The sequence below is a fragment of the Bradyrhizobium retamae genome, from assembly GCF_001440415.1.
In the GTDB taxonomy this organism is placed as follows: Bacteria; Pseudomonadota; Alphaproteobacteria; order Rhizobiales; family Xanthobacteraceae; genus Bradyrhizobium; species Bradyrhizobium retamae.
Genome location: NZ_LLYA01000112.1, coordinates 1 through 115,343, shown reverse-complemented (window position 1 = coordinate 115,343; position 115,343 = coordinate 1). Strand labels below are relative to the sequence as shown.

Sequence of the window (115,343 nt, the reverse complement as noted above, 5' to 3'; positions counted from 1 at the left end):
CTGGACCGACGTGGTGCACAAGGCCTCGCGGACGCTGCGTGAATTTCGCATCGGCGGTGTCGCCACCAACGTTCCCTTCCTCGCGGCGATTTTGGCGCATCCGGATTTCGTCGAGAACCGTCTCAGCACCGGTTTTATTGACAAGCATGTCGCCGATCTGGTTGGCGAAACCAACACGACGGCGGAGACGGAACTGGTCGATTCCGGCAGCGCCGCAGATGACGAGACGCTCGCGATCGCGGTCGCGGCATCGGCAACCGGCCCGGCAGGTTCGGTCGCGGTGCTGGCGCCGCTGCAAGGCACGATCGTCGCGATAGACGTCGAGGAGGGTGACCTCGTTCGCCCCGGCCAGCAGATCGCCGTGCTCGAATCCATGAAGATGGAGCATCTGGTCACGGCGCCGCAGGGCGGCCGGGTGACGCAGATCGCAGCAGGCTCCGGCGTGATGCTGATGCAAGACGAGCCGATCCTCTATCTGGAGCCGGCCGAGATCGACGCCCATGATGTCACCGAGGAGGACGATATCGATCTCGACCACATCCGCCCCGATTTGGCCGAGTTGATCGAACGCCACGCCATCACGCTGGATGAAAACCGCCCGGCCTCGGTTGAACGGCGGCGCAAGACCAATCAGCGCACGGCGCGGGAGAATATCGCGCACCTCGTCGATGAAGGCTCCTTCGTCGAATATGGTTCGCTCGCCATCGCTGCCCAGCGAAGGCGCCGAACGGTCGACGACCTGATCCGCAACACGCCGGCCGACGGCCTGATCTCCGGCGTCGCCACTGTGAACGCGAAAAAATTCGGCGCCGACGCCGCCCGCTGCATGGTGATCGCCTACGATTACACCGTGCTCGCCGGCACGCAAGGCCATATGAACCACAAGAAGATCGACCGCATGCTCGGCCTGGCCGAACAATGGCGGCTGCCGCTGGTGTTCTATGCCGAAGGTGGCGGCGGCCGCCCCGGCGATACCGACAGGCTCGGCATGACCGGCCTCGACGGGCCGTCCTTCGTGCAGTTCGCAAAGCTCTCGGGGCTGGTGCCGGTGATCGGCGTCGTCTCCGGCTATTGCTTTGCCGGCAACGCGGCGATGCTCGGTTGTTGCGACGTCATCATCGCGACGAAGAATGCCTCGATCGGCATGGGTGGACCGGCGATGATCGAGGGCGGCGGGCTCGGCGTTTATCACCCTGCTGAAGTAGGTCCGGTGTCGTTCCAGTCGCCGAACGGCGTCATCGACATTCTGGTCGAGGATGAAGCGGAGGCGACATCCGCGGCGCAGAAATATCTGTCCTACTTCCAGGGCGCGGTCGCCGACTGGAAAGCGCCGGACCAGCGCCTGCTGCGGCGGTCCATTCCGGAGAACCGGCTGCGGGTCTACGACATCCGCCTCGTCATCGATCTCTTGGCCGACGAAGGCTCGGTGCTGGAGATCCGCCGGGATTTCGGCGTCGGCATGATCACCGCCTTTATCCGTATCGAGGGAAAACCGTTCGGCCTGATTGCCAACAACCCAAAGCATCTCGGCGGCGCGATCGACGCGCCGGCCGGCGACAAGGCCGCGCGCTTCATGCAGCTCTGCGATGCCTTCGACATTCCGCTTATATCGCTCTGCGATACGCCGGGCTTCATGGTCGGACCCGAAGCGGAGAAAACCGCGATTGTGCGCCATGTTTCGCGCATGTTCGTGACCGGCGCCAGCCTCACCGTGCCGCTGTTCGGCATCGTCCTGCGCAAGGGTTATGGGCTGGGCGCGCAGTCGATGGTCGGCGGTGGCTTCCACGCCTCGTTCTTCACCGTGGCCTGGCCGACCGGCGAGTTCGGTGGCATGGGGCTGGAAGGCTATGTCCGGCTCGGTTTCCGCAAGGAGATGGAAGCAATCGAAAACCCGGTCGAGCGCGAGGACTATTACAAGGCCAAGGTCGCCGAGCTCTACGCCAACGGCAAGGCGGTCTCGATCGCCTCGGTGCTCGAGATCGACGAAGTGATCGACCCCGCCGACACGCGGCACTGGATCATGTCCGGCCTGCGTTCGGTGCCAAAGCCGGAATTGCGCAGCGGTCGCAAGCGGCCGTGTATCGATGCGTGGTAGTACACCGTCGTCCCTGCGAAGGCTTGCGAAGGCAGGGACCCATAACCACAGGGTTGTGTTGTTGAAGAAGGACGCCGACCTGCGTGCTCCACAATGGCGACCGCGGTGTATGGGTCCCGGCCCGCGCGTCGCCTGGCCGGGACGACGGCATGTAGCCGAAGCTGACATATGTGATCTCGTATGTGAGTGCCCGACTGTGATCTCGTATGTGACTGCCCGACCGGGCAAATCACTTCTGATTTTCAGAAATCGCGTCAAGCCCCGGAATCAAAAATATTCCGCTTTCGTCCTCACCCAAATCAGTCGCATAACTCCGCCCGTCTCACGGCGGATGAGGGGCGCTTCGCGATCGTCACGAACGTGCGGTGAGATGCGATGGACGCTGAACGCGCAAGACGTGGGCGCAGGAAGCGTACGGCGAAGTCGTGTGGTCCTGGCGTCGCGGTGCTGGCGTTAAGTCCTTTGGAAGCGAAGCTTCTCGGGGGCGACGGAGGCAAAAGAGCCGTTCTCCGGGGAGAGCACGAAGTAAGCCGTAAAGCCATTGCGCAGGGAAGGCCGGGATGCTCCCGCTATACCTGTATGCTCGTGTGCGTTTTCTTTTGCGCACTTTGCACACGAGACCGCGGGTGCGGCGCGCATCCGGTCTTCCCTGCGCCCTCTAAACAAGAGGGCGGGAAGTTGAGAGCAAACCTCGGACGCAATGCGCCGCGAGATCGCGAAGTCATATCTGATTGTTAGAAAATTTGGAACAGACGTGCGCGCCCCTCCAGGGGAGGGTGCTACCCCAGCCTCAACTCATCGTATCCCTTCGCCGCTACCGCATCGCATCGTGCGCGATAAGCCGGCGCGCTGCCGCTGTAGCGGGCGACGATCCGCCTCTGTTTGCCTTCGACATTGGAATTGATGCCGGTCATCCAGGAATTGACCTCGTTGGACAGCAATCCCTCGCCGAGCGCCTTGACGTGATCGGTCCAGGCTTTCACGCCCTCCGGCGTCGCTTCCAGCCGCGTCAACCCCTCTTTCATCGCGAACAGGAGCAGCCCGGTGACCCAGTCGACGCTGTATTCGATGCTGCGCGGGATGTTGCCGAGCGCGGTGTGCGGCCCCATCAGCATCAGCATGTTCGGAAATTCATGCACCATGATGCCGAGATAGGTCTCCGGGCCTTGTCGCCACTTGTCTTTCAACCGCGCGCCGCCAACGCCACGAAAATCGATTTTGTCGAAACTGCCGGTGATGGCATCGAAACCGGTCGCGTAGATGATGATGTCGAACTCGTAATCCCGTTCGCTTGTCCTGATGCCCTCAGGCGTGATCCGCTCGATCGGCGTCTCGTTGATGTCGACCAGTTCGACATTGTCCTGGTTGTAGACTTCGTAATAGAACGTTTCGAGCGGCAGCCGGCGGGTGCCAAAGCCGTGATTTTTCGGAATCAGTTTTTCCGCGACCGCCGAATTCTTCACGCGCTGCCGGATCTTGCGCGCGACGAAATCGGAGATCGTGGCGTTCGCCCTGCGGTCGATCAGTATGTCGCGAAAGTTTCCCTGCCAGATGCCGAAGCCGCGCTCGCCATAGAGCTTTTCATAAAACGCCTCGCGCTCCTCGTCCGACACCTCGAACGCGCCGCGCGGATCCGGCGTGTGCAGGAAGCAGGCGAAGGTTTCCTGGCAACGGGCGAAGATCTCGGGATAGCCGGTCTTGATCTTCCTCTGGGTTTCGGCGTCGATTTTGCCGTTGTGCAGCGGCGCGCACCAGTTCGGCGTGCGCTGGAATACGGTGAGATGGCCAACCGAGCCGGCAATGGTTTGAATGGTCTGCACGCCGGTCGCGCCGGTGCCGATCACGGCGACGCGCTTGCCGGCAAAATCCACCGGCTCCTTCGGCCACCGTGCGGTATGAAAGGAGGCGCCTTTGAAATCCTCGCGGCCCTCGATCCGCGGCAGGGTAGGCGTCGACAACGGCCCGATCGCGGTGATCAGGAAGCGCGCGTCGAACCGGCTGCCGTCCTCCAGCGTAATGGTCCAGCTCCGCGTATCTTCCTCGTAAGCAGCCGCCGTCACCCGGCTCCTGAACTGGATATCCTGGCGCAGGTCGAACTTGTCGGCGACGTAATTGAGATAGCGCAACGTCTCCGGCTGGCCCGCAAAATGCTCCGACCATTCCCATTCCTCAAGCAACTCCTTCGAGAACGAGTAGCCATAGGAATAGCTTTCGGAATCGAAGCGCGCGCCGGGATAGCGGTTCCAGTACCAGGTGCCGCCGACATCGGTACCGGCCTCGAACACCCGCACGCGAAAACCCTGCTCGCGCAGCCGGTAGAGCTGGTACAGCCCCGACATGCCCGCGCCGATGATGATGGCGTCGTAGTCCGGAATCGGCGTCGCTCCCGCGCTTATGGTTTGCTCAAAAGCTATCCGGTCTCGCGCCCGCGGACAAACCTGTATCAAGGCGTGGCAGGGTTGCGCGTTTGTCCCGCCAAGTCGGCCTTGCTCGGCTTTACTGCCGGCCGCATCTGCCCCTATCGTGGAGCCCAGATCGCCTTCAAGGCGACGCTAATTCAGGGAGCGAAGCGACCGCAATGAACGATCCCGTTGACGTCCTCATCATCGGCGCCGGCGCGTCCGGCGCGGCGGTGGCGTGGAGCCTGGCTGAAACCAAGATGCATATCCTCTGCCTCGACCAGGGCGGCTGGATGAAGCCCTCGGAATATCCGAGCACGGGGCGCGACTGGGAGGCGAAGTTTTACGGCGACTGGTCGACCAGTCCGAACATCCGCGGCAGGCCCGAGGACTATCCGATCAACGACGACAACTCGCCGATCAAGGTCGTGAACTTCAACGGTGTCGGCGGCTCGACTGTGATGTACACCGCGCATTGGCCGCGGCTGCATCCCTCCGATTTCAAGGCGAAAACGCTCGACGGCGTTGCTGATGACTGGCCGATCGACTACGACACGCTGGTGCCGTTCTTCGAAGAGAACGACCGCATGATGGGGGTCTCGGGTTTGTCGGGCGATCCGTTGTCGCCGCTGACGCACCCGCCGATGCCGCCGCAGCCGCTCGGACTTTCCGGCCCGCTGATCGGCAAGGCCATGAACAAGCTCGGCTGGCATTGGTGGCCGTCGGACACCACGGTCGCGACGATGGATTACGAGGGCCGGGCGCGCTGTATCAATCTCGGCCATTGCACGCCGGCCTGCGCGCAAGGCGCCAAAGCCTCGACCGACATCACCTATTGGCCTCAGGCGATCCGCTCCGGCGTCGAGCTCAAGACTCATTGCCGCGTCCGCGAGATCCTGACCAATGAACATGGCATGGCCTCGGGCGTCGTCTATTACGACAAGGATGGCGTCGAGCAGTTCCAGCCGGCCGAAGTCGTCATCATCGCCTGCAACGGCGTCGGCACGCCGCGGCTGTTGCTGAATTCGGTCTCCGGCCGCTTCCCGAATGGCCTGGCCAATTCATCCGGCCTGGTCGGCAAGAACCTGATGTTCCATCCCTATGCGCAAATCTACGGTTTTGTGAAGGAGCCGACCGACTCTAACCGCGCGCCGCCGACTTGCCTCTGGAGCAAGGAGTTTTACGACACCGATCTCTCGCGCGGCTTCGTGCGCGGCTACGGCATCCAGTTCGGCCGCGGCGCGGGGCCGGTGTTCGAAGCCGTCGCGAGCGAACAGAAGGGCATTTTGCCATGGGGCGCGGACCATCACCGCGTGTTCCGCAAGCTTAACGGCCATCGGCTCGCGGTATCTGCGATCTGCGAGGATCTGCCCGAGGAGCACAACCGCGTCACGCTCGATCCCGTGCTGAAGGACAGCCACGGGATTCCCGCGCCGAAGATCGACTACACGATCAGCGAGAACAGCCGGAAGATGATGGAGCATGGATTGGCGCGCGGCCGGGAAATTCTCGAAACCGCCGGCGCCACCGACATCTGCATCAACAACCCGATTCCCTGGGGCGGCTGGCATCTGCTCGGTACCGCGCGGATGGGCACCGATCCTGCGCGCTCGGTGGTCAACGAATGGGGCCGGTCACACGACGTGAAAAACCTCTTCATCGTCGACGGCAGCGTGTTCGTCACGTCAGGCGGCGTGAACCCGACCTCGACCATCCAGGCGATCGCGCTCTACGTCGCCGACCAGATGAAGCAACGCCTTGCCAACCTCTTTGATTGAGACCGCGATGTCCGCAGCCAATGAACTGACCGCAGCCCAACGCGACGATCTCCGCACCGTCGCTGCAATGATCATTCCCGCCAGCGACGAGTACAAGGTGCCCGGCGCCGACGATCCTGCGATCCAGGCCGATATGCTGGCGACGCTCGGCCGCGATACTGCGATGGTGCGTGCCGCGCTCGACCATCTGGCGCGTCTGGCCGGCAAGCCGTTGGCTGAGCTTGACGCGGCGCGGCGCGACGAGGTCGCAAGAGAATTCCGCGCCACCGGCGGCGGCCCCGCCGCGACACTCGTTCGCGTCGTGCTGCAATGCTACTACCGCGATGACCGCGTGCTGCGCTCGCTCGGGCTGGAGCTTCGCGCGCCGTTCCCGAAGGGCCACGTGCTGGAAGAGGGGGACTGGTCGTTGCTCGACCCCGTCAAGGCGCGGCCGGCGAAGCTCAGAAGGGCGCCCTAGCAGGCCTGCCCTGCGCTGGATGCCCGGGCACCTTGCGCAGGCGGTTCCCGACCACCATCTGGTGAGGCCGAAGGAATCTTGCCATGTTGGATTTTACCTCAGATATCGCCGATGACGAACTGTCGTCGCGAACCGCCGAGCCTGCCCGGGACAATGACCGGGTTTTGCTCGATGCCTATTCCAATGCCGTGATCGATGTGACCGAGCGGGTCGGTCCCGCAGTCGTGCGCGTCGAAACCGGGCCGAAGGTGCGCAGCGCGCGTGAGCGCGGCGGACTTGGGTCCGGTATTGTCATCTCGCCCGACGGTCTCGTGCTGACCAACAGCCATGTGGTCGGATCATCGAAGGAGATCAGGCTGCGCGACACTGAAGGATTCGTCACCGACGCTCACGTGCTCGGCGTCGATCCAGACACGGACCTTGCCTTGCTGCGGGCCGACGGCGCGCGCGATCTGCGTTATGCCTCGCTCGGCAACTCCAAGAGCCTGCGTCGCGGCCAACTCGTGGTCGCGATCGGCAATCCGCTCGGCTTCGAATCGACGGTGACCGCCGGCGTGGTGTCGGCGCTCGGCCGCTCGATCCGCTCGGTGAGCGGCCGGACCATCGAGGACGTGATCCAGACCGATGCTGCGCTGAATCCCGGCAATTCCGGCGGGCCGCTGGTGTCGTCGGCATCGGAGGTGATCGGCATCAACACCGCAATCATCAACGGCGCGCAGGGCATCTGCTTCGCGGTCGCCAGCAACACGGCGCAGTTCGTGCTGTCCGAGATCATCCGCCACGGCTATGTCCGCCGCGCCTATATCGGCGTCGCAGGCCAGACCGCGCCGATCCCGCGGCGGCATGCGGTGGTCGCCGGCGTCGACAACAAGATGGGCGCGCTGCTGGCGCAGATCGAGCCGGACAGCCCGGCCGCGAAGGCGGGACTGTTGCCGGGCGATGTCGTGATCAAGCTCGACGGCGTCGAGATCAACGGCGTCGACGATCTGATCCGCGCCCTCGATCGCGACCGCATCGGGCGGACGCTCGCGATGCATGTGTTGCGGATGGGAAGGTTGCGGGCGATCGACATCCATCCGGTGGAGCGCAGGCAGCCGGGAAGGCAGTAGTGTCCTCAGTCGTCATGCGCAGGCTTGACAGGCGGGCCTACTGCCGCAAGGCCGCCAGCAACTCGTCGGGCGCTTCAGCCATGATCATGTGGCCGGCGCCGGGCACGACGATCGTACGCGAGTTCGGCGTCGCCGCAGCCAGCGCCTTGCCGCCCTTGGCTGGCGTCATCATGTCGCGCTCACCGAGAATGAAGGTGACGGGCACCTTCACCTGCGCGGCTGCCGCGAGTGCGTTCTGATAGGAGTTGCAGGCATTGAGATCGCTGTAGAGCACGCCCGGCCGCGTCTGCTGCAGCACGCGCTGCGCGCCCTGATGCATCCACAATCCCGGCGCGAGACTGCCGCCGAGCTCGGCCTTGAAGCCGAGGCCCCAGATCGAGACCATATCGATGGCATCGGGGTTGTTGACCTCGGCGGCCTTGAGCAGATCGGGGCCGACCGTCATCGCAGCAGCGGTGCCGATCAGGCTGAGGCCGGACACCTTGTCGGGATGACGCGCGGACGTCTCCAGCGCGATCAGCGAGCCCATCGAATGGCCGATCAGCTTCGCCTTCGGCGCAGCCGCAGCGTCGAGCAACGCGGCGGTCCAGTCGGCCATGTCGGCGATGGTTGGCAGCGGGCTGCCTCCCGAACGGCCATGGCCGGGCAAGTCGGGCGCCAGCACGGCGTAGCCGTGATGGGCGAACCAGCGGCTGTGCAGCGCCCAGGTCGAATGATCAAACCCCGCGCCGTGCAGCATCACCAGCGCGGGCAGCGACGGATCGAACGGCCGGCCGCCGGTCGCAACGAAGACATCAGCACCGTTGACGGAAAGCTGCATGGGTCAAACCTTCTGCGATGCGCGAAGCGCCTGGCTGAGATCGTCGATGATATCGGAAGCGGCCTCAATTCCGATCGACAGCCGCACCAGCTCCTCGCCGATCCCCGCGGCCTTCAACTGGGCGGCATCCATCTGCTGATGCGTGGTGCTGGCGGGGTGAATGACCAGCGTCTTGGCGTCACCGACATTGGCGAGATGGCTGATCATCCGCAACGACTCGATGAATTTTTTGCCCGCCGCCCGGCCACCCTTGATGCCGAAAGAGACGATCGATCCGGCGCCGCGCGGCAACAGCCGCTTCGCGAGCTGATGGTCGGGATGATTTTCCAGCGCCGGATGCAGCACCCACTCGACCGCCTTGTTGGCGCTCAGCGCTTCGAGCACCGCAAGCGTGTTGCTCATGTGGCGCTCCATCCGCACGCCGAGCGTCTCGACGCCCTGCAGCAGGTGAAACGCGTTGGTCGGCGACAGGCAGGCGCCGAAGTCGCGCAGGCCCTCGGTGCGGGCGCGCATGATGAAGGCGGCCTGGCCGAACTGCTCGTCGAAGACGATGCCGTGATAGCCGGCATAGGGTTCGGTGAGCTGGGGGAATTTGCCCGACGCGTGCCAATCGAACCGGCCGCCATCGACGATGACGCCGCCAATGGCGATGCCGTGGCCGCCGATCCATTTGGTCGCCGAGTTCATCACGATGTCGGCGCCGAGCTCGATCGGGCGGCTGAGGAACGGCGTCGCAAAGGTGTTGTCGATCAGGAGCGGAATCTTGGCGTCATGCGCGATCTGCGCGACCGCCGGAATATCCAGCACCTCCAGCCCGGGATTGCCGATGGTCTCGCCGATCACCAGCCGCGTGTTTGGCTTGATCGCGGCGCGGAATTCATCGAGCGCGCGCGGTTTGACGAACGTCGTCGTGATGCCGAAGCGCGGCAGCGTGTGCGCCAGCAAATTGATGGTGCCGCCATAGAGCGAGGCGGAGGCGACGATGTGGTCGCCGGCGTTGAGGATCGTTGCGATCGCCAGATGCATCGCGGCCATGCCGCTCGCCGTGCAGATCGCGCCGACGCCGGCTTCCAGTGCCGCGAGCCGCTCCTCGAGCACGGCGGTCGTGGGATTGGAAATGCGGGTGTAGATGTGTCCGGCGCGCTCGAGGTTGAACAGCGCCGCGGCGTGGTCGGAGTCCTGGAACACGTAGGAGGTGGTCTGGTAGACCGGAACGGCGCGGGCGCCGGTTGCGGGATCAGGGCGCTGGCCGGCATGCAGGCTCAGGGTTTCGAAGGCAGGCGGCTTGGGTGCGGGCATGCGGGGCTCGTCAGATCAAGTGGTGGCGGGAAAGTATGTGATGGCTCAGACGTGCACGGCGGCGCGGACGCGGCCGGCATTGCCGAACACGCGCAAATAACGTTCGATCTCGGACGGCGTGCCGGTGGCCTTCTCGGGATTATCAGACAGCTTGACCGCCGGCCGCCCATCGACGGATGTCACCTTGCAGACCAGCGAGATCGGATCGAGATCGGCCGATCCGTCCGGCGCGCAGCCGACGAAATCGTTGGTGAGATTGGTGCCCCAGCCGAACGAGATGCGGACGCGTCCGGCGAAATGACGATAAGTCTCCTCGATCGAATCGACATCCATGCCGTCGGAGAACACCAGCAGCTTCTCCTTAGGCTCGCGGCCCTTCTGCTTCCACCATTTGATGATGTCCTCGCCGGCCGTGATCGGCGGCGCGCTGTCCGGGCGGAAGCCGGTCCAGTCGGCGACCCAGTCAGGTGCATCGCGCAGGAACGTCTTGGTGCCGAAGGCGTCGGGCAGCGCGATCAAGAGATTGCCGCCGTAGGTGTGTCGCCACTGATCGAGGATGCGATAGGGTGCCCAGCGCAACTCCTCGTCGGAATCGGCGAGCGCGGCCGCGACCATCGGCAATTCATGCGCATTGGTGCCGATCGCTTCAAGATCGTTGTCCATCGCCAGCAGCACGTTGGAGGTGCCGGTGAAAGAGGGGCCGAGGCCCTCCTTGACGGCCTCGACGCACCAGCGCTGCCACAGATGGCCGTGGCGTCGGCGCGTGCCGAAGTCCGACAGCCGGAGGCCCTCGAGCTTGCGCAGCCGCTCCACCTTGGACCACAGCTTGGCCTTGGCGCGGGCATAGAGCACGTCGAGCACGAAGCGTCCCTGACCCTTGGTCGCCTGCCGCGAGCGCAGCTCGTTCATGATCGCGAGCGCCGGGATTTCCCACATCGTGGTGTGGGTCCATGGCCCGTGGAAGTGCAGCTCGTACTGGCCGTCGACCTTGTTGAGCTCGTATTCGGGCAGACGGAAGTTGGCGAGCCAGTGGATGAAGTCCGGCGAAAACATCTGGGTCTTGCCGTAGAACGTGTTACCGGCGAGCCAGATCAGCTCCTTCTTGGTGAAGCGGATGGTGCGCGCGTGGTCGAGCTGTGCGCGCAGTTCGCCCTCATCGACGATCTCGGCAAGGCGGACATGCCGGGTGCGGTTGATGACCGAAAAGGTGACGCGCTGTTCCGGGTAAAATTCCCGGATCATCTGCAGCATCAAAAGCTTGTAAAAATCGGTATCGAGCAGGCTGCGCACGATCGGGTCGAGCCGCCAGCCATGGTTATAGGTCCGGGATGCAATATCGGTAACTGCCATGGCGGAACTTTATCGTGCCGCGGGCCGCCCAACCAGTGGGTTTTGCCGGCGGCATGGCAGCTCAGCGCGCTATTCCGGCCGGATACGGCCAATCGCAGCAGGAATATCCTTCCAGACCGGCTTATCGGGGGCAAATTGTTGCCTCAGGTAAGCGACCAGTTCAGCGATTTGGCCGTCGCTCAGGCTGTCCTTGAAGGCCGGCATGTAGCCGAGGTCGGTCGCGGCCGGCTTTGCGATGCCATGCAGGATGACCTGGATCAGATTGTCGGGCACGGTGCTGTGCAGATTGCTATTGAGCGCCAGCGATGGCCGACTGCCGAACAGCGGTGCGCCGCCGACCTCATGGCAGACGGCGCAGGCGCCCTGATAGAGCCGCGCGCCGACGCTGGAGGCCGCAAGCGTTCGCGTGCCGGTCGAGGCTTCGAGCCTGACGGCAAGCGCTCGCTGCGCCGGGCGATCGATCGCGGTCTCGTTAAACGAGGCGAGATAGACCGCCATGGCGCGGATGTCGGCATCAGGCAACGCCGCGAGCTCCCTCACCACCGGCGCCATTGGCCCCGCGGCGACGCCGTGAAGGCGCGACTCGCCGGTTCGCAAATACGCGTACAGCTCGTCCTCGTTCCACGGGATCGGCGCTTGCGACAACGAGGTCAGCGCCGGTGCTTCCCAACCTTCGGCGAATCCGCCGGCGAGATAGGCGTTCGCCTTCTCCGCGCCGAGCGCATTGCGCGGCGAATGGCAGGCGCCGCAATGGCCGAGGCCTTCGACGAGATAAGCGCCGCGATTCCATATCTCGGATTTTGCGGGATCGGGCTGGAACACGGCGGGTGTGTGGAACAGCGCATTCCATCCGGCCATCAGCGAGCGCAGGTTGAACGGGAATGCCAGCGCGTTGGCCGGCGTCTCCGCTCGCACCGGCGACTGCGCCATCAGATAGGCATAGAGCGCCTGCATGTCGGCGTCAGTGGTTCTCGCGAAATGCGGATAGGGAAACGCGGGATAGAGATGCCGCCCATCTCGATGGATGCCCTCGCGCATTGCGCGCTCGAAGGCGGGATAGGACCAGGCGCCGATTCCGGTTTCGACATCGGGTGTGATGTTGGTCGAATAGATCGTGCCGAACGGCGTCGGCAGCGGACGGCCGCCGGCGTTGAGCACGCCATTCGCAGCGGTGTGGCACACCGCGCAATCGCCGAGCGCGGCAAGTTGCTGGCCGCGGGCGATGGTCGCGGCCGAATAGACCGAGGCATCGGGCCGCGCGATCGGCGCGATCGCTCGCCAAGGCAACACGGCGCTGCCGATGCCGACCATAGCCGCGCACAGCGCTGCGGCAGTCGCGAGTACGCCGCGCCGTCCCGCGAACGGATTGGGCCATCGATTGAGATCAGGCTGTGGTGCGGATGCCGGCGCGGGCAACGCCTCCGCTGCCGCCGGTTCCTCGCCACGCAGCCCCCGCAGGATGCGCTCCGGGGTGAACGGCAATTCGCGAAACCGCACGCCGGTCGCATCATAGATCGCATTGGCGATAGCCGCCGCGCTGGGGACGGAGGCGGACTCGCCGACACCGAGCGGCGGCTGATCCTGTCGCGGCAGCATCAGCACGTCGATCTCAGGCACCTCGGGAAATTTGATGATGGGGTAGGCGCCCCATTCGCGCGCCGTGACGGAGGTGCGATCGAACGACACTTCCTCCATCAGCGCGCGGCTGGTCGACTGGATGACGTTGCCGTGTATCTGGTGGCGCACGCCGTCCGGATTGATCATCAGGCCGGAGTCCTGGCCTGCCACGACTCGCGTCACGCTGACATCGCCGGTTGCCTTGTTCACCGCGACGTCGGCGATCCACGCCGACCACGCTGCGCCGTAGCCGGGAAATTTGCTGTGCACATAGAGCGCATAGGCAAAGCCGCGCCCACGCACGATATTGCCTTCGGCCTGCTTCTCCTCGCGCACCTTCCGTGGTTTCCAGCCGGCGCGTTCGGCCACCGCATTGACGAGATTGACGGCGCGCGGATCCTTCAAATAGCGCAGCCGGTACTCGATCGGATCGACACCAGCCTCGCTGGCGCATTCGTCGATCCAGGATTCATGCGCAAAGGTGTTCGGCAGCGCCGAGACGCCGCGCAGCCAGGAGGCGCGCACGATCGGCGGCATGTCATTCACTACCACGCGCAGATTCTCGTAGTCGTAGGGCGGGATCGCGGTGCGATCGCCCATCTCGAATACCGCCGGCGTATGTGGGACGGCGCCGGTCAGCAGCAGGGCCAGCGTCGGAGCGCCGTTCGATGGATAGCGCGTCGCAAAATCATAGCCGGCAACGCTGCCATCGGCGTTCAATCCGCCGTTGACATCCATCAACTGCGCGGTGCCCTTCGGTTCCCAGGCGTGCTCCTGCTCGCGCGTCAATTGCACGCGGACGGGCCGGCCGACGGCGCGCGACAGCAGCACCGCGTCGGCGGAAACATCATCGGCACAGTTACGTCCGTAGCAGCCGGCGGCCTCCAGCCGGATCACCTCGATCTCGGCTTCGCGCCGGTGGATCAGCCGCGCCAGATCGGTGCGCAGATGATGCGGGTTCTGCGTTCCGGACCAAACCCGCGTCACATCCTCCTGATAATCCGCAACCGCGCAGGACGGGCCGATCGAGGCGTGCATCTGGTAGGGCCAGATGTAGGTTCGCGGCATCGGCTTGGCGGCGCCGGCAATCGCCGCATCGACATCACCCTTGTCGATCAGCGTTCGTGGCGTCGATGGATTGGCCCGTAACGCCGTTTCAATGTCCTTGAGGTCGGGCAGCGTCGGCACCGGCTTCCAGCTCACCTTGAGCTGCGCCGCCGCCTTGATCGCATTCTCCTCGCGCTCGGCGACGACGCCGACGAAGTCGCCGATGCGAACGACAGCGACAAGTCCGGGGATGTCGCGCACCGAGGACTCGTCGACCGCGATCAGGCTGTTGCCGATGAAGTCGCCGACATCGACGCCGGCATAGGGCGGGCGAACGACGCGGCCATGCAGCATGCCGGCCACGCGCATGTCGTGCACATAGACCAATTCACCGGTCGCCTTCGCCGGAAGATCGACGCGCGGCACCGATTGGCCAACGATGTTATAGGCGTCGACGGACTTAACTGGAACGTCGTCGGCGAGTTCAAGGCGAATAGTCTCGCCCGCAATCAATTCGCCATAGCTGACGCTGCGATTGTCCTTGCCGCGGACGAGGCCGTCTTCAACGAGGAGATCCTCGGCCGAAAGCTCCAGCCGCTCGGCGGCGCGCGCGACCAGAAACTGCCGCGCCTGTGCCGCGGCCTTGCGCAGCGGTACGGCCGTAATCTGAATTGTTTCGCTCGCAATCGTCGCGCCCTGATTGGGAACGAGGGCTGTGTCGCCGAGCACGACCACAACACGGGCAAAGGATACGTCGAGCTCTTCGGCAACGATCTGCCCGAGCGCGGTGCGGATGCCGGTGCCGAGATCTACGTGGCCATTATAGGCGGTGACCGAACCATCTGCCGTGATCTTGATGAAGGTCTCGAACTTGACGGCCTCGACCGGCGATGCCGGGCGCACGACGGACAGCGTGCCTTGCAACCGCTCGCGATTCGCAGCCGTGTCAGGGTGGGTCATCGCTTCTGCGCCTCAACGAGACGGCCTGCGGCGCGCATCGCCGCGCGCATGATTTCGACATGCGCGCCGCAGCGGCACAGATGATGGCGCAGTGCTTCCAGTACCTCGTCTTCCGACGGGTGAGCGGAGCGCAGCAACAGCGCCTTGGTGGTGATGATCATGCCGTTGAGGCAATAGCCGCATTGCGCCGCCTGTTCGCTGATAAACGCTTGCTGCACGGGATCGGGATGCTCGCGCGTGCCGAGGCCTTCGAGCGTCACGATGTCGCGCCCGATGCAGCCCTCGATCGGGATCACGCAGGAACGCGCGGCGACGCCGTCGATCAGCACGGCGCAGGCGCCGCATTCGCCGAGCCCGCAGCCGTATTTCGGTCCGTTCAGTTCGAGGTCATTGCGGAGCACGTAAAGCAATGCAGTGTCGAGCGCGGCGTCAACGTCGTGAGCTTTGCCGTTGACAGTCAGGCGCATCATGCTCTCCCGAAGTCCTCGTTGCGTTGCAAAATCCGCACTGGATGCTTCGCGAAAGATACCGTTTGTGTACAAACGTGCAAGCCGCGCGATCCCGCGCTGCAGCGCGCTGCTCGCTTTATGAACAGAGCGGCGAGGCAATTGAGGTATTATGCGGCAAGCGGCGCATTTCGCAGCGGGAGCGGCTTGACAGTGTTCCAGTCCGCGCGCAACATCATTCGTATACGAACAAATGGTCGGAACCGCGAATAAGCGGCTATGATCGGCGCCTTCCCGACTGCAGGCTTGTTCATGACTGACGAGGCCGTTGCCACTGGCGACAAGATCCGCTGCGATGCCTGTCCGGTGATGTGCTACATCAAGCCGGGCGCGGCGGGCGCGTGCGATCGTTATGCCAACCATAATGGGGAGCTGGTGCGCGTCGATCCGCACATCGTGCTGGAGCGAACGGTGTCGCACGGCGGACGGCTGGTGCCGTTTCAGGCCGGTGGCGACTGGGACGGCAAACTCGTCCACGAGCCCAACGTGTTCGTCACCGCGATCGGAGCGGGCACTACCTATCCCGATTACAAGCCGGCGCCCTTCATCGTGTCATCGGAAATCGACGGCGTCGACATGGTCACGGTCGTGACCGAAGGCATTTTCAGCTATTGCGGCGTTAAGGTGAAGATCGACACCGACCGATATCTCGGTCCCGAGACGGCGACCGTCCGCGCGGAGGGCGAGGCGATCGGCCATGTGACGACCAGCGAATATGGCTCGCAGATGCTTTCGCTCGGCGGCGTGCATCATCTGACCGGCGGTTCCAAGAAGGAGGGCCGCGTTACCTGCGACGCGCTGATGGACCTTTCCAATTGCAAGCCGGTGGAACTGACGATCGACGGCGGCGCCACGGTGGTGGTGCAGGCCGGCCATCCGCCGATCGTCAATGGTGTTGCGGAAGAGCGCATGCGGGTAGGCTGTGGCTCGGCGACCATCGGCATGTTCGCCAAGCAATGGCACGGCAAGGTCGATGAGGTCGTGGTCGTGGACGATCATATCACCGGCGTGCTCTCGGAACACCAGGCCGGCAAGCTGCTCGATATTCCCGATACCGGGATCAAGATGAAGGGCCGGCGCTCGACGCCCGGCCGTTACTTCCAGGTCGCCGATCCCGGGACGGGGTGGGGCGGCACCAATATTTCCGATCCGCTGTCGGTGCTGGGACCGTTCAATCCGAAGGAGGCGCGGCCCGGGCTCACCATGCTGATGGTCTCGACCACCGGCGAGCACGCCGCCTATTACGAACTCGACGAGGCGTTGCGGCCGATCGAAAAGCAGATGCCGCCCGATCTCCAGTTCTCCGTCGAGCGCATCCAGGAAAATTGCGAGCCGGCGCTGTGCACGGTGCTGTTCATGGGCGGTGCCGGCGGCTCGCTGCGCGCCGGTGTCACCGACAATCCGGTGCGGCTGACCCGGTCGGTCAAGGACTCGCTGACGCGCGTCACCAGCGGTGGCGCGCCGGTCTATGTCTGGCCGGGCGGCGGCATCACTTTCATGGTCGACGTCACGCAAATGCCGGCCGGCGCGTTCGGCTATGTGCCGACGCCGGCGCTGGTCGCGCCGATTGAGTTCACGCTGAAACTGTCCGATTACGCGGCGCTGGGCGGTCACATGGATCATGTGCGCCCGCTGGCGTCGTTGCGGGAGAACAGCGGGTTCCGCCCGATGCCCAATATGCCGGGACGGCGCGCATGAAACGGCTCCCGCAAATCGCGCTTCTTCCTGACGGCAAGCGGCTGCATTTGCAGGACGGTCCGATCGATCTGATCATCGAGGCGAAAGGAAGTGAAGGCGAGGTGCGCGTCGCTTACGAAGCCGCCGCTCGGCGCTTCACTGGCTTGCTCGATGAACTCTGCGAGGAGTTGATCGAACTTCGCAAGGCCGCCGATCCGGCGCGAAGCTCGCTGAACGGCGTCGTTGCGCGTCGCATGCATGCGGCGGTCGCGCCGTTTGCGGTTGAGCACTTCATCACGCCGATGGCGGCGGTGGCAGGTAGCGTTGCCGAAGAGGTCCTTGGCGCCATGCTCGCCGCGGAGCGGCTCGATCGTGCCTACGTCAACAATGGCGGCGACATCGCATTGCATTTGACCCGTGGCGAGCAATTCACCGTCGGGCTGATGAACCGACCGGACCATCATGGCGTGATGCAAACCATCAAGATTGAAGCCGATGATCCGGCACGCGGCATCGCGACCAGCGGACGGCATGGCCGCAGTTTCTCGCTCGGGATTGCCGATGCCGTTACCGTGCTGGCTCGAACGGCCTCGCAGGCCGATGCGACGGCGACCATCATCGCCAATGCCGTTGACCTGCCCGGTCATCCCGCCATCATCCGCTGCCCGGCCAATGAGCTGCAGCCCGACAGCGACCTCGGCGCGCGGCTCGTCACCCGCGATGTCGGCGTGCTCCGGGAAAGCGAGATCGACGATGCGTTAAGGGCAGGGGTAAGCCGGGCACAACAATTGCTTGCGGCGGGATTGATCGAAGGTGCGGCCTTGCGTCTACTAGGCGAGACGGCCGTGGTGGGTGCAACAGGGATCAGGGCAGGCGCGTTGCCACCGTTTCATGGAAACGCACTGGAAAGAACAGCGCATGTTTGATTGGGAGCGAGGCGGACAATGAGCGCGATCATTCGCAAGATCGTCACGGTGGTCGAGGAAACCCATCTTGAGATGGGACAGAAGATTGCACCGCCGACGCGCCGGGCCGCGGCGATTGCTGTGATCGAGAATCCGTTTGCAGGCCGGTATGTCGAGGATCTCTCGCCCTTGATCGAAATCGGCGAGGAGCTTGGCGAATTGCTTTCGCGAAGAGCGGTTGCCGCGCTCGGCATCGATGGTGCCAAGGCGCAGAGCTACGGCAAGGCCGCCGCGGTCGGCGAAAACGGCGAGCTCGAGCATGCGGCAGCGATCTTGCATCCCAAAATGGGCGCACCGGTGCGGAGGGTGTTGGGCAAGGGCGCAGCACTGATTCCGTCGTCGAAAAAGCGAAGCGGTCCGGGCACCACGCTGGACATTCCGCTCGGTCACAAGGACGCGGCCTTCGTGCGCAGCCATTTCGACGGCATGGAAGTGCAGATCAATGACGCCCCCCGCGCCAACGAGATCATGGTCGCGGTCGCCGTCACCGATAGCGGCAGGCCGTTGCCGCGCGTCGGCGGACTGACGGTAGCGGAAGTCAAAGGCGAAGACGGCTTGAGATAATGACATCAACATTGGAGGTAGGGATGCGACGGAGACATTTGCTGGGAGCGGGATTGGCGATCGCGGTTGCCGGGATGGCGGGCAATGCCATGGCGCAGAGCGAAATCAAGGAAATCAAGATCGGCGAGATCAACAGCTATTCGCTGTTGCCGGCATTCACCGAACCTTACCGCAAGGGCTGGCAGCTCGCAGTCGAGGAAGTCAACGCCGCGGGCGGCATCAACGGCAAGAAGCTGGTCGTCATATCCAAGGACGATGGCGGCAAGCCGGCGGATGCGCAGACCGCAGCCAATGAGCTGGTCTCGAGCGAGAACGTCGCGATGCTGGCTGGCACGTTCCTGTCCAATATCGGTCTCGCCGTCTCGGACTTCGCCAACCAGAAGAAGGTGTTCTTCCTGGCCGCGGAGCCGTTGACCGACGCCATCACCTGGTCGAAGGGCAACCGCTACACCTTCCGCCTGCGTCCCTCCAACTACATGCAGGCCGCGATGCTGGTGGAGGAGGCCGCCAAGCTGCCGGCCAAGCGCTGGGCGACGATTGCGCCGAACTATGAATATGGCCAGTCGGCGGTTGCGGTGTTCAAGAAGCTGATGTCGGAGAAGCGTCCGGACATTCAATGGGTCGACGAGCAGTGGCCGCCGCAAGGCAAGATCGACGCGGGACCGGTGGTGCAGGCGGTGGCTGCGGCCAATCCCGAGGCGATCCTCAACGTCACCTTCGGTGCCGATCTGGTGAAGCTCGTGCGTGAGGGCAATACCCGCGGCCTGTTCAAGGGACGTTCGGTGGTCTCTTTCCTCACCGGCGAGCCGGAGTATCTCGATCCGCTGAAGGATGAGACGCCGGAGGGGTGGATCGTCACCGGTTACCCCTGGTACGACATCAAGACGCCGGACCATGACAAGTTCCTGAAAGCCTATCAGGCCAAGTACAACGATTATCCGCGGCTCGGCTCGATCGTCGGCTACCAGACCATCAAGGCGGCGGCGGCGATTCTTGCGAAAGCCAACTCGACAGACCCGGAGAAGCTGATCGCGGCGACCGAAGGCCTGTCGATGCCGTCGCCGTTCGGCGAGATCACCTTCCGCAAGATCGATCACCAGTCGACGTTAGGGGCCTATGTCGGCAAGACAGCGCTGAAGGACGGCAAGGGCGTGATGGTGAACTCGGTCTATCGCAAGGGTGCGGACTATCTGCCGAGCGACGGCGAAGTGGAGAAGCTTCGCCCGAAGCAGTGATACACTCTCCTCTCCCTCTCCCCGTTCTTACGTGGAGAGGGGCGGGGGGCTCTCCGCGAGTTGTGGCAGCAGATCGACCTGTACCCCCTCACGCGGATCGCAAGGGCGATCCGATCTCTTCCCGCAAGCGGGGAGGGGTGACCCAAACCTCCGACGCCGATCTACCTTGATGCAATAGACCACTAACCCGGACCGCCAATGGCTTTCTACTTCGTTCAGTTCCTGACCGGTCTCGCCAGCGCGGCGTCGCTGTTTTTGGTCGCATCGGGGCTGTCGATCATCTTCGGCGTGACCCGGATTGTGAACTTTGCCCATGGCGCGTTCTATATGCTCGGCGCCTATGTCGCGTTCACGCTGACCGAGCGGTTCTCCGGCGCGCTTGGCTTCTGGGGCGGCATCGTCGTTGCAGCGCTGATCGTTGCCATCATCGGCGTGCTGGTCGAGATGGTGCTGCTGCGGCGGATCTATCATGCGCCGGAGCTCTTCCAGTTGCTGGCAACGTTCGGCCTCACCTTGATGGTTCAGGACATCGTCGTGATGATCTGGGGCCCGGACGATCTGCTCGGCCGTCGCGCACCCGGCTTCAAGGGCGCGGTCGATTTTTTCGGCCAGAATATTCCGAGCTACGACCTGTTCCTGATCGCGCTTTGCCCGATCGTGCTCGGCATTCTTTGGCTGCTATTCCAGCGCACGCGCTGGGGCGTTTTGGTGCGCGCGGCGACGCAGGACCGCGACATGGTGGCAGCGCTCGGCGTCAATCAGAAATGGCTGTTCACCAGCGTGTTCGCGCTCGGTGTTTTTTTGGCGGCGCTCGGCGGCGCGCTGCAGATTCCGCGCGATGCGGTGCATCACGCGCTGGACCTGCGCATCATCGTCGAAGTGTTCGTGGTGGTGGTGATCGGCGGGCTCGGCAGCATCATCGGCGCCTTTGTCGCGGCCGTGCTGGTGTCCGAACTCAACGCCTTCGGTATTCTCATCTTCCCGAAGATATCCATCATCCTGGTGTTCCTGGTGATGGCGGTGGTACTGATCGTGCGCCCATGGGGCCTGTTCGGCAAGCCGGAAGCTGCCGCACGGCGCACGCCGGGCCTGACCGTCACGCCGTGGCGGCCGCTCACCTCGGGTGAACGGTTGATGTCACTGGGTGCGCTGGTCCTTGCGGCCATGCTGCCGTTGTTTGCCGGCAACTACGCGCTCACCGTCGGATCGGAAATCGCGATCTTCGTCATCTTCGCCGCCAGCCTCCATTTCCTGATGTCGGTTGGCGGCCTCGCCTCGTTCGGCCATGCCGCCTATTTCGGGCTTGGCGCCTATGGCGTCGCATTCCTCGCCAAGGCGGCGGGACTGCCGATGATCGTTTCGCTGCTGCTCGGCCCGGTGCTGGGGCTGCTGGGCGCCGCGGTATTCGGCTTTTTCGCCGTGCAACTCTCCGGTGTCTATTTCGCGATGCTAACGTTGGCCTTTGCGCAGATCGTCTGGTCGATCGCGTTTCAGTGGGTCGAGGTGACCGGCGGCGACAACGGCATTTTGGGCGTATGGCCGGAGAGATGGGCGGCGAGCCCCGCTAATTTCTATTGGTTGTCGCTCGGCATCACGGCGCTCGTGATCACTGTGCTCCGGGTGATGGTATTCTCACCGTTTGGCTTTGCGCTGCGCGCAACGCGGGACTCGCCGCTGCGTAGCGAGGCGATCGGCATCAATGGCAAGCGCGTGCAGTGGACAGCTTTCGTCATATCAGGAACGGTGGCGGGCATCGGCGGCGCGTTGTTCGCCTATCTGAAGGGAAGCGTCTTCCCGGACAGCGTCGGCATCTCGCTCTCTGTGGATGCACTGGTCATGGTTCTGCTCGGCGGCGTCGAGACGGTTTCCGGCGCGGTGATCGGCGCCATCGTGTTCAAGGCGGCAAACATCTGGCTGGTCAGCCAGACCGATCTTTCCAAGCTGGTGCTGGGCGGCTTCATCGTGCTGATGGTGGTGGCGTTCCCCAAGGGCATCGTCGGGACGCTGGAGACGATCCGGAATCGCCGGCGCTCCGCCGGTACAAAATCTGCGCTCGCAACCTCCCGGATCGAGGTTGCCGAATGAGCATGGTCCCGACATTGCTGAAGGTCGAAGGCTTAAGCAAATCCTATGGCGGCGTGCACGCGGTGCGCAGCGTGTCGTTCGAACTGCGTGCGGGCGAAATTCTCGCGCTGATCGGACCCAACGGTGCGGGAAAAAGCACCTGCTTCGACATGCTCAACGGCCAGAACATGCCGGACAGCGGACGGATCCATCTGCTCGGCGAGGATACGGTCGGCCGAAAGCCGCGCGCAATCTGGCGGCTCGGCGTCGGGCGCACGTTCCAGATCACGGCGACATTTCCGACCATGACCGTGCGCGAGAACGTGCAGGTCGCACTGGTGTCGTATGGCAGGCAGTTGTTCAACCTCTGGGGCTCGACGGCGGCTTACGCCCGCGAGGAGGCGGGCCGGCTGCTCGACCTCGTTGGCATGGGCGCCTATGCCGAGCGTCCGTGCGGTGAGCTTGCCTATGGCGACCTCAAGCGACTGGAACTTGCGATCGCGCTCGCCAACCAGCCCAGGCTGCTGCTGATGGATGAGCCTACCGCGGGCATGGCGCCGCGCGAGCGGATCGAGCTGATGCGGCTGACCGCAAGCATCGCCCGCGAACAGTCGATCGGCGTGCTCTTCACCGAGCACGACATGGATGTGGTGTTCGAACATGCCGACCGCATCCTTGTGCTCAACCGCGGCAGCCTGATCGCCGAAGGCTCGCCCGAGGAAGTTCGTGGCAATCCGCAGGTGCGCGCGATCTATCTCGGCGAAGGACTGGTCTACGATGCGCGTCATCGCGAGGGAGCCGGCGCATGAAGCTGCAAGTCGCCGATCTCAACAGCTTCTACGGTCCGGCGCATATCTTGTTCGATATCGCGCTGGAAGTCGGCGAGGGCGAAGTGGTGGCTCTGCTCGGCCGCAACGGGGCCGGCAAGTCGACGACCTTCCGCTCCATCGTCGGCCTGGTCGAGAACCGTTCGGGACGGATCGTTTTCGAGGGCAAGGATGTCTCCCGCGAGCCGACGCATGCGATCGTGCGTGGTGGGCTCGGCTATGTGCCGGAGGAGCGGCGCATCTTCACGGATCTTACGGTCGAGGAAAATCTCGAAGTCGGCCGCCAGCCAAAACGGCGGAACGCGCCGCATTGGACGCACGAAAAACTGTTCACGCTGTTTCCCAATCTCGGCGAGATGCGTAATCGGTCGGGTGGGCGGATGAGCGGCGGCGAGCAGCAGATGCTGACGATTGCGCGAACCCTGATGGGCAATCCGTCGCTCGTTCTGCTCGACGAGCCGTCGGAAGGGTTATCGCCAAAAATCGTCGAACAGATGGTCGACGCCATCCTGGCGATGAAGAAGGAAGGCGTCAGCATCGTGGTCTCGGAGCAGAACCTGCATTTCGCGCGGCTGATTTCGGACCGCGCCTACATCATCGAGCGTGGCAAGATTTGCTTCGGCGGCACGATGGCCGAACTCGACGCGCGGCCGGATATCCGGGACGCGCATCTGTCGCTGTGACCGGCGAGGGAGAAGGGCGGGAACGCAGATGGGAAGGAGTGTTTCGCCGAAACGGAGCGTCAAGCCGCTGCGCCCGTCCTACATTCTCGACGAACAGATCGGCTTCATCCTGCGTCAGGTCTGGCAGCGCCACGCCACCATCTTCGCCCGCGAGATCGGCATCAACCTGACGCCGACACAATGGGCGGCGCTCGCCAAGCTGACCGAGACCGGACCGTGCTCGCAGAACCTGCTCGGGCGGCTGACGGCGATGGATGTCGCCACCATCAAGGGCGTGATCGACCGTCTCACCGCGCGCGGCCTGACCGAGACCAGCCCGGATCCCGAGGATGGCCGCCGCCTGCTCGTGAGTCTGACGCGCGCCGGCCAGCAACTGGCCGAGAAGGCCGCGCCGAATGCCCTCGCGATCTCGCGGGAAACGCTGGCCCCACTTGATGCAAAGGAGCGCGAGACACTGATCGCGCTGCTCGACAAGCTGCGTTAAGGCGTAGCTCGCGTCAGCTCAGGTTGAACACCAGCGCGACCGCGCCCACCAGAATGAGGCTGACGGCCCAGGTCGTATCCAGGTTGAACCAGCTCTGCGATATGAACTGGAGGCCGAGATAGCGGTAGGCGAGCCACGCGCAAACTCCGCCGGCGGCGACCATCGCGATGGCGTGGACGGTGGCAACCAGCACGGCCATTCCGAGATTGGCGTTGATGAGAGTACCGGCGGCCGCGTGGCCGCCGTCGAGTTCGGCTTGCCGGCAGAGCCCGAGATAGATCGGCACCAGCATCAGCGCGGCGCCATGCGCCAGCGCCACGGCAAAAGACCAAAGCCCCAGTTGCGCCGGTGATATCCGCGCTAAAACTCTCGGATGGCGGCGGTTGGCCAACCGGAACAGGCCGAAGGCGACAACGAGGACGCTGGCGCCGATCTGTATCGTGCGCTGCCACTCGACGATGGCAACGAGCAGCGCGAAGGGAAGGAGTACGAGCAGCATGGCGAGCAGATGGCCGGCCGTGAGCGGCCCAAGCGCGGCCACCAGCGCACGCGGGCTCCGCTCCATCAGTCCAGCCGAAACCGCGAGCGGCCAGCCCATGCCCGGGTTGACGCCGTGGTAAAGGCCGCTTGCGATGACAGCCAGCCAGAGCCAGACCGGTGTCCAGTCGGCTGCGCTCAAATTTCAAACCGACGGATAGCAGAACGAATCCGTCGAGCAGTCGCCGCCGTCGAGCCGGATCTGGTGCGCGCGGTAGCCGTCGGGGAAGTTGACCCAGTAGTTGCTCGCCAGTTCGAGACCACCGTCCGGCTTCGCATTGGCCATCACCATGGCTCCCGGAACACCGTCGGGGTAGAACTGGTCGTCCCATGTCGAGTACAGCGAGTTGGTCCAGTACACCCGCTTGCCGTCGCGGCTGATCTCGACCATCTGCGGGCCGCCCGCAAACGCCTTGCCGTTCGGGTGCGGCGTGCGGCGCGCGATGCCGCCGATGCGGACCGAGCCGGCAAGCTTCGGCCTTCGCGGTTCGTTGACGTTGTATTGACGCATCTCGCCGGTGCCCCAGCAGGCGACGTAGAGGAACTTGTCGTCCATCGACAGGTCGATGTCCGAGACCAGCGGCGGCACGGCGCCAAAACCCTGTAGTAGTGGCGGCAGTTGCTCCTTTGCCGCAGGCTCCGGGGGGATTGTCGCCGTCTTCTCGATGTGAAACTTGCCGCCCTCGCGCCACCACGTCCAGATCGAGCCTTCGAGGTTGGTGGTGTCGACCACGACGCCCAGGAAGCCGTATTCGCGCACCGGATCATGCGCGGGACGTACCTCCAGCGCCATCTGATGGTTGGCGCCGAGATCGATGGTCTGGACATTGCGCCGGGCGCGCAGATCCCAGAAGTGGATCCGATGGCCGTATTTGTTGGAAAGCAGATCTTCCGGCACAATCCCGTTCTCGAACTGCGGCGGCAGTGCCCACTCGCTTGTCACCATGTAGTCGCGAGGCAGGTTCCACCAGAAGTCATAATGCAGTTGTTGCGAACCGCGATCGAGCTCCCACCGTCCGAGCACCTCGAACGTCTCGCAATCCATGATGAAGACGCCGGGCGGTCCGTCAGTGCCGTCCTTGCCGCTGCCTCCGAGCGTAGAGATGTAAATGCCTTCCGGCCCGCAATGAACGGTGTGGGGCCGCGAATATCCGGTCTTCCTGAAGATCTCTTCAGGCTCGATGATCTTGTGTATCGCCGCCTTGGTCGGGTCGGGTTTGGTGTCGACGATATAGATGCGGGACGACCGCATGCCGGGGATGATGAGATAGCGGCGCTCAAGGAAGGCATGTCCGGTCAGCGGCGACAGGGCCGACGAGCAGGCGTTCCAGCCGAAATGATGAAATTCGTCGCCCTTGTTGGGCATCGTCACGGTGTGAACGATCTGGCCGTAACTCGAAGAGCCCGGCTTGACGTCGATCACGGCAAGGGCGTCCGGCTTTGAGGCGTCCGGGCTCAGCAGCACGGTGTAGGCGAAGCTCTCCGGTGGAGCTTCCATGGCAAGCTTTGGCGAAGCGTGAAACGTGGGGTCTGGCCGAATGTTCATCGTACTGCCTCCCTGTTTGCCTGGAATGGTCAAAGTCGGCGGAGGGGTTCCGCTCTATTTCACCGTGATGGTAATTTTCTGCGAAACCACTGGCGGAACGTGCGGATAGTGTTCGGCGTCGCCCAGCACGAGCTGGAGCGTATGTTTGCCCGGTGGCAACTCGAGTCGAGCCTCGGTCTGGCCGGCGCCGAAATGAAGATGTGACTTGTCCTGCGGAATCGGCTCATTAAGATTGAGCGGCTCATTCACATTGATCAGCAGGTGGTGATGGCCGCTGTTCGGGTAATTATCGCCGGCGTGCGTGACGCCCATGTTGCGCAGACCGAAACGGCACCAGAATGCGCCCTTGATGACGGCGCCGTTCTGCGGCCAAATGAAATAGAGAAGGGCCTCCTTGTGCGCGGGCTTGCCTTGAGCATACGCGGCGAACGGCAGGCAAGTGAGCGCTGCTGAGAGAGCGATCCACTGCATGAACTTCATCACCCGCCCCTTAAGGCTACTTGAGAGATAGCGCGACGCGGAAACCGTGGGTGGGGTATCGCACGTTGGTGTCATAGCTGCCGCGGTTTGAGACGCGGGCATAGCCTGAGTCCTTCCTCCAGGAGCCGGAGCGGATGACATGCGAGGAACATGCATTCTCGACCCATGCTGACCCGTCTCCCGGCGCGCCTTGATAATTTCTGTGCCAGCAATCTTCGACCCATTGATCGACACCGCCGCCCATATCAAACAGCCCAAAAGGATTTGGCTTGAGGCTGCCGACCTTCACCGGCTGGTCGGTGGCTGGAATGTCGCTGCAGTTCTTGCAATTGACCATGCCGGGCTGAAACTGATCGCCCCACCAGTATCGGGTCTGAGTGCCGCCACGCGCGGCATACTCCCATTCGGCTTCGCTCGGCAGTCGATATGGTTTTCCCGTGGTTTCCGCGAGCCACGCGACATATTGCTTGGCATCGCTCCAGCTTACGTTTGTAACAGGCGCATCGTCCTTTCCGGCTGCCGTGAATCCGCATGCCTTTGCGGCGGCGCATGCGTTCCATTCCTGCACGGTGACGGGAAATTTCCCCATCGCAAATGGCTTGACCGTTACCTGACGGACGGGCTTTTCCGAAGCATCTTCGTTGCTGCCCATGGCGAAGCTACCGCCCCGAAGCGAAATCATCTCGGGTTCTCGAACCGGCGCGGCCGCTTGCGTCGTGGGCGGAGTCTCTGGTGCGGGAGACGCCGGCGGCGGTAGCGGCGCCGCCTGTTGTTGAGTTGGTGAAGGAGAAGGTTGGGGCGCCGGCGCTCGTTGTTTCGCGGCTGGCGCAGGCGTCTTCGGCGCGTCCGCCGGAGATGAAACGGGAGCCGACGCCTGATTTATAGCCTTGCGAGGCGGTGCGAACATGTACCAGAGAGAACCGATCGCAATGGTCAGCATCGCGATGCAGAGCAAGAGGATCAGGACGCGTTCGCGCCGGTTCCGATATGCGTTAAGGGCGGAGGGGTCGGGAAGCACGCGGTAGACCCGAACGGGATCGGTGATGTTCTTGACCTTTCGATCACCGAGCGACTCGTATCCGCAAACCAGCTTATGCTTTATCTGCTCATAAATGCCGCCGGAGATATAGACTTCGCCAGGATGGGCTATGCCCTCAAGCCGCGTGGCAATATTGACGCCGTCGCCATAGACGTCGTCGGTTTCGATAATCACGTCGCCAAGATTGACGCCAATCCGATACTCGATCCAATGATGCTTGGGCAGTGATGCATTGCGGCCAACCAGATTTTGCTGGATCACGATGCTGGATCGGACGGCTTCGACCGGGCTGTCGAAAATGGCGATGAAGCCGTCGCCCGTGGTTTTGACAAGCCTGCCGTGATGTTCTCTGATGCTGGGTTCGATGAGATCGCGCTCGATCCGCTTGACGCGATTGTGCGTCCCTTCCTCGTCGATCTGCATCAGACGGCTGTAACCGGAGATGTCGCCTGCCACGATGGCCGCAAGGCGGCGTGGCATTGGTTCGGGCGATCGCTCACCCGGTCGGCCTGACTTGATGTCACGAATTTGGGCCATGGCTTGGATTGGCTCCCAACTGCTTATACAGTGTGAGGCAAGCAATCTTTCCAGCACCTACAGCGTACCATGCTGGCTGTTCGCGGCAAAGCAGCCGGGCGGGTTCCACGCTGGTTGGTACGGCAATGGACCCCATAAGAACACGAGAACATGAGAATGGGTGTGATCCAGATCATACCGGCAACGAGCCAAGCCGGGCATCGACCGGCCATGATCCTCGCGATTGCGTGAACAAAGGCGACTAGCACGGCGAGTTTGGGTCGTGACAGGACGCAGGCTGCAGCGGCCAGCCCGTATTGGACGGGGCAGGCCGGCAATTGGTTCATCACTTTCGAGGCATTACCTTAATTTTGGCCCGGTGCGATCGAGCCATCAATGCCCGATGATGATCTCCGGCACTTTCCCCGCCGGGGGGGTGTTGCGGCTACGCTGGGTGCGGACGATGCCATCGATGATGGTCATGCCGATGCCGGGGAGGTCGCCGAGTTGCACGCTCTCCAGAATGTTCTTGCCGGGGGAATGCTGGGCCTTGTCCATCAGGACGAAGTCCGCGGAGCGGCCGATTTCGATGATTCCGCAATCGAGTTCGCGCATGCGCGCGGTATTGCCGGTCGCAAGGCAGAAGGCGAGTTCGGCCGGCAGTTCGCCGAGAGAGGACAGCATCGAGACCATTCGCAAAATGCCGAGCGGCTGTACACCGGAGCCGGCCGGCGCGTCGGTGCCGAGGATGACCCGATGGAGGTCACCCATCTCGCGCGCGGTGCGCAACGTGAACAGCGCCGAGCGCTCGTTGCCGTTGTGAACCAACTCCAACCCGCGTTTGCAGCCCTCGCAGATGCAGCGGATCTGGTCGTCGGGCAGCGCAGTATGGCCGCCATTGATATGACCGACCACGTCGGTGTCGGCTTCCAGCACCACGTCCTTGTCGATCAGGCCGGAGCCGGGAATTGAAGGTCCGCCGGTGTGGATCGTGCTTTGGATGCCGTATTTGCGCGCCCAGCCGACCATTTTGCGCGCTGTCGGGCCGTCCTTGACGCCGCCGAGGCCGACTTCGCCGAGCAGCTTGACGCCGGCCGCGGCCATCTCCTTGAAATCGTCCTCCACCATTTCGCATTCGATCACCGGCGCGCCGGCATGCACCTTCACCCCGCCTGGCCGCAGCGTCCAAAACGCGCGCTGCGCAAAGATCGCCATCGCCTTCAAGCCTACGACGTCGCGCGGGCGGCCGGGCATGTGGACCTCGCCGGCCGAGATCATGGTGGTCACGCCTCCATGGAGATAGCTGTCGATCCAGTTGACCTGGTTCTGCCGCGGCGTCCAGTCGCCGGCGACGGGATGGACGTGGCTGTCGATCAATCCGGGCGCGACGGTGGTGCCGTTGGCATCGACTGTCGTGGTGGCGCCCTCGGTATTGCAGTCCTTGAAGCGGCCGATGGCTGTGATCTTGCCGTTCTCGGCCACGATCGTGTCGGCATCCAGGATCGGCTTTTCCAAAGCCCCCGACAACACGAGCCCGATATTACGGATCACCAGCTTGCTCGGACCGGTCGCCTGGGGTGCGTCGTGGGCCATGGTTTTTCCTTTTGGTTCAATGCCTTCGCCGGACATTCTGCCCGGCTTGACGATCGGATCAAGCTGGATTATTCGTTTGTATACGAATGATCGTATACGAATGATTTAGCCGGTCAATCCGGCTTGCAAGTCAGGGAACGGTGCGATGAGCAATTTCAACCAGGAAAGCGTGCTGAGCGTTCATCACTGGACCGATACGCTGTTCAGCTTCACCACCACACGCGATCCCTCGTTCCGTTTCCGCAATGGCGAGTTCACGATGATCGGCCTAAAGGTCGGCGAGAAGCCGCTGCTCCGCGCCTACTCGGTCGCCAGCGCCAATTACGAGGACCGGCTCGAGTTCTTCTCGATCAAGGTGCCGGATGGCCCGCTCACCTCGCGGCTCCAGCATTTAAAGCAGGGCGACGAAATCATCGTCAGCCGCAAGGCGACCGGTACGCTGGTCATCGATAACCTTGAGGACGGCCGCAACCTCTATCTGATCGGGACCGGTACCGGGCTGGCGCCGTTCCTTTCCGTGATCAAGGACCCCGAGACTTATGATCGGTTCGAGAAGGTAGTGCTCCTGCACGGCTGCCGCCGCGTCGCCGAGCTCGCCTATGGCGAGATGATCACCGAAAAGCTGCCGAACGACGAGCTGATCGGCGAGTATGTTCGCAACCAGTTGATCTATTATCCGACCGTGACCCGCGATCCCTTCCGCAACCGCGGCCGCATCACCGATTTGATCACTTCCGGCAAGCTGTTCGCCGACATTGGTCTCGCCTCGCTCGATCCCGCGCATGACCGCGTCATGATCTGCGGCAGCCCGGCGCTGGTGACGGACACGCGCGCGCTGCTCACCGGCAAGGGTTTTGCCGAGGGCAATCACGGCGAACCGGCACAGTTCGTGGTCGAGAAGGCGTTCGCGGAGCGGTAACGCGCGGAACGCGCGTCTCGAACCATGCGGCCCCCTTGGGCCTCATCCTTGGAGGCGCTTGCTACGCAAGCTCCACAGGATGAGGGGATATATGGTGCCGCGCCGCACCTCCCTAAGGCCGCACCGCCGGCGCTTCCATCGCCATCCCGCGCGCCCGCGACATCAGGTACAATTCCAGTTCAACCAGTTCCGGCGCGCCGTAATCATGGGCCTGCGCGCGGATGCCGGTGATGCAGGCGCGCAGGCGTCGCTGCAGCGAGCCCAGCGATTGCCATTCCAGCCGGTAGAGCGGGTAGCCGGTCGGGTGTCCTTGTGTGATCGCGGCGCCGGCGAGCCGCTTGTCCCAATTGTCGTCATGGCAATTGGCGCAGCCGAGATTGAGCTGGCCCTGCCGCTGCATGTAGAGCTCGCGTCCTTTGGCGACGAACGGCGCGAGCTGCGGGTCGGCTCCGGTTTCGATCGGAGCGCCCTGTGATTGCCGCGCGACAAAGGCTGTCAGTGACAGCAGCTCGCGGCTCTCGAACGGCAGCGGCGTCGCCTGCTGGTGGTTAGTGCGGCACGAATTTATGCGCTGTTCCAGATCGATGGGGCGGCCGGTTGCCTTGTCGAATGCGGGGTAGCGGGCGGCCACGCCCTTCATGCTTGCGCGTGCATTGCCATGGCAATCGGCGCACGCTTTGTCGGCGGCGCTCGTCTTGCGGTTCCACAATGTCTCGCCATTGAGCACCCAGAGCATGCCAGGATTGGCGGTGTCGTCATCCTGCATCGTTTTTGTGTCCGGCTTCATGAAGCTGTAGCCGGAACGGCGTTCGGCTAGTGGGATCTCGGCAGCGCCGACGGCGCCCACCACCAGCAGTGCGGTGGCTATGGCGCCCAAAAATCTCATTCGACCGAGATCGAGGCGGAAGCGGTCTCGGAAAAACCCTTGTCGCCGATCCATTCGAACTCGAACTTGCCGCTTTCGGTCGCGGTCGTGAAGAAGGAGAAGAACGGGTTGGCGGCAATCGCCGGGAATAAATCGGCGCGGAAGATTTCAGCGCCGTTAAAGTGGCAGGTAAAGCTCGTGATGATGTCGCGCGGCACAGCTTCGCCTGACGCCTTATGGCGATAGCCTGACTCCATGATGTGCGACATCAGCGTCTTGATCTCGATGATGTCGCCGCGTTTGGCTTTGGCCGGAACGTTGATCAGCGCGGAAGCCATCAGATCACCTCCTCGGTGCAGGCCGCCAGTGTCACCACGACGTCGACGCTGGCCGACCAGAACGACCCGTCCGAGAGCTTGGCGATCGCGACGACCTTCTGGCTGTCGGTGAGGCGAATGCGGGTCGAAACCTGCGCGCGGCCGGCATGAGGGCTGAGGTGGAAATTGGCGACGTTCGGCTGCGGATTCTTTTCGTTGAAAACGTGGATGCTGCTGACGTGGTCCTCCGGCGCCATCGGGTGGGCGACACTCACAGTCAGCGGCACGGTATTGCCGTTCTCGACCAAGGGCGGCACGTCGAGCTTGACCTTGCCGGTTTTCACCGCAGCGCCACCAGTGACGTTGCGGATGGCGGAAGCGAGCATCTCGGGCGTCGCCTCGGCAGGCCGAAGCGTGACGACGGGGGCCGTGCCAAGCACGGCTGCCGCTCCGGCGAGGCCGAGAAACTGGCGGCGTGTCGAATTCGGTGGTGGATGCATCGGACCTTCCTATTCGCGTAAGCTTGCGAGATACGCCACGATATCCTCGATCTGTTCGGCCGACAGGATCGGCTTGCCGCGCCACAGCGTCCCGACGCGAGTGAGGCCGTCAACGCGGTAATAGGACGGCATGATCGTCTCGGCATTGAGACGAGAGGCATCCACCAGCCGAAGCCGAAGCTGACCTTCGGACCAGCGGCTGCCGGAACCGGAAAGATCAGGCGCCAGGTCGCCCTGGAACTTCTGTTCGGGAAATGGGCCGTTGTGGCAAAGGATGCAAGTGCTGGAACGTTCGACGACGAGGGCCCGGCCGCGCGCCGCATCGCCGGCCATGCCCGTCAGCGACTGCGGAATGGCATCGCCTGTGACAGCATAGCTGCGAAGTTCCGCTGCGGTGGCGCAGCCGGGCAGCACGAGGAGAACTCCAGCAAGAATTGGATCCAACATGCGATAGGTGCGTCTAGCCAAAGACTTCCGCCGTAATGGTCGCGAACCAGGATTGCGCATAGTCGGCCTCGCGGGCGCGGAAATCGCGTGACGCCTCCAGCGGACTAACGCCGCCGGCGCCTTCAACGTCGGCAAGCAATCCATTCTTCGGATGGTATACGCCGGCAATCGAAATACCATAGTCGGGGGCTGCCAGACTGTAGCACGTATTGATCAGCTTCGGCGCGGCTGGCGATCGGCCGGCGACCAATGTGGCAATCGCGTTTGCGCAAGTCTTGGCCTGCGCATTCGCCGAGAATGCGGATTTTGGCATCGCGCCGGCGAGACAGGCGTCGCCGATGACATGGATGTTCGGTGCCGATCTGGATTCGAAAGTGACAGGATCGATCGCGCACCAGCCGGTGTTATCGGTCGCGCCCGCAATAGCCGCGATGCGGCCGGCCCGTTGCGGCGGAATAACGTTGGCGACCTGGGCGGTGTGATTGCCGAAATCGGTGATCAGAGTGTTGGTCGCCGGATCGACGGCATTCACCTTGCCGCCCTGCGATAGCGATATCCATTCGACCATTCCCGGGTAAAGCTCCTTCCAGGCGTTCTGAAACAGGCGCTGCTTGGAGAAGGTGTCTTTTGCGTCAAGGATGATCAGCTTCGAACGCGGCTTCTTGGTCTTCAGATAATGCGCAATCAGGCAGGCCCGTTCGTAAGGTCCCGGCGGGCAACGGAAGGGGTTGGCGGGCGCTGCGATCACCACCAGACCGCCATCGTCCATGGCCTCGAGTTGCTTGCGCAGCAACAGCGTTTGCTCGCCTGCTTTCCAGGCATGCGGCATCTTCGCCGTGGCGGCTTCGTCGTAGCCCGGCAGGGCGTCGAAACGCAGTTCGATTCCGGGAGACAGCACCAGCCGGTCGTAGGCGAGCGACGTGCCGTCGGCGAGCCCCACGGTTCGTGCCGCTGCATTGATGGTCGTTGCTTCCAGAGCCGCCACGGTGATGCCGCTGGCGGCGATCTTGTCGTAACCGAATTTTTGCTCCTCGATCGAACGCAGTCCGGCGATGACATTGTTGCTGAACGGGCAGGCGGTGAAGATCCGGTTCGGCTCGACCAGCGTGACCTGCAATTTCGGATCGATCTGTTTCAGTGCACGCGCACAACTCGCACCGCCGAAGCCGCCGCCGATCACGACGATGCGCGCCGCGGATTGCGCCAACGCGGGCAGCGGAGACGCCAAGGCCGTCACTGCGGCGGCCGCGCTGGCACTACAGAACTTCCGGCGGCTGATGCGACGGCTTACGCCCATGCTGGCGGCCCTTACTTTTGCGCCGCGAGCCACGCGGCGATCGCGCGCAACTCATCGTCGGAAAAGCCCTTGGCGATGCGGTTCATTACCGTAGCGGGAAGCGAGCCGTCGCGAAAACCAGCCAGCGCAATCGCGATCTCGCCGGCGTCGCGGCCGTTCAGCCGCGAAACCGACGAACCGGTTACCCCGCCGGAGTGGCAGCCGGAGCAGGACGCCGCGCCGGGCGGGGGATCGGAAGCCGCAAGCACCGGCAGGCTCGAGGCCATGACCGTTGCCAGCCCGATGACGGCACGCAAGGCTTTCATCAGAAATCTCTCGATGAGCGAGCGGCGGCCGGAGAGGCCGCCGCTCGTTGTTGTCAGGCAAACGTGATGTTCTGGTCCCGCAGCGGGACCGAACGGATTCGCTTGCCGGTTGCCGCGAAGTAGGCGTTGAGCACCGCGGGTGCGGCGACGCCGATGGTCGGCTCGCCGACGCCGCCCCAGAAGCCGCCGCTCGGCACCATTACGCATTCCACCTTCGGCATCTCGGCGATGCGCATGGAATTGTAGGTGTCGAAGTTGGTCTGCTCCATCTTGCCGTCCTTCACCGTGCAGCCGCCATAGAACAGGGCGGACAGGCCATAGACGAAGGAGCCCGCGATCTGCCGCTCGACCTGCGCCGGGTTGACGATGTAACCCGGATCGGTCGAGGCGACGATGCGGTGCACCTTGATCTTGCTGCCCTCGGTGACGGAGATTTCCGCGGCGCCTGCGACATAGCTGCCATAGCCCATCACCTGCGCGATCCCGCGATAGACGCCTTGCGGCGCGGGCTTGCCCCAACCGATCTTCTCGGCCACGGCATTGAGCACGGCGAGATGTTTTGGATGCTTGCCCATCAGCTTGCGGCGGAATTCCACCGGATCCTGGCCCACCGAATGCGCCAGTTCATCCATGAAGCATTCCAGATAAATCGCATTCTGATTGACGTTGACGCCGCGCCAGAAGCCCGGCGGGACGTGCGGATTGCGCATGGAATGCTCGACCAGGAGGTTCGGCACCGTGTAGCCGATCGCCGCGTCGCCGGAAGGACTCATGCCCTGGAACGCAACCGTGTCCATGCCATTCACCAACGCCGCCGGACGCACCGTGTACAGGATCGATTGGCCCGACAATCTGACGTGCAGTGCCGTGAGATTATTGTTTGCATCGAAGGCTCCTGTCAGCTTGCATTGCGTGACCGGATGAAACTTGCCTTGCGCCATGTCCTCTTCGCGCGACCACAACAGCTTGACCGGGGTGCCCGGCATCTCCTTGGCGATCAGAACCGCTTGCCGGACGTAATCGGTCATGCCGCGGCGGCCGAAGCCGCCGCCAAGGATAAGCTTGTGTACCTCGCATTTTTCGGCCGGCAATCCCGACGCTTCGAGCGTGGCGGCAAATGCCGCTTCGCCGTTCTGCGTACCGCACCAGACCTCGCATTTATCGGGCGTATAGAGCGCGGTGGCGTTCATCGGCTCCATGGTCACGTGGTTCTGGTAAGGATAGTTGTAGACCGCCTCGACCTTCTTCGCCGCGCTCGCAATTGCGCTCTTGGCGTCTCCGTTCTGGTTGCCGATATAGGCCGGCTGCGAGTTGTCGAGGCCCTCGGCCAGCCATTTGGCGATCGACTCGCTGGAGACTTTGGCGTTCTCGCCTTCGTCCCAGGCGATCGGCAGCGCATCGAGGGCGGTCTTGGCGTGCCACCAGGTGTCGGCGACGACGGCAACGGCGCTATCGCCGACCTTCACCACCTTCTTGACGCCCTTCATGCCGGCGATCTTGGCTTCGTCGTAGCTTTTCAGCTTGCCGCCGAAGACAGGACAATCCTTGATCGCGGCATTGAGCATGCCCGGCAGCTTGACGTCGGCGCCATAGATCATCGCACCTGTCGTCTTGTCGACGGTGTCGAGTCGCTTCAATCCCTTGCCGGCAACTTTCCAGTCCTTGGGATCCTTCAGCTTGACGTCTGCCGGCGGCTCGAGTTTTGCGGCGGCTTCCACCACCTTGCCGTAGGTCGTGGTCCTGCCCGACGGCGTGTGGGTGATGATGCTGTTGGCGGCTGTGCATTCCGATGCCGGCACTTTCCACTCGTTCGCGGCGGCCTGTATCAGCATCACGCGGGCGGTGGCGCCGCCTTTGCGGACATAGTCCTGGCTGGAGCGAATGCCGCGGCTGCCGCCCGTCGAAAAATCGCCCCAGGCGCGCTTGCGGGCGACACTTTGGCCCGGTGTCGGATATTCGGTGACGACCTTCGACCAGTCGCATTCGAGCTCTTCGGCGACGAGCTGGGCGAGGCCGGTGAGGGTGCCCTGGCCCATCTCCGAGCGGGCGACGCGAACCACGGTCGTATTGTCGGGGCGGATCACCACCCAGACATTGACTTCTGGTGAGCCATCGGCTGCGCGAACGACCTTTGGTCCGCCGAAGGGGATATCAAGACCGAGTGCGAGGCCGGCGCCGGCGGCAGCCGTGCCGATCACAAAGCTTCGGCGATTGAGTTTGGGCATGACGTGCTTGTTCATGGCGTTCCCCTCAAGCGTTCGCGGCGGCGTGGATCGCCTCGCGGACCTGCTGGAAGGTGCCGCATCGGCAGATATTGGTGATGGCCTCGTTGATATCCTGATCGGTCGGCTTCGGCTTTTCGTTGAGAAGGGCTGCGACCGCCATGATCATGCCGCTCTGGCAATAGCCGCATTGCGGGACGTCGTTGGCCACCCAGGCCTGCTGCACCTTATGCAGCGCGCCATTTGAGGCGAGACCTTCGATCGTGGTGATCTGCTTGCCGACGGCCTCGCTGACCGTCATGCCGCAGGAACGCATCGCGACCCCGTCGACGTGAACGGTGCAGGCGCCGCATAGTGCAATCCCGCACCCATATTTGGTGCCGGTCAGCCCGACATTCTCCCTGATAGCCCAGAGCAGTGGCGTGTCGTCTTCGACGTCCACATTGATTGTTTTGCCGTTGATTGTGAGGTTTGCCATCGCATGTCCCTTTTTGAGTCCAATTCGCCAATTGAACCGGGCGCGATGTGATCCGAGAAAATAGAACAGTTCAAATCAAGAAAACGCGCGCTTGACGAACGGGAAGAAAGTCGATCCGCCGGTGTTACGCCAGGTTTCCGCAACCTGGCTGATTTTGGTGTCCTTGTTAGAGGGTAGGGGCTACGCGGACTCATCAAGGCGCTCGATCAGCAGCTTCGCGATACGGGTCATCGCGGCGAGCTCATCGGGATTAAGCCCCTTCGCAAGGGCATTTGCCCACGGAACCTGGAGTGCGCTGGCGGTTTCGAAGGCATCCTGCCCACGCCTGGTTAGCGCGACGAGGTGTGCCCGGCGGTGATTCGGATTGGGCCGCAGCTCCACGAGGCCATCCTCTGCCATCTCGTTCACAATGCGCTGCACTCCCTGTCGATTGAGTCCCATGCTGCGCGCAAGCCAGGCCACCGGCTGCGGACTTGGCGCAAGCGCGATTGCGCCCAGCACCTGCCAGCGCGCGCTGGTGAGGCCGAGGTCCGAAACAAGCCGGTCACCGGCCGCGAGCAAGCGTCCATTGAGGCGGAACACGGCGAGAACCAGCTCGGTCAAGGCCTGACCGCCGGGCGTATGTCGTTTCGTTGTCATTTGACAATTAATATCCAAGATGACAATTTATTGTCAAATAGCAAAGCGGGTGTGGTGTGAATAATGTTTGCAGGACAGCTTGCAATGGTCGTCGCGGCGGCGTTCGCCGGCGCCGCCTTCTTCATCAATTTTGCCGAACAGCCGGCGCGTCTCGGCCTCGATGACCGGGGCCTCTTAAGGCAGTGGAAACCAAGTTACGCGCGCGGCTTTGCGATGCAGGCGAGTTGCGCAGTCATTTCCGGCGTGCTCGGCCTGACCGCTGCCTGGCTGACGCGGGATTGGCGCTGGATCGTCGGCGCGGTGCTCATTCTCGCCAACTGGCCCTATACGCTGATCGGCATCATGCCGACCAACCGCCTGCTGAACGCTATCGACGAGAAGGACGCCGGCCCGCAGTCACGTGCGCTGATCGTGAAGTGGGGAGGGTTGCACGCGGTCAGAACGGGTCTTGGGATCGCGGCAACGCTGGCTTATCTTTGGGCGCTCAATTAGAGCGTTTTCAAGCGACACCGGTTCGCGTCAAGAAAACGCGTCAAAACAAGAATCTAGAGCCCGGTTCTCAATCAGAACCGGATTCGAGGCGCAGCGAACAGGGGCGTGTCCCTGCGTTGCATCATGTCTTTTCGGTGCCCACCGTCAGACGCAGGAAACTCATCAGGCTTCCGAGCGCGGCAAATCCGGCCCCCAGCATCAGCGCGACCGTCGCACCGTCGTTTCCGGCCAGCGCAAAGCAAAGGGCCGCGAGCGCGGCGCCGAGGGTCTGCCCGGTCAGACGAGCAGTTGCGACGATGCCGCTCGCGCTGCCACTGCGGTGCGGCGGCGCGCTCGACATCAGCGCCCGCAAATTCGGCGTTTGAAAGAAGCCGAATCCGACTCCGCAGATCACCGTGCGCCAGACGATGTTGGCAACGCTAGGATCCGAAGGCAGCGTTGCCAGCAGCGCCATGCCGATACCGAGCAATACCAGCCCGAGGCCGCCGAGGATGCCGACGGGATAGCGATCGGAAAGCCGGCCCCCGATCGGCGCCATGATCGCCACCACCAGCGGCCAGGGCGTCATGAAGAAGCCGGTCTCGACCTGGGAGCGATGCAGCACGTCCTCGAAGTAGAAGGGCAGCGAAACGAAGGCCAGTCCCTGCACCGCGAATGTACAGACCGACGTGGCGGCCGACAGCGCGAACATCGGCCTCCGGAACAGGTCGATCGGCAACATCGGCGCCGGATGGTCAACATCCCGTCGGGTCATGATCCAGCCGAGCAGCAATGCCGCGCCAAGCGCCACTCCGACAAGGACGGGCGGCGCCTGATGTGCCGCGCTGCCGATGCCGATGATGAACAGCCCGAGACAGCTTGCGGTCAGCGCTGCGCTCGCAAAATCGAACGCGTGTTTCGCGCGCGGCGTTTTGGGCAATGTCTTCAGGCCGATCCAGATTGCGACCAGACCGAAGGGAAGGTTGATCGCGAACAGCCACGGCCACGCTCCGATCGCAAGGATCGCGGAGGCAATGGTCGGACCGAAGGTGAATGCCGTTCCGACCACGAGTGCGTTGTGGCCGAAGCCGCGCCCCAGCATGTGGGTCGGATAGACAAAACGGACCAGCGCCGCATTCACGCTCATGATGCCGCTGGCGCCCAGCCCCTGCAGCGCCCGCGCCGCCGTCAGGCTCGGCAGCGACCATGCCAAGGCGCAGCCGAGCGAGGCCAGCGTAAACAGCACGAGGCCGCCGATATAGATCCGCTCATGACCGACGATTTCGCCGAGTGCGCCGAGCGGCAGCAGCGTCGCGACCAAGGCGATTTGGTAGATATTGACGACCCAGACCACGTCGGCCGGGCTGACATGGAGGTCGGCCGCGATGGCGGGCAGCGCGATATTGGCGATCGCGGTATCCAGCGAGGCCAGCGCCAGCGCGGTGAAGATCGCCGCCACCGCCCAGCGCCTGAGTTCGGGAGGCAGGCCGTCGATGGGTGCGGCGGATGGTTTGGGGGCTAAGTCTGCGGACATTCTGTCGGGCTCTCCACGCCGGCGCGGACGCGCCCTAGCGGGGCGTGTACTACGGACGCCGCGCTGGCCACAGGCTCTCAGTTTGCATGATGCGTATGCGAGGCGGGCCGCCGAAGTCCTGGCGCGCCTGCAGGCTATGTCCCCGGGCTCAATCCCAGCCGCGCGTAAATCCGCCGCGCATAGGCGCCGAACTCATCAGTGGTCTTGATCGGCAATGCGCGGGGAAACGGCAGCTCGATCGGGAAATATTCCGCCATTCGCGCCGGACCTGCGGTGAGCACGGCGCAATGCGAGGCGAGGAACACCGCTTCCTGGATTGAGTGCGTCACGAACAGAATGGTCTTGCCGCTTTCGCGCCAGATCCGCAGCATTTCGAGGTTCATCTGCTCGCGGGTCAGCGCGTCTAGCGCACCGAACGGCTCGTCCATCAGGATCAGCTTGGGATCGTGGATGAAGGCGCGGGCGATGGCCGTGCGTTGCTGCATGCCGCCGGACAATTGCTGCGGATATCTATCCTCGTAGCCAGCCAGTCCGACCAAGTTGAGCAGATCCCGGGCTCGGCTCCGCGCAGCCTTCATCGGCAAGCCGACGATTTCGGCCGGCAGCAGCACGTTGTCCAAAATGGTTCGCCATTTCAGCAGCAGGGCCTGCTGGAACACCATGCCGATGTCGCGCGCCGGATCAAACGGCGTCTTCGCGTTACCGATCTTGATCGTGCCGCCGTCGGCGTCATGCAATCCGGCCAGTATCTTCAGCACGGTGGTCTTGCCGCAGCCGGACGGGCCGACCAGCGAAACCAGTTCGCCTTCCTTGACGTCCATGGTGACGTCGGAGACGGCGAGGAATTCCGCGCCCTTGGACCGATAGACCTTGCGGACGTTGCGCAGGCTGATGAAGGGCTCGTCCGCCGTCATGCCAGCCATTTCTGCAGGTTCGCCTTCACGAAGCCGTCGTCGGAGAGATCGGCATGCTCGCGGCAGACGCGGTCGATCTCCTGCATCTGGCCCGGGCTCAGCCCTTCGGCGGGATCGAGACACCAGAGACCCTGCATCAATCCCTGCCGCCGCAGGATTTCGTGGCAACCGGCGATGCAGCCGTGAAAATTATTGGCAACGTCGAAGAACGCGCTGTTGCAGTCGGTGACGCGCGCGTCGAGCGCCAAGAGATCGGCCGGCACGGTATCCTTGCCGCGTGTCGCCTTGCACATCTCGAACTGCCTGATCGCGCTCGCGGTCCACACCGACCAGTGCCCGAGCAGGCCGCCCTTGAAGTATGCTCGCGTGGTGACGCCCTTGTCGCGGAGGTCGAACGGCAAAGTGAGGTCAAGCAGGATGTGATCGTCGTTGCCGGTATAGAGCGCGACGCGGTCAAGTGCGCCGGCGGCAGCCACCCCACGCAGCACGTCCAGCGTCCGATAGCGATTGAACGGAGCGATCTTGATCGCGATGACGTTATCGATGGCCGCAAAGCGCTTCCAGAAATCGGCGCTGAGGATCACGCCGCCGACGGTCGGCTGCAAATAGAAGCCGACCAGCGGGATCTCGCGTGCGACTGCCTCGCAATGCGCAATGATGTCGTCCTCGGATGCCGATTTCATCGCAGCCAGGCTGAGCAGGCCGGCGTGATAGCCAATGCTGCGCGCGGTCTGCGCCTCTGCAACAGCCTGCTGTGTCGAACCGGCCAGTCCCGCGATCATCGCGACCGGCCGTTTGGTCCATGAAGCGGCGGTCTCGGCCGCCAGCTCCAGCACCGGACGGTACATGCCGACGTCGCGGATCGCGAATTGCGTGGTGTGCACGCCCACGGCCAATCCTCCGGCGCCAGCATCGAGGTAATAGCGCGTTAGCGCCCGCTGATGCCGTACGTCGAGTGCGCGGGTGGCGTCGAGCGCGAGCGGATGCGCCGGAAGCACGGTGCCGTCGGCGATCAGCTTCCGAACCTCTGGCTTGATTTCGCTATGATGCATGGAAGCTGTTCCTATCCGAATTCCGGGCCGGCGACGGCGAACGGCGGTTGCGCGGGCGAGGCAGTCGCGGAGCCAAAGCGCATGCGCTGAAATGGCCGCTCGATATTCCAGCCCGAGCGAACGAGACCGTTCAGAAACGCGTCCTGAGATTGAACGGCGTCGATCAGCCAGGGGCCAGTCTCGGAGCTAGTGATGGCGTCGACCAATGCCAACGCCTGATCGGCGTGGTCGGCCAGGACTGGACCGATGTGCCGTGCGGTGCGCCCAGCGCGGATCAGGGCCATGGCTCGAGCATCCGACACGATGCGAGAGCCCGGGCGCGCAGCAAATTCCGACAGCAATGTGCTGCGGTCGAATCCCATGGCGCCGCCATCGCGCGCGGCCAGGGCTTCGAGGTTGCCGGCCGCGAGCGGCCTTGTCGCTGTGGTGCCTTGCGGCTTTTCCAACCGCAACCGCCGCAGTTGCAGCGTCGGCGCAAAACCGAGCGGACCATAGACGGCCGCACCAGCCGGCGTGGCATCAAGCCAGGTTGTGAGCCGGCGCCGCGCGGCCGCTTCCAGGCAGGTATCGACGAGCCTGGTCGCAAGGCCGCGGCGGCGAAAGTTGGCGGTCACCAGCACCATGCTGATCCAGGCATTGCCGGCCGAGTAGGGCAGCAGCGCCGCTGTCGCCAACAACCGGTTACCGTCGCGCGCGCCGAATACGACCCCTTGGCTCAGGAAAAAGCGCCAGTCGGCTTCGTTCTGGTTCCAGCCGGCTTCGGTCGACAGCACGAGCCCAACCTTCGCGTCGCTAACATCGAGTTCGACGATGTCGATGGGCTCAATAGCGGCCATCGCGCACCTCGTATTTGGTGGGCTTGCCGAGGCTCGGCATCGAGCGCGATACCCAATCGGCGGTCCAACTGATGAGCTGCTCGGTATCGACGATCGGCAAGCCGAATAGTTTCACCGCCTGCGACGTGTCGGTGAGCCACGCCGTCGGCTCCTCTTTACCGACAATCACGGGCGCGCGGCCGATGCGTTGGCCGAATTTTGCGGCGAGGTCGCGCACCGCCAGGATCTCGTGGCCACTGACATTGATTGGCGAGGTCGGCGTCTCGCAATGCGCCAGACAGCGCAGCGCCTGCGAGGAAGCGTCGCCTTGCCAGATGAAATTCACATGGCCGAGGCTGACGTCGATCGGCTGGCCCTGCAGCACCTTGCTCGCAATATCGTGCAGCACGCCGTAACGCATGTCGATCGCGTAGTTCAGCCGGAACAGACGCCCAGGCGTTCCATGCTTGCGTGAGAAATACTCGAACATGCGCTCGCGCCCGACGCAGGATTGCGCATATTCGCCCGGCGGATCGGGCGCCATATCCTCGGTCGAGCCCTTGCCGTTGACCGGCACGAACGGATAAACGCAGCCGGTCGAGAACGCGACGATACGTGACGTCGCAAAGGCCTGCGCGACCAGGGCTGGGACGTGCGAATTCATCGCCCAGGTCAGCGAGAGGTCGCCCTCGGCGCCGAACTTGCGTCCGGCCATGAAAACGATGTTCGGAATATTCGGGAGCGACTTGATGGCGCTTTCGTCGAGCAGGTCGCAATTGATGGTCTCGACGCCGCGCGCCTGCAGCCAGTCCTTGACGGCGGGATCGCTGAACCGGGCGACGCCGATCACGCGGCGCTCCGGCACGGCCGCCTTGGCAAGGCCGGCCAGCGTCGGCCCCATCTTGCCGGCAACACCCAGGATCATGATGTCGCCGTCGACCTTGCGCAGATCGTCGATCAATGCCTGGCTCGGGCAACACAACAGTTCGTCGAGTGTGGTGATATCGGCGATCGTGTGCGGCAGGTTTTCGCGCGTCAGCAGCATCTTCATTCTCTGTCTTATTGCAGCCGGATGTCACGGACGACGAACATCCGTTCGAGGCCGAGCACCAGCCCATACAGCGCAACGCCCAGCAATGTCAGGAGCACCACCGCCATCACCATCGCCGGCGTATCGAGCGAAGACTGTACCTGGATCATGAGGTAGCCGAGCCCCCGCTCGGAGGCGATGAACTCACCGACAATCGCGCCGGCAACCGCCAGGATGGCGCCGACTTTCATTCCGGAAAACACGTAAGGCAACGCACCCGGCAACTGGATCTTCCGGAATAGCGTCCATCGCGAACCGCGCAGCGACTTCACGAGATCCAGCAGATCAGGCTCGACCTCACTCAATCCACGCGCAGTGGTGAGCAGGATCGGAAAGAAGCAAATCGAAAACGCGATCAGGATGTTCGGAAAGATGCCGTAGGAAAACCAGACGATGAACAGCGGTCCCAGCGCCACTTTCGGGATCATGTTCAGCGTCACGAACAGCGGCAGCAGCAGAAGGCTGACCAGCGGCGACCAGGTGAACAGCACGGCCAGCATGATGCCGACCAGCGCGCCGAGGCAGAACCCGCCGAGAATTTCGATGGCCGTCACCGCCAGATTGGAGGGCCAGGCATAGCTGGGAGAACCCAGCGTTGCGACGGTCGCGAGTGGCGAGGGCAAAATGAATTTCGGCACCTGGAAGGTGTCGACCAGAACCTGCCAGAGCACGATCACAGCCAGATGCACGATCAGGATGATCGCAAAAGACCGTGCCGATCCGCCGTCACTGCTGAACACCGTGCGCTCCTTTTGAATGCGCGGCCGGTTCCCCGCCGCGCGGCGGTAATCTACCGCGGCCTCTGCCACTAATCAACCATCTGGTTGATTATGGGCGCAGCGAATGCATCACCAGGTCGACCACGTGCCTGCGGCGCGCCTGCCGTGCGGCCCGGCTCGACAGATCCTTGCCGAAGATCGCCGACAGGGTCGGCGTGTTCGAAAAGTAAAAATAGCTGAGCCCGGCGATCGAGATATAGAGGTGCACGGGGTTGATACCCTTACGGAATATGCCGGCCTTCACGCCCTCGCCGAGAATGGTCGAAACCAGGCTGACCAGCGGCGAATGCATCGCTTCCAGTTTTCGTGATCCGCGCACATGCCGGGCGCCGCCGCGGTTTTCGTCGTTCAGCAGTACGATGAAGTCCGGATGCGCGGCAAGGTGATCGAACGAACTCTCGATCAGCTTCTTGATGGCCTGCTCGGGCGGCAGTCCCTCAAGGTTGAGCTTGCGCTCCTGGGCGCGGATCTCCTCATAGACCCATTCCAGCACCGCCAGATACAGAGCGTCCTTGTCGCCGAAATAGTGATAGACGAGCTGCTTGTTGACGCCCGCCCGCGCGGCGATCTCGTCGACCCGGGCGCCGGCGAGGCCACTGCTGGCGAATTCGCGCCGCGCCGCCGTCAGCAGCTTTTTGCGGGTCGCGGCCGGATTGCGCCGCTGCGGCCTGGTATCGTCAGAACGTTTTTTGGGCATTTCCAACCAAATAGTTGACAAGTCGTCTGGTCCCTTGTTGCATTGGTAGCGTCACGGATGCGCGACTACAAGATCGGTTGCAGAACGAGGAGGGTGCAATGAAGGCTTTGCGAATTGCAGGATTGGCGCTTGCGCTTGCCGTGCCGGCTGCGCCCTGTGTGGCCGCCGAGTCCGTCAACCTGATCCTGAACTGGACGCCGACGGCCGATCATTCGCCGTTCTATTACGCCAAGTCCCAAGGCTGGTACGAGAAGGCCGGCATCGATCTCACGATCGAAGTCGGCAAAGGCTCCGGCGTCTCCTCGCTAAAGGTCGGATCCGGCGGCTCGCCGTTCGGCATCGCGGATCTCGCGACCGCGCTGGTGGCCAAGAGCAAAGGCGCCGACGTGGTGGCGCTGATGAGCATCTACGCCAACACCGGACAGACCTTCTATTGGCTGAAGAGCTATGGCGTGAATGGGCCGAAGGACTTTCCGAACCACAAGATCGGCAATCCGCCGGGCGACGCGTCACGGGTGATGTGGCCGGCCTTCGCCAAGGCGGCGGGCATCGCGCCTGACGCCGTAAGCTTCGTCAATGTCGGCCCGACCGCCAAGATCGCGGCGCTGAAGAGCCATACCGTCGATATCATCAGCGACTTCTACAATGAGCACGATTTGAAGGTGATCGAGTTCGGCGCCGATCTCGGCTACGTCAACTGGAAGGATATCGGGCTGAACCCTTACGGCAACTCGTTGATCGTCAACGGCGCCTATCTGCAAAAGAATCCAAAACTGGTCGAGGAATTCGTCAAGATCAGCCAGAAGGCCTACGCCGCCTGTGTCGCCGACGTCGCGCCCTGCCTCAAGGCGCTGCTCGACCAGGCCTCGGGTCTCGATAGGGAAAACCAGCAGCGGCAGTGGGAGCGCATCAAGTTCCTGATGACGGACGAATTCACCACGACCAAGGCGCTGGGCTGGATCGATGCCGAGCGGATGAAGAAGGACTACGAGCTGGTGCAGACCTATCTCGGCATGGAAAAGCCGTTCGACGTGAATACTGCGTTTTCGGTCAAGATGCTGGATACGTCGGTCAAGATGGATGCCAGCAAGGTGAAGAAGTAGGGACTTGAGGCTGTGTCGTTCCGGGGCGATGCGAAGCACTATGGTGCGCAGTTGCGCACCTGAGAATCTCCTCTTCTCACTGCAGCGCCATGCTTGACGTCGCGATCACCTTCGTCAGCTTCTCGTGATCGGCCTTCATCAGTGCGGCGAGGTCGGCGAGTGGCATCGGCTTGCCCGGAATATTGGCGACCGCGAGCTGGCGCTGTACTTCCGGGTTCTGCAGCGCCTTGTTGATGGCCTCGTTGATCTTCGCAACAATGGCATTGGGCGTTGCTGCCTGGACGTAGATGCCATACCAGGGCACGTAGGTGGCTTCCGGAAATCCGGCTTCCGCAATCGTCGGCAAATCGGGTAGATCGGTGACACGTTTGTCGGTCATGACAGCAAGCGGTTTCACGCTGCCGGCCCTGATGTGTGGTAGTGCCAGCTCGAGCGAGACGATCTCGAAATGCATCAGGTTGGTCATCAGGTCGATCAGCGCCTGCGGCTGGCCCTTGTAGCCGACATTGGTCAGCTTGATATCAGCGGCCTGAAACAGCTTTTGCGCGCTCAGATCGATGGAGGAGCCGGTGCCGGGATTGCCGAAATTGAGTTCGCCCGGCTTCTTGCGCGCGATCTCGACGAATTCCTTCACGGTGCTGGCCGGCATCGACGGATGCACCAGCGCGACGCTCTGATTCCAGACCGCAAGACCGACGCATTTGAGATCCTTCAGCGCGTCCCAGCCGGCGTGCTTGTAAAGCGTCGGGTTGACCAAAGCCGCGGGGCCGGTAACCAGCCAAGTGTAACCGTCGGGCTCGCTGCGCGCCACTGACGCGGTGCCGATGTTGCTATTGCCGCCCGGCCTTGCTTCGATGACCACCGTCTGTTTCCAGTCGCGGCCGACTTGCTCGGTCACCGCCCGCGCGACGATGTCGACGATCCCGCCGGCGGGGTAGGGCACGATGACGCGGATCGGACGGTTCGGATAATTGCTCTGCGCCAGCGCCGCGTTGCCGAGCAGCATGATTGCGCCCAAAGCAAAACCCATGGCAAAGCCCAGCACGGTTTTGATCCGGCTCATTCTTCCCTCCCCATGTTTGCCGCATCGTTCCCGCGATGCGCCGTGCCCCTCTGACGGGGGTATTCAGTCGTTGGCCACCAGCGAGCGAATGCTGCGCGCCAGGCCCAGCATGCGCGGCCCGCATTCACGCTCGATTTGTTCGGCGTTGAAGCGAAACGAGGGAATGCCGCAATTGACCGACAGGCAATCGCCCGACGGCGTGCGGTATAGCGGCGCGGCGACGCCAAAAATCTCGCGCCGCCATTCGCCGAGCGAAATCGCAAAGCCGCGCTCCTTGCAGAGCTCGACGTCCGGCAGCGTCCGCCTCTCGACATAATCGGCCTCTTCCGGGCGCTCGGCCTTCACCTTCGCTACGTACGCGTCGAGTTCTTCCCCGGTGAAGAGCGAGAGCAGGGCGCGGCCGACGGCGGTGGGCGCCAGCGAACTGGCAAAGCCGACATCGGGGAGATGCGCCACGGCGTCGGTGGTGCGCAGCGTTTCGACATAGATGAAGTCGAGCCCGAACGGCATCGCGATCGAAACCGTGCCGCCGGTGTAGGCCGCGAAATCCCGCATCAGCGGGCGTGCCAATTGCCGCACCTTCAGCGCCGACAGCACCGGGTAGGCCGCGGCCAGAATGCCGAGCCCGAGCTGGAAGCGTCCCTTCGCGTCGCGCTTGAGATAGCCGAGTTGCGCCAGCGTGTAGGTCAGTCGCGACACCGTCGGCCGCGACAGGCCGGTATGGAGCGCAAGCTCCGCGTTCGACAGCGAGCCCGCGCGGTTGCGGAACGCCGTCAGCACGTCGAGCCCATGCGCCAGCGTGGTCGCGAAGGAGGGATCGGCCTGATCCTCCGCAGTCCGGGGCAATGATCGATCGATATTGGAAATCGCCGCCATACCCGAGAGTTGGCCATGGTTCCCCAAATCTGTCAATATATCGAAATAGATTTGCATATTGTGTCGATATACGCTTAGATCCCGAAAAATCGGGAGGCGGCATGGATTTCGGCCTTTCCGGGCGATCGGAAGAGTGGCGGGAGAAACTTCAGGCGTTTTTCGACGGCGAAGTACTGCCGCACCATCGCGGCTGGCTCGATCACACCGCCAAAGGCGAGCCCGCCCCCTTCATGGAGGACCTGCAGCGCAAGGCGCGTGCGGCGGGGCTATGGAATCTCGGGCTTCCCGAACTCGGGGAAGACGAGCCCGGCACGCGTCTTTCCAACCTCGAATACGCGCCATTGGCTGAGATCATGGGCCGGCTGTTCTGGGCGCCTGAGGTCTTCAATTGCCAGGCGCCCGACGTGCCCAACATGATCGCGCTGCAGAATTGCGCGACGCCCGAGCAGAAGGCGCGCTGGCTGCAGCCGCTGCTGGAAGCCAGGACGCGCTCGGCGTTCGGCATGACCGAGCCGGACGTGGCTTCATCCGATGCGACCAACATCGCCACCCGCATGGTCCGGGATGGCGATGATTACGTCATCAACGGGCGGAAATGGTTCATCACCGGCGCGGCGCATCCGAAATGCGGCTTCCTGATCGTGATGGGCGTGACCGATTCCGACGCCGACCGGACGCGGCGCCATTCCTGCGTCATCGTGCCGATGGATACACCAGGCGTTCGGCTGGTGCGCCGGCTGCGCTGGATGGGATGCGAAGATCACGTCGCGCCGATCGGCGAGCTTTCGTTCGAAAACGTGCGCGTGTCCCGCGCGAACCTGCTCGCCGCGGAAGGCGAGGGCTTCAAGGTCGCGCAGATTCGTTTGGGGCCGGCACGCATCCATCATTGCATGCGCTCGATCGGGCTGTGCGAACTGCTGATCGAATTGATGATGGTGCGGTCATCCGAGCGGTCCGCGTTCGGACGTAACGTAATGCAATACGACACCGTGCAGCGCTGGATCGCCGAATCCCGCGTCGAGCTCGAGCAGGCGCGCCTGTTGACTTATCGTTGCGCATGGCGCCTCGATCAGGCCGGCCATCACGGCGCCTGGCGCGATGTGTCCTTGATCAAGGTTGCGGTGCCCGCGATGCTGCAGAAGATCGCCGACCGCGCCGTGCAGGTGTTCGGCGCCATGGGCGGCTCCGACGATACGCCGATCCATCAGGCGCTGGCCTGGGGGCGCCTGCTGCGGATCGGTGACGGGCCCGATGAAGTCCATCTGCGGCAGATCTTTCGCATGGAGCCGATGCCACGCTGGTCGATTGCCAACTCGCCATATCTGTCCGCACATCCGTTTGAGCGGCGGCAATATATGTAACGGCGGCCGGTTCGAGGGTCTCGCGCTGACGCCGTTCGAGTTTCGACCTGCTGTTTCTTCTGCATAAGGGAGCACACAACAATGAGCCAACCAGCCACGATCGAAGCGCGCAAGGAGTCTCCAAAGGAAGCGTCCGCCTCCATCATCGCGCAGCATGCGGCGACACTGAAGGCGCTGCCGTTCTCCGACACGCGTGATTTCGATGACGCCGCGCGCGGCTTCCTCGGTACGATCGAGAATGCGAAGATTACGTCGCCTCAGGGCAGGGTGGTCTGGAGCCTGGAGCCTTACGGTTTCCTGTCCACGGACGAAGCGCCGCCGACGGTCGATCCCAGCCTGTGGCGGCAGTCGCGCCTCAACATGCATCACGGCCTGTTCGAGGTGGTGCCCGGCGTCTACCAAGTGCGCGGGCTCGACATCGCCAACATGACGCTGATCGAGAGCTATAGCGGCGTGATCGTGGTGGATACGCTGACCTCGATCGAGGGCGCGCGGGCGGCGATGGAGCTCTACTTCCAGCACCGCGGCAAGCGGCCGGTTGCGGCCGTGATCTTCACCCATACCCACACCGATCATTGGGGCGGCGCGCGCGGCGTACTCGACGACGCAACACCTACCGGCGGCGTGCCGATCATTGCGCCCAATCTGTTCATGGAGCATGCGGTTTCGGAAAACATCATTGCCGGACCGGCTATGTTGCGGCGCGCGCAATATCAGTTCGGGCCGTTTCTTGCGAAAGGCGTGCGCGGGCAGGTCGATTGCGGGCTGGGGAAGACCATGGCAGCCGGGGCGGTCGCACTCGTCCGCCCGACCGATCTGATCATGGCGACCGGCGACCGGCGCACCATCGACGGGGTGGAATTCGAATTCCAGATGGCGCCGAACAGCGAAGCGCCGGCGGAGATGCATTTCTTCATCCCGCGCTACAAGCTTCTCAACCTTGCGGAAAACTGCACGCATAATTTTCATAACCTGCTCCCATTCCGCGGCGCCGACGTGCGCGACGCGCTGGCCTGGTCAAAATATCTCGGTGAGGCCCTACAGATGTGGGGCGGCAAGGCGGATGCGATGTGCGGCCAGCACCATTGGCCGGTCTGGGGGCAGGAGCGGATCGACGCCATGATCCGCCAGCAGCGCGATCTCTATAAATTTGCGCATGACCAGACCATCCGCCTGATGAACCATGGGCTAACCGCAGCCGAAATCGCCGAAACCATCCGCCTGCCGGCGAGCCTTGAGGGCGCCTGGCATGGCCGTGGCTATTACGGTCACGTCAGGCACAACGTGAAAGCGATCTACCAAAAGTATCTCGGCTGGTACGACGCCAATCCCGTCAACCTCGATCCGCTGCCGCCGGTCGAATCGGGCAAAAAATATGTCGAGTATATGGGCGGCGCGGACGCCGTCCTGACGCGCGCCCGCGAGGATTTTGCCAAGGGCGAATTCCGCTTCGTCGCGCAGGCTGTGAGCCATCTGGTGTTCGCCAATCCCGACAACCAGGCGGCGCGCGCGTTGCTCGCCGATACGTTCGAACAGCTCGGCTATGCCTCCGAAAGTTCGACCTGGCGCAATGCCTATCTGTTCGGCGCGCAGGAACTGCGGCAGGGCATGCCCAAGACGCCGCCGCGCGCCGCGATGCCACGTGAAACGCTGGCCGCGCTCCGCACCGAACAGCTCTGGGACGTGCTCGGCGTGCGCCTCAACGGTCCCAAGGCCGAAGGCAAGCGCATCGTCCTGAACTGGAATTTCACCGATACCAAGGAGAGCTTCATCCTCAACCTGGAAAACTGTGCGTTGACCTGCGTCGCCGGCGCAGAAGCCGCCGATGCCGACGCCAGCTTCACGTTGCCGCGCAGCGTGCTCGACGAAGTGATCGCAAAGCTGACGACATTCCCGGAAGCAGTCGGCTCCGGCAAGATCCAGGTCAGCGGTAATTCGGTGCGGCTCGGCGAGTTGATGATGCTGATGGACGAATTCCCACGGATGTTCGAGATCGTCGAACCGAAACGGACGATGGTCTCCTGACGCGATCGTGATCTTGTGGATGTAAGGGTGGGCAAAGGCGCCTCAGCGCCGTGCCCACCATCCGTCCGGATTGTTGCTCGATGGTGGGCACGCGGAGCCTGTCATCACTCCGCGAGCGCCCTTGCGCTCGTCGCTGGGCGCGCATTCGCGCGACCCGTTGGGCTTTGCCTACCCTACGGTCGTCTTGCGACGATAAGGGAGGTGTTATCGCGCCGCTACTCTGCGCTGCTCACGAGCTTGATGCGCGGCTCTTCCTCCATCAGGCCGCGATACGCAGCTAGATAGTCGAGCGCCATGCGGCGCGCCGTGAAACGGGCTTCGAACTGCCGGCGGATGGCGGCGCGATCCAGCGTGGATAGTCGATCGACCACGGCCACTGCGCTGGTTTCGTCTTCCACCACGAAGCCTGTGAGACCGGGGTCGATGATCTCCGCCACCGAGCCACGGTTGTAGGCGACCACCGGTGTGCCGCAGGCCATCGCCTCGATCATGACGAGGCCGAAGGGCTCCGGCCAGTCGATCGGCACCAGCAGCCCGATAGCGCCGCTGAGGAAGTCGGGCTTTTCGCGGTCGCTAATCTCACCGATGTATTCGACCAGCGGATTGGCCTTGATCAGTGGGGAAATCAGCTCGTCGTAGTAGTCCTGGTCGGCGCGATCGACCTTGGCTGCGATTTTCAGCGGGATGCCGCATCGGGTGGCGATGCTGATGGCGCGATCCACGCCCTTTTCCGGCGCGATCCGCCCGAGCACCGCCAAATAGGACGGCTGCATCGGCTGCGGCGTCAGCAGATTCTCCGGCAACCCGTGGTGAACGGTGCGCAGCCAATTGGCCTGCGGCACCGGCCGACGCTGCGCGTTGGAAATCGAGATCACCGGCACCTTGGAAAAGGTATTGAATACCGGCTGATGCTCCGGCAGGTCGAGCCTGCCGTGCAGCGTGGTCAGGAACGGCGTCGGCTGTCGGTAGAACAGGGAGAACGGATAGTAGTCGAGATGAAAGTGCAGAAAATCGAACTCTTCATCGTCGCATTTCTGCCGCACGCGCTCCAGCATCACCATGTGCAGCGCGTTGGGGTCGCGCACCGAGCCGTCGAGGCGCAACGCCTTCGGCCATGTCGCATCGAGTTTCGCCGAGGTGTGGGAATCCCCGCTGGCGAACAGAGTGACTTCGTGCCCTAACGCTACCAGTTCTTCAGTCAGCCAGTGCACCACCCGCTCGGTGCCGCCGTACAGTTTGGGGGGAACAGCCTCCGTCAGCGGGGCGACCTGCGCGATGCGCATCTTTCGTCTCCTGTATCGAATGTTGGTTGGATAATCCCTCAGCCCGCAGATCGGCACCGGCGTGCCGGAAGCTGGAACGTTCTTGCATCTGCGAAGTTCCAATCATCGGCGCATCTTGGTTCTTCCACACGACTGTCTTGCTGATGCCATCTGGCACCAACAGATTTGAGGCGACTTCGATGCTGCAGAATTGTTGCGCGGTGATGGCTGCGCGCCAGCAAACCCGAAGCGGCACCGTTCACGACCTCGTGCGCGATGTGCGTTAGGGATTCCCTTTCACTCTCAACAGGTTTGCAGACGACATGGATAATCTTTCAGGATATGCGCGGCGGCCGCTTCCATTTGTCTTGCGCTATCTGCGCCGGCGCCGCGGAGCCCATGTGGTCATTGTGTCTGCCGTCGTTGCAGCGGTTGCCTGCTCGGTGGGCACGCAATATGGCGTCAAATATCTGGTCGACAGCCTGACGGCCGGTTCGTCGCACGCAAGCAATGTATGGCTGGCATTCGCTTTTCTCATGTCGCTGATCGCGGCGGATAATCTGCTGTGGCGGGTCGCGAGCTGGACGGCGAGCTTCACCTTCGTCGGCGTCACCGGCGATCTCCGCCGCGATATGTTCCGCCACCTGACCGGTCACGCCCCCAGCTATTTCTCTGACCGGCTGCCGGGCATGCTGACCAGCCGTATCACCGCGACATCCAATGCCGTCTTCACCGTCGAAAACATGTTCGTCTGGAACGTGTTACCGCCGTGCATCGCGACCGTTTCGGCGATACTCCTCATAGGAACCGTCAGTCTTGCAATGTCTGCGGGCTTGATCATCATCGCGGGTATCATGCTGATGGCGATGTTTCACCTCGCCGCGGCGGGCAAGCCGCTGCATGATGACTTTGCCGACAAGGCGGCTGCGGTGGACGGCGAGATGGTCGACGTCATCAGCAATCTGCCGCTGGTCCGTGCGTTCTGCGGCCTCAGCTACGAACACGACCGCTTCGATACCACCGTCGAGCGGGAACTCGATGCCCGTGGGCGCAGCCTCCGCTATCTCGAGAAGCTGCGGCTGCTTCACGCCGTTGTGACCATTCTGCTGACGATCGCGCTGCTGGCGTGGGTCATCACGCTCTGGCAGCGGGGCGCGGCGACCACCGGCGATGTCGTGCTGGTATGTACGCTCGGGCTCTCGATCCTGAGCGCGACGCGCGACCTTGCGGTGGCGCTGGTCGACGTGACCCAGCACGTCGCCCGCCTGACGGAGGCGATCGCCACCCTGCTGCTGCCGCACGAATTGAAGGATCATCCCGAGGCCGAGCCGTTGATCCGCAGCGGCGCCGCCGTTGCCTTCAACAACGTCTCGTTCCACTATCCGGGCGGCGTTCAGGTGTTCGAGAAGTTCTCCTTGCGCATTCAGCCGGGACAACGGGTCGGGCTGGTCGGCCATTCCGGCGGCGGGAAATCCAGTCTGTTTGTGCTGCTGCAACGGTTCTACGACGTCCAGCACGGCCGCATCATGATCGACGGCCAGGACATCTCGCGGGTGACGCAGCAGAGCCTGCGCGAGGCGATCTCGGTCGTGCCGCAGGACATCTCGCTGTTCCACCGCTCGATCATGGAAAATATCCGCTACGGACGGCCGAACGCGACCGACGACGAGGTGCTGCGCGCGGCGATTGCAGCGCGCTGCGATTTCATCGAAAATCTCCCGGAAGGCATGGCGACGATGGTTGGCGATCGCGGTATCAAGGTTTCCGGCGGGCAGCGGCAGCGGATCGCCATCGCGCGCGCCTTCCTGAAAGACGCGCCGATCTTGTTGCTGGACGAGGCAACGGCTGCGCTCGACAGCGAATCCGAAGAGGCGATCCGCGAGGCTTTGTCGCGGCTGATGCGCGGACGCACCGTGATTGCCATCGCCCACCGTCTCGCCACCTTGCGCAATTTTGATCGCGTTGTGGTATTGCAGGGCGGGCGGATCATCGAAGACGGACCGCCGGATATTCTTCTGCAGGGAAGGGGCCCTTACCGCGAATTGGTCGCGCGCGAAATGGGCCGTCTCGCCACCCACGCGGCCTGATCTGCGGCAGTAGCGTTGCGTCCCGATGCTTCCATCACAACGCAAGGAAATCGGTCAAAATGACAGCCGAAGTCAGCCAACTGATCACCATTCAGGCTGCCGAACACGTCGCGGAATCACCGTTCTACATCCCGATGACGGGCCCCGCGACGCGGCAGCGCCGCTCGCTCAAGCACGACGATACGTTCATCGTGCTGGACAGCCATGGCGATATCGGCGCCTCCGCCGGCGGGCCCGACGGTCTGTTCAACGCCGATACGCGTTACCTCGCCCGGCTGGAGATGGTGCTCGACGAAGTCCAGCCGCTGTTGCTCGGCTCCAATCTGCGCGACGATAATTCGGCGCTGACGATCGATCTCACCAACTCTGACGTGTACCGCAACGGCAGGCTGGCATTGCAGAAGGATACACTGCACATCGTTCGCTCGATTTTCCTGTGGCGCGGCACCGCCTACCAGCGCATCGCCCTGCAAAATCACGGCGACCGGCCGGCGAGTTTCGACCTGACGCTGCTGTTCGACAATGATTTCGCCGATTTGTTCGAGGTGCGCGGCGAGCGTCGGTCGCGCCGGGGAGTAGGCTCCAGCCGGTTGCTCGGTCCCGCCGATGTCATGCTGGAATACAGCGGGCTCGACGGTCGAACCCGCATTACAGCGTTGCATTTCGAGCCGCGGCCGACGCGGCTCGCCGTCAATTCGGCAACCTATCATTTCGAGCTGGTACCCAGGCAAGTGATCGCGTTGTCCGTCGCGGTATCCTGCAACAAGCCTGCCATGCAGAAGCCGGTACCGTTCTATCGCGGCCTGCTGGCGCATCGCCGCGAGATGCGGCGCTCGACGGTCGGCGCAGCCAGCATCGAAACATCGAACGACATCTTCAACGAGGTTCTGTGCCAAGCGATGGGCGACCTCAACATGCTGATGACCGAAACGCCGCAGGGGCGATATCCCTACGCGGGCATTCCCTGGTATTCGACCACGTTCGGTCGCGATGGACTGATCACCGCACTGCAGATGCTGTGGGTCGATCCGCGTGTTGCCCAGGGCGTGCTGCGGCGGCTGGCTCATTTTCAGGCGAAGGCCGTCGATCCGTTCGCCGATGCCGAACCTGGCAAGATCCTGCACGAAATGCGCGGCGGCGAGATGGCGGCGCTGCGCGAAGTGCCGTTCGCGCAGTATTACGGCAGCGTCGACTCGACATCACTGTTCGTGCTGCTGGCCGGCCTCTATGTCGAGCGCACCGGAGACGAGGAAACGCTGGCCGAACTGTGGCCAGCGATCGAGGCTGCGTTGCAGTGGATCGACGGGCCCGGCGACCCCGATCATGACGGTTTCATCGAGTACCAGCGCGCTACCGAGCAGGGGCTCGCCAACCAGGGCTGGAAGGATTCCTACGATGCGATCTTCCACGCCGATGGGCAGCTCGCCGAAGGCTATATCGCACTGGCGGAAGTTCAGGGCTATGTCTTCGCCGCCAAGCGGCTGGCGGCCCGTTGCGCCCGGCGGTTGGGAAAGATTGATCAGGCGGCGAAGCTCGAATCCGCAGCCCTGCTGCTGGCCGAACGCTTCGAGGAGGCGTTCTGGTGCGAGGAACTCGGCACCTACGCGCTGGCGCTCGATGGTGCCAAGCGGCCGTGCAAGGTCCGAACGTCCAATGCCGGCCAGCTTCTCTTCACTGGCATCGTTCGGACCGATCGTGCCCGTCTTGTTGCGGCCGACCTGATGAGCCAGAAATTCTTTTCGGGATGGGGCATCCGCACCGTTGCCTATGGCGAAGTTCGCTATAACCCGATGTCCTATCATAACGGATCGATCTGGCCGCATGACAATGCGCTGATCGCGCTCGGTTTTGCACGCTACGGTCTGAAGCATTCGGTAGCCCATCTGTTCAAGGGGTTGTTCGACGCTGCGAGCTACATGGATTTGCGGCGGCTGCCGGAATTGTTCTGCGGATTCCGGCGGGAAAAGCGGCGCGGACCGGTGCTTTATCCGGTCGCCTGTGCGCCGCAGGCCTGGGCCAGCGCGACGCCCTTTACCCTGCTGGAGGCGACGCTCGGTCTCGAATTCGATGCAGCGGGCGGCGAGATCCGTCTTCGTGATCCGCGCCTGCCGGAATTTCTCAACGAGGTGGTATTGCGCGATCTGCGGCTCGGACCCTCGAGCGTCGACTTGAGGGTCCGCCGCCACGGCGAGGAAGTGTCGCTCGAGGTATTGCGCACGCGCGGACAGATTCAGGTGTCGATCGTGTTGACGCACTAGCGGTCGTGCATTCCCATCCATGCGTCTTCGGAGTTCAGGAGGCCATATGCGCGCCGGTATTGTCATCATATCGCTGATCGCCGGGCTAGCGATGAACCTCCCGGTTTCGGCAGCGGAAAATAATGGAACGCAGGGAAGCCGTGCTGCTCCGGCCGATGCCGCGAAAGATGCCACGAAAAAGGAACCGGCGCCTCCGCCGTCGGTCACTGTGATCGGCGCCCGCGACGCGCTCGGCATTCTGGGCCGCGAGGTCCGCAGTCCGGCCAACGAGAATATGGGACGCATCGTCGACGTGATCGTGGACCGCGAGGGCGCTGTGCGCGCCGCTGTCATCGATTTCGGCGGCTTTCTCGGTGTCGGCAGCCGAAAGATCGTCGTCGACTGGAGTGCGCTGCATTTTGGCCGTGTTGCCAACAAGAGTGACAGCATCACGCTCGAGCTGACCAAGGAACAGGTGACGGCGGCGCCGGAATACAAGCAGGATGCGCCGGTCATCGTCCTCGGTGCGGCCGGCCGCTTACAGCCGTGGGATTTCGACAAATAAATAAAGGAGAAGCGATCTGATCGCGCGCCCATCCCAGTCGCTCGATCCGATGAACGACGATCGCCATCGGCGATCCGCCGGCGAGGGTAATGTTGTGCCGGTGCCGCCCGCGCCCACCGAGCGGTCCAAACCGTCGCGCGAGAGCCAGCGCGGCCTCGACTGGTTCATCTTCTTTCTGGCCGACGTGCAGACCGGATTCGGTCCGTTTATCGCGGTCTACCTCACCACGCAGAAATGGACGCAGGTCGAGATTGGCTTCGTGCTGTCGATCGGCGGGATCATCGGGCTGCTCGGGCAGATGCCGGGAGGAGCGGTCGTCGATGCCGCTCGTTCCGAGCGGTTGGTGGCGGGGCTCGCGGTCGCCACCATCGGCTGCGCCGCGCTGGCCTACGCCTTATGGCCGATCTTTCCGGTAGTGACTGCGGCCGCCATCTTGCATGCGCTTGCGAGCTGCGTGCTGGGTCCTGCAATCGCCGCGATCAGCCTCGGCCTGGTCGGACCGTTTGCGATCGGGGAACGGCTCGGGCGCAATGCCCGTTTCGCGTCCCTGGGTAATGGTTCAGCGGCGGCGCTGATGGGCGCATCCGGCTATCTGTTGTCAAGTCAGTCGGTCTTCTTCGTCACCTTCTTTCTTACAATCCCTACCATGTTGGCACTTGCCCGGATTCGCGGCCAGGAAATCAACGTGGCGCAGGCGCACGGTGCCTTGAGCGAGGACGGCGATGATACCAAGACTGCCGACAAGGAGGCGACCAGTGTGCTTCATCTCCTTCGGCAGCGCCCGCTGCTGATATTCGCCGGCGGCGTATTGCTGTTTCAACTCGCCAACGCCGCCATGCTGCCGCTGATGGCCGGCGTGGTCACGACGCGATCGCCTCAATGGGCGTCGGTGCTGATTGCGGCTTGCATCATCGTACCTCAAGCGATCGTCGCGTTGACCTCACCCTCGGTCGGGCGCAAGGCTCAGGTGTGGGGGAGGCGACCGCTGCTGCTCTTGGCGTTCGCTGCGCTGGCGACCCGTGGTTTGCTGTTTGCGGTGGTTCGCGATCCCTATGTTCTGGTCCTGGTGCAAGTGTTCGACGGTATTACCGCGGCCGTGCTCAGCGTAATGGTGCCGCTGATCGTGGCCGATGTCGCCTACGGCAGCGGCCACTTCAATCTGGCGCAGGGGATCGTCGGAACCGCGACCGGCATTGGTGCTTCGCTGAGCACGGTATTGGCTGGCTATATCAGCGATATCTTTGGCAGCAGCGTCGCGTTCATCGGGCTGGCGGGGATCGCAGCCCTTGGCTTGACGGTGATCTGGGCGTTCATGCCGGAGACCCGGCGGACTGAGGTTTAAGCGTGAGGTCCACCGTCAATAGCGCCGCGATGGCGAGCGACGCGCCGACGCCGGCGATGCAGGCGTTCCATCCGAAGCGGTCGAACAACTGGCCCAGCACGGCGCTGCCGACGAGACCACCGAGAAAATAGCAGGCAAGATAGGTTCCACTGGCAATGCCGCGGTGGTCGCTGGCAGCCTGGCCGACGAAGCCGGTGGCGCAGGCCTGCGCAAAGAACGTCCCGACGCCGACCAGTACCATGCCGGCCAATACTTGCGGCAGGTGGGACGAGAGCATCAAAGGCAATCCAATGGCTGCCACCGCCAGCGCTCCCCAGATCGCTGGCCGCGTGCCAAACCGGGCGACAGCCCTGCCGGCAAACAGCGTCGTGACCACGGAAGGCGCGAAGACGAAATACACAAGGCCGAGGTCCATCCGTCCGAGCGAGAGCGGCGCACGGACCAGCACAAAATTGACAAAGGTGAAGGTGCCGATAAAGGCAAACAGGATGCAGAAGCCGATAGCGAAAGCCGAACGCAGTGCCGGGTTACGCCAATGCTCGATCGTTGCCGCGAGTGGCGATTGCACCGTGAGCACCGCCTGCATCGGCTTGACCCGATGGATGGTGAAATAAACCAGCACGGCACCGGCGAGATTGAGCAGCGCAAAGAAATAGAAGTTCGAGGCCAGCCCGAGCGTGTCGACCACGGCGGCTGACGCCAGCCGACCGATCAGATTGCTTGCGACGTTGCCGGTGATATAGGCCGCGAACGCGCCGCCCGCATCCATCGAACTGCATTGCTCGCCGAGATGGGCCAGCGTCAACGCGAACGCCGAGGCCATGCAGAGGCCCTGGGCGATGCGAAGCGCCGTAAACGTCGTGAGATCAGGCGCGATCGCCAGCAACGTGGTGGGGACTGCGAGCACGACCAGACTGACGAGAATGCCGAGCCGGCGATCGATATGCGGGCTGAGGAAACCCACAACGAGGCCGGCAACTGCCATGCCGATGGTGCTGGCATTGACTGCGATACCCATGGCGGCCGGCGTTACATTGTAGTGCCGGGTCAGCGAGGGAAGAATCGCCTGCGTCGCGAACAGATCAACCACGGTCAGGAACGCCGTGAGGCCAATGACCAGGGATCGCAGGGCTACGCCCGGTGAATGACCATGCATTTCCATTGCTTGGTATTTCATCGGCGCGGACATGCCGGTCATGGGGCTTCTCAATATCTTATCGAGAAAGAAGGATGTGACGCCTGGGCGTGTGGGGCGACACGGGGGCCCCAGGCCGTCACATCCGGCAACGAGACGTCGGGTAGCGCTCGTTACGGCTCCTTACATATTGTGGTCGTGCGGATCCTTGCGGACGTCGCCGACATAGAGAATGACGGTCTCCTTGCCGAGATTCTTCCACCAGTGCGAGGTGCCGGCGACTTCCGGCCTGATCTCGCCGGCCTTGTGCACGATCGGCTCCGAGCAGTTGCTGGCGTATTCGACGATCTCGCCCTGCTGGATGTAGATCAGCGCAGGCCGGTCGTCATGGCTGTGCCAGGGCACGATGCCGCCGGGCTCGATGGTCAGCTTGCGGAAGCGCAGCTCGCGATCTCTGATGTTGGCCGGCTGCTTTTCGAGGTTGATCGAGCCGAGCGTGACGTCGGTGACGCCAACCGGCTTGTGGTCGACCATCGGGCGGACATTTGCCTGCATCTTCCCGGCCGGGCATTCGCCGGCCAAGGCGCTCGAGGCGGTCGCAACCGAACCTGCAATCAATCCGGCGAGCGCGAGGCCCTGCCAGACCATGCGCGACGTGACGTTGGATTTGGACATGTCGTGGTCTCCTCTGGTTTTGCCTTGGCCCCGGATGGTCCGGCCGGCTACATCACCACCATCGTGGAAATGGCGCACGAGAGGAAATGCCGGTTGGCTTCTGACTCGATAGCTCCCTGCTATGCGGTTAGTTCTACTGCGTCATAGGCCCCTCATGACGATGCGTCGCATCGCCGGGAGAACCATGAGGCCCGGCCCGTGGCTTACATTCTTCGAGACGCCCGCTCTGCGGGCTCCTCAGGATGAGGGCTAGCGCAGCGATGACGCAGCAGGACTAGAGCGTTCTCATCTAGCCGTGGCCGAGCATGTGTTTGATGTCGGAGGAGAAGGTCGGATAGGCGTAGACGTTTTCCCGGATCTGGCTCGCGGTAATGCCGAAGCGCATCGCCAATCCGAAGATGTTCACCAGTTCCTGCCCCGAATGCCCGACGAAATGAGCACCAAGGATGCGGTCAGTGGCCTGATCGACGATTACTTTCGACCACGCCACTGTTTCGGCATAGGTTTTCGCGGAGAACCAGTCGAGCATGTCATTGACCTGGACGTCGATCGCAAGACCGTTCTGCCTGGCGGTGGCTTCCGTCAGGCCAACCGAGGCGAGCGGCGGCACCGCGTAGACCGATGTCGCCATGCTCGCGTAGTCCGGGCTGTATTTAGCGCCATCGACGATGTTTCGGCCGACGATGTCGCCCTCATAGGTCGCGATCGGCGACAGTTGCGGCGAGGTCGGAACTGCGTCGCCGCAGACATATACGTTTGGATTGGAGATCGACCGCAGATGGCGGTCGACCGTGATGCGGCCATTGGCTTGCTCGACCTGGCCCGCGGCAAGATCCAGCGTATCGACATTGGCGACGCGTCCGGCGCCGTTGACGACACGGTCGGCCTCGGCTGCGTGCACGGTGCCGTCATGGCTGAAGACGACGCGCAGGCGGTCCTTCGCCTTTTCAATTTGCTTGACGCTCACTGCAGTTCTGATGCGAATACCGATGCGCTCGCTCTCGGCCTGCAAGCGCGCGACGGCGTCGGCGTCCATGGCGGGCAATAGCTGCGGCAGCGCTTCGAGAATCGTGACCGCAGCACCAGCGCGCGCATAGACGTGGCCAAACTCGAGCGCGATGACACCGCCGCCGATGAAGATCACGGAAGCCGGCAGTTCGCGCTCGCTCAGCATTTCGTCCGAGGTGATCACGAACTCGGCTCCTGGAATCGGCAGCGGCCGCGGCTTCGATCCCGTCGCAATCACGATATGCCTGGCCTCGAGTTTCCGGCTTCCGACGCGGATTGTATTGGAGCCTGTGAACGCGCCGTGGCCCTTGATGACCTCGACATTGCGCTTGGCCATCGCGCGGGCGAGATTGACAGGGATGTCCTTGATCATGTCTTTTTCGCGGTCGATCAGCGCGGCCCAGTCGAGTTTCGGCTTGCCGACGGCGATGTGATGGATGGATGCGCGTTCGATTTCGTGCAGCGCGTGACCGGCGGCGACCAGTACCTTCTTCGGCGTGCAGCCGCGGTTCGGGCAGGTGCCGCCGAGAAGATCGGCCTCGATCATCGCGACCGACATTCCCGCGCGCCGGACCGGTCCGGTCACACCGATGCCGGCATTGCCGCCGCCGAGAATGACAACGTCAAATTTCTCCGGTGTCATCGAACGAACTCCTCTGTTGGCAACGCCGGATGCGATCAGGCCGCGCCGGCGGCGCAGCCTGATGAGCTTGCGGCAAGGGGGCCGACACGGTTACCTGGTTGTGATGGTCGAGGTGATCGAGCTCACCACCTTGGTCGCCATCTCGAACTGCGCCACACGGTCCCTGATATTGTGACGCCTGGCGATCCATCCGAAGTCGGTCCAGACTGCCCAGACGTCGCCATTGTCGTCCTGCGTCAGCAATAGCCGGACCGGCCAGTCAAGCCCGGCGTTCGGATTCGAGGTGATGAACTGCGTCCCGAGCGGCGGATTGCCGAACACCAATAGCGTCGAGGGACGCAGCTTGATGCCGGCACCGGCCGCGAGTTTCGACTGGTCGATCTCGCTGAAGAATTTGATGCCCTTGGCTGCGATATCCGCCTTGATGCGGCTGATCGCCTCCGGCATCGGCACCGCGCTCTTGACGCGAACGATACCATCGTCGCTGTCGGCCCGTGCTGCCGAGGTGGCGGAAAGCACGAGCACCGCCAGCAGCAGTGTGGCAAAGAAATTTGCAAAGCGGTTCGTCAGATGGCGTGTCATGGGAAACCTCCTGTCGGTGGCGCATGCCCTCCGCATGCCTTCGAGGGACAGGATGAGCGTTCGGCGGGCCGATATGAAATGCGTATCCGCTCTCAAGTCGATAGCGGCGGACTATCGGTGCGCCTCAATACGCCATGGCTATCGAACCGATTGTGCAACGGCATTTCAAATCAAGGGAAGTCCATCCTCTGATGGGCCAGCGCCCGATTGGCGGGCGCGACGTCAATCTTGAGGAATTTCCTATGACCACTCTTTCCAAGACCCTGATTGCCGCCGCGGCCTTTGCTGCCGTCGCAACGACCGCCTTCTCGCAGGTCCCCTGGGAATTCAATCCGGGCATGGCCTACATGTATGCCGGTCCGGGGAAGATGTCGGCGATGGCCATGGCCTCGACGCCCAAGAACCACGACGCGATGATGAAGAACGCCAAGAAGGTGCCGAACAACACCGTGTTCTTCATGGACAAGGGCCAGCTCTATTCGACTTCGGGCATGCTTGACCCGACCGGCAATTTCTATCTGCCCTGAAGCGGGAGCGCTGCAGCGTTCGGGCCGCCCTTGCGGGGCGGCCCGAGCCGGAAAATAATACGGATATGCCGGAGCAAGCCATGATGACAACGCTATCGCCAGCCAACGCCGAACGCCTCAAGGAGGCGTTCCAGCAATGCCGCGACATGGAGGGTACCTTGCGCGAACAGCTCGAGGCCTACGCCGCGGCGGGACGGGAGATCTTTCCGGCCTATGGCGAAGCGGTCGACCGGCTGGTGGCGCGGCTCAATGAGAACGGCGGCGGCGAAAACGCGCCGAGGCCGGGCGAGGTGATGCCGCCGTTCCTGTTGCCGGACGAGAGCGGCCGGCTGGTCAGCCTGAAATCGCTCCTCGACCACGGTCCGGTCGCCGTGATGTTTTATCGCGGCCATTGGTGCCCTTACTGCCGGCTAAACGTGAGGGCTGTGATCCAGGCCCAGGACCGGATCAGGGCATTGGGCGCGCAGACAGTTGCGATCATGCCGGAGACGCAGGCCTATGCCGAGAAATTCAAATCCGAGGCCGCAGCGCCGTTCCCGGTGCTGACCGATCTCGACAACGGCTACGCGCTGTCGCTCAACCTCGCGATCTGGCTCGGCACCGAAATCCAGCGGCTGCTTTCGTATCAGGATATGGCGAGTTTTCAGGGCAATGACGGCTGGGTGCTGCCGATCCCGGCTACCTTCGTGGTCGGCCGCGATGGATTGGTAAAAGCCCGCTTCGTCGATCCCGATTTCCGCAAGCGCATGGAGATCGACGACCTGATTGCCGCGTTGAAGGGTGCAAGCGAAGAGCGATAGCCCGGGCCCATCCTGGCCGTCCTAGCATTGCGCCTAGCGGGAGGAGCTTTTTTTGCGCTTCGTTGCCTGGGCCTTGCGTATATTGTGGGTCCGCGCGCGCCGCATGGCCGGCGTCGGCTTGGTGCGTTCGGGTACGTTGGGCCGATCCGTTGCCTTGAAGCGGTCACCGGAAAGATGGCGCGGCGGTGCGCTGAGCGTTTTCAGCATCTTTCGCGCATCCGCGGTATCTGGCACCAGACGGACGCCGACGCGATGGGCATGCTCCTTGCTGATCAGCCATTTCTGAGTATCCCAGGAACCGCTGCCGCGCTTGCCGGCGAGCCGTTCGATTCCGCCTTTCTTCCGATATCCTGGGTCCGGAACGTCTTGAATTCTCGCCGCGGCCGCACCTCGATATGGAAGAAGCTACTGCTGCTGCGGGCTCCGGGCTTGTCGCGGCGACGCCCCTCGGGCTGAGCCCTCGCATGGGCTTGCGCCGCCATACCGCGCCATGCCGTGCGCGCCTTGCGAATGTTCTTCTTCGCTGCGGCCTTTTGCTTTGCCGTTGCCATCGTGAACTCCTCACTGTTGGTTTCGACACATTGTCAACACGAGGATTCTGGCAAGGTCCCCGTTTTCCGGGCGATCGACGTCAGCGTTCGATGGTGCCTGAACGCCGAATCTTCTTCTGCAACAGCATCACGCCGTACAGCAGCGCTTCGGCGGTCGGCGGGCAGCCCGGAACATAGATATCGACAGGAACGATGCGGTCGCAGCCACGCACGACCGAGTACGAATAGTGATAATAGCCGCCGCCGTTGGCGCACGAACCCATCGAAATCACATATCGCGGCTCGGGCATCTGATCATAGACCTTGCGCAGCGCGGGGGCCATCTTGTTGCACACTGTACCGGAGACGATCATTACATCGGCCTGCCGTGGACTGGCACGGGGTGCAAATCCAAACCGTTCGGCGTCGTAGCGGGGCATCGCCATCTGCATCATTTCGATTGCGCAGCATGCGAGGCCGAATGTCATCCACATCAGCGAACCGCCGCGGGCCCACGTGATCAAATCATCGGCGGCGGTAACGAAAAAGCCTTTGTCGCTGAGCTGATTGTTCAATCCGGCAAAAAAGTAGTCATCACGCACCGGAGCGCCGGTCCCCGGGTCCAAGATTCCCCTTCCGGAGGGCGTGATCAATGGTCGGGAGTCCGGCATCGGGCTGCTCCCACTGGTTGTTGCGAGGCTTACGCTTTCCCGTCTATGACGGCAGAAACTTCATACAGATGTGGATCGATCTCGCTAGTGATTTCGTCGAAGTGGCCCCACTGCTTGCGAAACTCCGGCGATTGATGGGCCGATCGCAGCAGATCGCTGTTCTGCCATTGCACGTAGTTGACGATGCGGCGTCCATCCAGACTGCGATGCAGGCTGATCGATATGAAGCCCGGCTGACGCGCCATGAAGCGGGCGCGCTCGGTCATGACTGACAACGCCTCCGCTTGCTTTTCGGGCTCCGACTCGACGATCGTGATCTGGGTAACGGGTTGCTTGTCGGCGTGGATCTGCGGCATGGCTGATCTCCCTTGATCGAGACCGAATTCAGCGCAGCTTCGTGGCGCAGCGCCTGGCGCGGGTCCCCAGCGTTGCCGGCGCGCGCCGGCATCCGCAAGCTCGACGACGTCGGCGAGCAGTTCAGCCCTGGTGACCTCGCCTCAACTACGGAAATTCCGCGAAAGGGAAGCAGTTCCGAGAGGGGGCGCAAGACTCGCGCGAACAGGATCGCTGCCGCGAAAGGCCGGTGGCCGCCCGGATGCCAAGCGTCGGTAGTGGAACCGGTGGAGAAACCTCAAGGAAGAGAAATCTCGAGAAAGACAAATCTCGAAGAAGCCCGGAACGTGATCGCGCGTCGAAAGTTACGCCTGTAAGGAGCAAGTACCCTTCGTAGAAGGTGAAATGCTCCGACGGCCCTGTCATTTTGCGATTTCAAATGGCGGGGTCGCTCTTTATGGAGCAGACTTTCACCCTACCACGCAGGAGTGCGCCGCGGTTCCGCCCTGCAGAGCGCTGCATCAGCGGGGTGGTTGCATGCCTGGGGAAGTCAGCCAATTTCTGATTTCGACTGCCTTCCTCATTTGCAATGCCTTGCGTTTGGCGGCTTCCTTATCATCGCCGGGCGGCAGCTTATCCGCTGTCTCCTGTAGATCCTCGGCGATCTGCTCCCAATCTTTGCGGTTCGGGCGCGGATGAGGTTTCATCGGTCCCTCCAACTCCCAGCCAAATTCCTATATGGTGCGGCCGTCCTGGATTTTAAGGGGATCCGTACTCAGCGCAAATGCGGCAGAAAGCGAGGGGAACCGATCCAGCCGGAGCTCTCAAGGAGTTCCATTCCTGTCTATGCGTTGCTGCCAGTTGGCGCCACGCAGCATCCGCATCATGGCGGATGCCACCGCAGTCCGTTCACGTCCGGCCACGCCATAAAGATTTACCGTTCGCCGCGCATCCAGCCCTTCGACGCTGGCGCGTTTTAGCGTCGGCGGGATCGACGCTGTATCGGGCACCACGGCGACGCCGATATCGGCCTCCAACAGTTCGATGAGGTCGCGCTCGGATGCGATCTCGTGGCCACGATCGACGTCGAGGCCGTGTTCGCGAAGCGAAGAGTTCACCCGCGCCGCATGTTCGCAGTAGTTCCGCGACAGCAACTGTTCGGCGCGAAGATCGCCGAAGTCGAGTTTATTGCGGTCTGCCAGCGGATGCTTCCGGTTGATGACGAGCTGAAAGTTTTCGGTAAACAGCGGCCAGATATCGAGCCGGTCCCACTCTTCGCTGATTTCGGCGGCAATGCCGAGTTCGGCTTCGCCCTTCTTGAGATATTCAGCGACTTCGCGGGCGTTGCCACGCAAGAAACGAAACTCCAGACGATTGAACATCCGCTTGAGGTGGTCGAGATGCGGAATCAACAGCGACAGATCGACCGAATGGGTCAGCGCGATCCGGAGCGCGCCGACTTCGCCGCTCTTGAAGGATGAGGCAAGTTCGCGCGCGCCGGTCGCCGCCTCATAGCATTGCTTGAGCAGCGGATGCATGCGCTGGCCGAGCTCGGTCAATTGCGCGGCCGGGCGCTCGCGGCGAAACAGATCGCCGCCGAGTTCGGCTTCGAGCTGCTTGATCGCCCGCGTCAGCGACGGCTGCGTGACGTTGCACTCGTCCGCGGCGCGCGTGAAGTTGAGCACGCGCGCGACCGCAAGGAAGTAGCGAACCTGATGCATCTCCATGGTCGTGCCCCGCTCTGCCGTGCAGGAAAGCTACCCGATTGCGCCCCCCAATGACCACCCAAACCGCCATAGCGCGGGCGTATGGTTTTGGAAGCCAAAGGGCATTTCCTTGAAGCCGCGCCAAGCGTGCAGATTGCGGTGGAAATGGCCTCGTTACGACGTTGACCAGCCACACGAAAGGGCGGCGCATGAATATTCAGCTCAAGACACAGGGCGCTTCGGCCTTGCGGCCACTGACAGGCAAGGTTTCGCTGGTCACGGGCTCGACCAGCGGTATCGGGCTCGGGATCGCCCGTGCGTTGGCCGGAGCCGGCTCGGCCGTGGTGCTGAACGGTTTCGGCCTCGCCGCCGAGATCACCAAGACGCGCGATCAGCTTACCGCCGATTTCGGCGTCGAGGCCAGCTATTCCGCGGCCGATATGACGAGCCGGGAAGCAATCGCCGAGATGATCGCGGCCACGATCGCCAGTCACGGCCGGCTCGATATTCTGGTCAACAATGCCGGCATTCAACACGTCGCGCCGCTCGACCAGTTTCCGGTCGAGAAGTGGGACGCGATCCTGTCGATCAATTTGTCATCGGCATTTCACACCATGCGGCTCGCATTGCCCGCGATGCGCCAGAACAGGTTCGGCCGCATCATCAACATCGCTTCCGCTCACGGCTTGGTCGCGTCCCCGTTCAAGGCGGCCTATGTTGCCGCCAAGCACGGCATCGTCGGCCTGACCAAGGTGGCGGCGCTGGAGACCGCGGAGGACGGCATTACCTGCAACGCGATCTGCCCGGGTTACGTCTACACGCCGCTGGTCGAGGCGCAGATCGACGGCCAGGCCAGGGCCCACGGCATTTCTCGCGAGCAGGTCATCCACGACGTGTTGCTGGCGCAGCAACCGAACAAGCGTTTTGCCACTGTCGAAGAGCTCGGCGCGCTGACGGTGTTTCTTGCCAGCGACGCGGCCGCTTCGATCACCGGCGTCGCGCTGCCGGTCGACGGCGGCTGGACCGCGCACTAGCGCCTTTTCGGTTCTGATTGAATCAGAACCGAGCTCTAGATTCTTGTTTTGACGCGTTTTCTTGACGCGAACCGGTGTCCACTTCGCTGGAAAACGCTTTAGCGCGGCAAACAATCCGAGGGAGGGTGACATGAAGGACGTTCAGGATATCGGTTCTTCGACGAACTTGCGGTCGCTGGCCAGGTCCGAGTCGGGTCAGATCGTCCTGGTGCTGCAGGGCGGCGGCGCACTTGGTTCTTATCAGGCCGGTGTCTACCAAGCGCTGCATGAGGCCGGAATCGAGCCGGACTGGATCATCGGCACCTCGATCGGCGCGATCAATGCCGGCCTGATCGCCGGCAACGCGCCGCAGAACCGATTGTCGCGCCTTCGCGAGTTCTGGAAGAAGATGGAACAGAATCCGGTCTGGACCTTTCGCGACATCTTTCCAGGCTTCAACGAAAAGCTTTCCTACTGGTCGACCGTGACCAACGGCATTCCCGGGTTCTTTCGGCCCAACCCGTTAGCCCATGCCGGCGATTCCTATCCGCTCGGCGCCGACAATGCCGGCTACTACTCGACCGCGCCGCTGGAGAGAACCTTGAGCGAGCTGGTCGATTTTGAGCTGGTCAATCAATGCTCGCCACGCCTGACGGTCGGCGCCGCCCATCTCCGCACCAGCCAGATGCGCTATTTCGACAGCCGGGACTGCGAGCTTGGCGTCAGGCACATCATGGCGTCGGGCGCGCTGCCGCCGGCATTCCCGGCGATCCGCATCGACGGCGAGCTTTACTGGGATGGTGGCATATTGTCGAACACGCCGACGGAAGCCGTCTTCGACGATAATCCGCGCAAGAACTCGCTGATCTTCGCCGTACATCTTTGGAATCCGTCCGGCGCCGAGCCGACCACGATGGCGGAGGTGCTGAACCGGCACAAGGACGTGCAGTATTCGAGCCGGATCGCCAGCCACATTGCCCGCCAGCAGCAGGCACATCGGCTGCGCCACGTCATCAACCAGCTCGCGGCGCGCTTGCCGGAGGCCGAGCGCAACAGCGAGGCGGTGAGGGAGCTGACGGGTTATGGCTGTCCGACCCGGATGCATGTGGTGCGGCTGCTTGCCCCGCAGCTCAGCCGGGAGGACCACACCAAGGACATCGATTTCAGTCCGTCCGGAATCATGCAGCGCTGGGATGCCGGTTACCGCCACACCAAAGCAGTGCTCGAGAAGAAGCCCTGGGTCGGCGAATTTGATCCGCTATCCGGCGTCATCCTCCACGAGCAGACGGAGGTGATGCCGGAAGCTGCGGAGTAGATGGGAGTTATGCGGCGATGGAAGGTGCGACCGTTTTGCGGTAGAGCGCGTTGTAGCAGGCAGCCGAAAGATCCCAGCTAAACGATCGCGCCATTGCGTTGCGTCGCATCGTGTCGAGCCGGTCCTTGGCGCGGAAGGCCTCGAACGCCCGCCGCACGCCGCCGAGAAACGATTCCGGGGACGGCTTTGCAAACAGGAATCCAGTTTCGCCGTCCTTGATTGTCTCGGCTAGCCCGCCGGTCTGGTGGCCGATCGGCAGCGATCCGAACCGCTGCGCATACATCTGGCTCAGCCCGCACGGCTCGAACCGTGATGGCATCAGCGTGAAATCGCTGCCGGCAAACATCCGCCGCGCCTGTCCATCGTTGAAGCCGATGACGACACCGATCGCGTCCGGCCGGCGCAGATGTGCCTCGACCAGTGCCTTCTCGATGTGGGGTTCGCCGCTGCCGGTCACGACGATCTGGCCGCCGGCATCGATGATCTTGTCGGCGGCTGACAACACGAGGTCGATGCCCTTCTGGTGGACGAGGCGGGCGACAAGCGCAAAAATTGGCCCGCGTGACACCGCCAGGCCAAACTGCTTTCGGACATAGTTCGCGTTCGCCTGCTTGCCTTCCCAATCGCCGGCGCCAAAGGTCTGCGCCAATTGTGCACAAGCGCGCGGATCCCAGCTTTCGTCGATGCCGTTCAGGATGCCGGTCAGTTGGTCGGCGTCCGAGCGACGCTTCAGCAGGCCTTCGAGCCCGCAGCCGAGCTCGCGCGTCGTGATCTCCTTTGCGTAGGTCGCGCTGACGGTGGTCAGATGCGAGGCGTAGACGAGGCCGCCTTTCAGGAACGACATGTGATCGTAGAATTCGAGCCCGTCGATGTGGAAGGAGCTTTCAGGCGCTCCGATGCGGCGCAGCGAGTCCGGGGGAAACAGTCCCTGATAGGCGAGGTTGTGGATGGTCAGGATCGAAGGAACTTTTGCGTCCTTCCAGGCCAGGTAGGCCGGCGTCAATGCAGCCTGCCAGTCATTGGCGTGAACCAGATCCGCTGCCCAATTCTTGTCCACCTTGCCCAAGGCAAGTTCGGCGGCAGCGGATGCAAACCGCCCGAAGCGGATGTCGTTATCGGGCCAGTCTTGGCCGTTTTCATCGCCGTAGGGGTTGCCGGGCCGGTCATATAATTGCGGGCAGAGCAGGACGTAGACCGGCAGGCCGTCCTTGGTCGCGGCCCGCCCGACCGAGCAGGCCGGCATCTCCGCGAGCGCGTCACATTGTCCAACGATATCAACGTGGGTGAGTTGCTCTATGACGTCCCGGTAGCCGGGCAGCATGACCCTGACGTCGCTTCGTCGGCGAAGCGCCCGGGGCAGGGCGGCGGATACGGCGGCAAGCCCGCCCACCCGGACGAAATCATCCATTTCCGTAGTGATGAATAAGACTCTCAAAGGAATGCCCTCTACCAGCCTCTGATGAGGGGAAATGCAAGAAAGGGTCCAGTTTAGTCTTAAGGTCCAGTCTACTGCCGATAATGCCGGGCCCTCGCTATCGGTTCCTAATGCGAAAGGCTTTCCTGCCGCGGCGGCGCCCTTTAGGGTCACGCCGCGCCAACAACAAGTGCCGTCAGGCCCAAGGAGCTACACGAGAATGACGATAGCCGGTAACGAGCAGAGGAATATGACAGGCAGCTTCGCAGGCCTACGCGTCCTCGATTTCTCAACCACGATTGCCGGGCCTCACTGCACGCGCATGCTAACCGATATGGGCGCGGAGGTCATCAAGATTGAGACCGAGGAAGGCGAGACAATGCGGACCCGTCCGCCGGTACGGAATAATTGTTCGACCGCCTTCGGTCAGCTCAACGTCGGCAAGAACAGCCTGGTGCTCGATCTGAAATCGCCCAGGGGCGTCGAAGCCGTTCGCCGATTGGTCGCGACTGCCGACGTGCTGGTGGAGAATTTTCGCCCCGGCGTGATGCGGCGATTGAAGCTCGATTATGCCTCCCTGCACGGCCTCAACCCGAAATTAGTCTACTGCTCGATTTCCGGATACGGCCAGACCGGGCCGTCGGCGGAGCTGCCGGCCTATGCGCCGGTGATTCACGCGGCATCAGGCTATGAGATGGCGCATCTGGCCTACCAGCCGGGACGAAGCCGGCCGGATTACTGCGGCATCTATCACGCTGACGTGCTCACCGGCGTCTACGCATTCGGCGCGATCTCGGCGGCGCTGTATCAGCGCACGGCAACCGGGCAAGGCCAGCATATCGACGTCTCGATGCTGGAATCCATGCTGAGCCTGACGTTGAACGAACTGCAATGGTCGCAATTCGAGGTGAAGCCGACGCAACGGCCGATGTTCGGCCCGATCGAGACCACGGACGGCTACGTCATGATGGCGATCGCCAGCGAGAAAACCTTCCAGAGCTTGATGCAGGTGATTGGTCATCCGGAGTGGGTGAGCGATCCGCGCTTTGCCAAATATTCCAATCGGAGGGAAAACTGGACGAGCCTGATGGAAGGCGTGGAAGCGTGGTCGCGCACCGTGACGACCGCGCAGTGCCTTACCGCGCTCAACACGCACGGTGTCCCGTCGTCGGCCTATCGCACGGTAGCCGAAGCGTTGCGCGATCCGCAGATTGCCCATCGCGGCGCATTGGCCGAGGTGGAGGACGGTGGCGGCACCTTCAAGGTCCTCAATCTGCCGTTCCGCATGTCGGACGCCAACGTGTCGGCGGCGAAGCGCATGTCGACGCTCGGCGAGCACACGCGTGCCTACCTGAAGGAGACCGGCCTGTCGGAAGAAGAGATCGCATCCTTCGCTGGCAAGGCGCAGGTGTCCGCGAGCGCCTGACGGCGTGCGTCGCGACGCAAGGGTGTCGATGCTGCGGCTTTTCATCCGCGGCTTGCAAACGCCCTTGCCCGCGGCGGCGTTTCCGGACAATCTCCGATAGACATCGACGATCCGGAATACCGGACGAACGACATATCGGAGGGAACATCCATGAAAGCGGCGATCCGTTCGAGCGCGCTCGCGCGAATATTTCTTGTGGCGGGATTTGGCGTGGCGCTGTCGGCAATGCCGGCCAACGCGCAGAAAGCGGGCGGCAGCATCACCGTCGGCCTCGAACTCGATATCCCCGGCTTCGATCCGCTGAAGGTCGGCGTTTACGACGCGGCCGCACTCACTGCGTCATCCGCACTCTTCGACACGCTCACCACTCTCGATGCCAACGGCAAGCCGCAGCCGAAGCTGGCGCTGTCCTGGGAGCCCTCCGAGGACTTCAAGGTGTGGACCTTCAAGCTGCGTCCTGGCGTCAAGTTCCACGATGGCACGCCGTTCAATGCTGAATCTTTCAAAGCGAATTTCGACCGACAGAAAGATCCTGCCAACAAGTGCCGTTGCGCCTTCTATATCTCCAATGTCAACAACGTTCAGGCGCCGGACGAACTGACGTTGGTCTATAACCTCAAAGACCCCTCGGTAAACTTCCCGTCGTTAGTGTCCTACGCGAGCCAGACCAATGCGATACATTCCCCGACGGCGTGGAAGACCAAGGGCGACGATTACAACCGCAATCCCGTCGGCACCGGTCCCTACATTCTGAAATCCTGGACGGCCGGCGATCGCATGATCCTGGAGAAGAACCCTGATTATTGGGACAAGGAAAAGGTCTATTTCGACCGTATCACGCTGAAGCCGCTGCCCGATGCGCAATCGCGCTTTGCCAGTCTGCAATCCGGCGAAGTCGACCTGATCTGGGACGATGAATACTCCGCCGACAACGTCCAGAAGGCGCAAAAGGACTCCAAGTTGACCGTGCACACCTATGGCGGTTCGGGTGCGCAGGTCTACGCCTTCAACACCAAGACACCGCCGTTCGACGACGTGCGCGTGCGCCAGGCGCTGGTCATGGCGCTTGACCGCAAGAAGATGTCGCAAGCCATTACAAATGGTCTCGCCAGACCTGCCAGCAACCCCTACGGCGACGGCTCCTGGGTCAAGTGCAAGGACGACGGTGCGCTTCCCGAAGACCTCGAGAAGGCCAAGGCGCTGATCAAAGACTACGGCAAGCCTGTCGAGTTCAAGATGCTGGTCACGGCGACGCCCCGTGGGCGCATGGTTGGCCAGGTGCTGCAACAGTTATGGAAGCGGGCCGGCGCCAACATGGAGATCGAGCAGGTCGATCAGGCGACCATTCCGCCACGCGCCTTCATGCGCCAGTTCCAGATGACGCCCTGGCGTATCGTCGATCTCGCCGATCCTGACATCCAGATGTATGCCAATTTCCACACCGGCAGCCCGGTCGCGCTCGCCAACTATTCGAATCCGGAACTCGATAAACTGCTCGAGCGCGCGCGGGTCACAGCCGACCAGGGCAAGCGCATTGAGGACTATTGTGAGATCACGCGGTTAATCAACAAGGAGGCGATCTGGTTCTGGACCTTCCAGAACACGTACTACGCGATATCGAGCGCGAAGGTCAAAGGACTGCCCAAAATGTACAGCGGGATGATCGACGTATCGCGCGCCTGGAAGGAATAACCGCTGATGGCGTTCTTCGTCGCTCGCCGGCTGTTGTACTTATTGCCGGTGCTGATTGCGGTTTCGCTGCTCACCTTCTCCATCGCGTCGCTGTTGCCGGGCGATCTTGCGTATACCATCCTCGGCGACCAGGCGACGCCGGAGAACGTGGCGGCGTTGCGGCACGACATGGGACTGGATCAGCCGATCTGGTGGCGTTATCTGAGCTGGCTCGGCAATGTGCTGCAGGGCGATTTCGGCCGTTCGTTCCGCACCGGACAAACAGTGTTGCAGGCGGTTGCCGAGCGGCTGCCGGTCTCGATCGAGCTGATGTTGTTGGCGCAACTCGGTGCGCTCGGAATCGGCGTTCCCCTGGCGATCGTCTGCGCGGCGCGGAGCGGTGGACCGTTCGACCGCTTCATGACCGGCACTGCTTTCGGCATGTTGTCGGTGCCGACCTTCCTGTCGGCGATCCTGTTGATCTATTTCTTCGCGGTCGAATTGCGCTGGCTGCCGGCCACCGGCTATGTGCCGTTTGCCGAAGACCCGCTCGCCAACCTGCGCTTCCTCGTTTTACCGTCGCTGACGCTGGCACTGGCGGAATGGCCGAGCATCATGCGCGTGCTGCGTTCCGACATGATTGCGACCTTGCAGGAAGACTATATCGCGCTCGCCAAGGCAAAAGGGCTGACGCCGGCGCGAATTCTGTTCGTGCATGCCCTCAAACCATCGTCGCTGACCCTGGTCACGATCACCGGCATCAATATCGGCCGGTTGATCGGCGGCGCTGTCATCGTCGAAACGATCTTTGCGCTTCCGGGCATTGGCCGGTTGCTGATCGGCGCGATTCTGACGCGCGACCTGATCATTCTGCAGGGGGTAGTGCTGTTGGTCGGGGCGGGCTTCGTCATCATGAACTTCATCGTCGACATGCTCTACGCGGTTCTCGATCCCAGGATTCGCCATGGCCACGCTTGAGCTCGATGTTGCCGAGGTTGCTGTAACCCAGCCTGCGCGCAAGGGCCGGCGGCTTGGCATGCTGTTCTGGGCGGCGATCGGCTGGATGACTTTCGTTTTCGCGATGGCAGTCTTTGCGCCTGCCCTGCCGCTGCCGAGCCCGACCGACATGGACATGCTGGAACGGCGGGCCCCGTTCTCTGCGGAGCATTGGCTAGGGACCGACGGGCTCGGCCGCGACGAGCTTTCGCGCTTGATCTACGGCGCGCGAATCTCGCTCGTGGTCGGTCTCTGCGCGCCTGTAATCGGGCTCACCATCGGCGGAGCGCTCGGCATGCTCGCGGGCTATTTCCGCGGCCGGTTCGAATCGATCGTTGTCGGCAGCATGGACGTGCTGCTGGCCTTTCCGCCGCTTATCATGGCGCTGGCCGTAACGGCGTATCTCGGGCAGTCGATTCTCAATCTCACTCTCATTCTCGGCTTCCTTGGCGTTCCCGCCTTCATGCGGGTGGCGCGCGCTGCGACGCTGACGCTGTCACGGCGCGAATTCGTTATCGCGGCGCAGGCGCTGGGTGCCACGCATGCGCGCATCCTGTTGCGCGAACTGTTGCCGAACGTGATCCTGCCGCTGTTTGCCTTCTTCCTGCTCGGTGTTGCCATCACCATCGTTGTCGAGGGCTCGTTGTCATTCCTCGGCCTCGGCGTGCCGCCGCCGATCTCGAGCTGGGGCAGCATGATCGGGGAGGGGCGCGAGAGCCTCGACGTGGCCCCGCGGCTCGCCTTCTTGCCGGCAGCGGCGATGTTTCTCACCGTGCTTTCCTTCAATCTGGTCGGCGACACGCTGCGGGCGCTGACCGATCCACGACAGGGCGCGCTGTGAACGCGAATAACTTGCTTTCTGTCGAAGATGTCGTCGTCGATCTTCCGACCCCGCGCGGCAATCTGCGCGCGGTGGATCATGTCGACCTCACCGTCGGCGCCGGGCGCACGCTCGGTATCGTCGGCGAATCTGGTTGTGGCAAGACCATGCTGTCGCGCGCCATCCTGCAATTGCTGCCCAAGAAGGCAAAGCTCTCCGGCCGGGTGATATTCGACGGGCAGGACCTGCTGCAGCTTCCGCCAGAGAAACTGCGCAAGCTGCGCGGCCGGTCGCTGGCGGTGGTATTTCAGGATCCGATGACCTCGCTCAACCCGGTGCTCACAATCGGGACGCAGTTGATCGAGACATTGCAGGAGCACCTCGAACTGGACGACGCCGCCGCCGCCAGACGCAGCGTCGAGCTGCTCGCGGCGGTCGGCATCCCCGCGCCCGAGCAGCGGCTGGCGCAGTATCCGCACCAGCTCTCCGGCGGCATGCGGCAGCGCGTGGCAATCGCGATCGCGCTGTCGTGCGAACCAAAACTCCTGATCGCCGACGAGCCGACCACCGCGCTCGACGTCACGATCCAAGCGCAAATCCTCGATCTCTTGGCGCGGGAGCAGCGCCGCCGCCACATGGCGATGATCATCATCACTCACGATCTCGGCGTCGTCGCCGGCCGCACTGATGAAGTTGCGGTGATGTATGCCGGCCGCGTGGTCGAGCGCGCGCCGACGCCTGCCTTGTTCAAAAAGATGCGGATGCCCTATACCGAAGCGCTTCTGGCGGCGCTCCCCAAACTCGACGCCGCGCCCCACACGCCGTTGCCGGCGATATCGGGGCGTCCGCCAGATCCGACGCGGCCCCTGAAGGGGTGCTCGTTCTCGCCGCGCTGTCGCTATGCGGTGGCCCGCTGCCAGAACGAGAAGCCGGCGCTCGAGGCGGCAGAGACGAAGGCCCATCAGTTCGCCTGCTTCCACCCGATAGAAGCCCGCGCGGATGCCAACGCATGATGCCGCAATCCGCTCCATCGATTTCGTCTGACGCGTTGCTCGAAGTCGACAATCTCGTTGTCGAATATCCTGTCGGTTCCAGGATCGTTCATGCCGTGTCCGGCGTCTCCTTGCAGATCGCCCGCGGCGAAACGCTGGGTCTGGTCGGCGAATCCGGTTGCGGAAAATCGACGCTGGGCCGCGCCGTCCTGCAACTGCGCCGCCCGACCGCCGGGCGTGTGCTGTTCGATGGCCACGACCTCACGACGATGCAAGGCGATGCCTTGCGGCTGATGCGCCGGCGCGTGCAGTTGATCTTCCAGGATCCGATCGCCTCGCTCAACCCGCGCCGCAAGATCGGCGACATTGTCGCAGAGCCGCTGGTGATCGCGGGCGTCAAGGATCCGGAGAAGCGCAAGCAGCTTGTCCACGAGGTGTTGAGCGCGGTCGGGCTTGACCCGACCCTCGTCGTCGGGCGGCTGCCGCATGAATTTTCCGGCGGCCAGTGCCAGCGCATCTGCATCGCGCGCGCGCTCATTCTCAATCCCGAGTTCATCGTCTGTGACGAGCCGGTCTCCGCGCTCGATGTATCGATACGCGCCCAGATACTCAATCTGCTCGAGGAGATGAAGGCCCGGTTCGGGCTGACGTTGCTGTTCATTGCGCACGATCTCGCGGTGGTGAAAGCCGTGAGCGACCGCGTCGCGGTGATGTATCTGGGGCGTCTCTGCGAGGTCGGTCCCTCCGAGCAGCTCTTCGCCAGGCCGGCGCATCCCTATACCGCGCTCCTGATCGAGGCGATTCCGATGCCCGACCCGGATGTTCGCCCCGCCGAGACCGTGCCCGTCGGGGAGCCGCCGTCGCCGATCGCGCCGCCGTCCGGCTGCCGGTTTCGCACCCGCTGTCCCCGCGCAGATCAACGATGCAGCGACGAGATGCCGGAACTGCGCGCTGTGGCGCCGGGCCAGTTCGTGGCTTGCCATCACCCGCTGATCTGAATACCCGGGGAGCGCCGCCCGCGTTTGTCTCGATGGGACGGACGTGGCAATGTCGGTTCTCAAGAAGTATCTAGCGCCCAAGAAATGGTTCAAGAACAAGAAAGACGGGAGAGAAGCGATGAAGAGTTTTCAAGTCGCCGAGTTCAACGCACCGCTGAAAGAGGTGGATCAGGAGACGCCGCAGCCCACGGGTACGCAGGTGCTGATCAAGGTGAAGGCCGCCGGCGTCTGCCACAGCGACCTCCATATCTGGGAAGGTGGTTACGATCTCGGCCATGGCCGCAAGCCGCTGTCGCTGAAGGACCGCGGCGTGTCGCTGCCGCGCACGATGGGCCACGAGACGGTCGGCGAGCTCGTAGCGTTCGGGCCCGACGTTACCGCTGCCGACAAAGGCGATCTCAAGGTCGGCGACGTCGCGCTGGTCTATCCCTGGCTCGGCTGCGGTAAATGCGCCACCTGCGTCGGCGGCGACGAGAACATGTGCGTCGTCAAGCCGAACTCGCTCGGCGTCTATTGCGACGGCGGCTATGCCGACCACATGACGGTGCCGAACCCGAAATACCTTCTGAACTTGAAGGGGCTCGACCCCGTTACCGCCGCGCCCTATGCCTGTTCAGGCGTCACCACTTACAGCGCGCTGAAGAAGGTCGAATTCGCCTTCAACTCGCCTATCGTCGTCTTCGGCGCCGGCGGCCTCGGCCTGATGGCGCTGTCGCTGCTAAAGGCGATGGGCGGCAAGGGCGCCATCGTCGTCGACATCGATGCGCGCAAGCGCGAAGCGGCCGAGGCCGCCGGTGCGCTTGCAACCGTCGACGGCAAGGCGCCGGACGCGCTGGAGCAACTCGCGAAAAAGGCCGGCGAACCCATTCGCGCCGTGATCGACCTCGTCGGCAATGCCGCCACCACGCAGCTTGGGTTCGACTGCCTGACCAAGGGCGGCAAGCTCGTCATCGTCGGCCTGTTCGGCGGCGGCGCGCCCTGGGCGTTGCCGCTGATTCCGATCAAGGCGATCACGATCCAGGGCAGCTATGTCGGCAATCTGCGTGAGACCAAGGAATTGCTCGAACTCGTTCGAAACAAGATGATCGCGCCGATTCCGGTGACGACGCTGCCGCTCGCGAAAGCCAACGAAGCGCTCGCCGATTTGCAGAAGGGTAAACTGGTCGGCCGCGCAGTGCTGACGCCGTAGAATCCTCGCCGTCATTCCGGGGCGATGCGAAGCATCGAACTATGGTGCGCAATTGCGCACCTGAGAATCTCGAGATTCCGGGTCTGGTCCTTCGGACCATCCCGGAATGACCACCTAACCAAGGAACCCCCATGTCCGCGAATAACGCTCTCCACATCGCCGTTCTCGGCGGCGATGGCATCGGTCCTGAAGTCATGGCGCCGGCGCTGGAAGTGCTGCGCAAGATCGAGGCGTCGAGCGAGCTGAAGTTTCGCTTCACCGAGGCACCGGCCGGCGCCAACAATTACCTCGCGACCGGAAAATCCATGCCCGACAGCACCGTGCGGCTGTGCGAGGAGGCGGACGCTATCCTGCTCGGCGCCTGCGGCCTGCCGTCGGTACGCTACCCTGACAACACCGAGATCGCACCGCAGATCGAACTGCGCTTCCATTTCGATCTCTATGCCGGCGTTCGCCCAGCGCGGCTGATCCCGGGCGTGCCAAGCCCGATCATCGGCGCCGATCAGCGCGGCATCGACCTCGTGCTGATCCGGGAATCGACCGAAGGCCTGTTCGCCTCGATGGGCAAGGGCGTCGTCACGGACGCGGAGGCGCGCGAGACGCTCGTCATCACCCGCAAGACCTCGGAGCGGCTGTTCGAATTCTCGTTCCGCCTCGCCGAACGCCGCAAGGCGCGGGGGAAGGCAAATGGCGGCCTGACCTGCGTCGACAAGGCCAACGTATTCAGGGCGTTCGCGTTCTTTCGCGAGATGTTTGATGAGGCGGCCAAGCGCCATCCCGGCGTGAAGTCCGACCGGATCTATGTCGATGCCTGCTCGCTGATGATGGTGAAGCGTCCCTGGGATTTCGACGTCATGGTGACGGAGAACATGTTCGGCGACATTCTCTCCGACCTCGCCGCCGGCCTGATCGGTGGGCTAGGCATGGCACCCTCGGCCGATATCGGCGACCGCTACGCCGTGTTCCAGCCGTGCCACGGCACCGCGCCCGACATCATGGGACAGGGCAAGGCCAATCCTACCGCGATGATCTTGTCGACCGCGATGATGCTGGACTGGCTCGCCGACAAGCACGGGCTGGAAAGCGCCGCCGAAGCCGGTGAACGCATCGAGCGCGCGGTCGACAAGGCCTATGCGGGCGGAATCAAGCCGATGGAGTTCGGCGGCAATAACGGCACGGCGGATATTGCGGCGGCGGTGCTGGCGGCGCTGTAGCTTGTAGCCCAGGTGAGCGCAGCGACACACGGGACTGCTGCCTGAACTGGTGAGAATCCCGGATGTCGCTTCGCTCAGCCGGGCTACGGGGGCCGGACACTACTTCCCCTTGAACTGCGGCTTGCGCTTTTCCATGAAAGCCGTTCGGCCTTCGCGGAAATCCTCCGAATCCATGCAGGCGTGGCCGATCGCCTTGATCGCATCCATGTCGCGCTTGCTTTCGTCCTTCAGCACCTCGGCGATGGTGATCTTGGCGGCCTTGATGGCGAGCGGCGCATTGCCGGAGATGGTGCGCGCTATCTCCATGGTGGCGTCCCATAACTCCGCATCCGGCAGTACACGATCGACCAATCCGATCCGCAACGCTTCCGCAGCCTCGATCCGCATGCCAGTGTACATGATGAGCCGCGCCCAGGATGGTCCGACCAGCGAGACGAGGTGGCGCAGGCCGTCATAGCCATAGGCGATGCCGAGCTTGGCGGCTGGAATGCCGAACTGGCTGTTGTCGGACGCGATGCGGATGTCGGTAAGCATCGCGACCTGCATGCCGCCACCGAGGCAAAATCCCCGAATGCAGGCAATCGTCGGCTTGGGGTAACTTGCGAGCAGCGCGCGCTGCGCCTCGCTCCGCTTGGAATATTCTTCCGACGCCGCGGCGTTATGGCGAGTCTTTTCGAACTGACTGATGTCGGCGCCCGAGACGAAGGCTTTGTCGCCGGCGCCGACCAGGATCACGACGCGCACGTCCGCGTCGTCGCGCAATTCGGTCAGCGCGTGGCCCAGGCCCTCCCACATTTCGAGCGACATCGCATTGCGCTTGTCGGGATTGTTGAAGGTAATGACGCCGACGCCATCGCTGACGCTTTGCAGGATCTTGCCGTCGGCATGGGATATTTCGGCAGTTTTGGCGATGTCGAGCATCGGTTGCGGCTTTCACTCGTGAGGCTTGGTCCATTGTCGGACAAGCGTCGCGCCGAGGTCAATTGCCGCTTTTGCACGTACGACCAGCAGGGGGCGCCGGGCAATAGGGGGAGGTCGTCAGGTGAGGTCGTGAGGGCAGGAGCGGGCTCACGCGCATTGCGTGTGAGGGAATATCGGCGTGACGGTGATGCAGTCGTTGTTGATGGTCGAACCGGCGGTAGTCGTCAGAGACTTGCCGCGTCGGCTTTTCGCTGCGTTGCATCCGGACTTCGCCATCCCCATCCTGATGGCGTCGCACGGCATAGTCCCGGCCAGCTCAAGCTTTGGCCCAGCGCAGCAACAGGCTACCCGGCGATTTCTCGCGTCGATTGATCGGGTCCGCGGTGCTGCGATCCAGGCGCGATAATGCCTAGCCCTCGTTGGCGGCGATCGATTCCATCAAAGACACCAACTGACGCTGTACAGTCTGGTCCTTGATCTTGCTGTAGGCACGAAGCAGCCTCAGGCTGAACGCGCTGTCCAGGAAGAGCAGGCTCTCGACTTCGCGCGCCTTGCCGTCGCCGTCGTAGAAGAACGTCACAGGCACGTCGAGCGCGGTAGCGATTTGCTGAAGACGAGCCGCGCCGACACGATTGACGCCCTTCTCGTACTTCTGAACCTGCTGGAAGCTGACGCCGAGCTTATCGCCAAGCTCCGCTTGCGAGATTTTCTGTTCCACACGCCGCAGGCGAATCCGTTTGCCCAATTCGATATCGGGTTTGCCGGCGCTGCGCTGTTTCATCTTTTTCGCTGCTGATCTGTTCATTCTGGTTTTACCGTCCTTCAATCGGGAAACCCTGGCAAGAGTAGGTCAGGGGTTCATCCATATGTACCGCGTTAAAGTCAGTCCGGTCCGTGAGTGGTATAGGGAACCACGGAATTCCTGAGAGATTGCGGGATGGTAGCCAAACGCTTTTGCGTATTGGAAGCATCCTGATACCGGCGCCGCCAGCTACCTAAAGCTGTCGGCGCCCGGGGCGTATTGGCAAAACCCCGCCCATTACATTTGGCAAAATATTCGACAAACCACAACCACCGCGAGTTCAATGGACACAGATTTTGGCCGGCATGCTTACTGTGTCCCGATCACGTACCGGATTTCTACGGGGGGTGCGGGCCGATCATGCAGTCGCTCGCAGCGCATCGGCGGTTGTGGCTAAAATTTTCCGCGGTCACTGATGCCTGACAAAATGCAGCAGAGTTCAGCTCCGCTTTCGGATCAGGCGTGCCGGGAAATAGCAGCAAGCCGCGTGCTCGCCGCGCTATCGGAATCCTGCAAATAGATCTGGCGCAGCGTCGTTAGAACGGGAACGCCTTTGCACGCGGGACGGGCCGGATCCGACATCGCGCAATATTTGCGGCGTGTCGGTTGCACCGTGCCGGCGGCATTCACGGATCGATCAATGTCGCGCGGCGACGCCCATACCGCGAAGCCGTGTCGGGCGCTTTACGGCTCTTCGCGCTGGGGGACGCAAGGCTCGGCTCGAGCCGGGATTTGCCCAAAATGGCTGCAATCATCGGCCTAGCCGTCTGCGGCCTATTGGCCTAGGGTACTACTTAAATTGGCTTCCACAGCCGCACCGTTTTGCATACGCTTTGCGGTAGTGGCCGCGTCGTCGGCCAGGCTAAAGTCCCGCTTACAAGGGACGGGCGTTACTGGGGAGGAAGCTATGAAACGAAGAACCCTACTTGCGGGCCTTGGTGCGACGGCTGCGGCCGGCGTCCTGGGCATGCCATCGATCGTCAGGGCACAGGCGCCCGTTACCCTTAACGGGGCGGTGCAGTTCAACGACGATCACGCCTTCACCAAGGCGCTGACCAGGTTCGAAGAGCTGGTGAAGAAGTACTACGGCAAGCCGGTCAACTTCACGCTGCACAAGAACTCGTCGCTCGGTCTCGAGAAGCAGTATTTCGAGTACATGTCGCAGGGCAAGGCGGTCGATTACGGCATCGTCTCGCCGGCCCACATGTCGACCTTCGCCAAGGCGGCTCCCTTCATCGATGCACCCTTTGTGTTCAAGGGCATCGAGCACATGAATAAGGTGGTCGAAAAGAATATTCTGGCACCTGTGGCCGACGAAATCGCGACCAAGGCGGAGGTCGTCCTGATCGGCTATGCGGGCGGCGGCATTCGCAACATCTTCGCCAACAAGCCGCTCAAGAACCTCGCCGATCTCAAAGGCCTCAAGGTGCGCGTGCAGGGCGCTCCAATCTGGTCGAAGACGTTTGCAGCCGTTGGCATGAGCCCGACGGTGATCGCCTACAACGAGGTCTACAACGCCATCCAGAACGGCGTGATCTCGGCGGGCGAAAACGAGGCCGCCGGCGTCGAGGCGATGAAGTTCTACGAAGTTGCCCCGCACCTCAATCTGACCCAGCACGCGGTATCGATCCGGCCGATCTGCTTCTCGGTGAAGACGTTGAAGACCCTGCCGAAGGACCTGCAGGACGCGATCATGAAGGCCGGCAAGGAAGCCGGCGATTATGGCCGCCAGCTCGAGTCGAGCGAGGAGGTCGTCAAGCTCGATACGCTTGAAAAGGCTGGCAAGCTCAAGCGCGTTCCCTTCGAAGAGCGCGATGCCATGAAGAAGCTCGCCGATCCCGTGATGGCCACCTATGCCAAGGAAATCGGCGCCGAAGCCATCTTCGAGAAGATCAACGTCGCCTGATATTTGTCGCGCCGAGCGACAGGGAGTGGGGCAAGCCATGCGGCTTGCCCCACTTCCGTGATCGTTACCTTCCGGAGCCAAGATGACTGAAATACCGATGCCGCCGAACCCGTCGCTATGGCGACGAGCAACGGCGGCCTATGCGAAATTGCTCGAAATCCTGCTTGCCGCATGTGTCGGCATTCTGGTCGTTCCGGTCACCCTGCAGGTCATCTCGCGCTACACGCCGTTCATTCCGTCCTACATCTGGACCGAGGAGATGGCGCGTTTCCTGTTCATCTGGACCATCATGATCGGTGCCATGGTCGGAATTAGGGAGGCGCAGCATTTCGAGGTCGACGTCTGGCCCACCCTGTCGCGGCGGGCGGAAGCCGCGGTGCGGATCGTGGCGCGGCTCGGCGTGCTGGCGATGGCGCTGGTATTCGTGTGGGCCGGCCTGGAATTCACGCGGTTCGCTTGGAACCGAACGTCGGAACTGGCCGATCTACCGCTCTGGATGATTCATGTCGCATGGCCTGTGGCGGGTGTGACGTGGATCATCTTTGCAGGCGAACAGATGATCGACGAATTGAAAGTTCTGGTCGGGGCGAGCCGATGAACGGTGGCAATGTACTTTCCGCCGGAGAGGCCGCACTGGTCCTGTTCGGCGTTTTCGTTGGCCTGCTCATCGTGCGCGTGCCGGTGGCGTTTGCGCTCGGTCTTGCCTGCGTACCGATCCTTTTGATCGAGCCCCGCCTGTCGATGATGTCGCTCGCGCAGGAGACCTTCAACGCCTACAACTCGTTCATCCTGCTCGCCGTGCCCTTCTTCCTCTTGACCGCCAACCTGATGGGAATCGGCGGCATCACCGACCGCCTGGTGGCGTTGTCGCGCTCGATGGTCGGGCATTGGCCAGGCTCGCTGGCACAGATCAACGTCGTGCTGTCGGTGTTCTTTGCCGGCATTTCCGGCTCTTCCACCGCCGACGCCGCGAGCCAGTCCAAGATCTTCATCGATGCCCAGACCAAGGAAGGTTATGACCTCTCGTTCTCGATCGCCATCACGGCGGTAACAGCGGTGCTCGCCATCATCATCCCGCCCTCGATCCTGATGATCGTCTGGGGCGGACTGATCTCGACCTCGATCGCAGCGATGTATCTGGCCGGCATCGTCCCCGGCCTGTTGATCGCGGGCGCCCAGATGGCGACCGTGCATGTCTATGCGGTTCGCCGCGGCTATCCGACATACCCGAAATCGAGCTGGACCGACATCGGCTACGCCATCTGGCGATCGATACCGGCGCTTATGACGCCGTTCATTATCGTCGGCGGCATCCTGCTCGGATGGTTCACCGCCACCGAATCCGCCTGCGTCGCCGTGCTCTATTCCGTGGTGCTGTCAGCGTTCTTTTACCGCGAAACCGGCCCGCGCGAACTCTACAAGGCGCTGCTCGATACCGGGCGCCTGGCAGGCGTCGCGCTGTTCTGCATCGGCACCGCGAGCGCTTTCGGCTGGCTGCTGGCCTATTACAAGATACCGCAGGAGCTCCTGGCCAACGTTTCGACCTGGGGCATGGGCGCCGTCGCGGCCGGCTTCTTCATCGCGTTCTGCTTCCTGATCGTAGGCTGTTTCCTCGACGCCATTCCGGCGATCGTGATTGTCGGCACCGTGCTGGAACCCTTGGCGAAGTCGGTCGACCTGCACCCCGTTCAGTTTGCGATCATCTCGATCGTGTCGCTGGCGTTTGGACTGGTGACGCCGCCCTATGGCCTGTGCCTGATGATCGCCTGCTCGATCGCGGGCGTGCGGCTGCGCTACGCGCTGAAAGACACGTTGATCATGCTGATACCGATGCTGCTGGTACTGGTCGCCGTCATCATCTGGCCGAGCGTCTCGTTGTTCCTGCCGCGCCTGATCGTGCCGGAGATGCTTAAATAGCTATTCTTCCCTGTCGAGTGCACAGCTTACCGTGTAGACAACGCCGCGCGGCAGGAAGTCGACGGTTGCCTCGCCGCCGAGCTGGTCGCGTGCGCTGCGCTCGATCAGCCGCGAGCCAAAGCCACGCTGCACCGGTGCCGTGACGGGCGGGCCGCCTGCCTCGGTCCAGATCAACCGCAATTTGCGCCCGTCGCTTTCTTCGAGGATCTCCCAATCCACCGCGACGGTCCCGGTATCGTTCGATAGCGCGCCGTATTTAGCGGCATTGGTTGCGATCTCGTGCACGATCATCGAGAGCACCACGGCGAGCCGCGGCGACAGCGGGACCCGCGGTCCGAACATCCGCGCCCGCTCCGGATTGTTGAGCAGGTAGGGCTGCAGCACCCGCGCAATCACTTCCCGCAGCTCCGCGCCTTGCCACTTTTCCTGGCTGAGCAAGTTATGCGCCTCCGCCAGCGCGCCGAGCCTTCCCTCGAACTTCTCGCGCTCCGCCCGGCTCGCGCTGCGGAAGGTCTGGGTGGCGATCGACTGCAGGACCGCGAGCGTATTCTTGACGCGATGGTTGAGTTCCTCGATCAGGAGATTGTGGAGCATCTCGCCGCGGGCAATCTGGGTTGCCATCCGTACCGCGAAGGCGAGCCCGACCATCAGCAGCACGGCACCCATTACGCTCGTGATCGCGAGGTTGCGCCAGAGCGGCGCGATCAACGAGCTTTCGGCAATGCCGGCGGCAACGGTCCAGCCGGTGAGCGAGGAGCGGCTAAAGCTCGTAATCAGCCGCACGCCCTCAAGCGATACCGTCGGCAGGGTGGCTTCCGAATTGTTGAACATCTCCGTATAGAGCGAGGGCGATGCACGCTTGCCGACGGTATGCTGTGGGTTCGGCACGCGCGCGAAATTGGTGCCTTCGCCGTCGAAGATCGAGATCGTCCAGTCCTTGCTCGGCCGCTGCTGCTCGACCATCGCCTGGAAAATCTCGATCGGTGGACTGAAGGAAATGTCGTAGACTACTTCGCCATCTACGATGACGGGCACTTCGACCGTTACGATTAGCCGCTTCTTCACCGACCCGAAGAACAGGTTGGAATAGACCGGTTTCTTCTCTGCAAAGACCCTCCCGACCAGGGCGAGGTTGTTACGCAACGGCAGGTTTGCCGTATCAGTCGTCAGCGAGGAGAATACCTGGTGGCCTTCGCGGTTCGCCACCAGCACGACGCCGCCTTCGCCATACTGGTCGAGGAAGCCTTGGCAGATGCGGCGGAACGCCTCGAAATCCCCGTCGCGCAGTGCGTTTGTCAGCGATAGTACCTGGAGTGCGCCGGTGATCCGCTGCATCTCCGAGTCGAGCACGAGGCGAATGCTGCGAACCGTTTCAAGGACCCGTTGCGTCGCGTTCTGGCGGTCCTGCTTGTAATGGTTGAAAACGATGCCGGCCGCGAAAACAATCAACGGCAGCGTGGTTCCCGCAACCAGAAGGGCAAGACGCACTGGCAGTGAAAGTTTCGGCAACGCAAGCCCCGGATCGGCGCCCAATCGGGGCAAGCATAGGAGAAGCTGTCGGATTTCGCCAAGAACAATAAGAGGATAAGTAAGATATTCAGCCGGCTGGAGAAGCGGCCGGGTTCCGCCGGGTGGCCCGGCCGCCGATCTCATAGATTGCTGTCGGTGATCGCGGCATACACCATGGTGCGCAGCTCGCGCCGCAAGGGATAGGCGCTCGACGGCAGCACCTGAGTCATGAAGATCGTGATCAGTTCTTCCGCCGGGTCGATGAAGAACGACGTTGTCGCCGCACCGCCCCAGTTGAACTCGCCGGGACTGCCGGCAATCAGCGTCTGTGCCGGGTTCATGGTGACGGCGAAGCCGAGGCCGAACCCGATGCCGTTATAGGCCGCTTCCGAGAACAGCGAGCGCGACATCGCCGGCAGGTCGACCCCGCCGGGCAGATGGTTGGAAGTCATCAGGTTCAGCGTCTTGGGACCTAACAATCTGATACCGCCGAGCTCGCCGCCATTGAGCAGCGCGCGGCAGAAGGTGAGATAGTCGGCCGTGGTCGAGCACAGGCCGCCGCCGCCGGAGACGAAGGAGGGCGGCGACAGGAATGAACTCGTCGCCGGGTCGTCCTGCAGCGTCAGCGTGCCCTTGCGCTCGGTGGCGTGGAACGTCATGCCGCCCTGCGGGTCGGCCGAATAACACGCCGCGAACCGATGCGCCTTGTCCTTGGGCACGAAGAAGTCGGTATCATTCATCCCGAGCGGATCCAGGATGCGCTCTTTCAGAAACTGCTCGAACGGCTTGCCGCTGATCAAACCAATGAGATAGCCGATCACGTCGGTGGCGACGGAGTAATTCCAGGCCTCGCCCGGCGAAAATTCCAGCGGAATTTTTGCGAGGTCGTCGATCATGCCTTGCAGCGTGCCGGCCTTGATGACTTCGCCGATCTTGTTCTCGCGATAGGCCGCATCGACATTGCTGCGTTGTTGGAAGCCGTATGTCAGGCCGGAGGTGTGCCGCAACAGATCTACGATCAGCATCGGCCGTGACGGCGGCCGGGTCAGGAAGGCCGGGTGCGTACCGGCCACGAACACGCCGAGGTTCTTCCATGCCGGAATGTATTTGTGCACGGGCTCGTCGAGCGCGACGCGGCCTTCCTCGACCAGCATCATGAAGGCGACGGAGGTGAGCGGCTTGGTCATCGAATAGATGCGGAAGATCGTGTCGTCCTTGACCGGCACCTTGCGCTCGAGATCGGCAAAGCCCTGCGCGGACGAATGGACGACCTTGCCGCGGCGATAGATCAGGAGCTGCGTCCCCGGGAAGCGGCCGGCATCGATGTAGCGCTGCTTCAGATGATTTTCGAGGCGATCGAGGGCCGCCTTGGACATTCCGGCGGATTCGGGCGAGGCGGGGGCTAACATCGGCATCTCCGGCTGGCGACTGCGACCTTGATAGCCGAAAACTGTCCCCTGTTCCAACGGGCCGTGTTTATGTGGGCTGGAAGGGTGATATAGCTGACTCCAGCCATCGCATATCCCCGCAGGACAGCAAAAATGCGCCAATTCAGCGAGACCGAACTGACCGCCGCCGTCATCCGCAGCTTCGACGATACGCCGGATACGCGCGCCAAATTCCTGCTTCAGGAACTGGTGAAATCACTCCACGACTATGTCCGCAAGACCGACCTCAGCTTCGAGGAATGGGAATATGCGATCGATTTTCTCACGCGGACCGGCCAGAAGTGCACCCCGATCCGGCAGGAGTTCATTCTGCTGTCCGACGTGCTCGGCGTGTCGATGCTGGTCGATGCCGTGAACCACCGGGAGCGCGAGGGGGCCACCGAGACCACAGTGCTCGGCCCGTTCTATGTCGGCGAGCACAAGGTAACGCCGCACGGCACCGATATCTCGGCGACGCTATCCGGCGAGCGGATGTTCGTGCAGAGCCGCGTCACCGACCTCGAGGGCAGGCCGCTGGCCGGCGTGCCGGTGGACATCTGGCATGCCGACGATGATGGCTTCTATGATTCCCAGAAGCCGGCCTATGCGACTGAAGGGCCGTCGTCGCGGGCGCGTTTCATTACCGATGCCGATGGAAGGTTCTTCTTCCGCACCATCCTGCCGTGCAGCTACCCGATTCCGACCGATGGTCCGGTGGGCGAGATGATCGTGCAGACCGGCCGTCACCCGATGCGGCCGGCGCACGTGCATTTCCTGGTCGATGCGCCGGGCCATCAGCCGCTGATCACCCACGTCTTCATCGACGGCGACAAGTACCTCGATTCCGACGTGGTGTTCGGGGTCAAGGACGAGCTGGTCGCCAGAATCGAAAAGCGTACCGATCCGACGATGCCGGACGGCAAGCCCGCGGGCGAGCCGTGGCACCTGATGAGCTACGAATTCCGCATGAAGCCAGGCGAGGGAAGCGCGCCGAAACCGATGATGGCGAAGACCTCAGAGCACGCGTAAGCCGTCGGTTTCTGTGCCTGCTCAATTCTTGTGCGCCGCCCAAGGAGTGGGCGAATCGCAAATTTTGGATGCGGAACCAATTTCTCATTGGTTGCTGGATTTAGCGGCGGCAAGTGAATAATACATTGATATAATTATAATTTTCGCAGTGCGGGAGGTTTGGCACGAAGCTTGAATAGCTTGTGTCGACGCCATTGAAGCCGTCCCTCGAGACCACTCATCCGAATTGTGACGCCGCCATTCCGGGGCCTCCCTGGAACGCGCCTTTCTGCGCCTAGCGCGGTGACCCCAATCGGACGGCCCCGTTCAACGCACCGACGCAAAGGACAACGACGCCCATGACGAAGCCTACCCATCCGACCTCACGCCGCGGTTTCAGCCGCCGCCAGCTCCTCAAGGCCACCGGCGGCACGGCGGCATTACTCGCCGCGGCCAAGCTGAATTTCCCGGCCGGCGCGTTTGCGCAAGGCGCAGGTCCGGAAGTGACCAAGGCGACGCTCGGGTTCATTGCGCTCAGCGACGCCGGGCCGCTGTTCGTCGCCAAGGACAAGGGATTCTTCGCCAAGCACGGCATGCCCGACGTCGAGGTCGCCAAGCAGGCATCGTGGGGCACCACCCGCGACAACCTCGTGCTCGGCTCGGAAGGCAACGGCATCGATGGCGCGCATATCCTGACGCCGATGCCGTATCTGATTTCGGCCGGCAAGGTGACGCAAAACAACGTGCCGACGCCGATGTACATCCTGGCGCGGCTCAATCTCGATGCGCAGTGCATCTCGATTGCCAAGGAATATGCCAACCTCAAGATCGGGACTGACTCTTCACCGCTCAAAGCCGTGTTCGAGCAGAAGAAGGCCGCCGGCAAGTCGGCCAAGATTGCGATGACCTTCCCGGGCGGCACCCACGATCTGTGGATACGTTACTGGCTCGCCGCCGGCGGCATCGATCCTGACAAGGACGTCGAGACCATCGTGGTGCCGCCGCCACAGATGGTTGCCAACATGAAAGTGGGCACGATGGATGCCTTCTGCGTCGGCGAACCCTGGAATCTGCAGCTCATCAACCAGGGCATCGGCTACACCGCGGTCAACACCGGCGAGCTCTGGAACAAGCATCCGGAGAAGTCTCTCGGTATGCGCGCGGCCTGGGTCGACAAATATCCGAAGGCCGCCAAAGCGATCCTGATGGCTGTGATGGAGGCGCAGCAATGGGCCGACAAGGCCGAGAACAAGAAGGAGCTCGCTACCATCATGGGCAAGCGGCAGTGGATGAACTGCCCGGTCGACGACGTTTACGACCGTTCGGCGGGCAAGTTCGACTACGGCATCCCCGGCAAGGTCGTCGAGAACTCGCCGCACATCATGAAGTATTGGCGCGACTTTGCTTCCTATCCGTTCCAGAGCCACGATCTCTGGTTCATGACGGAAGATATCCGTTGGGGCAAATACGAAGCGGGCTTCGACAGCAAGGCACTGGTCGCCAAGGTCAACCGTGAGGATCTCTGGAAAGAAGCCGCCAAGACGCTGGGCGTTCCCGCTGCAGAGATTCCGACTTCGACCTCGCGCGGCAAGGAGACCTTCTTCGACGGCAAGGTGTTCGATCCGGAAAACCCGGCTGCGTACCTGAAGTCCCTCTCGATCAAGCGCGTTGAAGTCTGATCAAGCCCGGGCCGCGCGCGATTGCGGGCGGCCCGCTCATTGAACACGGAGATGCATTTTCAATGACGATGCCTGCGATCAAAGCCGAAGCCACTGCCGTGGCCATTCCGACCGCTTCGCCGACCTCTGCGGCGCCGGTGGTGATGATGACGCCGAAGCCGGCACCACGTGCCGAAAAATACATCAAGATGGGCAAGGAGACCGCGGCTCGCGTCGTGCCGCCGCTGATCGTGCTCGCGCTGTTGATGATGTTCTGGGAGCTGGTCTGCCGCCGCACCGGATCGACGCTCCCGCCGCCCTCGCGCGTGTTCAAGGATACCAAGGAACTGATCTTCGATCCGTTCTTCGATAATGGCGGCATCGACAAGGGCCTGTTCTGGCATTTGTCCGCTTCGCTTCAGCGCGTCGCCTATGGCTATTCGATTGCCGCCATCGTCGGCATCGCGCTCGGCACGCTGGTCGGGCAGTCGGTGTGGGCGATGCGCGGGCTCGATCCGCTGTTCCAGGTGCTGCGCACCATTCCGCCGCTGGCCTGGCTGCCGCTGTCGCTGGCCGCGTTCCGTGATGGACAGCCGTCGGCGATCTTCGTGATCTTCATCACCTCGGTGTGGCCCATCATCATCAACACCGCGGTCGGCATCCGCAACATTCCGCAGGACTATCGCAACGTCGCAGCCGTGGTGCAGCTCAACCCGCTGGAGTTCTTTTCCAAGATCATGATTCCGGCGGCGGCGCCCTACATCTTCACGGGCCTGCGCATCGGCATCGGCCTGTCGTGGCTTGCGATTGTGGCTGCGGAAATGCTGATCGGCGGCGTCGGCATCGGCTTCTTCATCTGGGACGCCTGGAACTCCTCGCACATCAGCGAAATCATCCTGGCGCTGTTCTATGTCGGCATCATCGGCTTCGTGCTCGACCGCTTAATTGCAGGAGTGGCGAAGATCGTGACCCGCGGCACCGCGCTGAACTGAAGGATCAAGGATCAAGTCATGCAGGCCTACCTGAAGCTCGACCATATCGACAAAACCTTCACCCGCGGCAACGCCACCACAGAGGTGCTGAAGGACATCAGCCTGACCATCGAGAAGGGCGAGTACGTCTCGATCATCGGTCATTCCGGCTGCGGCAAGTCCACGCTGCTCAACATCGTGGCAGGTCTCAACGGCGCGACCAATGGCGGCGTGCTGCTGGAGAACCGCGAGGTCAACTCGCCGGGACCGGATCGCGCGGTGGTGTTCCAGAACCACAGCCTGCTGCCGTGGCTGACGGTGTACGAAAACGTCAAGCTCGGCGTCGACAAGGTGTTTTCGTCGACCAAGAGCCGCGCCGAGCGCGACGCCTGGGTGATGCACAATCTCAACCTGGTGCAGATGGCGCACGCCAAGGACAAGCGCCCGTCGGAAATTTCAGGTGGCATGAAGCAGCGCGTCGGCATTGCCCGTGCGCTGGCGATGGAGCCGAAGGTGCTTTTGCTCGACGAGCCGTTCGGCGCGCTTGACGCACTGACGCGTGCACATCTGCAGGACTCGGTGATGGCGCTGCACCAGAAGCTCGGCAACACCATCCTGATGATCACGCACGACGTCGACGAGGCCGTGCTGCTGTCGGACCGCATCGTGATGATGACCAACGGCCCGAGCGCGCGGATCGGCGAGGTGCTGGAAGTGCCTTTGGCGCGTCCGCGCAAGCGGCTCGAGCTCGCGACCAACCCCGGCTACCTCAAGTGCCGGCAGCGCGTGCTCGAATTCCTCTACGAGCGGCATCGCTTCGTCGAGGCGGCGTAGGTCCATACGAAAGCGGCTAGGTGAGGACGTGCCATGAGCGAACCGCTCGTCATCGTCGGCAACGGCATGGCCGCTGCCCGTCTCGTCGATGAACTCGCCAAGGTGGCCTTGGGCCGCTACGCCGTCGCCGTGATCGGCGACGAACCGCGGCTTGCGTATAACCGCGTGCTGCTGTCGTCAGTGCTGGCCGGCGAGACCACCTCGCAGGACATCGAGCTGCGGCCGGCGTCCTGGTGGCGCGACCGCGGCGTCACCCTGAAGTATGGTTGCGTGGCGACCGAGATTGATGTCGGTCGCCGCGAACTCAAGATCGAGAACGACGAGAGCATTCCGTTTTCGAAACTGGTGCTGACCACCGGCTCGTCGCCGCTGCGGCTGAACGTACCCGGCGCCGATCTCGCCGGCGTGCACACGTTTCGTGACAGCCGCGACGTCGACTTGCTGCTGACACTGGCCGCGCAGAAGAAGCGTGTCGTCGTGATCGGCGGTGGACTGCTGGGGCTCGAAGCAGCTTATGGCCTAGCCAAGGCCGGTGCGCCGGTGACGCTGGTACATCTGATGAACCGCCTGATGGAGCGCCAGCTCGACGCGCCTGCGGCGGCGCTATTAAAATCCCTCGTCGAGAGCAAGGGCATCGAGATCCTGCTCAACGCCAACACGGCGAGCATTCATGGCGAGACGCGGGTTGAAAGCGTCGAACTGGCGGACGGACGCCTGCTTGAGGCCGACGCCGTGATCTTTGCCGCAGGCATTCGTCCGAACATCGCGCTCGCCAGGGAAGCCGGTATCCCTGTCAACCGCGGCATGGTAGTCGACGATCATCTGCAGACCGGCGCCTCCGGTATATTCGCCATCGGCGAGTGCGCCGAGCATCGCGGCGTCTGCTACGGCCTGGTTGAGCCGGCCTATGAGCAGGCGAGGGTGCTGGCGCGGCATCTCGCCGGGCGTGAAGCGTCGTACAGCGGAAGCATCGTTGCGACCAATCTGAAAGTTTCCGGCGTCAGCGTGTTCTCCGCCGGCGATTCTATGGGCGGTGACGGCAGCGAGGCCATCGTGCTCTCCGACATAAACCACGGCACCTACAAGAAGCTCGTGATCGTGGATGGGCGGTTAACGGGCGCGGTGCTGATCGGCGATGTCGCCGACGCGCTCTGGTATCTCGAATTGATCCGCACGCGTCAGCCGACGGCCCGAATTCGCGCCGATATGATGTTCGGCCGCTCGCTCGCGACCCGTTCCGAGGCGGCATGATCGGATTGCTGGCATGACGGTCGTCAATCCCGATCTCCGCGCTGTCAAAACCACCTGCGCCTATTGCGGCGTCGGCTGCGGCATATTGGCGACGCCGGACGGGCGGGGCGGGGCGGCGATCTCGGGCGACCCCGATCATCCCGCCAATTTCGGCCGGCTGTGCTCGAAGGGCTCGGCGCTTGGCGAGACGCTCGGGCTGACGAGCCGGCTGCTCTATCCGATGATCCGCTGCGGCAAAGGAACCATGGAGCGGGTCGCCTGGAGCGACGCGCTCGACCATGTCGCCCACAGATTTCAGCACATCATCGCGCGCGACGGTCCGGACGCGGTCGCGTTCTATCTTTCCGGCCAGTTGCTGACCGAGGATTACTACGTCGCGAACAAGCTGATGAAGGGCTTTATCGGCAGCGCCAATGTCGACACCAATTCGAGGCTGTGCATGGCCTCGTCCGTCGCCGGCCACCGCCGCGCTTTTGGCGCCGACACCGTGCCGGGATGTTACGAGGATTTCGACGAGGCCGACCTCTTGGTGCTGGTCGGCTCCAACGCGGCCTGGTGCCATCCGGTGCTGAACCAGCGCATGCTCGCCAACAAGCAGAAGCGCGGCGCGCGCATCGTCGTGATCGACCCGCGCCGGACCGACACCGTCGGCGACGACGATCTGTTCCTGGGATTGAGGCCGGGCACGGATACGGCGCTCTTCAGCGGGTTGCTCGTTTACCTCGCGGACAATGGCGTACTCGACCGCCATTACATCGAACTCCACACCACCGGTTTCGACGATGCCATCGCCCGCGCACGCAGCATCACTAGCAGCATCGGGGCCACTGCACTGGCGACCGGCCTGTCCGAGCAGGACGTCGCAACATTCTTCCAGATGTTTGCCAATACGCCGCGCGTGGTCACCCTCTATTCGCAGGGCGTCAATCAGTCGGCGCAGGGCACCGACAAGGTCAACGCCATCCTCAATTGCCACCTCGCGACCGGGCGGATCGGCCTGCCGGGCGCGTCGCCGTTCTCGCTGACCGGGCAGCCCAATGCGATGGGTGGCCGAGAGGTAGGCGGGCTCGCCAACCAGCTCGCCGCCCATATGGGATTTACGCCGCCGGATATCGATCGCGTGCGGCGGTTCTGGACGGCGCCGCGCATCGCCACCCATGAGGGCCTGAAGGCGGTGCAGATGTTCGAGGCCATCGCGCGCGGCGAGATTAGGGCGTTGTGGGTGATGGGCACTAATCCGGCGGTGTCGCTGCCGAACGCGGACGGTGTTCGCGAAGCCCTGAAGAAGCTCGAGCTGTTCGTGATTTCCGAGAACGTGATCTCGAACGACACGGTGGACGCGGGCGCGCATGTGCTGCTGCCGGCGCAGGCCTGGGGCGAGAAATCCGGCACGGTAACCAACTCGGAACGACGCATCTCGCGGCAGCGGGCGTTTCTTCCCTCGCCGGGAGAGGCCAAGCCCGATTGGTGGATCATGGGTGAAGTCGCCAGGCGCCTTGGCTTCGGCGCGGCCTTCAGCTTCACCTCGGCGGCGGATATTTTTCGCGAGCACGCCGCGCTCTCGGCCTTCGAGAACGCGGGGGCGCGCGACTTTGATATCGGTGCGCTGCAGTCGCTTTCGGACAGCGATTTCGATGCAATGGCGCCGGTGCAATGGCCGGTACGGCAGGGGACCGAGCCGCAAGCGCGCTTCTTCGCCGAAGGCGGCTTCTTTGCCAAAGATTTCAGAGCCCGTTTCGTCGCGCCGGAAACTCCGGCGCTGCGGACCGAAACCACCGCGGCGCGGCCGCTACGGCTCAACACCGGGCGCATCCGCGACCAGTGGCACACCATGACGCGCACGGGGATGAGCCCGCGGCTCGGCCAGCATCTGCCGGAGCCGTTCGTCGAAGTCCATCCGGACGATGCCGCAAAATACGGCGTCGCCGACGGCGACTTCGCGCGGATTAGGACCGACTATGGGCAATGCACGCTCCGCGTCATCGTCAGCGAACGCCAGCAGCGCGGCATGCTGTTCGCGCCGATCCACTGGAGTGAGGCCAATGCGACCGGCGCGCGCGTCGGCTCGCTGGTGGCGCCCGTCACCGATCCGTTCTCGGGCCAGCCCGAGAACAAGGCGACGCCGGCCTCGATCGTGCCGTACGAATACGTCTTCCGCGGCTTTGCGTTGTCGCGCAAGCCACTCGAACTGCCCGCGCATGCCTGGGTAGCGCGCGTTGCCGTCAACGGCGGCCATGGCTACCTGTTCGCCGACAATGCCGATGTCGCAGGCTGGCAATCCTGGCTGAAATCCATCGCGCGCGACGATCTCGCCGAATACAAGGACTTCGGCGGCAGCGTCTATCGCGCCGCATCCTTTGACGGCGACCGTATCGACACCTGCCTGTTCATCGGCCCGGCGCGCGACGCCGGCGACTGGAATGTGATCAAGGACCTGTTTGCCGCGGATACGCTGAACCACGACCAGCGTCGCATGCTGCTGTCGGGCAAATCGGTCGACGGCCTCGCCAACGCCGGCCCGATCGTCTGCGCCTGCTTCGGCATCGGCCGCAACACGATTTGCGACACTATCGCAGCGGGTGTGCGTTCGGCGGCCGATATCGGAACGAAGCTGAAAGCCGGCACCAATTGCGGCTCCTGCATTCCGGAATTGAAGCGGCTGATCGCGCAGGCGGGGACGAACGATCCCGAACAGCGGAAGTTAGTGGTGGCGAACTGAGGCCCTTGCTCCACCGTCATTGCGAGGAGCACAGCGACGAAGCAAATCCATGTCTCCGCAACCAGTCTCTCACCCCCTCCTATTCTTCGCATTCACCGCGATCGCCGCCGCGGCGGTGCGGTTCTCGACGCCGAGCTTGGAATAGATTTGCTCAAGATGCTTGTCGACGGTGCGGGGGGAGAGTCCCAGAATCTGCGCGATATCGCGGTTGGTCTTGCCCTTCGACAGCCATGACAGCACTTCGCCCTCGCGCGTCGTCAAGCCCAACTCGCTGGAGAATTCCACTGGCGCCTCCGCGCCGGAATCTTTCGCCAGCCGCAGCAGGAATTCGTTCGCGCCGAGCTTCCCCATATATTGCAGGCGAAGCTGCTCGTTGCCGTGACGCGTCGGCATGGCCGCGGCCTTCGCCGCGGCTTTGCCCTTGCGCGCCTCATCCAGCCATTGCGGAATCGGTTCGGGCAGCACGACGTCATCGTCGTCGGCGGCAAGTAAGTCGGAGAGCAGCTTCTGCGCCTGCGGTGTCGCCCACATGATCTTGCCCGCGGCATTCACGGCGAGCAGATAGCGGCCGGAGACGTCGAGCGCGGCGCGCGCGCTCTGGGTCAGGCGGGCGTTGGCGAGATGGACGCGGATGCGCGCCAGCATCTCCTCGACCGCGATCGGTTTTGTCACATAGTCGACGCCGCCGGCCTCAAGCCCGCGTACGATGTGTTCGGTTTCGGCCAGCCCCGTCATGAAAATGATCGGAACATGGTCGAGCCCGGCGTCGCGCTTCAGCCGCCTGCAGGTCTCGAACCCATCCATCCCCGGCATCACAGCGTCGAGCAGCACGATGTCGGGCGTGATCTGGTCGACGATCCGCATGGCGGAAGCACCATCGAGCGCGACCATGACGGTCATGCCCGCGCCGTCGAGCGCATCGGTCAATAGCCGCAGCGTCTCGGGCGAGTCGTCGACGACGAGGGCGACGTCGCGCTTTCTTGATTCAATGATCATAGCTGTGCAGGGCTTTCAGGGTCGCCATGTACTGATCGAGATCGAAGCGGTCGATCAATGCGCGCATTTGCGACACGAAGTCGGCATGTTCGGGGTAGTCATTTCCGATCTCGTCGAGCTTGACCTGGATCGCGCGAACGTAGCCCAGTTGCCCGAGCCCGATCAGTTCCTCGACATGTTTCACTGGCGGCCGCGAGCCGGTCTCCGGCCGCCAATGGGGGGCAGGGACATCGCCTGCCTCATACTGCCATTCGAGCTTGAGCAATTGCCGGATGGATTCGAGCAGCTTGGGAATATCGATCGGCTTCATCAGGTAACCGTCGTGGAACGGTTGCGCCAGCGGCGCGCCATGCGCTTCAAGCGCGCTCGCCGACACCATGAGGATGCGCGCCTGGTGATGGCCGCTCGTGCGCAGCGTTTCCGCAACCGTCCAGCCGTCCATCCCTGCCATCGAGATGTCGAGCAGGAACAAATCCGGCCGGCAATGCTGCGCCAGCGCGAGGCAGCCGGGTCCATCGGGCGCGCTGAGCAAAATGAAGCCGAGCGGCGTCAGCACCTCGCGCAGGAGATCGCGGTGGGTCGGATCGTCGTCGGTGATCAGGATCGTCTTGCGGGGGCCGTGATAGCCGAAGATCGGCGCCTCCACCGGCGCGATCCGCGTCGGATTCGCGACTTCCGACAGCAGGATTTTCACTCGAAACGTGCTGCCGTTGCCGACTTGGCTGGTCACTTTGATGTCGCCGCCCATTACGCCCGCCAGGAGGCGGCTGATGGTCAGCCCGAGCCCGGTGCCGGTCTGCGGCTGCGAGACGCCGAGCGCGCCGCGCTCAAAGGGTGCGAAGATACGTTCGAGGTCGTCCGGCTGGATGCCGGGTCCGGTATCGATCACCTCGAACTCCGCAACGGGACTGCGGTAATGCACGACGAACTGCACGTTTCCGGTCTGCGTGAACTTCAGTGCATTCGACAGCAGGTTGATCAGAACCTGCCGCAGCCGCTTCTCATCGGCATAGACGACGAGCGGCAGCACCGAAGGCCGCTTGAAGATGAAGTCGATGCCCTTGGCGGCGGCCTGAACGCGAAACATGCCGACGAGCTGATCGAGAAATTCGCTCAGGCGGACCTCGTCGCGCGACAGATAAAGCCGGCCTGCTTCAATTTTAGAAATATCGAGGATGCCGTCGATCAATCCCGACAAATGGTCGGCGCTGCGCCGGACCACGCGCACTTGGTCGCGGGGCTTTGCAGGGAGGCTGGAATCCTGCTCCAGCAATTGCGCATAGCCGCTGATGGCGTTCAGCGGTGAGCGCAGTTCATGGCTCAGCCCCACCACATAGCGGCTCTTGGCGAGGTTGGCGGACTCCGCCACTTCCTTGGCGCGTTGCAACTCAGCGTCTGTCCGCTTGTGCGCGTCGATCTCCTGGATCAGGAGAGCGGTCTGCCGCCGCGTCTCCGCCTCCGCCGCGCGGCGGCTCTGTTGCGCCAGCACGAACAGCCATGCCACCACGCCGATGATGATGGTGAGCGCGAAGAACACCTTCCACAGCACGTCCGACAGCGCAAAATTTTCGGCGGGCAGTGCCGCCGAGGTCTGCAGGTAGATCAGCCCCAGCGTCAGCGCGACCAGCCCCGCGGAGACCGCGAACACGCCGAGATAATGCCCGAACTGCGAATTGATCCGCGCGTAGATCGCCTCTGGCAACAGTTTCCCGAGCATGTCCGAGACCTGAGCGCTGGCGCGCGCATGCGGCTTGCAGAGATCATGGCAGCGCGCATCGAGCGAGCAGCACAGCGAGCAGATCGGCCCGGCATAGGCCGGGCAGGAGGCCATGTCCTCCGGCTCGAACGAATGCTCGCAGATGCAGCACTGGATCGATTCGAGGTTCTGCCAGCTCCGCTTCGGCTTGCGCGCGATGTAATATTTGCCGTCGGTCGCCCAAGCGATCAGGGGCGCGGTGACGAAGGCAACCGCGAGCGCCACGAAGGCGGAGAGCGCCTTCGCTGTCGGGCCGAACAGGCCGTAAAAGGCAGAGATCGAAACGATCGTCGCGATCGTCATCGCACCGACGCCGACCGGGTTGATATCGCAGAGATGCGCGCGCTTGAACTCGATGTGCTGCGGTCGCAAGCCGAGCGGCCTGTTGACGACGAGATCGGCAACCAACGCGCCGACCCAGGCAATCGCTACGTTGGAATAAAGCGCCAACGTCTGCTCGAGCGCCTTGTAGACGCCGATTTCCATCAGTAGCAGCGCCACCAGAACGTTGAAGACGAGCCACACCACACGGCCGGGATGGCTGTGGGTCAGTCGCGAGAAGAAGTTCGACCAGGCGATCGAGCCGGCATAGGCGTTGGTCACGTTGATTTTGATCTGCGAGAGAATGACGAAGGTACCGGTCAGCGCCAGCGCCATGTCCGGCTGCGACAGCACGTAGCGGAAGGCCTCGAGATACATGTGCGCCGGCTCGGCGGCGTGCTCGCTGGAGACGCCATGGCTCAGCGCAAAGTAGGCGAGAAATGAGCCCAGGAGCAACTTGAGCGCGCCGAAAATGATCCAGCCGGGGCCGGCGCTGAGCAGCGCGATCCACCATGACGTTCGCGAGGTTCGGCGATCGCGCGGCAGAAACCGCAGAAAGTCGACCTGCTCGCCGATCTGTGCAACCAGCGAAAACACCACCGACGCGGCGGTGCCGAACAGCAGCAGATCGAGATGGCCGCCCGCGTCGCCATGCTCGCCTGCGAATTTGCGCCACTCCGTGAACGACTGCGGGTTGGCGTAGGCGATCGCCACGAAGGGCAGGATGTGAAGGACGATCCAGATCGGCTGCGTCCACAATTGAAAGCGGCTGATCAGGGTGATGCCGTAGGTCACCAAGGGAATAATGACGACGGCGCTGATGAGATAGCCGATCGGGCGCGGGATGCCGAAGCACATCTCGAGCGCCGCGGCCATGATAACTGCCTCGATCGCGAAGAAGATGAAGGTGAAGGAGGCGTAGATCAGCGAGGTGATGGTGGAGCCGATATAGCCGAAGCCGGCGCCGCGGGTCAGCAGATCAATATCGATGCCGCATTTTGCGGCGTGATAGGCGATCGGCAGGCCGCAGAGGAAGATGATGACGCTGACGACAAGAATCGCTGATGTGGCGTTGGCCGCGCCGTAATTAAGCGTAATGGTGCCGCCGATCGCCTCCAGCGCCAGAAAGGAGATCGCGCCAAGCGCGGTATTGGCGACGCGGGCGGCAGACCACCGCCGCGCGCTCTTGGCGGTGAAGCGCAGCGCGTAGTCTTCCAGCGTCTGGTTGGCGACCCATTGGTTATATTGGCGCCTGACGCGGTCTATCCGCTGCCGCCCTGCCACTTGCTGCTCCTGCCCAGTTCGACCGACCCGCTTGGCCCAGCAAACTCCGTACCAAAACCTACGTCGCTATTTTGCGGTGCAATATACGCAATCCCACGTATCTGTGCAGTGCACAATTCTGGGCAATCCTCGCCTGACCAATAAGCGTTCTCGAACAAAAAATGGGGTGCTCATGTCAGACGAACCAAACAAGGGTCTGCAGTCTCCGCTTCGCCGCAAACTGCTGATGGGCGCGGCGGCGCTGCCGCTCGTTTCGATTCTTCCTCGGCCCTCATTCGGGGCAGGTCCCGCAACCGCCACCGTCAACACCACGGGGCTCGCGGTCACCGATACGGAGGTCACCGTCGGCATCCTGCACTCGGCCACCGGCACCATGGCGATCTCGGAGACGGGCTCGATCCAGGCCGAAAAGCTCGCGATCGAACAGATCAACGCCGCCGGTGGCGTGCTTGGGCGCAAGATCAAGTTCATCCAGGAAGACGGCGCCAGCGACTGGCCGACCTTTGCGGAAAAGGCCAAGAAGCTTCTCGTCAACGACAAGGTCGCAGCGATCATGGGTTGCTGGACCTCGGCATCGCGCAAGGCAGTGCTGCCGGTCGTCGAGCAGTACAACGGCATGCTCTACTATCCGACCTTCTACGAAGGTCTCGAGCAGTCCAAGAACGTCATTTACACCGGCCAGGAGGCGACCCAGCAGATCCTCGCCGGCCTGAACTGGATCGCCAAGGAGAAGGGCGCCAAATCGTTCTTCTTCATCGGCTCGGATTACATCTGGCCGCGCACCTCGAACAAGATCGCGCGCAAGCACGTCGAGAACGTATTGAAGGGCAAGGTCGTCGGCGAGGAATATTACGCGCTCGGCAGCACCCAGTTCAACTCGGTGATCAACAAGATCAAGCTGACCAAGCCCGACGTCATCTTCACCGACGTGGTCGGCGGCTCGAATGTCGCGTTCTACAAGCAGCTCAAGGCGGCCGGCGTCGACCTGTCGAAGCAGGCGCTGTTGACGATCTCGGTGACCGAAGATGAAATCGACGGCATCGGCGGCGAGAACATCGCGGGCGCCTATGCCTGCATGAAGTACTTCCAGTCGCTCGACAATGCCAACAACAAGACGTTCGTTCCCGCCTTCAAGAAGATGTGGGGCGAGAAGACCGTGATCGGCGACGTGACGCAGGCCGGCTATCTCGGCCCGTGGCTGTGGAAGCTGACCTGCGAGAAGGCCGGTAGCTTCGACGTCGACAAGATCGCAGCCGCTTCGCCCGGCGTGGAATTCAAGGAAGCGCCTGAAGGCTACGTGCGCATCCACGAAAACCATCACCTCTGGTCGAAGACCCGAGTCGGGCGCGCCAAGCTCGATGGTCAGTTCGAGCTGATCTTCGAGACCGCGGACCTGATCGAGCCCGATCCGTTCCCGAAGGGCTACCAATAAGCGCGGAGCCTTCCCGCAACTTTCCAACCGCTCCCTGGCGTGGACCGTCAATCCGCGCTTCACGACCCCGCGTCGCGAATTCTCTCGCGACGCGGGACCTTCCTCCGGCGGAGAAGTCAGATGTTCGGCGACTATTCGATTGGCGAGCTGGGCTCGATCTTCGTCATGCAGGGCTTTGCGGGCCTGATCCTGTTCTCCGTCTACGTGCTGATGGCGCTCGGCCTTGCCATCATCTTCGGCCAGATGGGCGTCATCAACATGGCGCATGGCGAGTTCATGATCTTGGGGGCCTACGTCACCTGGATGACGTCGAATCTGTTCCAGAGCTATCTGCCAGGCCTTTTCAGTGGCTATTTCTTTCTCGCGATGATGCTGGCCTTCCTCGCCTCCGGCGCGCTCGGAATGCTGGTGGAGTGGGGGCTGATACGTCATCTTTACAAGCGCCCGCTCGACACGCTGCTCGCCACATGGGGCCTCAGCCTCATACTGCAGCAGGCCTATCGCTCCGTCTTCGGCGCGCGCGAGGTCGGCGTCGAGCTGCCGCAGTGGATGCTGGGTTCGCTCAAGGTGACCGACAGCATCGAGGTGCCGATCAACGGTATCTTCGTGATGGGTCTCACCGTTTCGATCACGTGCGCGGTCGCTTACGTCATTTACAAGTCGCGCTGGGGACGGCAGGTCCGCGCGGTCGTGCAGAACCGGATCATGGCCGGCGCTGTCGGCATCAATACTGAAAAGGTCGATCGATACACCTTCGGACTCGGCTGCGGCATCGCCGGCGTAGCCGGAAGCGCGTTCACCATGATCGGTTCGACCGGACCGACGTCGGGCCAGCTCTACATCGTCGACACCTTCCTGGTGGTCGTGTTCGGCGGCGCAGCCAGCCTGCTCGGCACCATCGCTTCCGCCTTCTCGATCTCGCAGACCCAGTCGACGCTGGAGTTCTTCACGTCGGGCTCGATGGCCAAGGTGCTCACGCTTCTCGCCGTCGTCGGAATTCTGATGCTGCGGCCGCAGGGTCTGTTCGCCCTCAAGGTCCGCAAATAACGAAAGCAGGCACGGTCATGATCATCACCTCGCGCTTCTTCAATCGATCCGAGCTCATTGGCTTCGTTGCGCTGGCCCTGGTCCTGGTCGTGATCCTGCCCCTGTCGTTGGATGTCTTCCGTCTCAACCTGGTCGCGAAATATCTGACCTACGCCTTTGTTGCGATCGGCCTCGTGCTGTGTTGGGGATATGGCGGCATCCTGAGCCTGGGGCAGGGCGTGTTCTTCGGCCTCGGCGGCTACTGCATGGCGATGTTCCTCAAGCTGGAAGCATCCAGCGTCGAGAACACCAAGATCCAGTCCACGCCCGGTATCCCGGATTTCATGGACTGGAACCAGATCACCGCGCTGCCCCTGTTCTGGCAGCCGTTCCACAGTCTCACCTTCACCGTTCTCGCCATCATCCTGGTCCCAGGCCTCTTCGCTCTGATCATAGGCACCGCAATGTTCAAGCGCCGCGTCGGCGGCACCTATTTTGCGATCATCACCCAGGCCGTCGCTGCCATCCTGACCATTCTGATCGTCGGGCAGCAGGGCTACACCGGCGGCATCAACGGCATGACCGATCTGCGTACGCTGAAGGGATGGGACATCAGGCCGGACCACGCCAAGATCATCCTCTACTTCTTTGAAGTGTTCCTGCTGTTCGGCTGCATCTTCATCGCGCAATTCATCAGGCTGACAAAGCTTGGCCGCATCCTCGTGGCGATGCGTGAACAGGAAGATCGCGTCCGCTTCTCCGGCTACAGCGTCGCCAACTTCAAGATCTTTGCCTTCTGTATGGCTGCGATATTCGCCGCGATAGGGGGCGCCATGTTTGCGCTCAATGTCGGTTTCATGTCGCCGTCCTTTGTCGGCATCGTGCCTTCGATCGAAATGGTGATCTATACCGCGGTCGGCGGGCGGATGTCGATCTTCGGCGCGGTGTGGGGGGCGCTGCTGGTCAATTTTGCCAAGACCGGCCTTTCGGAATCTTTCCCGCAGCTCTGGCTGTTCGGCCTCGGCGCGTTGTTCATCGCGGTCGTCCTTGCCTTCCCGAACGGCCTGTCGGGAATCTGGGCTGATTACGTTCAGCCGCGCATCGACCGGCTGCTCGCATTGCGCAAATCAAAGTCGGGCAGCCCGTGGGCCGGCAATTCGGTCGCCGACGGCGCACCGGCAGAATGAGGAGGCAAGCATGCTCATCGGTCACCAGCCCAAACCCTTCCTGCTCGCGGTCGAAGCCCTCACGGTTTCCTTCGACGGCTTCAAGGCGGTGAACAATCTTTCCTTCTATGTCGAGGAGAACGAGATCCGCGTCATCATCGGCCCCAACGGCGCTGGCAAGACCACGGTGCTCGACCTGATCTGCGGAAAGACCAAGGCGACTTCAGGCTCGATCCAGTTTCGCGGCAAGGAGCTGACGAAGCTGAAGGAGAACCAGATCGTGCAGACCGGCGTGGGGCGCAAGTTCCAGACCCCGTCGGTGTTCGAGGATCTGACCGTGTTCGAGAACCTAGAGATTTCCTATCCGCGCGGCCGCACCGTGTTCGGCTCGCTCGCCTTCCAGCGCGATGATGCTGTCAAGCAGCGCATCGAGGAAGTCGCCGAGATGATCTTCCTGAAGGATCGTCTCGACACTTATGCCGATCAACTCAGCCACGGCCAGAAGCAATGGCTCGAGATCGGCATGCTGCTGATCCAGGATCCGGAACTTCTGATGCTCGACGAGCCCGTCGCCGGCATGAGCGTCAGCGAGCGTGCGAAGACCGCCGAACTCCTGAACCGTATCATAAAGGATCGCTCGGTGCTCGTCATCGAGCACGACATGAAATTCGTCGAGGACATCGCCCACAAGGTCACGGTCCTGCACCAGGGTCAGATCCTGTCGGAGGGCACGATGGAGAAGGTCAAGAACGATCCGAAGGTGATCGAAGTTTACCTCGGACATTAGCGCATGATCCCGGAAAGTGGCGTCCGGTTTCCGGACAAGATCATGTGCAAGAAATAAGGAGCGCGCCCATGCTGGCTATTTCGGATCTTCACGTTGCCTACGGCCAGAGCGAAGTGCTGCACGGCCTCAACGTCTCGGTCGCACCCAACGAGATCGTCGCGATCATGGGCCGCAACGGCATGGGCAAGACCACGTTGATGAAGTCGCTGATGGGCATCGTACCGACCAAGAGCGGATCGGTGAGCATGGCAGGCGCCGAGCTCAGCGCGCTGCCGAGCTACGAGCGCGTCGCCAAGGGCCTTGCCTACGTGCCGCAGGGCCGCATGATCTTTTCCACCATGACGGTGAAGGAGAACATCGAGACCGGTCTCGTGGTATCGGGCGGCTCGGAGGTGCCCGAGGACATCTACGAATTGTTCCCGGTATTGCTGGAGATGAAAGGCCGGCGCGGCGGCAATCTCTCGGGCGGACAGCAGCAGCAGCTCGCGATCGCCCGCGCGCTCGCCACCAAACCAAAAGTGCTGCTGCTGGACGAGCCGACCGAGGGCATCCAGCCGTCGATCATCAAGGACATGGCGCGCACCCTGAAGCGCATTCGCGACGAGCGCGGCCTGTCGATCGTGGTCTCCGAACAGGTGTTGAGCTTCGCGCTCGACATCGCCGACCGCGTGCTGGTCATCGAGAACGGGGAGATCGTCCGCGACGAGCCGCGCGACAGCGTCGATGCCGCGCAAGTCTCGAAATTCCTGTCCGTGTAAACCCGCAAACCGTGCTGTCTAAAAGGGGAGCTATCGATGCCAGAGACACTGATCAAGGTCGATCTTTCGAAATCGGCCTACGATAACGACATGATCCACAACCGCTGGCATCCCGATATTCCAATCGTGGCGTGGGTCAATCCGGGCGACGATTTCATCATCGAGACCTATGACTGGACCGGCGGTTTCATCAAGAACAACGATTCCGCCGATGACGTGCGCGACATCGACCTCTCGATCGTGCACTTCCTGTCCGGCCCGATCGGCGTCAAAGGCGCCGAGCCCGGCGATCTGCTCGTGGTCGACCTGCTCGATGTCGGTCCGTTGAAGGAAAGCCTGTGGGGTTTCAACGGCTTCTTCTCCAAGCAGAACGGCGGCGGCTTCCTTACCGACCATTTCCCGCTGGCGCAGAAATCAATCTGGGACATCAAGGGTCTCTACACCTCGTCGCGCCACGTGCCTGGCGTAAATTTTGCTGGCTTAATCCATCCCGGCCTGATCGGTTGTCTGCCCGATCCGAAATTGCTGGCGACCTGGAACGAGCGCGAGACTGCGCTGATCGCGACCAATCCGACGCGCGTGCCGGGCCTTGCCAATCCGCCGTTCGCCGCGACCGCGCATGCCGGCCGCGCCAAGGGCGATGCCAAAGCCAAGGTCGGTGCCGAAGGCGCCCGCACCGTGCCGCCACGCGAGCATGGCGGCAATTGCGACATCAAGGATCTGTCGCGCGGCTCGAAGATCTTTTTCCCGGTCTATGTGCCGGGCGGGGGGCTCTCGATGGGCGATTTGCACTTCAGCCAGGGCGACGGTGAGATCACTTTCTGCGGCGCGATCGAAATGGCCGGCTGGCTGCATCTGAAGGTCGATGTTATCAAGGATGGCGTCGCCAAATACGGCATCAAGAATCCCGTGTTCAAGCCATCGCCGATCACGCCGAACTACAAGGATTATCTGATCTTCGAGGGCATCTCGGTCGACGAGGCCGGCAAGCAGCATTACCTCGACGTCCACATCGCCTATCGCCAGGCGTGTCTGAACGCGATCGAGTACCTTAAGAAGTTCGGCTATTCCGGCGCGCAGGCCTATTCGATCCTCGGCACTGCGCCGTGCCAGGGCCACATCTCAGGCGTCGTCGACGTGCCGAACGCTTGCGCCACACTGTGGCTGCCGACCGAGATATTCGACTTCGACATCATGCCGTCGTCCGCCGGACCGCTCAAACACATCAAGGGCGACATCCAGATGCCGATCTCGCCGGACAAGTGATTCCCGCGCGAGAAGGGTGCGGAACGGCGCCGCGTGTCACGCCGCCCCGCATCCGTCGCGGACCTACAAGGAAACATCGCGAGGAAACCAGATGCCAGTCTACGAATATCTCTGCAACGATTGCGGCCCGTTCACGGATATGCGGCCGATGGCCGAATGCGACGACCCGCAGGACTGTCCGAATTGCGAAAATGAATCGCCGCGCGTGATCCTGACCGCACCGGCGTTCTTCTGCATGCCATCAGAAAAGCGCAAGGCGATCGCCACTAACGAGCGCAGCGCCCATGCGCCGAAGACGGTCGCGGAATACAAGGCTTCGCATGGTCCCGGCTGTGGCTGCTGTTCAACCGGCAAGAAGAAGCCGGCCCGGCTCATGACCAAGACCAGAGGCGGCGCCAAGGGCTTTCCAACCGCGCGCCCCTGGATGATCAGCCACTGAGGCTCGATCCACCGAACTCAAACCAGAACAAGAGGCGATCCCAATGCTCCATGGTGACATTTCCTCCAGCAACGACACGGTCGGCGTCGCCGTCGTCAATTACAAAATGCCGCGTCTGCATACCAAGGCCGAGGTGCTCGACAACGCCCGCAAGATCGCCGACATGATCGTCGGCATGAAGCTCGGCCTGCCGGGCATGGATCTCGTGATCTTCCCGGAGTATTCCACCCACGGCATCATGTACGACTCCAAGGAGATGTACGAGACCGCCTCGCAGGTCCCGGGTGATGAGACTGAGATCTTCGCCGAAGCGTGCCGCAAGGCAAAAGTCTGGGGCGTGTTCTCGCTGACCGGCGAGCGCCACGAGGAGCACCCGCACAAGGCGCCGTACAACACCTTGATCCTGATGAACGACAAGGGCGAGATCGTCCAGAAATATCGCAAGATCATGCCGTGGGTACCGATCGAAGGCTGGTACCCCGGAAATTGCACCTATGTTTCCGAAGGCCCCAAGGGCCTGAAGATCAGCCTGATCATCTGCGACGACGGCAACTTTCCGGAGATCTGGCGCGACTGCGCCATGAAGGGCGCCGAGCTGATCGTGCGCTGCCAAGGCTACATGTATCCCGCCAAGGAACAGCAGATCCTGATTTCCAAGGCGATGGCCTGGGCCAACAATGTCTATGTCGCGGTTGCCAACGCTGCAGGCTTTGACGGCGTCTACTCCTATTTCGGTCACTCCGCGATCATCGGCTTCGATGGCCGCACGCTCGGCGAAACCGGCGAGGAGGAATACGGCATTCAGTACGCGGGATTGTCGAAGAGCCTGATCCGCGACGCGCGCCGCAACGGCCAGTCGCAGAACCATCTATTCAAGCTGCTGCACCGCGGCTATACCGGCATGATCAATTCCGGCGAAGGCGCGCGCGGCGTCGCGGCCTGCCCCTACGATTTCTATGCGAAATGGATCGCGGACCCCGAAGGGACGCGTGAGATGGTGGAGGCGATGACGCGTTCGACCGTCGGCACCGACGAATGTCCGATCGAGGGGATTCCGAATGAGGCGACGGCGAGTAATTATTGAGGGCTTCGTAGCTTCGTAGGGGGCAAAGCGCGGCGCGCCCACCATCGCGATGATCATGCGGATAGATGGTGGGCACGGCGCTTTGCGCCTTTGCCCACACTACGATCTGTTCGCGACATCGTCGCGTCATTCGGCTAAGGTCGCCCCCGCGACTTTGGACGAACGAGGCAACCTTGCAAAAAAGAAAATTTGGCACCAACGGCCCCGACGTCTCCGTGATCGGCCAGGGCACCTGGTATCTCGACCGCGGCGACCGCACGGCGGCCATCGCTGCGCTGCGCCGTGGCATCGAAACCGGTATGACCCATCTCGACACCGCCGAGATGTATGGCGATGCTGAGCCGGTGATCGCCGACGCGATCGCGGAGCTGCCGCGGGAAATGCTCTTCCTGGTCTCAAAGGTGTTGCCGAGCAACGCCTCGCGCCGCGGCACCATCACCGCCTGCGAGCGCTCGCTGAAGCGGCTGAAGGCCGATTATCTAGACTGCTACCTGCTGCACTGGCGCGGTTCCTATCCGTTCGAGGAGACGGTGGCGGCGTTCGAGGAGCTGGTGGCGAGCGGAAAGATCCGTTCCTGGGGCGTCAGCAATTTTGATTCAGATGATCTCGACGAACTCGTCGATATCGCAGGGGAGGGCAAGATCGCCTGCAACCAGGTGCTCTATCATCTGCAGGAGCGCGCGATCGAGCACGCTGTGATCCCCTGGTGCGAGAGGCACGGCGTCGCCATCGTCGCCTATTCGCCGTTCGGCCACAATGATTTTCCATCGCCGCGCAGCAAGGGCGGCGAGGTGCTGCAGGCGATTGCCGATGCACATAAGGCGACCCCGCGCCAGATCGCGCTGGCGTTTCTCACGCGCACGAAGTCGGTGCTCGCGATTCCGAAAGCCTCCAGCGCGGAACACGCGGCCGAGAATGCGCGGGCGGGGGACTTGAAGTTGAGCGAGGTCGAGATTGCCGCGCTCGACAAGGCTTTTCCGCGCGGCCCCAAGCCGCGGGGGTTGCCGATGCTGTAGTCTCCCGTGAGAAGGTCAACGTCAACGGCGGCTCGATCGCGCTCGGTCATCCCATCGGTGCAACCGGCTCGATCCTGATCGCATCGTGCTCGACGAGCTGGAGCGGCGCGACCTCAAGCGCGGGCTGGTGACGATGTGTGCCGCTGGCGGCATGGCGCGGGTACCATCATCGAGCGCGTCTGACGGACTTCAGGCGGCCGGAAACAGCAGTTCGAACGCGACGCCGTTGTCGGACGGCAGGAGCCGGATCGATCCGCCGTGGCTGGTCATGATAGCCTGGACGATAGAGAGTCCCATTCCCGTGCCGCCGGTGTCGCGGCGCGTGGTGAAGAAAGCGTCGAAGATCTTCTCCCGGTTCGCTTCGGAGATCGGATCGCCATTATTGCTGACTGTCATCCTGACGGATCCGTTTTCTTCGGCCGCTTCGAGCCGCACGGCCTTGGCGTTATGACGGATGGCGTTGTCGGTCAGATGCGACAGCACGATCAGCGCCTTTTCGCCGGACATGCCGATCGAGCGGTCCAGGCACCCCGTTGCGTCGATCGCGCGTGTCGGAAACCGGCTCTTCAACCCGCCAATCACCTGCGACAGCTCGGTCTGCTCATTCTGCGGCGCGGCCTCGGCGCGCGCCAGCTCGCGCAAGCGCTGGGTCATGGCTTCCAGGCGCCCGGTGTCCCCCAGAATGTTCGATATGAAATTCTTCTGCTCCATCCGAGTGAGGGTGTCTGTCTTGCTTTGGAGGGAATCCAGCAGTAGCTCGGCGGCACCCTTGATCGATGTCAGCGGCGACTTCAATTCGTGGGTAAGGTGCGCCGAGAAGGTCGCGATGTAATCCGACCGCCGCGACAATTGTTCGGCCATGTCGAGAAAGCTGTGCGACAACTGGGCAAATTCGCGCGTGCCGTAATGGGCGAGGGGCCGAAATGCATCGCGATCGCCACGGCTGATGCGCGCGGCGCGATCGACCAGCTCGCGCATCGGGCGGGTGATGGTTCGGGAGAATACCAGACCGATAACGATGGTCGCGAAAACAACCGCAAGTGCCGCCAGAATGAACTTGCCGCGTTCCTGATAGAGGTGGTCAAAGATGTTGCTCGGGGTTCTCGACGTATAGATCACGCCTGCGACACGGTTGTTGACGACAACAGGCATCGCCGAGAACACGTGGACGCCGACGCCGCGGCTGATCGAGTAGATCGGAGGAGGAGGCTTGTCGGGTTTGCGAATCCGCAGGGCAGCCCGGTATTGTCCGTTGAGCGCTGTGGCTATCTCCTCGATATGGGCGAGCGATTGGCCGACCTCGTCGCGGCCGGCAATCACGACGCCATGGGGATCGAGGATGCGGAAGCCGGCCAACGTGACTTTCTGGGTTTCTCGGATGATCGGCGTCAGCCGCGAGCCGATCTCGACATAGGGTTGCGACGCGGGAGTGCTTGCCGGAAGTGCGTCAGGCCGCCGCCGGAGCAGGTCGGCGCCGGCAGCGAGATCGAGCGCGGGGCGGATCGGCGTAAGCTGGTCTTCCCGGCCCAGGCGCGCCTCGGGCGGAATTTCGGCGCCGAGCGCAATGCCGGCGTTAAGGCGGGTTTCCACTTCCCGCGCATAGACCGCGGCAAGCACCCGGCTTTGCGCGATCAGCTCGGCCTGGGTTTGGTGAATGAGCTGGTTGTCATAGAGGCGGAAGAAGAATAGTCCGACCAGCGGCAGTGTCGCCGCAGCTGCGAGCGCGGCAAAAATGACCTGTCCTACCGACGGCCGCCATTTTTCAGCTTTGCGAGGCATCATGCCTGGAGCTCGCATCGCCCGAGCTTGAAGCCGACACCATGAATGGTTTCGATGACATTGTCGCAGTTCACGGCGGACAGCTTGGCGCGGATATTGCGGATATGGCTGTCGATGGTGCGATCCGACACCTGGATGTTGAGCTGATAGGCGGCGCTCATGATCTGCTCGCGGCTGAAAACGAGCGTTGGCCGTGTCAGGAATGCCCTGAGGATTCCAAACTCGATGGCCGTCAGGCGCAGCGGCTTGCCCGCAAACTCGGCAATATGCTGGCCGGGATCGACGAGCAACTTGCCTTGCGACAGCGTGGCAGTGGACGCCTTTGCGTCCTGCCCGCGCGACGTGATGCGGCGCAGGATGACGTTTACCCTCGCTACGAGTTCGCGCGGGCTGAAGGGCTTGGTGACATAGTCGTCACCGCCGATCTCCAGGCCCAGTACGCGATCGATCTCGTCGTCGCGCGCGGAGAGAAACAGGATCGGAACGTCCGAGGTTTTTCTGATTTCGCGGCAGACGTCCAGGCCGTCGAATTCCGGCATGCCGATATCCAGGATGATCAGATCCGGCTTGTCGGCAGCAAAGCGGGTCAACGCTTCCTTGCCGTCGCGTGCTTCAAAGACGGTCATTCCGGCTTTCTTTAGTGCAACACGGATGACCTCGCGTATATGAAGGTCATCGTCAACGATGAGAATGCGGTGCGTCAAATGTCTCTCCCCGGCGCAATCGGCTTGCAGTCGAACTAACCTGTGGTCGAATTCTTCGGTTGGGCTTCCAGGGCACGCTGGAGGCGCCAACTCCGAAAACCCCAGGAGCGCCAGGAAGCGGCCTCTTTCGCTTGCTGTTCTACAAGGCAACTACGGCGGGAAACAAGAGCCGGATCGAATCCGCGAAGGGCGATGGCCCGGTCGATGGCAGGCAATGCCTGCGGCCCGAGGGATAGCAGATAGTTCATATCGATCCACACTCCTTTGCCGCCCGCTTCGCGGCTATGGCTGACATTATAGTCAGCGATGATGGCGGCGAAATTCACCAGCGAACAGATGTAGAGGGTCGCCGTCAGGGTGATGAGGTTGGCGCGGATCAGCCAATCATTCGAGTGGTTCAGAACGATGCGGGCGACGATGAGCACGAGGCCCACCGCAACCAGTGCCATCCAGATGAAGGCCGCGACGCGCCACCAGGTCAGCAGATAAATTTGGACATAGAGATCGAGGCGCAGGATCGACGACATCACCAGCAGAACATTCTGCGCCACCCACAGATAGACCAGCGGCCGGATTACTTTCGATTGCTCGGCCGGCCCACCTGGTCTCATCGCGGCCAGAACGAAGCCTGCCGCCAGAAGCGCCGTGACAATGAGGGGATAGGCGCCTCGATGGGCGTAGGAAGCGTAGCTGATATCGGCGGGCAAGGCCACGTTGCCCCAGAGATAGATCGCATCGAGGATGGTTTGAACGGCGAACAACAAGTTGAACAGGACCAGCGAACGCAGGATCGTCGCGACGCCGAAAAACTCCATCCGGTCCGATCGCGGCGCCTGGTCCAGAACCGCCGCTTCGACCAAGGCGGACGAAACCGCCATCCTGCTGCGCCACCAGACATGGATAAAGGGCCATATGGTCGACAACGCCACAGCCCAGAACAATATCCGGCCCAGGCTCAGATAAGAGGCGGCGTCGCCCGGGTTCATGAGGCGGATCCACTTCTCCAGCAATGGATTAGCCGAAACCAGCAGAAGAACGAAGATGCCGCCGAGGGCCACGGGAACGAACCAGATCGTAAGACCGGTCTTCAGTGCCGGTAGATTGAACAAGCCGATGGCGTCCCGAAAAAACCTGAAGGGACCGACCAGAAACAGATCGCATAACGCTCCTGCCTGTTCACTTAGCTTGTACCTTTGCAGATTGGTGGTTAGCAACAGACCAACGCCGAGCGCCAGAATCATAAAGGCCAGAGAAGCCGCGTTGAATTCCTCGATAGCCGGTACAAGTCCGGCCAACACGAGCACGCCGGCCAGCCGTATCCGACTTCTGTTCAACGTTGCGAAATTGGCGGTGAGTGAGCCCAGAGCCAGTGCGAGCGCAAAGACGACCGCAGAAATTCCAATTTGTTGGCCGTAGAACAACCGGTCGGCCAGGGCCGCCAGGGCCACGGCAATCGCGGGTTTGACCGGGAGCGGGCTCGCCTGAGTGGAGCCTGCATCGGATGCCGGCGCGGTGAGATCGGTCATTGCGCTACCTGTCTGGAGGGGAAAATTGCAAACCAGCGCCGTCGCGGGTCGCTCGCATGGCCACCACCCGTCGTTAGCTACTTTCCGGCGCAAAATTCGCGCTTCTAACCAGACTGGTCAACCGCGCGGACAACGACAAGGCCCCGCCAGGGGCTGGCGGGGCCTTGAGAGGCCAGATTGAGTTGGGACGGACTACGGTTGGCGTGACTGGTTTTCCATCGCGCGTCCGATATTGATGAGGTTGTCGGCGACGACGCCGAGGCCGACCCAGCGTTTCATACCGATGCTGCCCTTGTAGCGGCAGCGATCGAGCCCGTGTCGCCGTTTGACGACGCTGATACGTCCCTCGCATCCGGTTCGCCATTTCTGACCGTTACGGAACCAGCGCTTTTTCTGCTCACGCTTGCGCTCGGCGCTCTTGGTCGAGCGATTGGGAATGCAGACGCGTTTGACGCCTCTGGCTTTCGCTGCAGCTTCGTTCCTGGCGGAGTAAAATCCAGCATCCGCCGCCAC

Annotated in this window: 102 protein-coding genes and 1 pseudogene (1 of these 103 running past the window's edge); 52 read left to right on the top strand and 51 right to left on the bottom strand. The window is 62.7% G+C overall.

Annotated elements, in window-relative coordinates; translation table 11 throughout:
- Positions 1-2,095, top strand: partial view of a carboxyl transferase domain-containing protein gene (locus CQ13_RS12810; RefSeq protein WP_057843523.1) — the 3' portion only. Its footprint begins 1,226 nt before the window's first position; only the last 2,095 of its 3,321 coding nucleotides appear in the window; the start codon falls outside the window, past its left edge; the stop codon is at positions 2,093-2,095.
- Positions 2,096-2,874: 779 nt separating this feature from the next.
- Here the strand turns inward: CQ13_RS12810 and CQ13_RS12805 are convergent.
- Positions 2,875-4,449, bottom strand: coding sequence for a flavin-containing monooxygenase (locus CQ13_RS12805; RefSeq protein WP_430649685.1), 1,575 nt, complete (start codon positions 4,447-4,449; stop codon positions 2,875-2,877).
- A gap of 224 nt (positions 4,450-4,673) precedes the next feature.
- Here CQ13_RS12805 and CQ13_RS12800 point away from each other — a divergent pair, with 224 nt between their 5' ends.
- The 3 genes from CQ13_RS12800 (at position 4,674) to CQ13_RS12790 (ending at position 7,838) form a co-directional block, all read left to right on the top strand.
- A complete protein-coding gene (locus tag CQ13_RS12800) occupies positions 4,674-6,272 on the top strand; it encodes a GMC family oxidoreductase (RefSeq protein WP_057843236.1) in 1,599 nt (532 codons plus the stop codon).
- A gap of 7 nt (positions 6,273-6,279) precedes the next feature.
- Complete coding sequence (locus tag CQ13_RS12795) at positions 6,280-6,729, top strand: gluconate 2-dehydrogenase subunit 3 family protein (RefSeq protein WP_057843235.1); 450 nt, start codon at positions 6,280-6,282, stop codon at positions 6,727-6,729.
- Between the two features lie 83 nt (positions 6,730-6,812).
- Positions 6,813-7,838 (top strand): S1C family serine protease, encoded by a 1,026-nt coding sequence (locus CQ13_RS12790; RefSeq protein WP_057843234.1) that lies wholly within the window; start codon positions 6,813-6,815, stop codon positions 7,836-7,838.
- A 37-nt stretch (positions 7,839-7,875) separates the two neighbouring features.
- On the opposite strand, the gene CQ13_RS12785 is transcribed toward CQ13_RS12790, so the two are convergent.
- From CQ13_RS12785 to CQ13_RS12765, 5 genes are all read right to left on the bottom strand, one after another.
- Positions 7,876-8,658, bottom strand: a complete 783-nt coding sequence (locus CQ13_RS12785) for an alpha/beta fold hydrolase (protein WP_057843233.1) — start codon at positions 8,656-8,658, stop codon at positions 7,876-7,878.
- A gap of 3 nt (positions 8,659-8,661) precedes the next feature.
- A complete protein-coding gene (locus CQ13_RS12780) occupies positions 8,662-9,957 on the bottom strand; it encodes an O-acetylhomoserine aminocarboxypropyltransferase (protein WP_057843232.1) in 1,296 nt (431 codons plus the stop codon).
- A gap of 45 nt (positions 9,958-10,002) precedes the next feature.
- Positions 10,003-11,307 (bottom strand): nicotinate phosphoribosyltransferase, encoded by a 1,305-nt coding sequence (gene pncB, locus CQ13_RS12775; protein ID WP_057843231.1) that lies wholly within the window; start codon positions 11,305-11,307, stop codon positions 10,003-10,005.
- Positions 11,308-11,376: 69 nt separating this feature from the next.
- Positions 11,377-14,931: a molybdopterin cofactor-binding domain-containing protein gene (locus CQ13_RS12770; RefSeq protein ID WP_057843230.1), complete on the bottom strand. Its 3,555-nt coding sequence runs from the start codon at positions 14,929-14,931 to the stop codon at positions 11,377-11,379.
- Complete coding sequence (locus tag CQ13_RS12765) at positions 14,928-15,398, bottom strand: (2Fe-2S)-binding protein (RefSeq protein WP_057843521.1); 471 nt, start codon at positions 15,396-15,398, stop codon at positions 14,928-14,930. The genes CQ13_RS12770 and CQ13_RS12765 overlap by 4 nt, the downstream gene beginning before the upstream one ends.
- A 291-nt stretch (positions 15,399-15,689) precedes the next feature.
- Between CQ13_RS12765 and CQ13_RS12760 the strand changes: the two genes are divergently transcribed.
- From CQ13_RS12760 to CQ13_RS12725, 8 genes are all read left to right on the top strand, one after another.
- Positions 15,690-17,135, top strand: a complete 1,446-nt coding sequence (locus CQ13_RS12760) for a hypothetical protein (RefSeq protein WP_057843520.1) — start codon at positions 15,690-15,692, stop codon at positions 17,133-17,135.
- Positions 17,132-18,040: a UPF0280 family protein gene (locus CQ13_RS12755; protein ID WP_057843229.1), complete on the top strand. Its 909-nt coding sequence runs from the start codon at positions 17,132-17,134 to the stop codon at positions 18,038-18,040. The genes CQ13_RS12760 and CQ13_RS12755 overlap by 4 nt, the downstream gene beginning before the upstream one ends.
- A gap of 18 nt (positions 18,041-18,058) precedes the next feature.
- A complete protein-coding gene (locus CQ13_RS12750) occupies positions 18,059-18,643 on the top strand; it encodes an amino acid synthesis family protein (protein ID WP_057843228.1) in 585 nt (194 codons plus the stop codon).
- 23 nt (positions 18,644-18,666) lie between these two features.
- On the top strand, positions 18,667-19,878 hold the full coding sequence (locus CQ13_RS12745) for an ABC transporter substrate-binding protein (RefSeq protein ID WP_057843227.1): 1,212 nt from the start codon (positions 18,667-18,669) through the stop codon (positions 19,876-19,878).
- Between the two features lie 198 nt (positions 19,879-20,076).
- Positions 20,077-21,963 carry an ABC transporter permease gene (locus CQ13_RS12740; RefSeq protein ID WP_057843226.1) on the top strand — a complete coding sequence of 629 codons (1,887 nt, stop codon included), beginning with the start codon at positions 20,077-20,079 and terminating at the stop codon, positions 21,961-21,963.
- Complete coding sequence (locus CQ13_RS12735) at positions 21,960-22,751, top strand: ABC transporter ATP-binding protein (protein WP_057843225.1); 792 nt, start codon at positions 21,960-21,962, stop codon at positions 22,749-22,751. Before CQ13_RS12740 ends, CQ13_RS12735 begins: the two co-directional genes overlap by 4 nt.
- Complete coding sequence (locus CQ13_RS12730; protein ID WP_057843224.1) at positions 22,748-23,452, top strand: ABC transporter ATP-binding protein; 705 nt, start codon at positions 22,748-22,750, stop codon at positions 23,450-23,452. Before CQ13_RS12735 ends, CQ13_RS12730 begins: the two co-directional genes overlap by 4 nt.
- A 28-nt stretch (positions 23,453-23,480) precedes the next feature.
- The gene (locus CQ13_RS12725) at positions 23,481-23,936 is read left to right on the top strand and encodes a MarR family winged helix-turn-helix transcriptional regulator (RefSeq protein WP_057843223.1); all 456 of its coding nucleotides are present in this window, start codon (positions 23,481-23,483) and stop codon (positions 23,934-23,936) included.
- Between the two features lie 13 nt (positions 23,937-23,949).
- On the opposite strand, the gene CQ13_RS12720 is transcribed toward CQ13_RS12725, so the two are convergent.
- From CQ13_RS12720 to CQ13_RS12700, 5 genes are all read right to left on the bottom strand, one after another.
- Positions 23,950-24,615 (bottom strand): hypothetical protein, encoded by a 666-nt coding sequence (locus CQ13_RS12720; protein WP_057843222.1) that lies wholly within the window; start codon positions 24,613-24,615, stop codon positions 23,950-23,952.
- Positions 24,616-24,618: 3 nt separating this feature from the next.
- Positions 24,619-26,019, bottom strand: coding sequence for a selenium-binding protein SBP56-related protein (locus tag CQ13_RS12715; RefSeq protein WP_057843221.1), 1,401 nt, complete (start codon positions 26,017-26,019; stop codon positions 24,619-24,621).
- 54 nt (positions 26,020-26,073) lie between these two features.
- A complete protein-coding gene (locus tag CQ13_RS12710; protein WP_057843220.1) occupies positions 26,074-26,499 on the bottom strand; it encodes a DUF4399 domain-containing protein in 426 nt (141 codons plus the stop codon).
- Between the two features lie 16 nt (positions 26,500-26,515).
- Positions 26,516-28,075, bottom strand: a complete 1,560-nt coding sequence (locus tag CQ13_RS12705) for an SUMF1/EgtB/PvdO family nonheme iron enzyme (RefSeq protein ID WP_057843219.1) — start codon at positions 28,073-28,075, stop codon at positions 26,516-26,518.
- Between the two features lie 372 nt (positions 28,076-28,447).
- Positions 28,448-29,647 carry an amidohydrolase family protein gene (locus CQ13_RS12700; protein ID WP_057843519.1) on the bottom strand — a complete coding sequence of 400 codons (1,200 nt, stop codon included), beginning with the start codon at positions 29,645-29,647 and terminating at the stop codon, positions 28,448-28,450.
- A gap of 145 nt (positions 29,648-29,792) precedes the next feature.
- Between CQ13_RS12700 and CQ13_RS12695 the strand changes: the two genes are divergently transcribed.
- Positions 29,793-30,566, top strand: a complete 774-nt coding sequence (locus tag CQ13_RS12695; protein ID WP_057843218.1) for a ferredoxin--NADP reductase — start codon at positions 29,793-29,795, stop codon at positions 30,564-30,566.
- 112 nt (positions 30,567-30,678) lie between these two features.
- On the opposite strand, the gene soxA is transcribed toward CQ13_RS12695, so the two are convergent.
- The 9 genes from soxA to CQ13_RS12650 all read right to left on the bottom strand — a co-directional run bounded on the left by soxA (position 30,679) and on the right by CQ13_RS12650 (position 37,600).
- Positions 30,679-31,452: a sulfur oxidation c-type cytochrome SoxA gene (gene soxA, locus CQ13_RS12690; protein WP_057843217.1), complete on the bottom strand. Its 774-nt coding sequence runs from the start codon at positions 31,450-31,452 to the stop codon at positions 30,679-30,681.
- Positions 31,449-31,769: a thiosulfate oxidation carrier complex protein SoxZ gene (gene soxZ / locus CQ13_RS12685; protein WP_057843216.1), complete on the bottom strand. Its 321-nt coding sequence runs from the start codon at positions 31,767-31,769 to the stop codon at positions 31,449-31,451. The genes soxA and soxZ overlap by 4 nt, the downstream gene beginning before the upstream one ends.
- Positions 31,769-32,248, bottom strand: coding sequence for a SoxY-related AACIE arm protein (locus CQ13_RS12680; RefSeq protein ID WP_057843215.1), 480 nt, complete (start codon positions 32,246-32,248; stop codon positions 31,769-31,771). The genes soxZ and CQ13_RS12680 overlap by 1 nt, the downstream gene beginning before the upstream one ends.
- Before the next feature lie 9 nt (positions 32,249-32,257).
- Complete coding sequence (gene soxX, locus CQ13_RS12675; protein ID WP_057843214.1) at positions 32,258-32,695, bottom strand: sulfur oxidation c-type cytochrome SoxX; 438 nt, start codon at positions 32,693-32,695, stop codon at positions 32,258-32,260.
- Between the two features lie 13 nt (positions 32,696-32,708).
- Positions 32,709-33,992 (bottom strand): NAD(P)/FAD-dependent oxidoreductase, encoded by a 1,284-nt coding sequence (locus tag CQ13_RS12670; RefSeq protein WP_057843213.1) that lies wholly within the window; start codon positions 33,990-33,992, stop codon positions 32,709-32,711.
- 11 nt (positions 33,993-34,003) lie between these two features.
- Positions 34,004-34,297: a c-type cytochrome gene (locus CQ13_RS12665; RefSeq protein ID WP_057843212.1), complete on the bottom strand. Its 294-nt coding sequence runs from the start codon at positions 34,295-34,297 to the stop codon at positions 34,004-34,006.
- Positions 34,298-34,350: 53 nt separating this feature from the next.
- Entirely contained in the window at positions 34,351-36,537 is a 2,187-nt protein-coding gene (locus CQ13_RS12660; RefSeq protein ID WP_057843211.1) for a xanthine dehydrogenase family protein molybdopterin-binding subunit, read from the bottom strand.
- Positions 36,538-36,547: 10 nt separating this feature from the next.
- The gene (locus CQ13_RS12655) at positions 36,548-36,997 is read right to left on the bottom strand and encodes a (2Fe-2S)-binding protein (RefSeq protein ID WP_057843210.1); all 450 of its coding nucleotides are present in this window, start codon (positions 36,995-36,997) and stop codon (positions 36,548-36,550) included.
- Between the two features lie 180 nt (positions 36,998-37,177).
- Positions 37,178-37,600, bottom strand: coding sequence for a MarR family winged helix-turn-helix transcriptional regulator (locus CQ13_RS12650; protein WP_347337034.1), 423 nt, complete (start codon positions 37,598-37,600; stop codon positions 37,178-37,180).
- Positions 37,601-37,720: 120 nt separating this feature from the next.
- Between CQ13_RS12650 and CQ13_RS12645 the strand changes: the two genes are divergently transcribed.
- Positions 37,721-38,128: an anthrone oxygenase family protein gene (locus tag CQ13_RS12645; RefSeq protein WP_347337033.1), complete on the top strand. Its 408-nt coding sequence runs from the start codon at positions 37,721-37,723 to the stop codon at positions 38,126-38,128.
- Between the two features lie 121 nt (positions 38,129-38,249).
- Here CQ13_RS12645 and CQ13_RS12640 read toward each other — a convergent pair whose 3' ends face one another.
- The 7 genes from CQ13_RS12640 to CQ13_RS12610 form a co-directional block, all read right to left on the bottom strand.
- Positions 38,250-39,641 carry an MFS transporter gene (locus CQ13_RS12640; protein WP_057843207.1) on the bottom strand — a complete coding sequence of 464 codons (1,392 nt, stop codon included), beginning with the start codon at positions 39,639-39,641 and terminating at the stop codon, positions 38,250-38,252.
- Positions 39,642-39,775: 134 nt separating this feature from the next.
- The gene (locus CQ13_RS12635; RefSeq protein ID WP_057843206.1) at positions 39,776-40,564 is read right to left on the bottom strand and encodes an ABC transporter ATP-binding protein; all 789 of its coding nucleotides are present in this window, start codon (positions 40,562-40,564) and stop codon (positions 39,776-39,778) included.
- Positions 40,552-41,607: a dihydrodipicolinate synthase family protein gene (locus tag CQ13_RS12630; protein WP_057843205.1), complete on the bottom strand. Its 1,056-nt coding sequence runs from the start codon at positions 41,605-41,607 to the stop codon at positions 40,552-40,554. The genes CQ13_RS12635 and CQ13_RS12630 overlap by 13 nt, the downstream gene beginning before the upstream one ends.
- Positions 41,608-41,618: 11 nt before the next feature.
- Positions 41,619-42,443, bottom strand: coding sequence for a GNAT family N-acetyltransferase (locus CQ13_RS12625; protein WP_057843204.1), 825 nt, complete (start codon positions 42,441-42,443; stop codon positions 41,619-41,621).
- Positions 42,430-43,467, bottom strand: coding sequence for an NAD-dependent epimerase/dehydratase family protein (locus tag CQ13_RS12620; RefSeq protein ID WP_057843518.1), 1,038 nt, complete (start codon positions 43,465-43,467; stop codon positions 42,430-42,432). The genes CQ13_RS12625 and CQ13_RS12620 overlap by 14 nt, the downstream gene beginning before the upstream one ends.
- A 14-nt stretch (positions 43,468-43,481) precedes the next feature.
- The gene (locus CQ13_RS12615; RefSeq protein WP_057843517.1) at positions 43,482-44,252 is read right to left on the bottom strand and encodes an ABC transporter permease; all 771 of its coding nucleotides are present in this window, start codon (positions 44,250-44,252) and stop codon (positions 43,482-43,484) included.
- Positions 44,253-44,340: 88 nt separating this feature from the next.
- Entirely contained in the window at positions 44,341-44,988 is a 648-nt protein-coding gene (locus CQ13_RS12610) for a TetR/AcrR family transcriptional regulator (protein ID WP_057843203.1), read from the bottom strand.
- 98 nt (positions 44,989-45,086) lie between these two features.
- On the opposite strand from CQ13_RS12610, the gene CQ13_RS12605 reads away from it, so the two are divergent.
- Complete coding sequence (locus CQ13_RS12605) at positions 45,087-46,091, top strand: ABC transporter substrate-binding protein (protein ID WP_057843202.1); 1,005 nt, start codon at positions 45,087-45,089, stop codon at positions 46,089-46,091.
- Between the two features lie 76 nt (positions 46,092-46,167).
- Here CQ13_RS12605 and CQ13_RS12600 read toward each other — a convergent pair whose 3' ends face one another.
- On the bottom strand, positions 46,168-47,154 hold the full coding sequence (locus CQ13_RS12600; protein WP_057843201.1) for a Bug family tripartite tricarboxylate transporter substrate binding protein: 987 nt from the start codon (positions 47,152-47,154) through the stop codon (positions 46,168-46,170).
- Positions 47,155-47,217: 63 nt separating this feature from the next.
- On the bottom strand, positions 47,218-48,000 hold the full coding sequence (locus CQ13_RS12595) for an IclR family transcriptional regulator (RefSeq protein ID WP_197427322.1): 783 nt from the start codon (positions 47,998-48,000) through the stop codon (positions 47,218-47,220).
- A gap of 131 nt (positions 48,001-48,131) precedes the next feature.
- Between CQ13_RS12595 and CQ13_RS12590 the strand changes: the two genes are divergently transcribed.
- Together CQ13_RS12590 and CQ13_RS12585 are read left to right on the top strand one after the other, a co-directional pair.
- The gene (locus tag CQ13_RS12590; RefSeq protein WP_057843199.1) at positions 48,132-49,391 is read left to right on the top strand and encodes an acyl-CoA dehydrogenase family protein; all 1,260 of its coding nucleotides are present in this window, start codon (positions 48,132-48,134) and stop codon (positions 49,389-49,391) included.
- An 81-nt stretch (positions 49,392-49,472) separates the two neighbouring features.
- On the top strand, positions 49,473-51,416 hold the full coding sequence (locus CQ13_RS12585) for an alkyl/aryl-sulfatase (protein WP_057843198.1): 1,944 nt from the start codon (positions 49,473-49,475) through the stop codon (positions 51,414-51,416).
- Between the two features lie 215 nt (positions 51,417-51,631).
- Here CQ13_RS12585 and CQ13_RS12580 read toward each other — a convergent pair whose 3' ends face one another.
- The gene (locus CQ13_RS12580; protein WP_057843197.1) at positions 51,632-52,699 is read right to left on the bottom strand and encodes a glycosyltransferase family 4 protein; all 1,068 of its coding nucleotides are present in this window, start codon (positions 52,697-52,699) and stop codon (positions 51,632-51,634) included.
- Between the two features lie 302 nt (positions 52,700-53,001).
- Between CQ13_RS12580 and CQ13_RS12575 the strand changes: the two genes are divergently transcribed.
- From CQ13_RS12575 to CQ13_RS12560, 4 genes are read left to right on the top strand one after another with little or no spacing between them, the layout of a single operon-like run.
- Complete coding sequence (locus tag CQ13_RS12575; protein ID WP_057843196.1) at positions 53,002-54,765, top strand: ABC transporter ATP-binding protein; 1,764 nt, start codon at positions 53,002-53,004, stop codon at positions 54,763-54,765.
- A gap of 59 nt (positions 54,766-54,824) precedes the next feature.
- Positions 54,825-57,023 carry an amylo-alpha-1,6-glucosidase gene (locus CQ13_RS12570; RefSeq protein WP_057843195.1) on the top strand — a complete coding sequence of 733 codons (2,199 nt, stop codon included), beginning with the start codon at positions 54,825-54,827 and terminating at the stop codon, positions 57,021-57,023.
- 46 nt (positions 57,024-57,069) lie between these two features.
- Positions 57,070-57,567, top strand: a complete 498-nt coding sequence (locus CQ13_RS12565) for a PRC-barrel domain-containing protein (RefSeq protein ID WP_057843194.1) — start codon at positions 57,070-57,072, stop codon at positions 57,565-57,567.
- 49 nt (positions 57,568-57,616) lie between these two features.
- Positions 57,617-58,909 carry an MFS transporter gene (locus tag CQ13_RS12560; RefSeq protein ID WP_057843193.1) on the top strand — a complete coding sequence of 431 codons (1,293 nt, stop codon included), beginning with the start codon at positions 57,617-57,619 and terminating at the stop codon, positions 58,907-58,909.
- On the opposite strand, the gene CQ13_RS12555 is transcribed toward CQ13_RS12560, so the two are convergent.
- From CQ13_RS12555 to CQ13_RS12540, 4 genes are all read right to left on the bottom strand, one after another.
- A complete protein-coding gene (locus tag CQ13_RS12555; protein ID WP_057843192.1) occupies positions 58,878-60,107 on the bottom strand; it encodes an MFS transporter in 1,230 nt (409 codons plus the stop codon). The genes CQ13_RS12560 and CQ13_RS12555 overlap by 32 nt on opposite strands.
- A 120-nt stretch (positions 60,108-60,227) precedes the next feature.
- Positions 60,228-60,719: a cupin domain-containing protein gene (locus tag CQ13_RS12550; RefSeq protein ID WP_057843191.1), complete on the bottom strand. Its 492-nt coding sequence runs from the start codon at positions 60,717-60,719 to the stop codon at positions 60,228-60,230.
- A gap of 289 nt (positions 60,720-61,008) precedes the next feature.
- On the bottom strand, positions 61,009-62,370 hold the full coding sequence (locus CQ13_RS12545; protein WP_057843190.1) for a dihydrolipoyl dehydrogenase family protein: 1,362 nt from the start codon (positions 62,368-62,370) through the stop codon (positions 61,009-61,011).
- Between the two features lie 90 nt (positions 62,371-62,460).
- Positions 62,461-62,952, bottom strand: a complete 492-nt coding sequence (locus CQ13_RS12540) for a DUF302 domain-containing protein (protein ID WP_057843189.1) — start codon at positions 62,950-62,952, stop codon at positions 62,461-62,463.
- Positions 62,953-63,194: 242 nt separating this feature from the next.
- Here CQ13_RS12540 and CQ13_RS12535 point away from each other — a divergent pair, with 242 nt between their 5' ends.
- Positions 63,195-63,479 (top strand): hypothetical protein, encoded by a 285-nt coding sequence (locus tag CQ13_RS12535; RefSeq protein WP_057843516.1) that lies wholly within the window; start codon positions 63,195-63,197, stop codon positions 63,477-63,479.
- A gap of 83 nt (positions 63,480-63,562) precedes the next feature.
- Positions 63,563-64,279, top strand: coding sequence for a peroxiredoxin-like family protein (locus CQ13_RS12530; protein ID WP_057843515.1), 717 nt, complete (start codon positions 63,563-63,565; stop codon positions 64,277-64,279).
- Between the two features lie 33 nt (positions 64,280-64,312).
- Here CQ13_RS12530 and CQ13_RS44380 read toward each other — a convergent pair whose 3' ends face one another.
- From CQ13_RS44380 to CQ13_RS12505, 6 genes are all read right to left on the bottom strand, one after another.
- Complete coding sequence (locus tag CQ13_RS44380; protein WP_197427321.1) at positions 64,313-64,486, bottom strand: hypothetical protein; 174 nt, start codon at positions 64,484-64,486, stop codon at positions 64,313-64,315.
- 65 nt (positions 64,487-64,551) lie between these two features.
- Positions 64,552-64,830, bottom strand: a complete 279-nt coding sequence (locus tag CQ13_RS44375) for a hypothetical protein (protein ID WP_197427320.1) — start codon at positions 64,828-64,830, stop codon at positions 64,552-64,554.
- Positions 64,831-64,910: 80 nt separating this feature from the next.
- Positions 64,911-65,480: a NuoB/complex I 20 kDa subunit family protein gene (locus CQ13_RS12520; RefSeq protein WP_057843187.1), complete on the bottom strand. Its 570-nt coding sequence runs from the start codon at positions 65,478-65,480 to the stop codon at positions 64,911-64,913.
- 29 nt (positions 65,481-65,509) lie between these two features.
- Entirely contained in the window at positions 65,510-65,836 is a 327-nt protein-coding gene (locus CQ13_RS12515; protein WP_057843186.1) for an antibiotic biosynthesis monooxygenase family protein, read from the bottom strand.
- A gap of 498 nt (positions 65,837-66,334) precedes the next feature.
- Complete coding sequence (locus tag CQ13_RS12510; RefSeq protein WP_057843185.1) at positions 66,335-66,520, bottom strand: hypothetical protein; 186 nt, start codon at positions 66,518-66,520, stop codon at positions 66,335-66,337.
- A 117-nt stretch (positions 66,521-66,637) separates the two neighbouring features.
- Complete coding sequence (locus CQ13_RS12505; protein WP_057843184.1) at positions 66,638-67,540, bottom strand: LysR family transcriptional regulator; 903 nt, start codon at positions 67,538-67,540, stop codon at positions 66,638-66,640.
- Between the two features lie 188 nt (positions 67,541-67,728).
- Between CQ13_RS12505 and CQ13_RS12500 the strand changes: the two genes are divergently transcribed.
- Together CQ13_RS12500 and CQ13_RS12495 are read left to right on the top strand one after the other, a co-directional pair.
- The gene (locus CQ13_RS12500) at positions 67,729-68,553 is read left to right on the top strand and encodes a 3-hydroxybutyrate dehydrogenase (protein ID WP_057843514.1); all 825 of its coding nucleotides are present in this window, start codon (positions 67,729-67,731) and stop codon (positions 68,551-68,553) included.
- A gap of 130 nt (positions 68,554-68,683) precedes the next feature.
- Positions 68,684-69,847 (top strand): patatin-like phospholipase family protein, encoded by a 1,164-nt coding sequence (locus CQ13_RS12495; RefSeq protein WP_057843183.1) that lies wholly within the window; start codon positions 68,684-68,686, stop codon positions 69,845-69,847.
- A gap of 7 nt (positions 69,848-69,854) precedes the next feature.
- On the opposite strand, the gene glgA is transcribed toward CQ13_RS12495, so the two are convergent.
- Positions 69,855-71,282: a glycogen synthase GlgA gene (glgA, locus tag CQ13_RS12490; RefSeq protein WP_057843182.1), complete on the bottom strand. Its 1,428-nt coding sequence runs from the start codon at positions 71,280-71,282 to the stop codon at positions 69,855-69,857.
- A 199-nt stretch (positions 71,283-71,481) separates the two neighbouring features.
- Here glgA and CQ13_RS12485 point away from each other — a divergent pair, with 199 nt between their 5' ends.
- From CQ13_RS12485 to CQ13_RS12450, 8 genes are all read left to right on the top strand, one after another.
- Complete coding sequence (locus CQ13_RS12485) at positions 71,482-72,687, top strand: CaiB/BaiF CoA transferase family protein (RefSeq protein ID WP_057843181.1); 1,206 nt, start codon at positions 71,482-71,484, stop codon at positions 72,685-72,687.
- Between the two features lie 150 nt (positions 72,688-72,837).
- Entirely contained in the window at positions 72,838-74,379 is a 1,542-nt protein-coding gene (locus tag CQ13_RS12480) for an ABC transporter substrate-binding protein (protein ID WP_057843180.1), read from the top strand.
- A 6-nt stretch (positions 74,380-74,385) separates the two neighbouring features.
- A complete protein-coding gene (locus tag CQ13_RS12475; RefSeq protein ID WP_057843179.1) occupies positions 74,386-75,336 on the top strand; it encodes an ABC transporter permease in 951 nt (316 codons plus the stop codon).
- Positions 75,323-76,195: an ABC transporter permease gene (locus CQ13_RS12470; RefSeq protein WP_057843178.1), complete on the top strand. Its 873-nt coding sequence runs from the start codon at positions 75,323-75,325 to the stop codon at positions 76,193-76,195. Before CQ13_RS12475 ends, CQ13_RS12470 begins: the two co-directional genes overlap by 14 nt.
- 11 nt (positions 76,196-76,206) lie before the next feature.
- Positions 76,207-77,187: an ABC transporter ATP-binding protein gene (locus CQ13_RS12465; RefSeq protein WP_057843513.1), complete on the top strand. Its 981-nt coding sequence runs from the start codon at positions 76,207-76,209 to the stop codon at positions 77,185-77,187.
- A complete protein-coding gene (locus CQ13_RS12460) occupies positions 77,184-78,164 on the top strand; it encodes an ABC transporter ATP-binding protein (RefSeq protein ID WP_057843177.1) in 981 nt (326 codons plus the stop codon). Before CQ13_RS12465 ends, CQ13_RS12460 begins: the two co-directional genes overlap by 4 nt.
- Positions 78,165-78,282: 118 nt before the next feature.
- Positions 78,283-79,353 carry an alcohol dehydrogenase gene (locus CQ13_RS12455; RefSeq protein WP_057843512.1) on the top strand — a complete coding sequence of 357 codons (1,071 nt, stop codon included), beginning with the start codon at positions 78,283-78,285 and terminating at the stop codon, positions 79,351-79,353.
- 131 nt (positions 79,354-79,484) lie between these two features.
- The gene (locus CQ13_RS12450) at positions 79,485-80,567 is read left to right on the top strand and encodes an isocitrate/isopropylmalate dehydrogenase family protein (RefSeq protein ID WP_057843176.1); all 1,083 of its coding nucleotides are present in this window, start codon (positions 79,485-79,487) and stop codon (positions 80,565-80,567) included.
- Positions 80,568-80,666: 99 nt separating this feature from the next.
- Here CQ13_RS12450 and CQ13_RS12445 read toward each other — a convergent pair whose 3' ends face one another.
- Both CQ13_RS12445 and CQ13_RS12435 read right to left on the bottom strand, forming a co-directional pair.
- The gene (locus CQ13_RS12445; protein WP_057843175.1) at positions 80,667-81,488 is read right to left on the bottom strand and encodes an enoyl-CoA hydratase; all 822 of its coding nucleotides are present in this window, start codon (positions 81,486-81,488) and stop codon (positions 80,667-80,669) included.
- A 409-nt stretch (positions 81,489-81,897) separates the two neighbouring features.
- Positions 81,898-82,293: a helix-turn-helix domain-containing protein gene (locus CQ13_RS12435; protein WP_028347342.1), complete on the bottom strand. Its 396-nt coding sequence runs from the start codon at positions 82,291-82,293 to the stop codon at positions 81,898-81,900.
- A gap of 904 nt (positions 82,294-83,197) precedes the next feature.
- Between CQ13_RS12435 and CQ13_RS12430 the strand changes: the two genes are divergently transcribed.
- From CQ13_RS12430 to CQ13_RS12420, 3 genes are all read left to right on the top strand, one after another.
- Positions 83,198-84,196, top strand: a complete 999-nt coding sequence (locus CQ13_RS12430; RefSeq protein ID WP_057843173.1) for a TRAP transporter substrate-binding protein — start codon at positions 83,198-83,200, stop codon at positions 84,194-84,196.
- 82 nt (positions 84,197-84,278) lie between these two features.
- A complete protein-coding gene (locus CQ13_RS12425) occupies positions 84,279-84,794 on the top strand; it encodes a TRAP transporter small permease (RefSeq protein WP_057843172.1) in 516 nt (171 codons plus the stop codon).
- Positions 84,791-86,113 carry a TRAP transporter large permease gene (locus CQ13_RS12420; RefSeq protein WP_057843171.1) on the top strand — a complete coding sequence of 441 codons (1,323 nt, stop codon included), beginning with the start codon at positions 84,791-84,793 and terminating at the stop codon, positions 86,111-86,113. Before CQ13_RS12425 ends, CQ13_RS12420 begins: the two co-directional genes overlap by 4 nt.
- On the opposite strand, the gene CQ13_RS12415 is transcribed toward CQ13_RS12420, so the two are convergent.
- Together CQ13_RS12415 and CQ13_RS12410 are read right to left on the bottom strand one after the other, a co-directional pair.
- Positions 86,114-87,622 (bottom strand): sensor histidine kinase, encoded by a 1,509-nt coding sequence (locus tag CQ13_RS12415; RefSeq protein ID WP_057843511.1) that lies wholly within the window; start codon positions 87,620-87,622, stop codon positions 86,114-86,116. It abuts the gene before it with no gap.
- A gap of 140 nt (positions 87,623-87,762) precedes the next feature.
- A complete protein-coding gene (locus CQ13_RS12410) occupies positions 87,763-89,037 on the bottom strand; it encodes a serine hydrolase domain-containing protein (RefSeq protein ID WP_430649682.1) in 1,275 nt (424 codons plus the stop codon).
- 126 nt (positions 89,038-89,163) lie between these two features.
- Between CQ13_RS12410 and CQ13_RS12405 the strand changes: the two genes are divergently transcribed.
- The 6 genes from CQ13_RS12405 to CQ13_RS12380 all read left to right on the top strand — a co-directional run bounded on the left by CQ13_RS12405 (position 89,164) and on the right by CQ13_RS12380 (position 97,490).
- Positions 89,164-90,078, top strand: coding sequence for an intradiol ring-cleavage dioxygenase (locus CQ13_RS12405; RefSeq protein WP_057843170.1), 915 nt, complete (start codon positions 89,164-89,166; stop codon positions 90,076-90,078).
- 338 nt (positions 90,079-90,416) lie between these two features.
- Entirely contained in the window at positions 90,417-91,736 is a 1,320-nt protein-coding gene (locus CQ13_RS12400) for a CmpA/NrtA family ABC transporter substrate-binding protein (RefSeq protein ID WP_057843169.1), read from the top strand.
- Between the two features lie 62 nt (positions 91,737-91,798).
- On the top strand, positions 91,799-92,707 hold the full coding sequence (ntrB, locus tag CQ13_RS12395) for a nitrate ABC transporter permease (protein ID WP_057843168.1): 909 nt from the start codon (positions 91,799-91,801) through the stop codon (positions 92,705-92,707).
- An 18-nt stretch (positions 92,708-92,725) separates the two neighbouring features.
- Positions 92,726-93,520, top strand: a complete 795-nt coding sequence (locus CQ13_RS12390; RefSeq protein ID WP_057843167.1) for an ABC transporter ATP-binding protein — start codon at positions 92,726-92,728, stop codon at positions 93,518-93,520.
- Positions 93,521-93,553: 33 nt separating this feature from the next.
- On the top strand, positions 93,554-94,771 hold the full coding sequence (locus tag CQ13_RS12385; RefSeq protein ID WP_057843166.1) for an NAD(P)/FAD-dependent oxidoreductase: 1,218 nt from the start codon (positions 93,554-93,556) through the stop codon (positions 94,769-94,771).
- Positions 94,772-94,784: 13 nt separating this feature from the next.
- Positions 94,785-97,490, top strand: coding sequence for a nitrate reductase (locus tag CQ13_RS12380; protein ID WP_057843165.1), 2,706 nt, complete (start codon positions 94,785-94,787; stop codon positions 97,488-97,490).
- A gap of 69 nt (positions 97,491-97,559) precedes the next feature.
- On the opposite strand, the gene CQ13_RS12375 is transcribed toward CQ13_RS12380, so the two are convergent.
- A complete protein-coding gene (locus CQ13_RS12375) occupies positions 97,560-98,486 on the bottom strand; it encodes a response regulator transcription factor (protein ID WP_057843164.1) in 927 nt (308 codons plus the stop codon).
- Entirely contained in the window at positions 98,476-101,847 is a 3,372-nt protein-coding gene (locus tag CQ13_RS12370; RefSeq protein WP_057843163.1) for a hybrid sensor histidine kinase/response regulator, read from the bottom strand. The genes CQ13_RS12375 and CQ13_RS12370 overlap by 11 nt, the downstream gene beginning before the upstream one ends.
- A gap of 172 nt (positions 101,848-102,019) precedes the next feature.
- Here CQ13_RS12370 and urtA point away from each other — a divergent pair, with 172 nt between their 5' ends.
- The 10 genes and pseudogenes from urtA to CQ13_RS40940 form a co-directional block, all read left to right on the top strand.
- Complete coding sequence (gene urtA / locus CQ13_RS12365; protein WP_057843162.1) at positions 102,020-103,279, top strand: urea ABC transporter substrate-binding protein; 1,260 nt, start codon at positions 102,020-102,022, stop codon at positions 103,277-103,279.
- Between the two features lie 120 nt (positions 103,280-103,399).
- A complete protein-coding gene (urtB, locus tag CQ13_RS12360) occupies positions 103,400-104,326 on the top strand; it encodes an urea ABC transporter permease subunit UrtB (protein WP_057843161.1) in 927 nt (308 codons plus the stop codon).
- A gap of 17 nt (positions 104,327-104,343) precedes the next feature.
- The gene (gene urtC / locus CQ13_RS12355; protein WP_057843160.1) at positions 104,344-105,492 is read left to right on the top strand and encodes an urea ABC transporter permease subunit UrtC; all 1,149 of its coding nucleotides are present in this window, start codon (positions 104,344-104,346) and stop codon (positions 105,490-105,492) included.
- Positions 105,493-105,502: 10 nt separating this feature from the next.
- The gene (gene urtD / locus CQ13_RS12350; RefSeq protein ID WP_057843159.1) at positions 105,503-106,258 is read left to right on the top strand and encodes an urea ABC transporter ATP-binding protein UrtD; all 756 of its coding nucleotides are present in this window, start codon (positions 105,503-105,505) and stop codon (positions 106,256-106,258) included.
- A gap of 68 nt (positions 106,259-106,326) precedes the next feature.
- On the top strand, positions 106,327-107,016 hold the full coding sequence (gene urtE / locus CQ13_RS12345) for an urea ABC transporter ATP-binding subunit UrtE (protein ID WP_057843158.1): 690 nt from the start codon (positions 106,327-106,329) through the stop codon (positions 107,014-107,016).
- A 36-nt stretch (positions 107,017-107,052) separates the two neighbouring features.
- Positions 107,053-108,282 carry a formamidase gene (fmdA, locus tag CQ13_RS12340; RefSeq protein ID WP_057843157.1) on the top strand — a complete coding sequence of 410 codons (1,230 nt, stop codon included), beginning with the start codon at positions 107,053-107,055 and terminating at the stop codon, positions 108,280-108,282.
- Positions 108,283-108,373: 91 nt separating this feature from the next.
- Complete coding sequence (locus tag CQ13_RS12335) at positions 108,374-108,721, top strand: FmdB family zinc ribbon protein (RefSeq protein WP_057843156.1); 348 nt, start codon at positions 108,374-108,376, stop codon at positions 108,719-108,721.
- 43 nt (positions 108,722-108,764) lie between these two features.
- Entirely contained in the window at positions 108,765-109,805 is a 1,041-nt protein-coding gene (locus tag CQ13_RS12330; protein ID WP_057843155.1) for an aliphatic amidase, read from the top strand.
- Between the two features lie 173 nt (positions 109,806-109,978).
- Positions 109,979-110,821 (top strand): aldo/keto reductase, encoded by an 843-nt coding sequence (locus CQ13_RS12325; RefSeq protein WP_057843154.1) that lies wholly within the window; start codon positions 109,979-109,981, stop codon positions 110,819-110,821.
- Positions 110,822-110,826: 5 nt separating this feature from the next.
- Positions 110,827-111,004 (top strand): annotated as a pseudogene (locus CQ13_RS40940) (acetyl-CoA C-acyltransferase); the annotation flags it as partial.
- Between the two features lie 6 nt (positions 111,005-111,010).
- Here the strand turns inward: CQ13_RS40940 and CQ13_RS12320 are convergent.
- The 4 genes from CQ13_RS12320 to CQ13_RS12305 form a co-directional block, all read right to left on the bottom strand.
- A complete protein-coding gene (locus tag CQ13_RS12320) occupies positions 111,011-112,600 on the bottom strand; it encodes an ATP-binding protein (protein WP_057843509.1) in 1,590 nt (529 codons plus the stop codon).
- Complete coding sequence (locus CQ13_RS12315; RefSeq protein WP_057843153.1) at positions 112,600-113,304, bottom strand: response regulator transcription factor; 705 nt, start codon at positions 113,302-113,304, stop codon at positions 112,600-112,602. The genes CQ13_RS12320 and CQ13_RS12315 overlap by 1 nt, the downstream gene beginning before the upstream one ends.
- A 35-nt stretch (positions 113,305-113,339) precedes the next feature.
- A complete protein-coding gene (locus tag CQ13_RS12310) occupies positions 113,340-114,830 on the bottom strand; it encodes a DUF4153 domain-containing protein (RefSeq protein WP_057843152.1) in 1,491 nt (496 codons plus the stop codon).
- A gap of 192 nt (positions 114,831-115,022) precedes the next feature.
- The coding region (locus CQ13_RS12305) for a transposase (protein WP_197427266.1) at positions 115,023-115,343 on the bottom strand (321 nt) is incomplete at its 5' end.

Bases quoted from the DNA above. Each gene is read 5' to 3' on its own strand.
- CQ13_RS12755 (WP_057843229.1), top strand. From the start codon at position 17,132: ATGAAACGGCTCCCGCAAATCGCGCTTCTTCCTGACGGCAAGCGGCTG.
- CQ13_RS12310 (WP_057843152.1), bottom strand. From the start codon at position 114,830: ATGACCGATCTCACCGCGCCGGCATCCGATGCAGGCTCCACTCAGGCG.
- CQ13_RS12590 (WP_057843199.1), top strand. From the start codon at position 48,132: ATGGATTTCGGCCTTTCCGGGCGATCGGAAGAGTGGCGGGAGAAACTT.
- CQ13_RS12540 (WP_057843189.1), bottom strand. From the start codon at position 62,952: ATGACACGCCATCTGACGAACCGCTTTGCAAATTTCTTTGCCACACTG.
- CQ13_RS12445 (WP_057843175.1), bottom strand. From the start codon at position 81,488: ATGCTCGACATCGCCAAAACTGCCGAAATATCCCATGCCGACGGCAAG.
- CQ13_RS12790 (WP_057843234.1), top strand. From the start codon at position 6,813: ATGTTGGATTTTACCTCAGATATCGCCGATGACGAACTGTCGTCGCGA.
- CQ13_RS12380 (WP_057843165.1), top strand. From the start codon at position 94,785: ATGACGGTCGTCAATCCCGATCTCCGCGCTGTCAAAACCACCTGCGCC.
- CQ13_RS12385 (WP_057843166.1), top strand. From the start codon at position 93,554: ATGAGCGAACCGCTCGTCATCGTCGGCAACGGCATGGCCGCTGCCCGT.
- CQ13_RS12630 (WP_057843205.1), bottom strand. From the start codon at position 41,607: ATGCATCATAGCGAAATCAAGCCAGAGGTTCGGAAGCTGATCGCCGAC.
- CQ13_RS12565 (WP_057843194.1), top strand. From the start codon at position 57,070: ATGCGCGCCGGTATTGTCATCATATCGCTGATCGCCGGGCTAGCGATG.
- CQ13_RS12635 (WP_057843206.1), bottom strand. From the start codon at position 40,564: ATGGCTGGCATGACGGCGGACGAGCCCTTCATCAGCCTGCGCAACGTC.
- CQ13_RS12670 (WP_057843213.1), bottom strand. From the start codon at position 33,992: ATGGGCGTAAGCCGTCGCATCAGCCGCCGGAAGTTCTGTAGTGCCAGC.
- CQ13_RS12420 (WP_057843171.1), top strand. From the start codon at position 84,791: ATGAACGGTGGCAATGTACTTTCCGCCGGAGAGGCCGCACTGGTCCTG.
- CQ13_RS12735 (WP_057843225.1), top strand. From the start codon at position 21,960: ATGAGCATGGTCCCGACATTGCTGAAGGTCGAAGGCTTAAGCAAATCC.
- CQ13_RS12375 (WP_057843164.1), bottom strand. From the start codon at position 98,486: ATGATCATTGAATCAAGAAAGCGCGACGTCGCCCTCGTCGTCGACGAC.
- CQ13_RS12335 (WP_057843156.1), top strand. From the start codon at position 108,374: ATGCCAGTCTACGAATATCTCTGCAACGATTGCGGCCCGTTCACGGAT.
- CQ13_RS12600 (WP_057843201.1), bottom strand. From the start codon at position 47,154: ATGAGCCGGATCAAAACCGTGCTGGGCTTTGCCATGGGTTTTGCTTTG.
- urtE (WP_057843158.1), top strand. From the start codon at position 106,327: ATGCTGGCTATTTCGGATCTTCACGTTGCCTACGGCCAGAGCGAAGTG.
- ntrB (WP_057843168.1), top strand. From the start codon at position 91,799: ATGACGATGCCTGCGATCAAAGCCGAAGCCACTGCCGTGGCCATTCCG.
- CQ13_RS12555 (WP_057843192.1), bottom strand. From the start codon at position 60,107: ATGACCGGCATGTCCGCGCCGATGAAATACCAAGCAATGGAAATGCAT.
- CQ13_RS12505 (WP_057843184.1), bottom strand. From the start codon at position 67,540: ATGGAGATGCATCAGGTTCGCTACTTCCTTGCGGTCGCGCGCGTGCTC.
- CQ13_RS12620 (WP_057843518.1), bottom strand. From the start codon at position 43,467: ATGCTGCTGACGCGCGAAAACCTGCCGCACACGATCGCCGATATCACC.
- CQ13_RS12780 (WP_057843232.1), bottom strand. From the start codon at position 9,957: ATGCCCGCACCCAAGCCGCCTGCCTTCGAAACCCTGAGCCTGCATGCC.
- CQ13_RS12760 (WP_057843520.1), top strand. From the start codon at position 15,690: ATGACTGACGAGGCCGTTGCCACTGGCGACAAGATCCGCTGCGATGCC.
- CQ13_RS12400 (WP_057843169.1), top strand. From the start codon at position 90,417: ATGACGAAGCCTACCCATCCGACCTCACGCCGCGGTTTCAGCCGCCGC.
- CQ13_RS12625 (WP_057843204.1), bottom strand. From the start codon at position 42,443: ATGGCCGCTATTGAGCCCATCGACATCGTCGAACTCGATGTTAGCGAC.
- CQ13_RS12785 (WP_057843233.1), bottom strand. From the start codon at position 8,658: ATGCAGCTTTCCGTCAACGGTGCTGATGTCTTCGTTGCGACCGGCGGC.
- CQ13_RS12740 (WP_057843226.1), top strand. From the start codon at position 20,077: ATGGCTTTCTACTTCGTTCAGTTCCTGACCGGTCTCGCCAGCGCGGCG.
- CQ13_RS12765 (WP_057843521.1), bottom strand. From the start codon at position 15,398: ATGCGCCTGACTGTCAACGGCAAAGCTCACGACGTTGACGCCGCGCTC.
- CQ13_RS44380 (WP_197427321.1), bottom strand. From the start codon at position 64,486: ATGCTGAAAACGCTCAGCGCACCGCCGCGCCATCTTTCCGGTGACCGC.
- CQ13_RS12700 (WP_057843519.1), bottom strand. From the start codon at position 29,647: ATGGCCCACGACGCACCCCAGGCGACCGGTCCGAGCAAGCTGGTGATC.
- CQ13_RS12580 (WP_057843197.1), bottom strand. From the start codon at position 52,699: ATGCGCATCGCGCAGGTCGCCCCGCTGACGGAGGCTGTTCCCCCCAAA.
- CQ13_RS12705 (WP_057843219.1), bottom strand. From the start codon at position 28,075: ATGGCCCAAATTCGTGACATCAAGTCAGGCCGACCGGGTGAGCGATCG.
- CQ13_RS12795 (WP_057843235.1), top strand. From the start codon at position 6,280: ATGTCCGCAGCCAATGAACTGACCGCAGCCCAACGCGACGATCTCCGC.
- soxZ (WP_057843216.1), bottom strand. From the start codon at position 31,769: ATGGCTTCCGCGCTGATCAACGTTCCGGCCAAAGCCAAACGCGGCGAC.
- CQ13_RS12695 (WP_057843218.1), top strand. From the start codon at position 29,793: ATGAGCAATTTCAACCAGGAAAGCGTGCTGAGCGTTCATCACTGGACC.
- CQ13_RS12330 (WP_057843155.1), top strand. From the start codon at position 108,765: ATGCTCCATGGTGACATTTCCTCCAGCAACGACACGGTCGGCGTCGCC.
- CQ13_RS12495 (WP_057843183.1), top strand. From the start codon at position 68,684: ATGAAGGACGTTCAGGATATCGGTTCTTCGACGAACTTGCGGTCGCTG.
- CQ13_RS44375 (WP_197427320.1), bottom strand. From the start codon at position 64,830: ATGGCAACGGCAAAGCAAAAGGCCGCAGCGAAGAAGAACATTCGCAAG.
- soxX (WP_057843214.1), bottom strand. From the start codon at position 32,695: ATGTTGGATCCAATTCTTGCTGGAGTTCTCCTCGTGCTGCCCGGCTGC.
- CQ13_RS12545 (WP_057843190.1), bottom strand. From the start codon at position 62,370: ATGACACCGGAGAAATTTGACGTTGTCATTCTCGGCGGCGGCAATGCC.
- CQ13_RS12510 (WP_057843185.1), bottom strand. From the start codon at position 66,520: ATGAAACCTCATCCGCGCCCGAACCGCAAAGATTGGGAGCAGATCGCC.
- CQ13_RS12470 (WP_057843178.1), top strand. From the start codon at position 75,323: ATGGCCACGCTTGAGCTCGATGTTGCCGAGGTTGCTGTAACCCAGCCT.
- CQ13_RS12435 (WP_028347342.1), bottom strand. From the start codon at position 82,293: ATGAACAGATCAGCAGCGAAAAAGATGAAACAGCGCAGCGCCGGCAAA.
- CQ13_RS12535 (WP_057843516.1), top strand. From the start codon at position 63,195: ATGACCACTCTTTCCAAGACCCTGATTGCCGCCGCGGCCTTTGCTGCC.
- CQ13_RS12800 (WP_057843236.1), top strand. From the start codon at position 4,674: ATGAACGATCCCGTTGACGTCCTCATCATCGGCGCCGGCGCGTCCGGC.
- CQ13_RS12585 (WP_057843198.1), top strand. From the start codon at position 49,473: ATGAGCCAACCAGCCACGATCGAAGCGCGCAAGGAGTCTCCAAAGGAA.
- CQ13_RS12560 (WP_057843193.1), top strand. From the start codon at position 57,617: ATGAACGACGATCGCCATCGGCGATCCGCCGGCGAGGGTAATGTTGTG.
- CQ13_RS12410 (WP_430649682.1), bottom strand. From the start codon at position 89,037: ATGCCGATGTTAGCCCCCGCCTCGCCCGAATCCGCCGGAATGTCCAAG.
- CQ13_RS12520 (WP_057843187.1), bottom strand. From the start codon at position 65,480: ATGCCGGACTCCCGACCATTGATCACGCCCTCCGGAAGGGGAATCTTG.
- CQ13_RS12405 (WP_057843170.1), top strand. From the start codon at position 89,164: ATGCGCCAATTCAGCGAGACCGAACTGACCGCCGCCGTCATCCGCAGC.
- urtA (WP_057843162.1), top strand. From the start codon at position 102,020: ATGTCAGACGAACCAAACAAGGGTCTGCAGTCTCCGCTTCGCCGCAAA.
- CQ13_RS12570 (WP_057843195.1), top strand. From the start codon at position 54,825: ATGACAGCCGAAGTCAGCCAACTGATCACCATTCAGGCTGCCGAACAC.
- CQ13_RS12550 (WP_057843191.1), bottom strand. From the start codon at position 60,719: ATGTCCAAATCCAACGTCACGTCGCGCATGGTCTGGCAGGGCCTCGCG.
- CQ13_RS12460 (WP_057843177.1), top strand. From the start codon at position 77,184: ATGATGCCGCAATCCGCTCCATCGATTTCGTCTGACGCGTTGCTCGAA.
- CQ13_RS12710 (WP_057843220.1), bottom strand. From the start codon at position 26,499: ATGAAGTTCATGCAGTGGATCGCTCTCTCAGCAGCGCTCACTTGCCTG.
- pncB (WP_057843231.1), bottom strand. From the start codon at position 11,307: ATGGCAGTTACCGATATTGCATCCCGGACCTATAACCATGGCTGGCGG.
- urtD (WP_057843159.1), top strand. From the start codon at position 105,503: ATGCTCATCGGTCACCAGCCCAAACCCTTCCTGCTCGCGGTCGAAGCC.
- CQ13_RS12475 (WP_057843179.1), top strand. From the start codon at position 74,386: ATGGCGTTCTTCGTCGCTCGCCGGCTGTTGTACTTATTGCCGGTGCTG.
- CQ13_RS12485 (WP_057843181.1), top strand. From the start codon at position 71,482: ATGACGATAGCCGGTAACGAGCAGAGGAATATGACAGGCAGCTTCGCA.
- CQ13_RS12480 (WP_057843180.1), top strand. From the start codon at position 72,838: ATGAAAGCGGCGATCCGTTCGAGCGCGCTCGCGCGAATATTTCTTGTG.
- CQ13_RS12320 (WP_057843509.1), bottom strand. From the start codon at position 112,600: ATGCCTCGCAAAGCTGAAAAATGGCGGCCGTCGGTAGGACAGGTCATT.
- CQ13_RS12715 (WP_057843221.1), bottom strand. From the start codon at position 26,019: ATGAACATTCGGCCAGACCCCACGTTTCACGCTTCGCCAAAGCTTGCC.
- CQ13_RS12745 (WP_057843227.1), top strand. From the start codon at position 18,667: ATGCGACGGAGACATTTGCTGGGAGCGGGATTGGCGATCGCGGTTGCC.
- CQ13_RS12660 (WP_057843211.1), bottom strand. From the start codon at position 36,537: ATGAACAAGCACGTCATGCCCAAACTCAATCGCCGAAGCTTTGTGATC.
- urtB (WP_057843161.1), top strand. From the start codon at position 103,400: ATGTTCGGCGACTATTCGATTGGCGAGCTGGGCTCGATCTTCGTCATG.
- CQ13_RS12770 (WP_057843230.1), bottom strand. From the start codon at position 14,931: ATGACCCACCCTGACACGGCTGCGAATCGCGAGCGGTTGCAAGGCACG.
- CQ13_RS12390 (WP_057843167.1), top strand. From the start codon at position 92,726: ATGCAGGCCTACCTGAAGCTCGACCATATCGACAAAACCTTCACCCGC.
- CQ13_RS12640 (WP_057843207.1), bottom strand. From the start codon at position 39,641: ATGTCCGCAGACTTAGCCCCCAAACCATCCGCCGCACCCATCGACGGC.
- CQ13_RS12665 (WP_057843212.1), bottom strand. From the start codon at position 34,297: ATGAAAGCCTTGCGTGCCGTCATCGGGCTGGCAACGGTCATGGCCTCG.
- CQ13_RS12730 (WP_057843224.1), top strand. From the start codon at position 22,748: ATGAAGCTGCAAGTCGCCGATCTCAACAGCTTCTACGGTCCGGCGCAT.
- CQ13_RS12530 (WP_057843515.1), top strand. From the start codon at position 63,563: ATGACAACGCTATCGCCAGCCAACGCCGAACGCCTCAAGGAGGCGTTC.
- CQ13_RS12500 (WP_057843514.1), top strand. From the start codon at position 67,729: ATGAATATTCAGCTCAAGACACAGGGCGCTTCGGCCTTGCGGCCACTG.
- CQ13_RS12455 (WP_057843512.1), top strand. From the start codon at position 78,283: ATGAAGAGTTTTCAAGTCGCCGAGTTCAACGCACCGCTGAAAGAGGTG.
- CQ13_RS12450 (WP_057843176.1), top strand. From the start codon at position 79,485: ATGTCCGCGAATAACGCTCTCCACATCGCCGTTCTCGGCGGCGATGGC.
- CQ13_RS12610 (WP_057843203.1), bottom strand. From the start codon at position 44,988: ATGCCCAAAAAACGTTCTGACGATACCAGGCCGCAGCGGCGCAATCCG.
- CQ13_RS12680 (WP_057843215.1), bottom strand. From the start codon at position 32,248: ATGCATCCACCACCGAATTCGACACGCCGCCAGTTTCTCGGCCTCGCC.
- CQ13_RS12425 (WP_057843172.1), top strand. From the start codon at position 84,279: ATGACTGAAATACCGATGCCGCCGAACCCGTCGCTATGGCGACGAGCA.
- CQ13_RS12750 (WP_057843228.1), top strand. From the start codon at position 18,059: ATGAGCGCGATCATTCGCAAGATCGTCACGGTGGTCGAGGAAACCCAT.
- CQ13_RS12605 (WP_057843202.1), top strand. From the start codon at position 45,087: ATGAAGGCTTTGCGAATTGCAGGATTGGCGCTTGCGCTTGCCGTGCCG.
- CQ13_RS12645 (WP_347337033.1), top strand. From the start codon at position 37,721: ATGGTCGTCGCGGCGGCGTTCGCCGGCGCCGCCTTCTTCATCAATTTT.
- CQ13_RS12575 (WP_057843196.1), top strand. From the start codon at position 53,002: ATGGATAATCTTTCAGGATATGCGCGGCGGCCGCTTCCATTTGTCTTG.
- CQ13_RS12655 (WP_057843210.1), bottom strand. From the start codon at position 36,997: ATGGCAAACCTCACAATCAACGGCAAAACAATCAATGTGGACGTCGAA.
- soxA (WP_057843217.1), bottom strand. From the start codon at position 31,452: ATGAGATTTTTGGGCGCCATAGCCACCGCACTGCTGGTGGTGGGCGCC.
- fmdA (WP_057843157.1), top strand. From the start codon at position 107,053: ATGCCAGAGACACTGATCAAGGTCGATCTTTCGAAATCGGCCTACGAT.
- urtC (WP_057843160.1), top strand. From the start codon at position 104,344: ATGATCATCACCTCGCGCTTCTTCAATCGATCCGAGCTCATTGGCTTC.
- CQ13_RS12430 (WP_057843173.1), top strand. From the start codon at position 83,198: ATGAAACGAAGAACCCTACTTGCGGGCCTTGGTGCGACGGCTGCGGCC.
- CQ13_RS12515 (WP_057843186.1), bottom strand. From the start codon at position 65,836: ATGCCGCAGATCCACGCCGACAAGCAACCCGTTACCCAGATCACGATC.
- CQ13_RS12725 (WP_057843223.1), top strand. From the start codon at position 23,481: ATGGGAAGGAGTGTTTCGCCGAAACGGAGCGTCAAGCCGCTGCGCCCG.